A 113162-nucleotide genomic window follows, 5' to 3' on the forward strand; every position below is an offset into this window, starting at 1 on the left:
CCACGCAGCCGCCAACCGCGCGAGGCTGTCGCGGGCGTGCGCGTCCTCCGGATCGAGCGCGAGCGCGGCGCGATAGGCATCGGTCGCCGCGTCGAGTTGCTTGCGACGCAACGCGGCATCGCCGCGCGCGCGTTGCGCATCGCGCGCCTGCGTCAGCGCGGCTTGCGCGTCGGGCAGGCCGACGTGGCCCGGGTCGTATTCGCGCACGCGCGCCACCAACGTGGCCGCGTCTTCGAACTCGTTGCGCGCCAGGTGCGCCTGCGCTTGTTGCAGCAACTGCGAGAGCGCGTCCTCGCGGCCTTCGAGCGCGGTGTTGTTGGATGGCTGCAGTGACAGCACTTCCTTGTAGAGCGGCAGCGCGGCCTTCGGGTCGCCATCCAGATGACCTGCCTCGCGCGCCTTGGCCGCGTCGGCGAGGAGCGTGTCGGTGGCGACGAGGTCGACTTCGTGTGCACGCAAGCGCGACTCGATGCGGTCGACCTGCGCGCTCGGCACCGCGAGTTCGCGCGCGAGTTGCAAGGCCAGGTGCGCTTCCTGGAAGCGGCGCGCGTCGGTCGCCTTGTCGGCTTTGGCGAGCGCCACTTCGCCGACGCGCTGCAAGCCCGCGCGGGCTTCGTCGCGGTCCGAATCCATTGCCAGCGCCGCGGAATACAGCTCGCGCGCGCCGGTGCGGTCGGGCGCCGTGAGTTTGCCGGCGGCCAGCGCGCGCGCCGCCGCATCGAGCGTCTGCTGGTATTGCGCTTCGGGATACAGGCGATCGGACATCGGCTGGCGGAACGCGACGATCAACACCACCAGGCCGAGCACGCCGACGGCACCGACTTCCACGCGCCGGCGCAACGCCGGTGGCCAGCGGCGCAACCAGTCGATGAAACGCAGGCGGAGCGGATCGCGGACGCGGGCCATGTCAGGTCGCGCGCCGCGCTTGCTCGACGCCCGGCACCGCGGCGAGTTTCCCGAGCAGCGCCGAGAGTTGGCCGTAGTCCGACACGCGCAGGCGCACGTTCAGGCGCACGCGGCCGGTGCCGCGTTCGGGCTCGCTGCTGATCGCGGCGACGTGCGCGTTCTCCTGCGCGATCAGGTTCGACAAATCCTTCAGCAACCACTTGCGATCGAGCGCGAGCAGGACCACGTCGACATCGTGCCCGCCGCCCGCGCCGCCCCATTCGACGGGAATCGCGCGTTGCGGCTGCGCCGCCGCCAGGCGCACGTACGTCGGGCAACCCAGGCGATGCACCGAAATGCCCTTGCCGCGCGTGAGGTAACCGACGATGGGTTCGCCCGGCACCGGCTGGCAGCAACGCGCCGGTTGCGCGAGCAGGTTGCCGACGCCGGCGATGGTGAAATCGGAACGGCCCTTCTTCGCCGGTGCACGCGACACGACCGGCGAATGCACGGGCTCGGGTTCGGCGAGCGCGCGTTCGTGTTCGAGCAATGCACGCCCCACCTGGTGCGGGCCGACGTCGCCCAGCGCGACGAGCACGACGAGGTCGTCGTCGGTGGACACATTGAATTTCGGCAACACCGGTGCGAGATCCGCTTTCGCGAGGCCGAGGCGCTTGAGTTCCTTGTCCAGCAATTCGCGGCCGGCCTGCAGGTTGCGTGCGCGGTCGAGCTTGTGGAACCAGCTGCGCACCTTCTCGCGCGAACGCGCGCTGGCGAGAAAGCCGTTGGATTGCACGAGCCAGTCGCGCCGCGGCTCGGCGACCTTGCCGGTCATGATTTCGACGCGGTCGCCGCTGCGCAGAACGTGGTCGAGCGGCACGATGCGGCCGTCGACCTTCGCGCCGCGGCAGCGATGCCCGACTTCGGTGTGCAGGCGGTAGGCGAAGTCCAGCGGCGTCGATCCGCGCGGCAGATCGATCACTTCACCGCGCGGCGTGAGCACGTAGATGCGGTCTTCGGCGAGCTCGCTGTCGAGTTCGCGCAGCAAATTGCCTTCTTCGCCCGGCGTGGATTCCAGCAGCTGGCGCATCCACGCGATGCGCTTTTCCATCGCGGCGTCGGCGCCCTTGCTCGACCCGCGGCCTTCCTTGTACTTCCAGTGCGCGGCGACGCCGAGCTCGGCCTGCGCGTGCATCTCGTGCGTGCGGATCTGCACTTCGAGCGTCTTGCCTTCCGGCCCGATCACCGCGGTGTGCAGCGAGCGATAGTCGTTGCGCTTGGGACGCGCGATGTAGTCGTCGAACTCGTCGGGCACCGGCAGCCACAACGCATGCACCAGGCCGAGCACGGCGTAGCACGCGGGCACGTCGTCGACGAGCACGCGCACGGCGCGCAGGTCGTACAACTCGCCGATGGGCGCGTTCTTCTTCTGCATCTTCCGCCAGATGCTGTAGATGTGCTTCGGGCGGCCGGCGACGTCGGCGCGGATGCCGGCCGCGTCGAGCGCATCGCGCAGCGAGGCCTTCACGTCTTCGATGAAGCGCTCGCGGCCGCTGCGCTTGTCGTCGAGCAGACGCGCGATCTGCTGGTAGGTCTGCGGCTCGAGATACCGGAACGCGAGGTCTTCCAGTTCCCACTTCAGCTGCCAGATGCCCAGGCGATTGGCGAGCGGCGCGTGGATGTCGCGCGTGAGTTGCGCGAGCGCGCGCTGCTGTTCCGGCGGCGCGTTCACCGCCAGGCGCAGGCGCGCGAGATGGCGCGAGAGCAGCACGAGCACGACGCGCAGGTCGCGCACGATGGCAAGCAGCAGTCGGCGCAGGCCTTCGCTGCTGCCTTGTCCGCGTTGTTCGGCGTGCAGCGCCCAGACCTGCACCGCGGCGCGCTGGCCTTCCAGCAACGCGGAAATCTGCGGGTAGTCCTTCTCGATGCGCGGGCGCAGCGCCGCGTCCACGCGCGGCAGCGCGCGCAGCACGGCGGCGGCCGTGACTTCGCCGTCGGCGCCCAGGCGCGCGAGCGAACCCAGCGTATCGGCCAGCACCGCCGGCGGGTCGGGCGCATCCACGAAGGGATCCCCCGCCACCTGCAGCATCGCGTCGCGCAACGGTTGCGCGATCGCGTCCGCGGGCGGGAGCGCCAGCAACGCGGGCAATGTCAGTGGGGTGAGCTTGCTCAAGGGAGTGGAGGATCCTGCGACGGCCCTACAGTACCGCGCCTTGCGCGAAGGGCGCGGCAGCGCCGTTCAGCCGCCGCGCAGGCGCGCCAGCCGCGCGGCGAGCCGCTTCGGGGAGACACCGGCGCGCGCACCGAGTTCCTGCGCGAACAGCGAGACCCGCAGTTCCTCCAGGTCCCAGCGCAGCGCCTGCCACTCGGGTTCATCCAGCTGGTCGTCCACCGCGGCGTCGGCCAGCGCATCGGCGAAGGGCTTGAGTTCGAGCATGCGGGCCTGGTCGCGCGCCGGATCGCGCAGCGCGCGTTCGGCGCGCAACACCAGCGCACGCAGGTAGCGCGGGTAATCGGCGAGCGCGGCGGCGGGCACGTCGCGCAGGAAGCCCGGCGGCACGAGCGCGGCGAGCTGCCGGCGCATGTCGTCGAGGTTGCCGCTCGCCCATCCGACCAACTTGCTGTCCAGGCCCGCGCGCACGTCGGCGACCAGGGACAGGATCGCCTCGGCCTGCCGAAGGCGCGCGGTCGCTTCGGGGAACAGGCCCTTGGCGATCGCCTCGCGTCGTGCTTCGAAAGCGACGGTGTCGCGCACGTCTTCGAGGCCATCCGACGCGAGCGCTGCGAAGGCGCCTTCGACCAGGTCGGCCCGCAGGCGGTCGCTGTCGGTGCCCGGCAGGTCGCGCGGCCCCGCCGACTCGATCGCCGCGTACAGCAGCGCGAGTTTCGCCTGGATCGGCAGCTGCTTGCGCGCGTGCTTGAGTTTGTCGGCCAGTTCGAGGCGCAGCAGGCGGCGCACACCGTCGGGGTGGCGGCGGTTGGCTTCCTCGCGGCTCGCATGCACGGTGAGCGCGACGGAATCGCCGCGGTCTTCGAGCGCGGGATAGGCGGGCACGCCGCCCGCGCCGGTGACCGAGGGTGGGATGGGCCGCTCGGGGAAGTGGACGAGGCCTTGTTGCGCGAGGCCTTCCGCGGCGCGGGCGGCGAAGGCGGCTTCGGCCCTGGCGCCGAATCGTGCGCGGAGTTCCTGCAGGTCACGGGATTCCGCCAGCACGAGAGGGTCCCCTCCCCGCGTTGCGGGGCGGGAAGGCGTTGCGTCGATGAGCCTGAGATTTGCGTGCAGGTGCTGCTCGATCGATGGCGGGTCGAATTCGGCTGCGGAGATCGCAACGCCGGTGAGCTTGTGCAGGAACCGCGCGAGCTCGCCTTCGATCGCATCCGCGGTCGGTTGCGGGAAGGCTTCGGCGAAGGCGCGCGCGAAATCCGGCGCGGGCACGAAGTTGCGGCGCAAGGCCTTCGGCAACGATTTGATCAACGCGGTCGCCTTGTCGGCCACGAAGCCCGGCGCGAGCCACGACAACCGCGCTGCATCCAGTGCATTGAGCAGATGCAGCGGAACGACGACAGTCATGCCGTCGTCCTGCGATCCCGGTTCGAAGCGATAGCGCACCGCGAGGCGCACATCGCCCAGCGGGAAATACGGCGGAAAGCGCGTGGCATCGCTTTCGTCGCCCACCATCAGGTCGGCGAGCGTCCACTCGAGCGCCGCCTTCTCCTCCTTCGACAATCGCGCGAACCATGCATCCAGCGCCTGCGCGTTGTGCACGTGCGCGGGCAGGCGATCGAGATACCACTGCGCCTGCCACTCCTCGTCGACCACCAACCCGGTGCGGCGTTGCTTGGCTTCTTCTTCCTTCGCCTTCTCCAGCGTGGACAGGTTGCGTTGCAGGAATGCGGCGCGCGTGTTGATCTCGCCCGTCACCAGCGCATCGCGCGCGAAGATCTGCCGCGCTTCTTCGGGGAACAACGCGCCGTAGTGGATCGGCCGCTTCGGCGCGAGCACGAGGCCGAACAAGGAAATCTGTTCGCTGCCGACCACGCGCCCCTGCGAGCGCGCCCAGCGCGGATCGTGCTGGCGGCGCGCGAGCAGGTGCGGCAACGCATCGATGGCCCATTCGGGTTCGATGGCGGCATTGGTCAGCGACCACACGCGCTCGGTGTCGAGCAGCGTCGCCGACAGCACCCACGGCGGCGGTTTCTTCGCCAGCGGCGAACCGGGGAACAATTGGAACTTGCGGCCGCGCGGGCCGTCGTAGAGGTTGCGGTCCGCGCGATTGCCGACCTGCGTCGGCAGGCCCGTCAGCAACGCACGATGCAGGTCCGCGTACGGCGCGTCGGCGTCGTTCTGTTTCCATCCCAGTTCGTCGCACAGCAACTTCAACTGGCGATGCAGCTCGCGCCATTCGCGCAGCCGCAGGAAGCCGAGGAAGTGCTTCTCCGCCCACTGGCGCAGCTTGGATTGCGTGAGGTCTTCGTGCGCCTGGCGGTACGCATCCCACAACTTGAGGATGCCGACGAATTCCGACTTCTGGTCGGCGAACTCCGCGTGCGCGTTGTCCGCGGCGGCGCGTTGGTCGGCGGGGCGTTCGCGCGGGTCCTGGATGCCGAGGAACGCGGCGATCGCGATCATCTCGCGCAGGCAGCCTCGCTCGTTGGCTGCGATGAGCATGCGCGCGAGCTTCACGTCAACCGGCAGGCGCGCCATCGTGCGGCCGATCGGCGTGAGCTTGCGCGCGCCGTGTTCGGCGTCTTCGATGGCGCCCAGTTCGAGCAATTGTTGCCAGCCATCGGCGACCGCTCGCGGCTCGGGCGGTTCCAGGAACGGGAATTCCTCGATGCGGCCCAAGCCCAGCGACAACATACGCAGGATCACGCCCGCGAGCGCGGCGCGGCGGATTTCCGGGTCGGTGAACCGCGCGCGCGATTCGAAATCGGACTCCGTATACAGGCGATAGCACGTGCCCGGCGCGATGCGCCCGCAGCGGCCCTTGCGTTGGTCCGCGCTGGCCTGGCTGATCGGCTCGATGTGCAGGCGATCGAGTTTCTGCCGCGGGCTGTAACGCTTCACGCGCGCCAGGCCGGGGTCGACCACCGCGTGGATGCGCGGCACCGTCAGCGAGGTTTCGGCGACGTTGGTCGCCAGCACGATGCGCCGCTTGGGGCCGGGATTGAACACGCGGTCCTGGTCCCTGGCCGACAGGCGCGCGTAGAGCGGCAGGATCTCGGTGTGGCGATACTTGCGGCGTTCGAGCGCGGTGTGCGCGTCGCGGATCTCGCGTTCGCCGGGCAGGAAGATCAGCGTGTCGCCCATCGGGTGTTCGCGCGCGATTTCGTCGCACGCACCGACGATGCCGTCGAGCACCGTGCGGTCGCCCGCATCCTCGCCCTCGCCTTCGATCGGCCGCCACTGCACGTCGACCGGATAACCGCGGCCTTCGACGCTCACCACCGGCGCGTCGTTGAAATGCGCGGAGAAGCGCGCGGTGTCGATCGTCGCCGAGGTGACGATGATCTTCAGGTCCTTGCGGCGCGTGAGCAGCTGCTTGAGGTACCCGAGCAGGAAGTCGATGTTGAGGCTGCGCTCGTGCGCTTCGTCGACGATGATCGTGTCGTAGGCCGACAACCAGCGATCGGACTGGATCTCGGCGAGCAGGATGCCGTCGGTCATGAACTTGACCGCCGTCTGCTCCGACACGTTGTCGGTGAACCGCACCTGGTAACCGACCGCACCGCCCATCGGCACCTGCAATTCTTCGGCGACGCGGCGTGCGACCGCGCGCGCGGCGATGCGGCGCGGCTGCGTGCAGCCGATCATGCCGGCGGCGCCGCGGCCGGCGGCGAGGCACAACTTCGGCAACTGCGTGGTCTTGCCCGAACCGGTTTCGCCCGCGATCACCACCACCGGATGCGCGCGGATCAATTCGACGATGCGCTCGGCCTCCGCGGCGATCGGCAGCGTGTCGTCGACCGCCGCTTGCGGGAGGCGCGCGGCGCGCAGCTCGCGCGTCTCCACCGAAACGGCGAGCGCGGCGGCGAACGCATCGCGCGCCGATTCATCGCCGGGCTTGGCGTTCCAGCGGTTCCACAGGCCCAGCAGGCGGCCGCGGTCCTTCGACAACGCCCCGTCGATGGCCCGCCGGCCCTGCGATGACGCGCCCTTTGCACCTGTTTCCATACACTCCATGACCATTGACCGGATCAATCGCGGCGCCAGCAACAGTCGATTTCCGCCGCCGTCCCCGCCGCACTATTGTGATCGCAACAAGACGCAAAGGAGCACTGAACGCATGGCCACCCCCGCCAAGACCCTGAAGGAAGACCCGCAAGTGGGCGGCAACGCCCCCGACATCGACATCGGGATCAGCGCCGAAGACCGGAAGAAGATCTCCGAGTCGTTGATGGTCTCGCTGGCGGACGCCTTCACGCTGTACCTGAAGACGCACAACTTCCACTTCAACATCACCGGCGAGATGTTCAACAGCCTGCACACGATGTTCGAGACCCAGTACAACGAGCAGTGGATGGCCTTCGACGAGATCGCCGAGCGCATCCGCGCGCTGGGCTTCAACGTGCCGGCCTCCTACGACGACTTCCAGCGCCTGACCAGCATCAAGCCGGGCACGAAGGTCGAGCACACCGACTGGCGCGAGATGGTGCGCCAGCTCGTCGTGGGCAACGAGGCGGTCGCCCGCTCGGAGCGCAAGTCGCTGGAAATCGCCGACAAGGCCGGCGACGACCCGACCGTCGACATGCTCACCCAGCGCCTGAAGGTGCACGAAAAGAACGCCTGGATGCTGCGCGCGCTGCTGCAGTGATGCGATGAATGCCGACGCGTCGGCGATGCCGGCGCGTCGCGCTTGGTATTCTGGCGGCATGTCGCAGTCCGCCCTCGATGTCCTCCGCCACGTTTTCGGGTACGACGCCTTCCGGGGCGTACAGGGCGAGATCGTCGACCACGTCGCCACCGGCGGCGATGCGCTCGTGCTCATGCCCACCGGCGGCGGCAAATCCCTGTGCTACCAGTTGCCCGCGCTGTTGCGCCAGGGCACGGCGGTCGTCGTCTCGCCGCTGATCGCCCTGATGCAGGACCAGGTCGAGGCCCTTCGCCAGTTGGGGGTCAAGGCCGCGTTTCTCAACTCTTCGCTGGATGCGGCGGAATCCCTGGCGGTCGAGCGAGCCTTCTCCGACGGCGCGCTCGACCTGCTGTACGTGGCGCCGGAACGCTTGCTGACCCCGCGCTTCCTCTCGCGGCTCGAGCGCGCGCACATCGCGCTGTTCGCCATCGACGAAGCGCATTGCGTCTCGCAATGGGGCCACGACTTCCGCCCGGAGTACCGCCAGCTCACGATGCTGCACGAGCGGTTTCCCGACGTGCCGCGCATCGCGCTGACCGCCACGGCCGACGCGCCGACGCGGCGCGAGATCGTCGAGCGCCTGGGCCTGGAGGACGCGCGGCAGTTCGTCAGCTCCTTCGATCGGCCGAACATCCGCTACACCATCGTGTCCCGCGACGACGGGCGCCGCCAGCTCGTGGATTTCCTTCGCGATCGCCGCCGCGATTCGGGCATCGTGTACTGCCTCTCGCGCAAGAAGGTCGAGCAGACCGCGGAATTCCTCGTCGCACAGGGCTTCACCGCGCTGCCGTACCACGCGGGGCTCGATTCGGAAATGCGCGCCGCGCACCAGCGGCGCTTCCTGCGAGAGGACGGCATCGTCATGGTCGCGACCATCGCCTTCGGCATGGGCATCGACAAACCCGACGTGCGTTACGTCGCGCACCTCGACCTGCCGAAATCCCTGGAAGGCTATTACCAGGAAACCGGCCGCGCGGGCCGCGACGGGGATCCGGCGGATGCGTGGATGGCCTACGGCCTGGGCGACGCGGTGCTGTTGCAGCGGATGATCGAGGAATCCGAGTCGGGCGAGGAACGCAAACGCCTGGAGCGGCGCAAGCTCGACGCGCTGATCGGCTTCTGCGAATCCACCGCGTGCCGCCGCCAGGGGCTGCTCACGTATTTCGGCGAACCGCACGCAGGCGACTGCGGCAACTGCGACAACTGCATCGCGCCACCGCGCAGCTGGGACGCCACGGTCGCTGCGCAGAAGGCGTTGTCGTGCGTCTATCGCACCGGGCAGCGGTTCGGCGCGGCGCACGTGATCGACGTCCTGCGCGGCGCGGAGACGCAGAAGGTCTTCCAATTCGGGCACGACCACGTCACCACATACGGCATCGGCAAGGAACTCGATGCCAAGCAATGGCGCAGCGTGTTCCGGCAACTCGTCGCCGGCGGGTGGCTGGCGGTGGACGTGGAAGGCCACGGCTCGCTGCGGCTCACCTCCGCCAGTTCCGCGCTGTTGAAAGGCGAAACCACGCTGACCTTGCGTGCGGAGACCGAGAAGGCGCCGCGTCGTCGCGAATCGCGCAACGCCGAAGTGTTGTCCGACTTGCCGGACGAGGCGGCGCACCGCTTCGACGCCTTGCGCCGGTGGCGCAGCGAAGTCGCGCGCGAACAGGGCGTGCCGGCGTACGTCATCTTCCATGACGCCACGCTGCGGCAAATCGCGTTGGCCGAGCCGTCGGACCTGGATGCACTCGCGGAAGTCCAAGGCGTCGGCGCGGCCAAGCTCGAACGCTACGGGCGCGACGTGCTGGAAACCTTGATCGGCGGCTGATACGAAAACGGGAAGGCCTTTCGACCTTCCCGCGTCGCGCCCTGATCAGAGGCTGGAACGGCTATCGATCAGCGCTGGTCAGCGCTTCTGGTTCTGATCGGTGCTGCGCGCATCCGGCTGGGAGCCGGTCTTTCCCTGCATGTCGCGGTCGGTGCTGGTGTCGGACTGGCCGGCCTTGCGTTCCGTCCCGGAATCCTTGCCCATGCCCTGCTGGCCGGCCTGCTGGTTCTGCTTGTCCTGCGGCGAGCCGGTGTTCTGCTGCGTACGATCGTTCGGATTGTTGGCCATCGTTGTACTTCTCCGTTGGTTACCAATTGCCGGCGTGAGATTTGCCGGACGCGACCATTCTGCAATTGGTTGCATGAGAAACACGTGATACGTGAGCGCATTCAGCGCGCAATCGAATGTGTTGCATGAACCGTTGCGAGTGTTCAAAGCCGCTTCCACAAACCCGAACAGGCAATGTGAGGAACTTTCTTCGCGCATGACGGCGCGCCTCTGCCTTTGCCCCGAAGGGCAGGCGAATTGCCCCAAAGGTCAATCGGTTCGCGCGCGACGCGTTGCTAGCCTCGCGGAATTCCAACAAGGGGAGAGTTCGCGTGTCGCTGACCATGCATTCCAGGCAACCCATCCGCGGCCTCGTGGTTGGCGCCGCGCTGTCACTGTTGCTCCTCGGTGGTTGCCAGCGTGCGGACAACGCCACTGCGCCGGCAGCCGCTGCCACGCAGGCTCCGCCCGCCGCTGCGGGCGCGCGCGCGGCGCAAGTGCGCGCACTCGCGCGCGATGCGTATGTGTGGGGCTATCCCATCGTCGACAACTACCGCGTCATGGATGCCTACGTGCTCGACCCGAGGAACCCCGAGTACAAGGGGCCGTTCAACACGATCCGCAACAACGCGCGCCTGTACACGCCGGAGGACCGCGCGATCCAGACGCCCAACTCCGACACGCCGTATTCGATGGTGTGGCTCGACCTGCGCGCCGAACCGCTCGTGCTGACGGTGCCGGAGATCGAAGCCGACCGCTACTACGCCGTGCAGTTGATCGACGCGTACACACACAACGTCGGTTACATCGGCAGCCGCACGACCGGCAACAAGGCCGGGCGGTATCTCATCGCGGGCCCGGACTGGAAGGGCGAAGCGCCCGACGGCATCGACAAGGTGTTTCCGATGGAAACGCAGTTCGTGTTCGCGGTCTACCGAACGCAGCTGTTCGGTGCGCAGGACATGGACAACGTGAGGCGCATCCAGGCCGGCTATGGCGTGCAACCCTTGTCGGCGTACCTCGAGCAACCGGCGCCGTTGCCGCCGCCGCGCGTCGCGTGGGTCAAGCCGGTGTCGGCGGAGGAACAACGCACGTCGCTGGAGTTCTTCAACGAGTTGTCTTCGGCGCTGCAGTTCATCCCGACGCATCCGCTGGCCGCGGAATTCCGCGCGAAGCTGGAGTCCGTCGGTTTCGTGCCGGGCCGCCGGTTCGACTGGACGCAGGCCGATCCCGCGGTGCGCGATGCGCTGCTCGCGGGCATGAAGGACGGGCAGGCGAAGATCGACGAAGCGCGCAAGCGCCGCAACTCCTCGATGGGCCTGTTCGGCACGCGCGAGGACATGCACTACGATCCGCTCGCGCGCGCGCTCGGCGCGCAGGTCGGCATCTACGCGAACTCGCCGGAAGAGGCGATGTACACCTCGTACGAAGCCGACGCGAACGGCGCGCGCCTGGATGCCTCGAAGCAGCGTTACCGCCTGCGCTTCCCGAAGGGCGGGCTCCCGCCGGTGAAGGGCTTCTGGTCGATGACGATGTACGACCTGCCCGGGCAGTTGCTGGTCGACAACCCGTTGGATCGTTACCTCATCAATTCGACGATGCTCGACACGCTCGAGCGCGACCCCGATGGCGGCATCACGCTGTACCTGCAGAAGGACTCGCCGGGCAAGGACAAGGAAAGCAACTGGCTGCCCACGCCGAACGGCCCGTTCTTCGCCGTCTTGCGCAACTACTGGCCGGACGCGTCGATCGTCGACGGCAAGTGGCAAGCGCCGAAGATCGAGCCGGCACCGTAAGCCGCGGCTTCACGCCCCCGCATGGCGGCACGTGCGAGCGTCCGGCTTCCTCGTCCGCGCCGGGTGTCCGCCATGTTCCGCATGCTGCAGGCCGTGCTCGTCGCGATCGCCTTGAGCGCCTGCGTCGCGAAGGGCGACCCCTCGCAACCGATCCCCACGGCGACGCTGCCGGCCAAGGCCGCCAAGGCCGAGCGCCTCGTCATCGTGCTGCCTGGCCGCGCGGACGACCTCGCGCGGTTGCAGAACAGCGGCGTCGCCGATTCCATCCACGACGCGTGGCCCGACGCCGACGTCGTGTTCGCCGAGCTGACGCTCGATTTCTATCGCGAAGGCGATGCACCCAAACGCCTGCGCACCGAGGTCGTCGAACCGTTGCGCGCGCGCGGCTATCGCGAAGTGTGGATGGCCGGTGCGTCGATGGGCGGCATGGGTACCTTGATGTACGACGCGCAATTCCCCGGCGAGCTGGACGGGATGATCCTGCTCGCGCCGTACCTGGGCGACTTCAACCTGCTGCTGGAAATCGACAAGGCCGGCGGCGTGCGCAAGTGGAACGGCGGTGCGCCGCAGGGATTCACCGAACAAAGTTGGCAACGCGACGTGTGGCGTTACATCAAGACCCTCGCCGACGATCCGAAGCGCAGCCAGCGCATCTGGCTCGCCTACGGCGACGAAGATCGCCTGCGCAAGGCGATGCCGTTGTTCGTGCCTGCGTTGCACGAGAAGCAAGTGTTCGTGCGCGATGGTGGCCATACCTGGCGCGTGTGGACGCCGGCGACGCGCGAGATGCTGCGTGCGATCGATGCGCAGCGCGATACCCCCCAGGCAGCGCGCGTCGGGCGTTGACGCGCTGATCAGGCCGCGACGACGCGCTGCGCCACCGCGACCTCGACCGGCAGGCAGATCCGGAACTTCGATCCGAGCCCCAGTCCGGGGCTCGTCGCCTTGATCGTGCCGCCGTGCAGTTGCACGAGGCTGCGCACCAGGGCCAGGCCGATGCCGAGGCCGCCTTCGTTGCGATCGGGCGTCGGTTCGGCCTGCACGAACAGGTCGAACACGCGCGGCACCAGCGACGCGTCCATGCCGATGCCGTCGTCTTCGACCTCGATGCAGGCCAGATTGTCCTCGACGTCGAAGCGCACGTCGATGTGGCCGTGGTCGGGCGTGTACTTGGCGGCGTTGTTGAGCAGGTTGGCGAACACCTGCGTCATGCGCGCCGCATCGCCCTGCACGCGCACCGGGCCGTCGGGGAGCGAAACACGCACCGAATGCTGTTTGCGCGCGATCAGCGGCGCGACCTGTTCCAGCGCCTGCCGCACCGCATGCGCGAGATCCATTTCGCGCACGTCGAGCGCAGCCTGCCCCTGTGTGACGCGCGAGACGTCGAGCAGGTCGTTGACCAGGTGCGTCATGTGCTGCACCTGGCGTTCGATGATCGCGCTGGCCTCGCGCACGCGGTCGGCGTCGTCGGGCGCCATGCGCAGCAGCGAGGCCGCGGTGGCGATCGGCGCGAGCGGGTTGCGCAATTCGTGCGCCAGGATCGCGAGGAACCGGTCCTTGCGCTGGTCGGCGTCGCGCAGGAGCATTTCGCTGCGCGACAGCGCCTCCTGCACGAGCTTCTGCTCGTTGATGTCGGTGCACGTGCCCATCCAGCGCACGATCGCGCCGGACGCATCGCGGATCGGCAGCGCCAGGCCGAGCACCCAGCGGTACTCGCCGCTGCGGTGGCGCAGGCGATATTCGATTTCGTACGGCGCGCCCGTCGCGAGGCTGTGCCGCCAGCGCTCCCACGCGCGCGCCTGGTCGTCGGGATGGAACATCCCGTTCCAGGCTTCGCCGTCGGTGGAGCCTTCCGGCACGCCGGTGTAGGCGTACCACTGCGGGTTGTAGTAGTCGTGGTAGCCGTCGGGCAAGGTCGACCACACCATCTGCGGGATCATCTCCGCGACGGTGCGGAACCGTTGCTCGCTCACGCGCAGCGCATCGAGCGCGGACTCGCGGTCGGTGACGTCGTGGCCCTGCACGAAGATCGCGTGCGATTTCCCGTCGTCGCCGACGATCGGCTGGAAGACGAAGTCGACGTAACGCGGGTGCAACTCACCGCCCGTGGAGGCCAGGCGCACTTCCATGCCGCGGCCGACGAAGCGCCGCCCGGTCTGGCGCACCTGGTCGAGCAGGTTGATGTAGTTCTGTTCGACGATCTCGGGCAACGCGTCGCTGAGCTTGCGGCCGATGAGGTCGCTGCGCCCGACCAATTCCTCGTAGGCGTCGTTCGCGATCTCGAAGACGTAGTCCTTGCCCGAGATCACCGCCATGAAGCCGGGCGCCTGATCGAACAGCGACATCAGGTGCCGGCGTTGCGCTTCGAGCGCGCTGTTGGCGTCCTGCACCGCGCGGGCGCGCGATACGACGCCTTGCCAGAGTTGTTCGGGCGTCGCGCCCTGCGACTTGCGGACTTCCTCGAGTTCGACGCGCGTGCGTTCGACTTCGGTCACGTCCGTCGTGTGCTGCAGCACGGCGTCGACTTCGCCGTCGGCGTCGAACAGCGGCGTGTGGGTCGCGCTCCAGAAACGTTCTTCGACCACGCGGCCCGTCGGAGTCTCGCGCTCGATGGTGTACGGCACGAGCGCCAGCATGTCGGCGCGCCCCGTGTCGAACACGCGCAGGATCGAACGGCGCACGGCATCGCTCTGCGACTGTCCCGACGCGTCGACTTCACCCGGGAAGGCGTCGAACACCCGGCGTCCGACCAACGCCTCGGGCATCGTGCCGATGATCGACGCATAGGCGTCGTTGACCGCCAGATAGCGGAGGTCGCGATCGACCACCATGTAGGGGTTCGGCGAGTGGCGGAAGAGCGCTTCGAAATCGACCACACGAGGCTCCGGCACTCGCTTGCAGGATCGCAATGGCCGGGGATTGTGAAGAACGCCCCGTCAGGGCGTCTTCACATGCTCAGTACGGCTGGTTGCGATGCCACCGCAGGGCCGTTTCGAGGATCGGCGCGAGCGTGTCGTATGCCGGCGCCCACCCCAGCGCGGCGCGGGCCTTGTCGCTCGCGGCGACCAGCACGGCGGGGTCGCCGGCGCGGCGGGGCTCGACCGAAAACGAGATCGCGCGGCCGCTCACCGCTTCGGCCGCGGCGATCACCTCGCGCACGGAGAAGCCCTGGCCATTGCCGAGGTTGAAGGTGTGCGCGCCCGCGTTGGTGTCGAGGAACGCCAACGCGCGCAGGTGCGCTTCGGCCAGGTCGTCGACGTGCACGTAATCGCGCACGCAGGTGCCGTCGCGCGTGTCGTAATCCTCGCCGAAGACTTTCAGCGCGGGCCCGGTGCCCAGCGCGGCGCGCAGCACGTTCGGGATCAGGTGTGTTTCCGGCGAATGCGATTCGCCGATGGTCGCCTCGGGGCTCGCGCCGGCGGCGTTGAAGTAACGCAGCGCCACCGAGCGCAGCCCGTACGCGCCGGCCGCATCGGCGAGGATGCGCTCGACCATCAATTTGCTTGCGCCGTAGGGATTGATCGGCTGCTTCGGGTGTTCTTCGTCGATGCGGTCGCTGTGCGGATGGCCGAACACGGCAGCGGTCGAGGAGAACACCAGGCGCTCGACGCCATGCGCGCGCATCGCTTCCAGCAGGTTGAGCGTGCCGGTGACGTTGGCGGCGTAGTACGCGTAGGGATCCAGGACGGATTCGCCCACCAGCGACCGCGCGCAGAAATGCATGACCGCATCGAATCGCCGGCCGTCGAACGCGCGGGCGAGCGATGCCGGATCGAGCACGTCGGCCTCGACGAGCTCGCCCCACTGCACCGCTTCGCGATGACCGGTGGAAAGGTTGTCGAGGACGGTCACGCGATGGTCGCGCAGGGCCAGCCAGCGGGCCATGTGGCTGCCGATGTACCCCGCACCACCGCAAACGAGAATGTGCATCCGGGCATGGTGACCGGTTGCATCGCCGGCCCGCAAGGGCCAAGGTCGCCCCATCGCGAGGCATGGAGCATGGCGATGAAATATTGCGACCTGGTCATGAAGGGCGGGATCACCAGCGGCATCGTGTATCCCAACGCGGTGCTGGCGCTGGCGCGCGAGTTCCGTTTCAAGAGCGTCGGCGGGACGTCGGCGGGCGCGATCGCCGCGGCGGTGACCGCGGCGGCGGCCTGCGGCGACCGGCGCAGGGCCGCCGGTGCGGCGGCGCACGATTCGGCGGGGGCCGGTTTCGACGGTCTGGCGCAGGTCGCTTCGCAATTGACCACGCAAGGCTTCATCCATCGGCTCTTCCAGCCCGCGTGGGGCGCGCGCAATGCGTATCGCGCCCTCGTGTGCGCCGCGGGCACGGCGCCGCGGTGGAAGAAGGTCGCGGCCATCGTCGGCGCGATCCTGGCGACGGCACCGCTCGAATTCGCGCTGGTGTTCGGCCTGTTGCTCGCGTTGGGCTATTCGCTCGCCGGCGGTGGCGGCGTGCTGGCGATGGGGGCGCCGTCGTTGTTCTGCGCGTACGCGGCCGCGGCGATCTCGGCGGTGCTGCGCGTGGCGCGCGTGGTGCGCGGCAACCTGTTCGGGCTGTGCAACGGGAAGGACGCGTTGACCGCCTGGCTGCACGAGACCTTGCAACACCTGTCCGGGCAATCGGGGCAAGCGCCGCTCACGTTCGAGGACCTTCGCAGCGCGCCGCGTTTCGACGACGAACCCGCGACGCCCGACGCGATCGTCCTGCGCATGATCACCACCAGCATCTCGCATCGCGAGCCCCGCACGCTGCCGTTCCGCGACGTGAAGTTCTGGTTCCTGCGGGAGGAGTTCGACCGCTTGTTCCCGAAGTCGGTCGTCGACTGGATGGTCGCCAACGGCGGCGCCCCCGAGCACGTCGGCGACAAGGTGTATCACCCACTGCCGGGCGACGATCGACTGCCCGTGATCGTCGCCACGCGCATGAGCCTGAGTTTCCCGCTGCTCGTCAGCGCCGTGCCGTTGCACGAACCCGCGCGCCGCGCATCACCCGAACAGGATGTCGAGCGGGTGCTCGCGGAGCCGGCGAAATCGCAGGTCGACAGCGCCGACCAACTCGCAACCGGCGGTGCCGAGCGTACTGCGTCGAACATCGCGGCGATGCGCCCGGTGTGGTTTTCCGACGGCGGCATCGGCAGCAATTTCCCGATCCACCTGTTCGATGCCGCGTTGCCGCTGTGGCCGACCTTCGCGATCGACCTGGTCTACAAGGCCGTCGACGATACGGGCGTCGAGCGCGACGGTGCGGTCTTCCTGCCCGAACGCAATGCCCAAGGCTGGCAACGCACGTACCAGGCGATCGGCGACCGCAATGCGCCGGCGGACGTCGCGGGGTTCGTGTTCGGCATCGTGGCGACCATGCAGAACTGGCGCGACCTGTTGCTCGCGCGCGCGCCCGGCCAGCGCGACCGCATCGTGCACGTGGCGCTGGAAGGCGACGAAGGCGGCATGAACCTCGACATGCCGCAGGCGGTGCTGGAACGCATCGCGGCGAAGGGCACGCAGGCCGGCGAGCGCTTCAACACCTTCTCCTTCGAGAACCACTACTGGATCCGCTGGCGCAACCTCGCCTCCGGGCTGCAGCGGTATACGCAGCAGGTGGCGCGCACGCACGATGGGCGCCTGCGCGTGCCCGACTACGCGGCGGCGTATGCGTTGCCGGAGTCGGCCGACGCGCAGCCGCCGTCGTACGCGTTGCGCGACGAGTTCCAGCGCATCGAGTCGGCGCGGTTGCTGTGGCAGCTCGTCCACCAGGGCGAGGCGTGGGCGGACATGCAGACGGATTTGACGCAGGGGGCGCCGAGGCCGTTGCCGCAGTTGGCGATCACGCCGATTTACTGACCTCCCTCCCGCACGAGTGCATCCCTTCCTTGCTCCCAAGTAACGCCAACCTTGTTAGCGGCATGTTTGCGGACTCTTCCATCATCGAAAGCCCCAGCTCATCGACCCTCGACTGAAGCGCCAAATACCGATCGTTATCTTCGACCGGACATTCTTTCAGCTGTTCATTGAGCACTTCCATTTGAACACTCAGCTCGCGGATTTCCTGAGGTGCCTTGGTCGCTTGCCAAAAGTCATACCTTTGCACAAGCAGGTTGACCGCACCACAGACGCCGAACGAATACAGTTGCGGTGGACCTCTTCCCGAGTCAGGGCGCAACTCATGGCGCTTGTTCCCCTGACATGGAGGCCATCATCCAGCTGCCATCGGGTAGCCGGACATAGGTCATGGACACGGCCTTGTCCTTACACGCTTCCGTTTCCTGCTCGTGCTTGCAGTAGCGAACGTCGAAATCCTGGCGGTTGGCAGAAATGTGCGTTCGCTGGACGAGTCTCACGCCTGCGTACCGTCTTCCGGGCGGAGGGTGCATCCGAAAATCCTGCGTCACCCGCGCCTTTGTGACGCCGGACGGGGGCCAGACAACGACGACGGCAAGCACTGCGAGCGTGCCAACCAGCAAGCCCGAGACGATCATGAGGACACCAGAGATGCGTCCCTTGTGCCCGGTAACAACCTTCCAGGCGCAAGGCACATGTGCGTTGGGTGCCGGGAACAGACCTGAGACGAGCGAGTTCACGCCCAAATAGAGCGAATAACAAGCCATCGACGCCAAGCCACCCACGCACATCACCAATCCGACCCATGCAAGCGTCGAGAACTCGCCGGAAGAAATACGCGCCGACTGACTCCAAAGAATCAAGCACGCGACGACCAGAGACAGAAGACATCCCAGGCAGGCGATCAGCGTGCGACGCTTGGTTCCCGCCACGGTTTGGCGATTCATCGATTCGCTCATGGCACCGGCGCCAAAAGGAGGATTCCGCAACCGACTTCCCAAGCCACGGCGCCAAGGAGGTCGTTCAGGGTGTACGCGACATTTTCCTGAGCGTGTGCCTTGGATGCATCTAGCAGTTGCTGGCCAACCCTCTCATGCTCTTCGTAAAGTGCTGCGTAACGATCATGGTCGTCCACGGGGCAATCTTTCATCTCCTTCGTGATTGCATTTAGTCGCTCAACCATACCGTCCATGCCAGGCACCTTCAGCGCTTGACGGTATGAATTGAGTTGAAAAGCCGCGTTTGCCGCAGTGCACACGCCAAACGCAATGATTCCAAGACCTGTCGAGTCCACCTGCTTGATGGGGTTGGCACCGGCGTACGAGTACGTCGAGTAGCTACCGCCCGCCAGCCCGATTGGATCGGCTTGGATATATCCAGCTTCTTGGTCGTAGTCCCGAAATCCGTTCTGCCAGAGCCCCGTCTCTGCGTCGAAGTACTGCCCGGGCAACCCGATATTGAGACCGCCGATCTGGTCTAGCACCACGCTGCGGCCGTATTCGGCGTTGGCCGCGCGCCAGATGACTTGTTTTGCGCCGTCGCTGACGGCTTCCGGGCGCCCGAGGTGGTCGTTGTGGACGTAGCGGAGAACGTTATCGGGTTGGATGGTCGCGATCAGTTCGTTGCCGAGCCAGACGTAGTTGGTCCAGCCGGTGCTTCCTTTTTCGGCCATCAGGCGGTTTTGTTCCGCGTAGACGAATTGTGTCTTTCCGTTCGGTGTCGATTTGCCGATGCGTTGGTCAAGGGCGTTGATCGTGTAGCGCGAGATCGCGCCGTTCACGGTCGCGGTTCGCATTCGGTTGAAGGCGTCGTAGGTGTAGCGCGTGCTCGTACCCGGGCCGTCCTTGGCGATGCGGCTGCCTAGGGCGTCGTAGCCGAAAGTGCGCGTGCCACCGTTTGCCGTGATCGCGATGATGCGGTTGCTGTTCGGGTCGATGGTGGCGTGAGCGATGTCACCGGCAGTCGCGACGCTGTCGACGTTGCCGTTCGCGTCGTGCGTCCATTGGCGTCCGTGCAGAGTTTCACGCGATAGCCGACCCAAGGCATCGTACTCGAACTTGCGGCTTTCGGTTGTCGTCACACCGTGCGTCAGCGCGGTGATTTCATCGGCATCGTTGAATCCGTAGGTGAGACTCTGGACGAGGGTGGCGCCCTGTCCTGCGCTGACGCCGGTCAGGCGTCCGTCGGCATCGAAGTTGTAGCGGCGGTTCAGGCCGTTGGCGTACGTCCATTGCGCGACGGTGCCGAAGGGCTGGTGCGCAATGCTGTTCGCGACGGTGCGGGTGACGCCGTCGATCGTCGCGGTGATCGTGTGCAGACGGCCGCTGGTGAAGCCGTAGCCGACGCCAACGCCATTCGGGTAGGCGATGCCGGTCACGCGGCCCATGCCGTCCTGCGCGTAGGCGATGGTGCTGTCGTACGCGATGCCCGCGTCATCGACGCCGCTGTCGCGCCTCATCGTCAGCCAGCCTTGCGGGGTGTACGCGTGCGTCACCGTCGTGACGATCGCGCCGTTCTCACGCAACTGCGCTTCGCAGAGGCGGCCCTTGCCGTTCTGACAGGTGTCGTGCACGAAATTGCGTTCCGATGTGTCGGATTTCGCTTGCGTCATCCGCCCGAGGCTGTCGTGCGCGTATTCTACGACGCTGCCGTCGTTGCGCGTGGTCCGCGTACGCAGGCCGGCGGCGGTGTACTCGTGTCGCGTGGTGCCGGTGTCGGGGCTGCTGTGCTTGCGCAGCTGGCCGTAGCCGTCGTAGTCGTAGCTCGTCACCAAGCCGCGGGGATCGATGACCATGGCTATGCGGTCGGCGATGTCGTACGCGAATGACGCCACGCCGCCTGCCGCATCACGCGTGGTCGCGATGCGGCCCAGGGCGTCGTAGGTCATCGTTGTCGTTCGGCCCACGCCGTCGGTCGTCGTCAGCAGGCGGCCTGCGTCGTCGTATGTGTAGCGCGCGGCGGTGGTGTCGGTTCCGCTGACCGGGTCTACGTGGCGTTCGCGAATCACGCGGCCCGCTTCGTCGTGGTCGTACGAAATCGTGCGCAGGATTTCCGCATGGGCGGCGGGCGCCGCGCACAGCATCGAGAGGACGAGCAGGCGTTTCATGGCGTCTCCTTTGGCAGCCGGCGAGGTTCTTGGCATACGCCGCTACCGGGCGAGCAAAAGCCGTCGGGGTTTTCGACTTCCAGGTACGCCTCAGGCACGGTCGCGCCGAACGGGCCGACGCCGTCGGCATGCATGCGTCCGCCGAAGCGCAACACAACGGGTGGGCTCACTGGGCCCGAGGGTGCTACGAACGTGTATTGGATCGTCGCGCTTCCACCTGGTGCGACTGCGGCGGGAAGCGCGGTGCGGACCGGCGTTTGTTGCGCTGCGCTCGTGCGTCCGAGATACACGCTGCCCGCCGGCCACGCGGCGTTGCCGGTATTCTTGACCGTAACGCGCACGGTGCCCTGTTCCTGTGCGAACACATGACCCGGCACGTCATGCAACACGATCTGTGCGTCGTGAACGATCTGCGCGATGGTGCGTGTCGCCGAATGGCCGCCACAGCCCGCCGCATTGCACGCGCGCACGCGATAGGCGTGCGGAACCGCGGTGGATTTGCCGGTGACGGCGCGGCTGGTGACGGCCGCATCCTGCACTTGCGTCCAGGCGCCGCCATTGGTGCTTTCGTCGAGGTGGTAGCTCGTCGCGCCCTCGACTGCATTCCAGCTGACGGTGAACGCGCCGGTGGTATTCACTGCAGGTACGCTCGCCGCGGGCACGTCGGACGGCGGGTCAATGTCGACTACATTGGCTTCCGGGGACCATGGGCCACAGCCGGATTCGTTGCAGGCCGCAACCCGATACCTGTAGGTGCCCGCCGTCTTGCCGGTAACGGCCCTGCTGGTCGCAGCTGCGTCGTGCACCAGCGTCCATGCGCCGGCGCTGGTGCGCTCCTCCAACCGGTAAAAGGTTGCACGCACCGTGGAGGCCCAGTACACCGTGTACGCGCCGGTCGTGCTTTGCGCCGGTGCGCTGAGCGATGCGGGCGCGACGGCCGGCACCAAGCGCGGCACGAGATGCGCGCCTGATCCGCCGAGGACGTCGTTCGACTTTCCGGCCGGCGAAAGACCGTGCACATGGATCGACTTGCCGCCGTGCGCGTCGCGTTGTGCGTCGGTCAGCGCGATCTGCAATCGATAGGCGGCCCCCTGCGCTTGGCAGGCAGATGCCACCGCCGGCTCGCTCGCCTTGTTTGCGGGATGCCGACCCAGGAACGTGCCGGTCGGCCACGCACCACCGACGTACAGATCGACATTGATCGGCGCATCCTGCCCCGTCGTACAGGCCCAGCCGTGGACTTCCCGCGCAGCGCCGTCGGCAACGACGCCTTCGACATGCCCCTGGATCGTCGTCTGCGCCGGATATGCCGTGCGCAGGATGTCGACCTTCGTCGGCTGCGACATCGCGTTGAAGCGCGTGACTTTGCGGGCGTAGCGCCCATCCGGTTCGCGCTCGTATTCTTCGGTGGTACGTCGCGCGGCGTCGTGGATCCAGCGTAGTTCACGGCCGTCGGGCGTGCGCACCGACGCCGGCAGGCCGCTCGCGTGGAAGGTGTAGTGCGTGATCTGCGGCACGCCGGCGACGATCCGGGTTGCGGAGACCACGCGCCCTCGTGCGTCATACGTGTAATCGGTGACGTCGCCATTGGGACCGGTGACGCGGCCGGGTTGGCCGAGTGCGTCGTGGTTCGCGTAAGTCGTGGCGTGGCCCACCCCGTTCTCGACGCGCACCAAGTCGCCCTGTGCGTTGAACGTCGAGGTGACCTCATCGTTCAACAAGGGGCCATCGGCGGTGGCGCTGGCGAGGAGGCCATTCGGGTGTCGGATGTAGCGATAAGTGGTCGTGCGAGTTTCCAGCGGCACGCCATGGGGCGAAAGGTTCCGCGTGGTCACGACAGCAGGGCGGCCGTCCCCCGTCCATTCGAACTGCGTGTCGAGCTCGCCCACGCGCGTGATACGCATCAGGCGGTTCATGGTCGCGTTCCACTCCCGCAAGGTCGTACGCGCGAGGGGTGTCCCTGCGGCTTCGACCGACTTGACCAGCCGACCCTGCGCATCGTGGTCGAAGTCGGTCAGCGTATCGGTAAAGTCGCTGAATATGTCCGGGAATCCGTTCGCGTCGTAGGTGAGATCGCGGTACGAGGCGGTGCAGTTGGCGGAGACATGGCCGGCGACTGACACCTTCCTGCCGTCCTCGTACGTGTGCGTCGTTTTGCGCCCAAGCGGATTGGTCTCCACGACGCGGAAGCCGATCGGCCTCGGCTGCATGGCCTCGCCCGCGTAGGGCTGGATGCAATGGTGCTGGTAGCACTCCCAGCCCTTTTCCGCGTCGGTCATGAAGCCGCCCGGCGGCGGCGTCGCGGGCGGTAGCGGCAGCGCTTCGTTCGCATCGACGTGATATTCGAACGTGTAGCGCTCGACGCCTCCGGCATGCTCGGTGGAAATCGCGCGTCCTTGTGCGTCGTAGGCGAAGGTCGAGAAACGCACGCCGTCGAACGATTTGCCAGTCAGCGCGCCTGCGAACCGCGCGTCTTCGTAGTGATACTCCACGATCGTTGTGGGGGCACCGGGCGCGGACGCGCTGGCGAGGCGGCCGCGACCCGTGCCGAAGACGTTTGGCGCGTAGGTGTACCGATACGGGCTGCCGGCGGGATCTGTGACTTCGGTGAGTTGCCCACTCGACCAAGTGAACGTGACCTTGCGCCCGGACGTGTGCGTGACGCTTTGCAAGCGTTTGGCGCTGTAGGCGAAAGTCCATGCGATGCCTTGAGCGTTCCGGCGTTCCCTGATGTACCCCTCGGTGTCGTAGGTTTCCGTGCCACCCTCATCGTTGTGCAGCGTGTGGCTGCCATCGCCGTTGCGAACAACATACGCGACGCCGCCCGGCTGTGCCGGCACCCAGCGCTGAGTATCGGTGTTCGACACGAACTTCAAACGGTGGCCATCCGGCCGTTGCGCCCATGCCACGGCGCCCTGCACTACCAGCGTGTAATCGAAGTTGCTCAGCCAGTGCTTTCCGAACAACCCGATCCCCGTCCACATCCGGTTGTAGGTTCGCGACAGGTGCAGCGGCATTTCGCCGCCGGCTGCGAAGTCGAGTTCCGATTCGACCTTGTTGCCGGTGTACAGCACCACCGGATTGCCGCGCGTTTCATCGCATTGCTGGTCGCGCTTGTCGTCGGTTTCCTGTTCCGGTGCCGTGGGCGTGGAGGCCTCTCCTTCACTACCCCGTTCGCCACTGAATCCGTAGCCGACGTCGTTCGACCACGCGTAGCCGGGCACCCTGTCATAAGTTGCCCACACCGTGACAGTGTTGAGTTCGATAGGACTGCCACGCGCGTCGTTGTAGTACTGTACGCGCGCACCCTTGAGTCCGCGCGAGTCAGCGGCATGCATGGGCGCCGACAGAGCGGCGAACACACACAACAGGCGAATCGATCCGCGCATCGCAACTCCAGCCACTCGGGGACTGGCGCCAGTAGGCGACACACCGTTTGCTCAGGTCTATCGGTGCAAAGCGGATTCGCGCGCCGAATATTCCTCAACGCGAGGCTACGGCATTCTGGGGTGCGACGGAGAAGTGCCACTTAAGCAGCGACGGCAGGCAAAAACTAAGAGCAACGCTTTCCCATGCCTCCCCTGCACGAGAGGGCAAAACGATCACAGCCAAGGCTTGTTCCACGTCGGATTGTTGATCTTGTTGCCGCCGCCGTTGGTGGTGCACGAGGCGATCGTCGCGTAGGTCGGGCTGCCGGTCTGTTCGGTGAGGCCCACCAGGATCAATCCGCCCTGCGCGATCGAGGCGAAGCTGATGCTCGTGGTCTCGGTCACCTTGTTGTCGTTCGCCGGCGGGCTGATCGTGCCGTTGATCCCGCCGATCGCGGCGGTGCTGACGACGTAATTGCGGAACGTCGGCACGGCGATCGTGTCGGTGACGGTGCGCCCGCCGCAGTTGCCCGTGATGCTGCGGTTGGTCGTCGTCTCGATCCAGTAGTTCGACAACAGCAGCGCGCCTGCCTTCGGCAAGGTGTTGCCGCCCGACAGCACGCAATGGTGATCGGTGCCGGCCGGCTTCAGGCATTCCTTGTTGACGTCGCCCGCCACGGTGGTGAACACGAATGGATTGCCGCCGCCGCCCGTGACGCGCGCGTCGAACGTGCCGCCCGTCGTCCCGCCGACCTGGAAGGCCTGCGCGTCCGACCACACCTCCGAGTTGTCGTTGGGATCCACGCCCGCGAGCGTCGGCAGCGAGGCGTTGATCGCGACGCCCGAACTCGAGCGGCGCAATTCGCCGGTGTTGTTCGAAGTGCCGTTGGTCTTGCCGATGGTGCGGCTGCCCGAGGGCTGCGTCGGATCGGTCGACAACAGGTTTCCGCTGTTGACCGTGATGATGGACGTATTGCTCGCCGTCCACTTCGCGATCTCGGTCAGGTTGACGGTGGTGAACGGGAGGAACGGCATGACGCACTCTTCCGCCGGCGTGCCGGTCGGGCATGCACCGTCGGTGCCGGTGTCGGCCAGCACTTCGCCGAGTTTGTCGCGCGCGTCCTGTTCGAGGTAATCGACATACAGGCCGCGGCCGTGCAGGAAACGGTAGTCGCTGTTCGAGGCGGTGTTGATGACCACCGTCGCCGCGTTGAAGGCGGTGTCGCCGTTGAACGTGCTCTGCGCATTCGAGGGCGCGCTGGCGGTGCTGCCGTCGTAGCCGCGCAGGAAGGTCTTCACGAACGTGGTGTAGCGCGTAACCGAATCGTCGGTCGGCAACCCGCTCTTCGCGGCGACGCCCGACACCGCCTGCGTTTCCAGCAGGCCGAACTGGCGCGAATACAGGTCCGATGCCGTACGCCAGAATCCGTCGACGCGCACGAGCCGGCATGAATCGACGTACGTGCCGTTGTTCGTGTTGTTGACGGCGACGAGATTGCCGGATCCGTTGAGATCGTACTTCGCGACCGAGTTGTCGTTGCGTTCCGGGTCGAACCGCACCTGCCCGCTCGTGCCGGTGTCGTGGTGGTCGCGGCAGCATTCCTGGCACAGGTCGCTCTGCGTGACGCCGGACTTCGGGCCCGATGCGAGCGATTGCCCCGGCGCCGCGGGGTTGCCGCTGGGTTGCGTCAGCGCGTAGCCCTCGCCCGTCCAGACGGCCGGCCACAACGCGGTGCGATAGATCGCCGGCAGGTTGTTGCCGCCCGCGCCGTACTTGCAACTGCACTTCACCACTTCCTGGTCGAAGCGCTTCTGGATCTGCACGCTGCTGCCGAATCCCGGCGGCGAATAGTTCAACACCGAGTAGCGCGTGCCGACGACGATCTGGTTGTTCTTCGAACCGACCAGTTCCGGGCTCGGGTTCGTCGTCGCGCTCGTGGATTCGTTGCCCAGCGCGATCGGGATGACGCCGGAAGTCGCGGGGCTCGTGGTGCGGACGATGGGCGATCCGGACGGCGTGCCGACCGGATCGGGTGGAATGATGATGTTGCTGGTCAGCGTCATCGCGCTGACGTCGGACACCAGTTGCAGGTCGTGCCGCACGCCACCGGCATCGTTCCACCACGCCGTGAGTGCGACGCGCTTGAACTGCGCGACGCGCGGGTCTTGTGCGTTCAGCGCGGGCGCGGGCGTGGCGAAGGTCCCGTTGCCGTACCACGTCGTGATCGTCTGCTGCGAACTCAGGCTGCCCAGACCGGATTCGAACCGCGCGCAATCGATCCAGTCGGTCGCATCCGGCGATGCGGTGTCGCAATCGCCGTTCGTACTCGTCACCGCCGCCTGCGTGCCTTCCGGCGCGAGATTGCCGTAGCTGTTGCCACGCAGCGCATCCATGCGCGCGGTCAGCATCGCGGCCACCCGCGCACGCACCTTCGCATCGGCCGAGGAGCGCGTCAGGCTGCCCTGCAACGCCGCCAGCGCCAGCAGGCCGACGGTGAGCACGACAATGGCGACCAGCACTTCGAGGAGGCTGAACCCGGTGGCGCGGCGGCGGAGGATCATGGCGGGCACTCCTCAATACGACGCACGGTCGGTCCACGCGCCGGGCAGCGTCGCGTAGACGAGCCCGGCTTGTTCGACGACGCCGTCGATCACGTTCTTGTCGTAGATCACGGCCGCGGTGCCGTTGACCTTCATCTGGCCCTGCACGACGAGCGCGCCGTAGATCGCGGAGTTCGCGTTCATGCGCAGCATGCAGTCGTTGGGGCACGAGCCGGTCATGCTGCTGCCGGTGGCCGGGCGCAGCGTCGTGCCGGTATCGCGCACGAACACGAAGCCGAACACGACGCCATGAATATCCACCGGTCCGTCGAGGATCAGGAAGACCGGCGCATTCGGCGTGCCGACCTGGCCGGTGATGTCGCAACCGACCTGGCACCAGATGATGCCGGTGCTGCTCTGTGCCGACAGCAGCGCATTCGTGCCCAGCTGGACGCCGCGCACGAGATTGGTGTGCGCGGTGGTCGGGATCACCCGGTCCGCGATCTTGTACAGGTACGCCTCGTCGGGCGGCACGGTGGCGACCACGCCGTTGTCGGGGTTCTGGTAGAGCACCGAGCCGGCCTTGGTCTCGGCGAAGCAATCCAGGTTGTTGTCCACCCACGCCTGCACGCCGAAGATGTAGCGGAACATGTCCGGCGGGAACTCGCAGGTCGGATACGACAGCGAATCGGAGCGCACGTTGAAGTTCGCGCCGACGTGGCCGCCGGTGTTGTACAGCGTGTTGGAATTGGTGCTCGCGTCCACGTCGAGCACGTCGATGCCTTCGCAATCGGTGAATCCGCCGTTGCAGCGGTCGTTGCCGCTGGCGTCGTAGCTGAGCGTCGCCGGCGCGCCGTTCGCATCGCACTTGCAGTCGTCGCAGCGGATCGTGTTCTGGTAGATCGACGGCACGTGGCTGCCTTGCGTGTAGCGAAAGAACTCATCCGCGTAGCAGGTGTTGGGCGTACCGTGCTTGTCGATGTCCAGGCGGCTCCACACCGACACCGGCACACCGACGCCGCCCGCGTTCGGATTGGTCACGACCTGCAGGTTGCCGGTCACGTCGACCGCGCCGGACGCCATGATCGGCGGCGTGCGCACGATTTCATCGCCGAGCTTCGGATATTGGCCGACCGTCTGCACGAGCGTGCTGCTCGTGTTCTCGCCGGGCAGGCGCGCCACGCTGACGAAGGTGGCGACGCTCACGCTGGTCGCGCCGACGTTGCCGCACGGGATGCCTTCCGCGACGCCCGCCGGTTGGCGCGCGAAGCACACGACGGGCGCCACGCCGTACGCGACGCCCTGCCCGTTCGCCATCGCCGTGATCTTCGAGGAGGTCGGCAGGCGCAGCATGTGTTGCGCGAGCGCGTTGTCGATGTTGGCGATGGTGTGCGTGTTGTCCGCGCGCAGGCGGAACATCGAGCCGCGGCGCGACACTTCCGCCGTATCCGGATCGCCGTCATCGTCGAACGTCGTATTCGGCACGGCGCCGCAGGGGAAGCTGTCGTCGGTCGCCCCGCAGCGTTCCCACAGGGCGGCGTTGGTCAGCATGTCGGGATGCTGGCGGAACAGGAATTCGAAGCCCTGCGCGAGCCCCGCTTCGGCCACTTCGCCGGCGACCTTCGAGCGGACGTCGTTGCCGGTGCTGCGTTGTTCGAACACGCCCACGCGCAGCGCAAACAACGTCAGCAGGCCCGCGAGCAGCAACAGCACGAGCGCGACGAGCAGGACGGTGCCGGACTGGTGCGAACGCGGATGGCGAATGGCGCGCATCGGGGTCTCCTGCGATTCAGATGCCGGCGCCGACGGACCGCACGTAGACGGTCTGGCGCATCGTGCGTTCCGTGGGCGCCGCCGACGGATTGGTGTCGACCAGGCGGCCGGTGATCGTCACGTCGATCTGGCGGACGAAGTCGTCCGTGGCGCCGGCGGGGACGCGGTCGAAGCGGATGGCGGTGATCTCCACCTGGTCCGAACTCAGTTGCGTGGCGCCGTCGAGCGCACAGGTGTTCGGACGCGCGCCCGCACCCAGCACGCGCAACCGGCCGCTATCGACGCCCAGCACATGCCAAGGACCTTGCGCGGCCCCTTCGTACGCGTAGATCGCACACACGTTCCCGGGCGTCGCTACGGGCCGGAATTCATTCGCGCCCAACGCAGCGGTCAACGGATCCCCCACCGAACGCGCGCGCCGCAGGTCGTTCGCGACGAGATTCAGCGTCGCGCGCAATTCCTGGTTCAACCGCGTGGACTGCAACGTCTGCCGGTTCGAACGGATCACGGCGACCACGAGCGTGATCACCGCCGCCATGACGACGAGCGCCAGCACGAGCGAGACCATCAGCTCGATGAGGGTGAACCCGGCTTGTCGCCGCTTCAACACTGCGGCATCCCCGACATCGCAGGACGGCTCGACGGCGTGCAGGACCGCGCCTGCCCCAGCGTCTCCACTTCGACCACGACGTCGTACTTCCCGCTCGGCGAAGTCAGCGTCACCTGGCGACTGCCCAGCAACCCGCCGGTGGTGACGATCGCGCCCAGCGTGTTGTCGAAGCGGAAGTCCGAGGGCAACGCGCCGATCGCGACGCCGCGGTATTCGCCCGACGAGACCACCTGGCGGATGCCCGCCACCATGCACTGCGTGTCCTGCGTGCAATCGCAGGCGGCCGATTCGCCGGCCGGCGCGCCGCCCGTCGGTGGCGTCGCCTCATTCGCGCCGACGCACCACGCGGTGCCGCTCCCATTCATCGCAATGGTGATCGGCAGGTCGTGCTTGACCGACTCTGCGCGGGCGTGACTGATGAGGCTGGAAACATCGTCGGCCGCCGCGCGCACGCGGTGGCGGTCGAAGAAATCGGACAGCGAAGGCGCCGCAAGCGCGGCGAGGACCGCGAGGATCGCCACCGCGATCATCAACTCGAGCAACGTGAATCCGGGGGACCGTTGCGCACGCATGATCATCGTCTCCGCCGTGGGTGCGTGGATTGAAACGCCGCTGGCGGTTCTTCACGGGCACGAAACGGACGGGCGGGGCAGACGGAGTGACGAACGAAGACGAACGCTGTTTCGCCGCGCACGCGCCGGCGCGATGATGATGCTGCGGCGCGTGCGCCCGTCGTTCAGTGGCAATCGAGCGACTGGATGACGTTGTCCTTGTCCGTGTAGATCGTGAGGCGGTCGGGGCGGTAATCCGCGCGCTCGACGTTCTCCGGGCCGATGATGCGCCACAGCCCGAGCCCGCTTTCGCGCACCAGGCGGCGCGCGTTGTCTTCGGTCGCGGGCTGGCCTTTCGCCCAATCGAGCTTCGAGGTGTCGCATTTCGCGACGCCCTTGTCCTTCGTGTCCATCGGCGCGCAGGCGCTCAGCGCGCACGCCGCGGCAATCGCCAGGGTGAACCGGTGCATCGTGGGTCTCCTCCGTCATCCCCGCGGACGCGGGGATCGCAGACTAGGCCAACGCATCGCAAGCGGCTTTACGGCAATTCGCCGGCCGAATGCGGATCGATCGAATACGGGTGCACCTCCGCCAGGAATCCCGGCTGCGCCTCCACCCGCGCGACCCACGCGCGGAACTCGGCGAATGGCGACAGCGCGATGCCCGCCTCCTCCGCACGACTGGCATAGGCGAAGAGCGCGATGTCGGCGATGGTGTACGCCTGCCCCGCGATGAAGGGCCGCAGTGACAGTTCGCGATCGAGCAACGCCAGCGTTCGCAAGGCACCCGCGCGTTTGGCTTCCACGATGTCCGGCGCGCGGCGCGCCAGCTTGTCCGTCATCGTCCAGTGCCGTAGCGACCCGATGACGGCCTCCACGTTCTCCTGTTCGAACGACAACCACTGGTGCACCTTCGCGCGTGCGAACGGATCGTTCGGCAGGTACGCCGTGCCATCGGCGAGGTAGGCGAGGATCGCGTTCGACTCGGCGAGCGCGCGTCCGTCGTCGAGTTGCAGCACCGGCACCTTGCCGGTGGGATTCAGCGCGAGGAATTCGGGCGTGCGTCCCGCGCCTTCGAAGATCGACACTTCGACGGTGCGATGCGGCAGCCCGAGGTGGCGCAGCAACTGCCGGACTTTCCAGGCATTTCGAGACGGCAGGTAATCGTAGAGAGTGGGCATGGCGGCGTGCATCGGAGGGAAGGCCGCAGTGTGTCGGGCGCCGTCGGCCGCGGATATCCGGATCTTGCGACGGGCCGCCGGTCAGTCCCAGGTCGTGGCGTTCTTCGGGAAGCCGGGGCGTTGCACGCGCACGATGCAGAAGCGTTGTCCGGTGGGCGCGTCCATGACCACCCAGCGTTCGAGGCGCCTGGCCACCTTCGCGCCGTGCGCTTCCAGCCGCGCGACTTCCGCTTCGATGTCGTCGGTCTCGATGTCGATGTGCACGCGACTCTCATGCGACACGCGCTGCAACTGCACGATCGGTTCGTCGGGCGGCGTGTCGAGCATGACGTAGTCGCCGCGCGTGCCGGGATGCGCACGGTCGATCCCGCGCCCGAGGGCGGCGGACCAGAACGTGGCCGCCGCGTCGATGTCGTCGGTATTGCAGTCGATCAGCAGTGCGCAAAGACGGGAACGATGCATGTCGTCAATCCAGGTGGGCTGCATTCTTGTCGCGATCCTTGCCGAAATCGCGGTCCGCGCGCCCCGCGATCCATTTGACGAAGCGCGACAGGCGGCCGCGCCGCGTCTTGCGCGCCTTCGCGGCCGCGTCCACGAGCCACGCGACCTGGATCACGTGGCGCTCGCCTTCGAACGGCAAGTGCCCGTGGTAGGAACAGTCGGTGCGGCGGAATGCCGCCAGTGTTCCGTAGACCGGGGGGATCTCGGGGACGAGCATGGATTCGATGTCGTCGGGCCTGGCGAGGAAGCGCAGGCATCCGGCGTGCATCCGGTCCGGCCACGCCGGGTTGAGATACAGCAGCGCACTGGCCACCTTCGACTGGCTATCGGTATGGATCGACCCGTGGCGCAGATTGAGCGAACGGCAGAGCGTCACCAGCGGCGGATATCGCGACATGCGCTCGATGCCCAAACGCGCGCCGAGCGCATCGGCGAATTCCGGCGCGGTGAGCGCATCGACCAGTGCATTGACGCTCGGGCCGCAATCCCCGGCGGCGTGCGGGAAATACCCGGCACCGCGATAGCGCGGGAAATCCGCGTCGAGATCCGGCATCGCGGCCGGATCGAGCACCTCGTGCGCGATCAGCAGCGGGAACGGCGCCAGCCAGGCCGGCGCGGTCTCCAGTCGTGCGGGGCGCAGGACCATGCGCCGAGCATAACGCTAGTGCAGGTCGACCTTCGCGACGTGGTCCTTGTAGTCCTTCTTCGGGTCGATGCCGACCAGCATCTTGACGCCCGCGAGCATGCTGTTCGCGTTCTCCCACACTTCGGCGTCGTCGGCATCGAAGCGCAGCAGGGCCAGTTTCGGATCGTCCTTGCCCTCGTACCAGGCGGCCACGAAGGGATTCCAGAGGCGATCGATCACGGCGCGATCGATGTCCACCTGCAGCGCACCGGACAGGCACGCGAAGAGGTCATGCCCCTTGGAGGCGAAGTTCGCGACCGCGCGGCCGCCGCCGTCTCCCAGCTGCTGCACCAGCGCATTGTCCTTCGCGGTGAAGAACCAGATCGGGCCGCGCTCGTGTTCGTACAGCGCGGTGAGCGGGCGCGCGTGCCCCTCGCCGTCGAGCCCGACGAAGATCGTCCGGTCGGACTTCAGGGCCTTCCACAACTTCTCTTCCAACTCATGGGGCGTGGACATTCGTGAGCTCCGCCGTTGCGAACGCCCGGTTTTATGCGAGCGCCGGTGAACGGCGGGCGACGGCGGCCGGTATCATGGCGCATGAACGACGCCGTCGAATTCTCCGATCTCCCGCTCGATCCCGCGCTGATGCAGGGTCTCGACGCGCTTGGCCACGTGCGCATGACGCCCGTGCAAGCGCGCAGCCTGCCCGCGCTGCTGGAGGGCCACGACCTCATCGCGCAAGCGCCCACCGGCAGCGGCAAGACCGCGGCGTTCGGCCTGGCGCTGTTGCAACGCATCGAGCTTGCGCAGATCCGCGCGCAGGCCCTGGTGCTGTGCCCGACCCGCGAGTTGGCCGACCAGGTCGCCAAGCACATCCGCAAGCTCGCCACCGGATTGCCGAACCTCAAACTGCTGACGCTCACCGGCGGCGTGGCGCTCGGTCCGCAACTGGCCTCGCTCGGGCATGCGCCGCACGTCGTCGTCGGCACCCCCGGGCGCGTGCAGGAATTGCTGCGCAAGAAGGCGCTCGACCTGCGCGGCATCCGCACGCTGGTGCTCGATGAAGCCGACCGCTTGCTCGACATGGGCTTCGAGGAACCGATCCGCGAAATCGTGAAGGCCACGCCGAAGGACCGGCAATCGCTGCTGTTCTCCGCGACCTTCCCCGACGCCGTGCGCGACATCGCGCGCGCCACGATGCGCGAGCCGGTCGAAGTCACCGTCGAAGGCGCCGCCGACAAACCGACGATCGACCAGCGTTTCTACGAGATCGACCCGGAGCGCAAGCCCGCCGCCCTCGCCGGCCTGCTGATGGACCACGGCGGCGGGCACACGGTCGTGTTCTGCAACATGCGCCGCGATACGGAAGAAGTCGTGTCGTCGCTCACGCACCTGGGCTTCTCCGCGCTCGCCTTGCATGGCGACATGGAGCAGCGCGATCGCGAAGAGGTGCTCGTGTTGTTCGCCAATCGCAGTTGCAACGTGCTGGTGGCGAGCGATGTCGCCGCGCGCGGGCTCGACATCGAAGACCTCGGCGCGGTGGTCAACTACGACGTGCCGAACGACCCGGACACCTACCTGCACCGCATCGGCCGCACCGGCCGCGCGGGCCGCGAAGGCATTGCGCTGACGATCAGCACGTCGCGCGAGCTCCCGCGCCTGAGGGCGATCGAAGCGGCGCTCGGTTTGGACATCTCGTTGCAGCGCCCGCCGCTCGCCGCGCTGAAGGCCAACGTCGGCCAGCGCGCGCCGATGGCGACGCTGCGCATCGACGGCGGCCGAACCGACAAACTGCGCCCCGGCGACATCGTCGGCGCGTTGACGGGCGAAGGCGGATTGAAGGGCGATGCGATCGGCAAGATCGACGTATTCGCCACCCGCAGTTACGTCGCGGTGCCCGCGTCGCAGGCGAACGCCGCGCTCAACCGCCTGCAGCAAGGCAAGATCAAAGCGAAGCGCTTCCGGGTCCGGAAGCTGTAAGGGGCGTTTCCTTCCGGCGCAGGCCCAGCGTTTCGAGCACGAAGACGATCGGGGTCCGGAACGGCAGCAGGCAGGTGCGGAACAATGCCGAACGGATGCGGCTGCTGCGCGGCAATCGCCAGGCCAGTCCTTCCTCGATGGTGTACAGGCACGGGTGGCAGACGCCACAGGGTTGCGCGTTGCGCCGCGGGCTGTGGCAGAACCACGTCATCCCCATGATCTCGTCCCATCCGTTCGCCCGTGCCTGTTCAGCCATCTCGCGCTTGGTGGTTTCGAACACGGGGAAGGAAAAGAAACGGAACAGGCGATGGAGATCCGTCGATTTTTCGGACCGGCCCGCGGCCCGTGGATCGAACACATGCGTGGGCCCGGCCGCGCGCTCGACTTCCATCGTGAATGGCGCCAGCACCGCGTGCGCCTTGTCGTCGCGATGCACGCACAGTTCGATCTCGTCGATCCCGTCCTGCGTGCAGAACCACGCCAACCATTCATATTGCCGACCGAGGAAACTGCGCTCTAGCGTGCGCTCGTAAGCACTGGTGATGTCGGGATCCTGCGCGAGCGTGTCGACGTTGCAGAATTCCGTCGGCGCAAGTCGCACATCCGAATCCGGAAAAACTTTCCGCAACGCCAGCCGGATGCGCTCCATCGTCGCGAGCTCGACACTGGTCGATTCGCGCTTGTCGCGCAACAGGTAATAGGGCGCGATGTGCACGTTTTCCCGGGAAAGCAGGCACAAAAGACGAAATGTGGAATCCCAGCCACCGGTCCACAGCAGCCGCACGCGTGCCTCTTGCATTGCATCGCACTCCGCTTGCATCGACGTCAGTTTCGCAGCCTGCGCATCAACGCCAATTCATTTCATGCAATGCGCATCCGGCGTTCACGGCGCGCGTGCGAATTTCCCGGCACCAGGTTTCGGGACACGCACATGCAACATGTCGCACCCGTCGAACTCTTCTGGACCAGCGGATGGGACTCGACGTTCCGCTTGCTGCAGCTGCTGCTGGACCATCGCGTCCCGGTCGCACCGATCTATGTCGTGGATCCCACGCGCGGCTCTGCCGCGATCGAACGCCTGTCCCTCGAACGCCTTCGCGATGCGCTGTTCGATGCCCATCCGCACACGCGCGTGCTACTGCAACCCGTGCGCGAAGTGCCGATGTCGGACCTCGCGCAGGACGCCGCCGTGACCGCGGCCTTCCATCGGATCGCATCGCACGTCCCGCTCGGCGACCAGTACGAATGGCTCGCGCGCTACTGCAAGCAGTACGGCGTGCGCGGCGTCGAGTTGTCGTGCGAGCACACCTACCAGGGGCCGCATGCGGTATTGCACTCGATCGCCGAACGCGTCATCGACCCGCACGGCCTGGACAACTGGCGCGTGCCGCCCGAATACGCGGACGAGGACGTGCAAGCGATCTTCGGCGCTTACACGATGCCGTTGTTCGAGATGACGAAGGAGCAGACCGCCGTGCTTGCGCGCGAAAAAGGCTGGCTCGACCTGCTCGGCCTGACCTGGTTCTGCCATCGGCCGACCGGCAATGACCAGCCCTGCGGTCTGTGCAACCCGTGCATGTACGCGATCAAGCAAGGCTTCGGGTGGCGCATCTCCCCGACGCGGCGTGCGGCGTCCGCCGTGTACAAACGCACGCTGTATCCGGTGCGCAGGATGGCGCGCCGCATGCTGATGCGCTCGCATGCCGGGCCGACGCCCCTGCCCTCCGCGCATTAGGGCGGCAGCGTTTCTTCGATGCGCTTGCGCATCTCGTCGTAAAAGGGATTCCACGTCAGGCGGTCGAGGCTGTCTTGCGACACCGCCAGCGTGTTGCGTTCTCCGCGCACGGCGATCCTGCCGAGCTGGATCACGCGTCGGCCCGAGGGGTCGCGCCCGTACAGCGGATCGTCCGCCGGGAACGGCAACGCGATGTGCGAGAGCGAATAAATGTCTTCCGGGTAACGGGCACCGATGCCCCGCGTGCGCACTCCATCCGCGTTCGCCGGACGCGAGCGGGCGACGGCGGTCGCATCGTCTTCGGACGCGGTGCCGATGACCGTGAACGTGTAGCGGCGCGAGACCTTCAACGCCTCGTGGGTCCATGCGGTCACGCCGGGCCGCAGGATGGGATCGAGCATGCGGCCGCGGTGCACGTCGAACAACACGAGCTCGCTCCCGTTCGCCGGTAGCCGGTCGAACAGCCGCGTCATCACCGCGGGCGCGGTGACGGTGTCGTCGACGACGGACTGGAATGCGAGGATCGGCGGCAGCTTGTCCATCGCGCCGCGTTGCGCGACCGCGTCCATCGCGCCCTGTAGGTCGCTGGTCACCAGGTACGACTCGCGCGCCGCGCGCACGGGGAACGAGTTGTACTTGAACGGGTTGTACTCCGGCAGCAGGTCGAGCCACGCGGTCTTCGCATAGCGGCCGAAGTACGCGGGCAGCCCCGCAAGACCGGCATACCGCGCGAACGTGTTGACTTCGATCATCGGCGAGAGCAGGACGATTCGTTGGACATCGTTGCGCTCGCCGGCGGCGATGCGGCGGGCGACGTGCAGCAGCCCGAGCGCGCCGCCGTTGGAGTAACCGACCAAGTGCAGCGGCAAACGCCCGCCCGTGCGACGCCGCGCTTCGACCATCGTCATCTCGACGGTCGCTTCCCATTCCTTGCGGCCCTCGTGCGTCAGCGCGCCCGGCACGGTGCCGTGGCCCGGCATGCGCGGCACGATCGCGATGAAGCCATTGGCCCGGTACAACGCCGCGAGACTGCGCATGCTGTAGGGGCTGTCGGACAACCCGTGCAACAGCACGGCGACGCCGCGCGGCGTGATCGCCGGATCGAGGATGTACGACCGATTCCATTCGCGATCGAACGCCAGGGGGGATGCGAAGCTGCCGTCCTCGTAGCGATTGATCGGCGTGCGGTCGGCGGGTTCCATCTCCCGCTGCAAGTCGCGATGCAATCGATCGAAGAGCCGCGATTCCGCAGCCATCCATGCATTCCAGTCACCGTGGACGATCGCGTCGCTGTCCAGCTCGGCCGGAACGATGGTGTGCCAGGGGCGCAACGGCGGGCCTTGCGTCGAGTGCCAAGCGCGCAGTCCCACGAGGACGAGCACGACCAGCACCACGGTCGCGACGGACCGACGGGCCAATGCGAGCACGGCACCGAGTACGCGCCGCGGCCACGAGCGGTTCCCCTCGGTCATCCGGCCGACTCCCCGTCAGGCGAAGATCGACAGGGTACGCTGGATCGTCCAGCAAGCGGCAGTCCCGCCGATCGTGTAGGCGGGCGCGTAACGCGTCCATGCAGGCCATTGCGGCACGCAGCGCCTGGCGAGCGACACCAGGCCCAGCACCACGCCGACGAACGCGAGCTGCCCCAGTTCCACCCCGATGTTGAACGTGAGCAGCGCCACCGGGATCGCGGTCTGCGGCAGGCCCACCTCTGCGAGCGCGCCCGCGAATCCGAACCCGTGCAACAACCCGAACGCGAACGCGACGACCCACGGCGCGCGGGCCGCGAGCCCCGGCCGGCCGCGCATGCCGCGAATCACTTCGGCCGCGACGAATACGATGCTCAATGCGATGGTCGCCTCCACCGGCGCGCCGGGCACGTGCACCCACCCGAACGTCGCAGCGGCGAGCGTGAGGCTGTGCGCGGCGGTGAACGCGGTGATCGTCGCGACGATGCGCCTGCCCCCGTGCACGACAAGCAACAACGCGAGCACGAACAGCAAGTGATCGATGCCGCCGAGGATGTGTTCGACGCCCAATACGCCGTACGACCATGCAACCGTGCCGACCGTCGCCGGCGCCGCGACCACGAACTCCGTGCGCGCGACGGGCAAGCGCTCGACCTGGCTGGTGCCGTCGGCCCACTCGACGCGCGCGATGATGTCCGTTGCGCCTGTCGCACGCCCTTCGAAGCCAATCGCCTGCCCCACCAGGCCGCCGCTGCGACGCACGCGCCATTCCTGGACGAGCGCATCGCCGGTGAAGGCCGTGCGCGCTTGCGATTCCACCGTGGTGCCGTCGGGGAATCGCACGTGCATCGCCATCGGCGTCGTACGGTCCAGCGCGGGCACCTTCCACACCACGTCGAAGCGTTGCGCGTCGACCTGCCGCAATTCGAAATACGCGGGGCGGAACGTATCGGCGCGCGCAACGCCGAACCACGTGTCGAGCGCGAGGTACAGCACCACGCACCAGAGGCGCCATCGCTTCACGGCGCACCGTCGGAGGCGAGCCTGCGGCCATCGTCGCGGATCGCCCGGGCGAGGTCCGCCTCGATGTCGACTGTGTACCGTTTGCGGAGCATCGCGAGAAATGCGCGATTGGCGCGCTGCATGCGATCGTGCAGCCAATCGCGTTCCACGGCATCGCGGACTTCGGCCAGCGCGGGCATGCGCGCCGGCGTGCGGGCATCGACGCGCACCAGGTGCACGCCGAAGCCCGAAGTGACCGGGCCGCTCCACCGGCCGAGCGGCACGCGATCCACCGCGTTCGCGAATGCGCCGCCGAACACCCCGGCCACGTCGTCCGCCGCCATGTCATCGAGGTGCGCTGGCAGCAACGTGGCATCGCCGGGCGATGCGTCGCCGTCGCGCGCCAGTTGCGTGCGCGCGGCGACGAGGTCGTCGTTCAAGCGCGCGCCACGCCGGGCCGGATCGAAATACACCTGCCGCAACGTGTATCGCGGTGCGATGCGATACGCCGTGGGGTGCGTGCGCAGCCACGCCTGCAGTTCCGCTTCGTCCGGCACGCTGGCCGCCATGCCTTCGTTGAACAACACCAGGCGTTGGGCGACGCGACGCCGCACTACCTCGTCGTCGCGGTCGAGCCCGGCCGACACGCCTTCGCGATAGAGCAGTTCGTCGTCGACCCAGGCGTCGACCGCCTCGCGCAATTCCGACGGCGTCGGCGGCCGTTGCCACGTGCGCTGGAATTGCGCGGCCAGGGCGTTGGCATGCGCCTGGTCGACGACGATGGCGGGCGACTCCGGGGACGTCCCGCGACCCACCCACGCATCGAGCGCGAACAACATCGCACCGATGGCGAGGAATTGCAGCAGCGGCTCGCGCATCACGCGGTGCATGCCGGTCACCGGGACGCCACGGCCGGCGCGTACCAGATCGGCGAGGTGAAGCCGCGTTCCTGCAGCGTCATCCTGACGTCGGCGGGCATCTTCGAACCAAAGCGCACGACGTCGTACGCCGTCCAGCGCGGCGTCGGGATTTCCAGCGCGCGCACGTAATAAACGGCGCGCACGCGCGGGTCGAAGTCGGGATCGGTCCACGCGACGACCAACTCGGGCGCGCCGATCGTGTTCTTGTACGTCGCGGTCTTCAGGTCGACGGTGTCGCCGACGGCGGGGAGCACGCCGTTCGCATCGGGCGTGCGATCGCCGGACCACTTCACGTCGTAGACCTTCTCGTGCGTCGTGCCGTCGGCATCGACCCAGCCCTTGATGACGGACACGCGGTCGAGGTTGGCGCCTTCGGCGTCCTTCATCGCGGCGATGAGGAACGTCGGCGACTTACCGCGTTGCGGCGGCGCGTCCAGGTCGCCGCCCATCGGCACGCCCTTGGCGTATCCGTTTGCGACGAGGTCGTGCACATCGTCGGCGCTGAAGTCGAAGCCGCCGAAGAACCGCAGCGTCATCCGCGTGCCCGTCGTCGCGAACGTCTCGCGCCGCTGCATCGCATCCCACAAGGCTTCGCGCGTGTTCGCCGTCGCCCACACGCCCATGTAGCCGGCCGACACCATGTCCGAGCCGTGCTTGGCGCTCGGGCCCGAGCCGAGCACCACCGGTTGCCAGCGCGTCGGCGTGGGCTCGACGCCACGGAACTTGCCCCAGAAATTGTCCTCCTCCGCGGTCGCCAGGCCCGTGTGCGTGTCGGTGGCGGCGTTCGCACCGAGCTTGAAGGGGTTGGCGCCGAGCGTGCCTTCCAGGCGCAGGCCCGACTTCAGGGCCTCGCGCCAGTATTCGGTGCGCAGCATGCCCTCTTGCTTCGGAAGGCCGACCAGGTTGCCGGAGTCCCACAGATCCCAGCTGGCGTACGCGTCGTTCGGCGACAGGCGCGGATGGCTTTCGCTCTGCCCCTTGATCTGCACCAGCTCATACAGGCGTTCCCAACGCGCGCGGGTCTGCGCGTACTCGCGCGTCAGCGGACGGCCGTCGAAGCGTTGTTCCTCGAACATGCGGCCGTTCGACAGATTCCCGTTGTGCGGGATCGCGAGCAGCTTGCCGCCGGTCTTGCGCTCGTACTCGTCCATCCAGGCCCACAGGGTTTCCGGATCCTGGCTCTGGAAGGTCGTGAGCGGCAGCATTTGCTTCGCCTTGTCGGCGTTGTCGCGGTAGATGATGTTGCGGTGGAGGTTGTTGCCGCCATTGGCGTTGACGGTCCATTCGTAGCCGATGAACGCGGTGAACTTGCCCGGCGCGTTGTATTTGTCGGCGATGGCGATGGTGCGCATCCAGGCGGACGCCATCCACTTGGCGTCCTTCATGATCTCCGGCGTCTGGTCGTTGGCCTGCTTGCGGATCAGGTCCATTGCCGCATCGTGCATGCGGTGTTCGTCGCCGCTGCGCAGCGCGTCGGACCAGCCCTTGACCACGGGGTCGGCCATCATTTCGGGGTTGCGCGCGATCACTTCGCTGATCGTGCCCATGCCGTCGGAATGGTCGGTGATCGCCATCCAGTCCAACGGGCGCTTGAGCTTCACGGGCCGCCCAGTGTTGGACGTCACCTGATCGCCGCGCGCAAGCCGGAATGCATCTTCCGGCGTTGTGACGACGCCCTCGGTGCCGGCATCGACGGACCACCCGGTGTGGACGTGGGTGTCGCCGAAATACGCACGCGTCGGATGGTCCGCGTGCATGACGGACGGTGCGGCGGGCGCGGGCGTTTGCGCCGTGGCCGCGATCGGCTCCGGAGGCGCCGCGCTGCAAGCGGCCAGCAACGCCAAGGGAAGGAACTTGAGGATCGAAGGCATGAACGATGGTCTCCACGTCGCAAGCATTCAACGCGGTCGTATTGCAAAAAGCGAACGTGGTTTTTCTCATTCGAAATTCTTCGCATCCATCACCGGACGCGACACCGCAGTTCCCAACGACGCAAGCACGGCAGCACACCCTCACGACTTGGCGACACCAGCCGTTCTAAACCTCGGTCACTCGATACACGGAGCCATGACCATGCCGCGCGGTGACAAGTCCTCCTACTCGCCCAAGCAAAAACGCCAGGCCGCACACATCGAAGCATCGGAGAAGAAGGAGGGTCGTTCCGATGCCGCCGCCGAGCGCATCGCATGGGCGACGGTGAACAAGCAGGACGGCGGCGCGAAGGGCCGCAAGGCGACGAAGAAGACGGCGGCGAAGAAGACTACGAAGAAGACCGTCCGCAAGTCGGCCCGCTGAATCAGGGCGCGAGGAACCGCAGCCCGACGCCCGGCTCGGTGGCGAGCCAGCGCGGATGCGCGGCGTCGTCGCCAAGCTTCTGCCGCAATTTGGCAACCAGCACGCGTAGGTAATGCGCGTCCTGCTGGTGCGTCGGCCCCCAGATCTCGCGCAGCAACTGCGGCTGCGTGACCACGCGGCCGGCATGCCGCACCAGCAGTGCGAGCAGCGCGAACTCCTTGCGCGACAGCACGACGGCCTCGCCGTGCATGCGGACTTCGCGGCGCGCGAGGTCCACGCGCAAGGTGCCGTCGTCGAAGACCGGCGGCTGCGCACCTTCCGGGATCGCCTGCGTCCGCAGCAGCGCGCGAAGCCGGGCCATCAGTTCCTGTACCCCGAAGGGCTTCGTCACGTAGTCGTTCGCGCCTGCGTCGAGCGCTGCGACTTTTTCCGCTTCATCGTCGCGTGCCGTCAACACGAGGACCGGCGCCTGCGACCACTGGCGCAGGTCCGCGAGCACCTGCATGCCATCGCGATCCGGCAGCCCGAGGTCGAGGATCACCACTTCGGCGCCGTGCGTGGCCAGCGATTCCAGACCGCTGCGTGCGTCGGCCGCGTGATGCACGACGTAGCCCTGCGCACGCAGGCTGATATCGAGGAACCGGCGGATCTGCGGTTCGTCGTCGATGACCAGGATGCGGGCCGTGGTGGTCATGCCGTGACTCCGGCATCGGGGGCGAGCAGCGGCAGTTCGACGCGGATCATTGCGCCCGGCCCGCCTTGCGCGGCGAGCGCGACCACCGTTCCCCCATGCGCGGCGATCATGCCGCGCACGATCGGCAGGCCCAGCCCCGTTCCTTCGCGTTCGCGATCGCCGCGCGCGACGCTGTAGAAGAAGTCGAAGACGCGCTCGCGTTCCTCGGCCGGAATGCCCGGTCCGCGATCGGTGACATCGATGCGCAGCGCCGCATCCGCCAGGCGCGCGTCGACGCGGATGGGTGCACCCGCCGGCGAGAACCCGGCCGCATTGTCCAACACGTTGAACAGCGCCTGTTCGAGCAGCGCGGGCTGCACCCAGATCGGGCCGACGTGCGGGGCGACGTCGACCTGCACCTCCACGCCCGGGCGACTGCGTTGCAGGCGCGCGATGGCCGCGCCGATCACTTCGTCGACGCCGATCCAGTCGCGCTTCGGGGAGATCCCCTGACCCACGCGCGTCATGTCGAGCAGGTTGCGGATGAAACGCTCCAGCCGCAGGCCTTCCTCACGCACGGTGTCCACGAGGCTGCGCCGATCATCCTCCCCCATTCCATCGCCGTACAACGCCAGCGTGTCCGCCGCGCCGATCATGGCGGCCAGCGGCGTGCGAAGGTCATGGGAGACCGACGACAGCAAGGCGCTGCGCAGGCGTTCGCGCTCGACTTCCATGCGCTCGGATTCCAGCGCAGCGGACAGGCGTACGCGCAGCAGGGCCTGCGCGACGTCGTCCGTCATCGCGCGCGCGAGCGTGCGCCGCGCATCGTCGATGTCGTCGCCCGGATCGCGCAGCTTGATGCCGATGGTGCCCAACGCCGCGTCCCGCGAACGCAGCGGCAGGAACCACCACCCGTGGTCGTCCGAAGGCCCGCCGATGCGCAGCTTCGCGTCACCCGGCGGTTCGATGCGCACCCACGCATCGGCATCGAGACTCGTCGCGAACGCATCCTGCGCGGCGTGCAGGATCTCGCCCTCGTCGTTCGCGATGCTCAGCCGGCGCGAGAGTTCCTGCCGGGCCGACGCGTGCCGGCCCGCGATGCGCAACGCATCGACCTGCATCGCCAACCGCGACGCCATGCGGCCGGCGACGAGCGCCGCGGCCAGGAACAACGCGACGGTCGCGATGCCGTGCTGCGCATCGATGTAGAGCGAATACCGCGGCGCGATGAAGAAGAAGTTGTACGCCAGGAAACACAGCACGGCGGCGAGCGCGGCAGCCCCCGCATGCGTGCGCGCCGCGACGAGCAGCACGACGAGCATGAAGACCAGTGACAGGTCGTCGATGCCGAGGAAGCGTTCGGCGAGCGCGGCGACGCCCACGCCGCACGCGGTGCCGACGAGGGCCAGGAGGTAACCGCCGGGATCGCGTCGGGATCGCATGCCGGGATTGTGGCGCGACCGCGCAGGCCGTGCAGCCGGCGCAGGGCAAGAATTGACGAAGAATTGATGCGGTCGGCCCGGATCGGAATTCCGTCGTGACGCGGGCGCGGCGGACACTGGCCCCACGTCCCCCGGGTCCTGTACCGCATGTCGCGTCGATTCGCCCTCTTCCTGTTCGCCTTCGGCACGCCCGCCGCCGCGCTCGCCACGGACACCGGCGCGACAGTGGGCGTCACGTCCGATTACGTCTTCCGCGGCATCAGCCAGACGCGCGAGCGGCCTGCATTGCAGGTCGGCGGATGGATCGAAGGATCGCGCGGGTGGTATGCGTCGGCGTGGGCGTCGAACGTCGACTACGGCTCGGCGTCCGACGCATTCGCCGAACTCGATGCCGTCGTCGGCTGGCGAGGCGAGGTCGCGTGCGATTGGCGCGGCGAAATCAACCTCACGCGCTTCACGTATCCCGGCGACGGCGCACTCGCTTACACCGAATTGATCGCGACGGGGACGTGGCGCGAACGCGGCTGGCTGATGATCGGCTTTTCGAACGACGTCTTCGCCAGTGGCGCGCGCGGCACGTACGTGCAGGCCGGCTGGCGCGTGCCGCTTGCGCACGATCTACGCATCGAGCTCGCCGCCGCGCAGTACTTCGTCTCGCCGCACGACTACCGCCACGCCCAGTTCACCGCCGCGTGGACCCCACGCGCCGACATCGAACTGCGACTGACCCTCCACGCCCCCGACGCCAACGCACGCCGCCTTTTCGGCGACCCCGCCGACCCGCGCCTCGAAGCCGCCATCCAGGCCGCCTTCTGAGTTCCACCGCAAGGATCCCCATGAGCACGACCACGCTGCCCCATCCCGCACACGACGCCCGGCGCGCCAGCTTCGGCGCCATGACCCTCGGCGCCATCGGCGTCGTGTTCGGCGACATCGGCACGAGTCCGCTATACACACTGAAGGAAGCGTTCTCGCCGCACTACGGGCTCGCGCCCGACCCGGCGACCGTGCTCGGCATCCTCTCGCTCGTGTTCTGGACGCTGGTCGTCGTGATCACGGTGAAGTACGTCGCGGTGATCATGCGCGTCGACAACCACGGCGAAGGCGGCATCATGGCGCTGACCGCGCTGGCGCAACGCGCGCTGCCGAAAGCCTCGTGCACGGCGTACTGGGTGGGCATCCTCGGCGTGTTCGGCGCAGCGCTTTTCTTCGGCGACGGCGTGCTGACGCCAGCGATCTCGGTGCTGTCGGCGATCGAGGGCCTGCAGGTGGCGACGCCCGCGTTCTCGCACTGGGTGTTGCCGCTCACGGTCGGCGTGCTCGTCGTGTTGTTCGCCACGCAACGCTTCGGCACCGACCGCGTCGGCAAAGCGTTCGGCCCGGTGATCGTCGTGTGGTTCCTCGCGCTTGCGGCGGTCGGCGCGCACAACATCGCCGGCAATCCCGACGTGCTGCGCGCATTGAATCCGTGGTGGGGCGTGCGCTTTTTCCTCGACCATGGGCCGCACGGGCTGTTCATCCTCGGCGCGGTCGTGCTTGCGGTGACCGGCGGCGAAGCGCTCTACGCGGACATGGGGCACTTCGGCCGCCGGCCGATCCAGTACGCGTGGAATTTCCTGGTGCTGCCCGCGCTGACGGTCAACTACCTCGGCCAGGGCGCGCTGCTGTTGCGCGATGCGCGTGCCGTGGCCAACCCCTTCTACCTCGGCCTGCCGGAGTGGGCGCAGTTGCCGATGGTGGTACTCGCGACCGCGGCGACGGTCATCGCCTCGCAGGCGGTGATCAGCGGCGCGTATTCGGCGACCAAGCAAGCCATCGCGCTCGGCTACCTGCCGCGCCTGGACATCAGGCACACCTCGCACGCGACGATCGGGCAGATCTACATTCCGTCGATCAACTGGCTGTTGATGCTGGGCACGATCGGCACCGTGCTCGCGTTCGGCAACTCCACCGCGCTGGCCACCGCGTACGGCGTGTCCGTCACCGGCACGATGTTGCTCACCAGCATCTTGCTGATCGTCGCGGTGCGCAATCGCGCTTCGATGCCGCGCGTGGTGTTCTGGCCGCTGGCGACATTGTTCGTGCTCGTCGACGTGGCGTTCCTGTCTGCGAACCTGGCCAAGTTCATGGATGGCGCGTGGTTCCCGCTGTTGCTCGGCGTCGTCGTGTTCACGCTGCTGCGCACGTGGGCGCGGGGCCGCCAGCTGTTGACCGCGCAGATCCGCGAGGACGGCCTCACGCTCGACGCATTCCTGCCCGGCCTCATGCTGGCCCCGCCGACGCGCGTGCCCGGCACCGCGGTCTTCCTCACCGCCCAGCCCGATCTCGTGCCGAAGGCGCTGTTGCACAACCTCAAACACAACAAGGTGCTGCACGAACGCAACGTGTTGCTGACCGTGGAAACGCTGGCAGTGCCGCACGTTCCGCCCGCGGAGCGGCTGGTGTTGCGGACGATCGGAGACGACTTCCACCAAGCGAGCGTCCGCTTCGGATTCATGGAAACGCCGGACGTGCCCCTGGGGCTGATGCGTTCCTGCGATGCCGGCGGCCCGGTGTTCGATCCGATGGACACGACCTATTTCGCCAGCCGCGAATCCATCGTCGCCGCACGCCGCACCGGCATGCCCACCTGGCGCGACCGCGTCTTCGGCTTCCTCCACCGCAACGCCACGCCGGCCACGGACTTCTTCCGCATCCCGGGCACGCGGCTCATCGAACTGGGCTCGCGGGTCGAAATCTGAGGCCGGCGCCCGCCTTCCCATGACTGATGGGCCAGAAGCGGGCGCGTCGCCGGTGGCACACTCGACCCTTTGCTGTCCTTCGTCTTTCCAGGGGAAAACCAATGAAGCGAGTGCTGCTGGCGGCTGCCGTCGCCATGCTGGTCGGCGGGCTGCACGCCGAAGAACGCGTCGACCTGTCGATGACCAGCCGCATCCGGCAGGAGGCCTTCGCCAAGTCGCAGGTGATGCCGCTGCTCGAAGGGCTGACCGAAGACATCGGCCCGCGCCTGACCAACTCGCCGTCGATGGCGAAGGCCAACGCGTGGACCCGTTCGAAGTTCAACGAATGGGGCCTGTCCAACGTGCACGACGAAGCGCTGGTCGAACCCTTCGGCCGCGGTTGGGAGTTTCGCTCGGCGAGCGCGGAGATGCTGAGCCCCCGCGCATTCCCTCTGCATGCATTGCCCAAGGCGTGGACCCCGGGCACCACTGGCCCCGTCGAAGGCGAGGCGATCGCCGCCAAGCTCGAATCGAAGGCCGACCTCGACAAGTTCAAGGGCAAGCTGAAGGGCAAGATCGTCTTCATCGCCGACGCGCGCGCCTACAAGCCGGGCGAGAAGGCCGACTGGCATCGCGAGGACGACAAGAGCCTCGCCGACATGCAGTCGCTCGCCGTGCCCGCCGACCAGACGCCCGAAGCGAAGGAAGAAGCGCGCGAGCGCCGACGCAAGCGCATGGAATTCGCGCCGATGCTCAACGAGTTCCTCGTCTCCGAAGGCGCGCTCGCGGCCGTGAGCCCGAGCGGTTGGGACAACGGCATCCTGCTGGTGTCCGGTGGCGGTTCGCGCAAGGCCGGCGAATCGGTGGGCATGCCGACGCTCGCGATGTCGGCCGAGCACTACAACACCGTGATGCGCGCGCTCGATCGCAAGGCGCCGGTGCGCCTGCGCGTCAACGTCGATGCGAATTTCACCAGCGACACCGACCAGCCCGCGTACAACACCATCGCCGAAATCCCCGGCAGCGGCGCACACCGCGACGAAGTGGTGATCATCGGCGCGCACATGGATTCCTGGCACGCAGGCACCGGCGCGGCCGACAACGGCGCGGGTGTCGCCGTGATGATGGAAGCGATGCGCATCCTGAAGGCCGTCGGCGCGCGGCCCGACCGCACGATCCGCATCGTGTTGTGGACCGGCGAAGAACAGGGCCTGCTCGGTTCGGCCGATTACGTCTCGCGCCACTTCGGCAAGTTCGCCGAACCGACCGATCCGAAGGAAAAGGCGCTGCCGGCTTTCCTGCGCACGACGCGCGGCAAGCTGGAACCGGCGAAGGATTACGGCAAGGTCGCCGCGTACTTCAACCTCGACAACGGCGGCGGCAAGATCCGCGGCGTGTACGCGCAGCAGAACATGGCGGTGACGCCGATCTTCGAAGCGTGGCTCAAGCCGTTCAACGACGTCGGCGCCACCATCGTCACGCAGCGCGACACCGGCAGCACCGACCACGTCTCCTTCGACCGCGTCGGCCTGCCCGGCTTCCAGTTCGTGCAGGACGACCTGGACTACTTCACCAACGTGCACCACAGCGACCTGGACGTGCTCGACCACATCGTGCCGGAAGACCTCAAGCAGGCCTCCGCGATCGTCGCGTCGTTCGCGTACAACGCGGCGATGCGCCAGGAGAAGCTGCCGCGCAAGGCGGTGCTGGAAGACTGAGCCGTCAGAAACCGACGGGCACCGACGGCGTGCGGGGCGCAAGGTCCCGCACGCTGCATTCGCAGGGCTTGCCCTGCTGGCAGCCGCAGGCGCACGCGGCGGCCGCCTGCGTCTTGGACTGGCATCCGCACGTGCAGGCGGCGCCGATGCAATCGGTGCAGGCGCAGGCGTTGGGTTGCGTATTCATGAGTCGCTCCGGGTGTCGAGGGCAGGCCCGATCGGCCTGTATGCAGTCTCCGCGTCCGCGCCGGCGTAATCTTGAACGTATCGGCTGATCGGACCGTCCGCATGACGCAGCTCCGCAAGCGCCCCGTCGCAGGCATCGGCCGCGTGATCGGCTGGCCCGGCGGCAGCGTGTGGATCGGACGCCACCTGGCCGCGATCCAGGACCACGCGCACCACGCGATACAGATCTCGTTGGCGATGGACGCGGGCTTTCGCATCCAGGCGGCAGGCTGGCCGGTGGCGCGGGAAACACGCGGCATCGTCGTGATGCCGGATCGACGGCATCGGTTCGATGGCTGCGGCGCGTCGATCGCGACGATTTTCGTCGAACCCAATTCACGCCGTGGCGCGGCGTTGCGCGCACGGTTCGCGGGCGAAGACATCGGGCTGTTGTCGGATGTGGAGGCGCACGAGGCCGTGCGATTCCTCCATGCGCAATACGACGCCGCCGCGCCCGATGCCGTGATGGCGCAGTACGCGCAAGGCGCGATCTGCCGCATCGCCGGCGATCCGCAGGCCGCGCCCGCGGACGACGCACGCATCACTGCGGCCCTGCAATGGCTGCGCGAACGGCTCGCTTCGCCGATCCGGCTCGACGATGTCGCCGCAGCGGTCCATCTCTCGCCGAGCCGGTTCCGCCATCTCTTCGTCGCGCAGACGGGGACGTCATTGCGCGCATGGCTGTTGTGGGCGCGCATGGAACGCGCGGTGGAATCGGCATTCCAGGGGCGTTCGTGGACGGAGGCGGCGCATGAATCGGGCTTCGCCGATGCCGCGCACCTCACGCGCACGTGCCGGCGCGTGTTCGGACTGTCGCCGACGATGCTGGTGCAGGAGGACGTTGGCAGGAATTGATCGATCGTTGGCGCACGCGGCGCACGGGCGGATCGCACAGTGGACGCCCGCCCCCACGGAGTTCGCCGCCATGCCCCGCCACGTTTTCGGCACGCTCGCCCTGTCCGTCCTGCTCGGCGTCTCGCCGCAGGCCTCGCCTTCCCGCGATGTCGAACCCCACTTCGCACCCTGGTCCGCGCAACACGGCCACGCACGTCCGGTGGTCGCGGTCATCGGCCACAACGCGGGCACCGAGCTGACCGACTTCGTGATCCCGTATGCCGTGCTCCAGCGATCCGGCGCGGTGGATACGTTCGCCGTCTCGACCTCCCCGGGACCGATGCAGATGCGGCCTGCGAAGATGCGCCTGCAACCGGATCTCGACGTCGTCGGCTTCGACCGCCGCTTCCCGGAGGGCGCGGACTACGTCGTCGTCCCCGCGATCGTGCAGAGCAAGGATGCCGCACTGCTCGCATGGATCCGCGCACAGCACGCGAAGGGCGCGACCATCGTCAGCATCTGCGACGGCGCCCTGGTCGTGGCGAACACCGGCCTGCTGAAAGGCCATCGCGCGACCGCGCATTGGGCGACCGAAGGCCATCGCCGGGACGCGTATCCCGACACCGATTGGGTCGCCAACACGCGCTACGTGATCGACGGAACGATGGCGTCGAGCGCCGGCATCAGCGCCTCGATCCCGATGTCGCTCGCATTGCTCGAATCGATCGCGGGCCGCGACCGCGCGGAAAGCGTCGGCGCGCAGTTCGGCGTCGAACGCTGGTCGTCGAAACACGACAGCGACGCCTTCCACCTGCGCACCGGCACGCTTGGGCCGTTCGTGAAGGTCAACGCAGCGAACAAGTGGTTCCATGGCACGCAACGCCTGGGCCTCCCGCTGCAGGCCGGAATCGACGATGTCTCGCTCGCATTGACGGCCGATGCGTATTCGCGGACGGGGCGCAGCGTGGCCTACGGATTCGCGGCGGGCGAAGTGCGCGGCCGGTCTGGTCTCACGTGGTTGCCCGAGACCGCGGCCGTGCCGGATGCGCGGCACCGCATCGATGCGATTCCCGCCGCGCCCGGCGTCCCGCTGTTCGACGCCGTGCTCGCTTCGATCGACGGGCGATACGGCCGCACGACCGCGAAGGGCGTCGCGCTCGACTTTGAGTACCCTTGGGTACCCGCGCAGCGATGAACGCGCGCACGGAGAACGGCATGACGACTCGCACGATCGCGGTCACCGCCTACGACCACATGAACCTGCTCGACCTGACCGGTCCGTTGCAGGCGCTGGCGACCGCAAATCGCCTGGTCGCGCCCGAGTCGCGCTACGCCGTCCACGTCGTGTCGGCCGACGGCGGCCCGATCACGACGGGCTGCGGCTTGCAGGTGGTGACGGCTTCCTTCGAATCGTTGGAAGGCCGCCGCGTGGATACGTTGATCGTGCCCGGCGGCTGCGCGGGGTCGCGCTTCGAGGCGCCCGCGGCGCTCGCGCAGTGGGTGGCGCGCATGGCGCCGGACGTGCGCCGCGTGTGCTCGGTGTGCACCGGCGCCTTCGTGCTCGCCGAAGCGGGCCTGCTCGCGGGCCGCCGCGCGGCGACGCACTGGCATTGGGCCGAGCAACTGGAAGAACGATTCCCGTCGGTGCACGTCGATGCCGACCGCATCTTCCTGAAGGACGGCGCGATCTGGACTTCGGCCGGCGTCAGCGCGGGCATCGACATGACGCTCGCGCTGATCGAGGAAGACCTCGGGCACCGGGTCGCGATCGACACCGCGCGCGAGCTCGTCGTGTTCGTCAAACGCGCCGGCGGCCAATCGCAATTCAGCGTGCCGTTGAAGGCGCAGGCCAGCCGCGATGCGCGCTTCGCCGACCTGCACGCGTGGATGGCGGCGAACCTGCGTGGCGATCTGCGCATCGAAGCCCTCGCCGACCGCGCAGGCATGAGCGCACGCACGTTCGCCCGCACGTACACCGCCAACGTGGGCCGCACGCCGGCGAAGACGGTGGAGGCGATGCGACTGGAATCGGCGTCGCGGTCGCTCGAGGAGACCGACCTGCCCCTGAAGGCCGTCGCGACCGCCGCGGGTTACGCGGATGAACAAGCGTTGCGCCGGGCCTTCCAACGCCAGCTGGGCGTGGGGCCGAACGACTACCGCGCGCGTTTCTCGCGGCATGCGGTCGCGTCCTGAAGCCGGCGGATCAGGCCAGCCCTTCGGCCGCGCGCACGCCCCACCACGCGGCCTCTTCGAAGATCGAGTACCCCGACAGATCGGCGTGCGCGATGCGCACGCGACCGTCCAGGCCGCGCAGCGCCGCGAGCCCTGCATTGTCGAGATAGCCCGGCGTCGGTATCGCCATCGCGTGGCCGCGCACGGTGATGGAGAGCTGTTTCGTGCGCCGCCACAACTGATCGCCGTAGGCCGACGACAAATCCGATGCCGCCTCCGCTCGCAGCTCCTCCGCCGAGGCACGCATGAGCCATGTGCGCGCCTGTTGCGGCGATATGCGATCGAGCGATTGGTACGCCGTGAACACGCTGCGCGCAGCCGGCGCGACGCGCAGCAACTGGTGCGTGGAGACGACATAGCCGAGCCCGCGTCCGCCATGCACGACGTTGTCCCAGGCCAACGTTTCGCCCGGCAACTCGGTCGGGTAACCGTCGACGAGGAAATTGGAAACCAACCACGCGGCGTGCGGGCTCGCGTGCGTCGCGGGGTCATACCCGCTGTCGCGCATGCCGGGCCAGATGCGGGCGAGCACATGCAAGGGCATCGCGCTGACGGCGTGGTCCGCGCGAATGGTTTCGGCCGCGAGTGTGGCGCCTTCGTGGTACGCACTCACGACGTCGACGCCGTTCGCATGATCGGCGATGCGTGCGGCAAATCCCGGCCGCAACCACCGTTCATGCCCCAACCGCCGCGTGGTCGCCGCGCGCATGCGGGCGATCAATTCCGACAGCCCGCCCGGCCAGGTGAGCACGGCTTCGTCGGAGGCGTTCGACGCCTTGCCGTCGCGGCTCGCGAAGTAATGCAAACCCGCCCACGCCGAAACGGTGTGCGTCGATGCGCCGTAGTCGTCGCGGCAGCAGTAGTCGAGATACCAGCGCAAACCGGGCGCGGTGTAACCGTGGCGATCGAGCCAATGCGCGAAGGTCTCGCGATCCAGCGCGCGCCATTCCGCGTCGGTGGACGAGAGCGCGACCGGAATCGCGAAGAGGCGTCGGCCATCGCGCCCGCGCCGGACACGCAATGCATCGACTTGCGCGAAGAAACGTTGCTGCTGTTGCAGCGCGTCGACGCCCAAGCCTTTCGTCGGCAGCGCGTCGCTTTCCCATCGCCCGTCGCGCAGCCAGCGTTCCTTCGGCGAGTGCGACAGTGCGGCTTCGTCATAGTAAGGCGCTCGCGTGTGTTCACCGCGCAGCAGCACACCGACGTCGGCGAGCAGCGCACGCACGTGCGCCCTCTCGGTCGAAGGCAACGGCAGGTAGTGCGCGCCCAACGGACACGCGAGCACATCGTCGCCCGCGCCGCCCGGATTCGCCGAGGAGGCGTTGCCGCCGTACTCCGGGCCTTCCAGCAGCACGAAATCGCGCCGTCCCGCGCGCGCCATCGCCCATGCGCAGGCCATGCCCGCGACGCCCGAGCCGAGGATGACCACGCCGGTGCGCAGCTCGCCGCGCGGCGCCGGCATGGCCGTCGCATCGCGCAGCGCGTGGCCTTCGCGCATGCCGGGATAGCGCACGTCGGCCTTCACGGGCGAGACGCGATTGAGATGCACCGCCCCCAGCCCCGCCGCACCGATCACGCCCGCGTGCGCGGCGCCGATCAGGAACGTGCGCCGCTTCATCAGCGGATCACCCGCCGCCAGTCCTCGTCGAAGTAGCGCACGAGCGTCTGTTCGTCGAGGCGGTTGGCGGGCATCGTCAGGCGCGGATTGTCCTTCGGGAAGACGAACAACTCGCGCATCGTCTCGGCGTCCAGGAAGCGCGTGGGCACCGTCAGCTTGCGCGGAATCGCGTAATCGCCGCGATGCCCGGCGAGGATGAAGCCCCAGTCGCCGAACGACGGGACGTCCGCGTGATACGGCCACGTGTGCAGGCCGGCTTCGCGCAGGGTCGCGTCGATGCTCCAGAACGAGCGCGGCGCGAAATACGGCGAGGTCGATTGCACGACGAGATAACCGTTCGCCGACAGGTGCCGTTTCATCAGGCGGAACATCGGCACCGAGTACAGGCGCCCGATGCCGAAGTTCGACGGATCCGGGAAGTCGACGACGATGAAGTCGTACATGTCGCGGTTGGATTCGAGCCAGCGGCCGGCGTCGTCGTTCACGACCGTGACACGCTTGTCCTTCAGCGAGCCGTGGTTCAACGCCACCAATTCCGACGAGGTCGAGAACATGCGCGTCATCGCCGGATCGAGGTCGACGAGCGTGACGTGTTCGACCGACTGCGTTTTCAGGATCTCGCGCACCGCGAGCCCGTCGCCGCCGCCGAGGACGAGCACGCGTCGCGCACCGGGCAACGCCTGCAATCCCGGATGCACGAGCGCTTCGTGATAGCGGTGTTCGTCCCGCGAGGAGAACTGCAGGTTGCCGTTGATGTACAGGCGCAGGTCGTCCTGCCAGCGCGTGACGATCAGGCGCTGGAACGGCGTCGACTCGGCGTGCACGATTTCATCGCCGTAGACGCCCTTCTCCGCCCACGCGGTCATGCGCCCGGAGAACGCCAGGCCCGTGGCGAGCACCCCGAACACGAGCACGCCACGCGCGAGTTGCTTGCGCGGCTGCGTCAGCTCGGTGCGGAACGCCGACGCCGTCCAGAGCGCGACGCCCGTGTTGGCGAGGCCGAAGAGGAACGAGGTGCGCAGCAGTCCCAGGTGCGGCGCGAGCAACAACGGGAAGACGAGCGATACCACAAGCGCACCGAGGTAATCGAAGGTCAACACGCGGCTCACCAGCTCGCGGAACTCCGCGCGGCGCCGGTTGAAGATGCGCATCACCAACGGGATCTCCATGCCGACCATCAGGCCGATCAGGAAGACCATCACGTACAGCGCGGTGCGGAACGGCGTGGACAGCCACGCGAAGACGAGGAACAGGATCGCCGCCGACGCCCCGCCGAGCAGACCGATCAGCATTTCCAGGTCGATGAATCGGTCGAGCACGTCGTCGTCTTCGACGTAGCGCGAGGCCCAGGAACCGATCCCCATCGCGAACAGGTAGCACCCGATCACCGAGGAGAATTGCAGGATCGAGTCGCCGAGCAGGTAGCTGGCGAGCGCACTGCTGATCAGTTCGTAGCCCAATCCGCAGGACGCGACGATCAGGACGGAGAGGATGAGGGCGCGATCGCGCATCGTGGGCCAGGTTCGAAGGAAGCGTTCGGCGCACGTCCCCGGGCCGCGCGGCTACTGTATCGGCTGCGCAAGCCCCGGCCAACTGGCATACTCGCGGCGACTTCGGGGGGAGGTTGACAATGCCTGCTGTGATCGACGCCGCGGTGCCGTACCTGGCGTATCTGTTGTCCGCGCTGATGATGCTGGCGGTGTTCCTCGTCCTGTATACGCGGGTCACGCGCTTCGACGAGCTCAAACTGATTCGCGAAGGCAACGCCGCGGCCGCGCTCTCGCTGGGCGGCGCGATCCTCGGATTCAGTTGCACGCTCGCCTTCAGCATCGCGCTGCATGCCAGCTGGCACCTGTTCCTCGTGTGGTCGGCCGCCGCGATGATCGTGCAGGTCGTCGCCTACGCGTGCGTGGCGCGTGCGCTGCGCCACATGAACCAGGCCATCCACGATGGCAACGCCGCCATGGGCGGCGTGATGGGCGCCATCTCCGCAGGCGTGGGCGTGATCAACGCCGCCTGCCTGACCTGACACGCACACTTTTTACCGAGGGCATTCGCCATGGGTATCGGTTCGTTCATCCGCAAGCAATTCATCGACATCCTCCAGTGGGTCGAGGACGGCGACGGCGTACTCGCCTGGCGCCATCCCATGGAGGACATGGAGATCCAGTACGGCGCCAGCCTGACGGTGCGCGATTCGCAGATGGCGGTGTTCGTCAACGAAGGCAAGATCGCCGACGTCTTCGGACCGGGCATGTACAAGCTCACGACCAAGACGCTGCCGGTGCTCACGGCGCTGAAGAACTGGGACAAGCTGTTCGAATCGCCGTTCAAGTCGGACGTGATTTTCTTTTCCACGCGCCTGCAGCTCGGGCGTCGCTGGGGCACCGCGCAACCGGTGACGATCCGCGACAGCGAGTTCGGCATGGTGCGCGTGCGCGCGCACGGCGTGTACAGCTACAAGGTGTCCGACGTCACCAGGTTCTACAAGGAGATCGCCGGTACGCGCGCGGTCTACACCGTCGATGATCTCGAAGAACAACTGCGCAACCTCGTCGTCGCCTCGATGGCCGACACGCTGGGCAACGGCGGCGTGCCGTTCCTCGACCTCGCCGCCAACCAGGCGGTGATGGCGCAGCGCATGCAGCAGCAGATGACGCCGGTGTTCGAGCGTTACGGCGTCGCCCTGGAGAACTTCGCGGTCGAAAGCGTGTCGCTGCCGGAAGAATTGCAGAAGGCGCTCGACCGCCGCATCGCGCAGGGCATGGCGGGCGAACTGGGCGAGTTCACGCGTTACCAGACCGCCACCGCCATTCCGATGGCCGCGCAGAACGAAGGCGGCCTCGCAGGCGTCGGCGCGGGTCTCGCGGCGGGCGCGTTGCTGGGCCAGGCGATGTCGCAAAGCATCGCGCAGCCCGCGCAACCGGCCGCGCCGGGCGCGGCGCCTGCCGCCGCGGCCGTCGATCCGGTCGCCAAGCTCCAGCAGCTGAAAAAGATGCTGGAACTCGATCTGATCACCGCGGCGGAATACGACGCGGCGAAGGCCGCGATCCTGCGCGCGATGGCCGGCTGACGATGCAGGCATTCCTGTGCCCCCAGTGCGGGGCGGCGGTGAAATTCGAATCCGCGGGAGCGGTGATGGTCGTGTGCGCGGCATGCCGCAGCACGATCACGAAGGACGCCGACGCCGCACGCGCCACGGGGCACATGGCCGCGGTGATCGAAGACGCCTCGCCGGTGCAACTGCGCACGCGCGGCAGCAACGGCGCGCGCAAGTTCACGGTCGTCGGCCGCTTGCGCATGGCCTACGGCGAAGGCGCATGGAACGAGTGGTACATCGCCTTCGACGACGGCACCGATGGCTGGCTTTCCGACGCATCGGGCCAGTACGCGGTGTTGCGCCGCCTCCCCGATTCGGAACTGAAGGCGCCGCTGCCGGCCTACGCGAAGTTGTCCGTCGGCGAGCCGGTGCAGATCGGCGAGACCTGGTTCCTCGTTTCCGACCGTCGCGAAAGCCGCTGCATCGGCGGCGAAGGCGAATTGCCGGTCAACGCAGCCGATGGTTGGACTGCGCACGCGGCCGATTGCCGCAAGGGCAATGCGTTCGCGACGATCGACTATTCCGACGGCGCGCCCGTGGCCTACGTGGGCATGTCCGCCAATCGCACGGATCTCGACAAAACCACGTTGCGCAGCAACGAGGACGTCGCCGAAACCACGGGGCGGTATCGCGGCAATATTATGCCGCTGGATTGCCCCAACTGCGGCGGCGCGATCACCATCGTCGCGGCGATGGCCACGCAGGTGGTGTGTCCGTCCTGCAGCTCGTTGCTCGATTGCAGCGGCGAGCGCACGGAAATCATCGAAGCGCACAAGCGGTCGGCGACGTTCAAGTCCACGTTGCCGCTCGGCGCGCTGGGCAAGTTCGAAGTCGACTACCGCATCATCGGCATCATGCGCTGCGACGTGCCGCGCGACATGACCGAGCCGGCGTGGACCGAATACCTGCTGTTCAATCCCGAGCGCGGTTACCTGTGGCTCGTGGAGACGGAGGAAGGCTGGTCGCGCGTCACCGTCAGCGACGAATGGCCGACGTCGGTCACCGACAACCACGTCGTCTTCCGCGGCAAGCCGTGGCCCAAGCTGTACGAGTACGGCTCGAAGGTCACCGCGGTGTTCGGCGCGTTCAACTGGCGCGTCCGCAAGGGCGACACCAGCAACGTCACCGACTTCCGTGGGACGCGGGAAACGCTGACGCGCGAGCAGACGGCCGAAGAAGTGACCTGGTCGGTCGCACAGCCCTTGCACATCACCAAGCTCGCCACCGCGTTCCGCATGCCGGAACTGGCGGCCGCACTGCAGGCCAAGGCCATCGCCAGCGCGAAACGCTCGCCGTTCTCGTCCGATGACGACGACAGCGACGACCAGTTCAATCCGCTGAGCATCGCGGCGTACGCGTCGATGGCGTTGTTCGTGTTTTCCGAAGCGCTCACGTGGGCCGCGATCTTCTTCGGAGTCATCGCCGTGTGGGCGCCGTTGTTGATCCTGTGGTGGAAGAACGAGGAACTCCCGTGAAGCGCCTGCTCTACTTCCTCTACGTGTGCGCCATCATGCTGATCGTCTTCGTCGCCGGTCGCGAACGCGACGGCGAGCGCAGCTGGAGCAACTCCACGGGCCGCGGTTACTACTCAGGCGGCGGGCACAAGTAGGGGCGGCTCAGTATTCGACCAGCGCGATGCCGATCGCGCGGTGCGACGAGTACTCCTCGCGCACGCTGCGGCAATACGGGCCGTTCATCTCGAATCGACGGCAGACATCGGGGCGCGATTCGTAGATCCCGCAACACATGCGCGACGAATCCAGGGCGACGCACCAGCCTTCTTCGTCGCGGGCCATCATCGTCAGGCCGTCGCGGTGTTCCAGCAGATGGCCGGGGACGCGGTCTTCCGGCATCACCAGGACGGTCAGCCGGCAACACACCGCGTCGCAACGGCTGCAATGGGCGGGCTCGTCGTGCATGCCGCCATCTTAGGCGCACCCCCGTGAGCGGCCCGGCACGTTCACGGGCACACCGGCCGTGACTGGACTATAGTGGGGGCGCATTCGGTGCCCTCCGGCATCGTGTCCCGAGCCTCCGTGCAGCTCCCGCGAGGCTCAACCGTGCCCACATCCCCGAAAGCAAGACACGCGACCTTCGACCGGAAACCGGCTTCCAAGGCGGCCCTGACGCATGAACAGCTCACGGCCGACCTGGAACGCTTCCGCGCCGACGGCGGCCACATCGAGAAACTCGGCAACACCAATTCGTTGCTGAAGGTCGGCATGGCGGCGACGCAGGCAACCCCCGCGAGCCCGACCCGCCAGGGCGGATCGCGCCAACCCTGATCGGGAGACATCCATGAAAGGCATGGATCGCAAGAAAGAAACGAAGAAGAAGCCGGCGAAGACCAAGAAAGAAAAGCGCGACGAGAAGAATGTGAAAAAGGCGACGCGGGGATTCACGCCGACCTGAGCCGTTCGCTCCAGCCGCGGCGCACGGTCACGACGCCGCGGGCCGCACGCACCGATAGTCCTTCTTCCACCGCATCGCTTCGGTGGCCGCCACCATCGACTCGAACATCGCCGGCGCGATGTCGCCGGTGGCGTTGAGCGTGATGGAAACCTGGCATCCGTTGTGTTCCATCGCCCAGGCGACCGAGCGCAGGTTCACGCCCATGACCTGTCCTTCTTTTTCGTAGCGGGCCGCGGGCACGCCGTCGATCTCGATACGGTCGGTCGTGAACGACACGCCATCGCCGAATGGCGTCGCGTCGGCCGCCTCGCCGCGCAGGTCCATCGGCGCCGCGCCGGCCGGCGCGTAGATGACCGAGAACACAAGGACGAACGTATTCGCCGGGCCGTCGATCGAGACGTACATGCCCGGCTCGCCCCTGCCGAAATCGCGCGTGTCTTCGCGAAAGGTCACTTCGGTACCGGCGGGCACCTGCAAAGTGGCCATCGGTGTTTCGTACGCGCTCGCGACAGGCGGCGCGCAGTCGACCGGCGAAAACACCAACGGTGGCGCGTCGAGCGTCCCCTGCAGCCGGCCTGCGGCATCCCGGCGCCACGCGCGCGAGATCTTCGGCATCTGCCCGACGTCGGCGAACTGATCGCCGAATGCAACGGTGTCCATCGAGGGTTGCCACGTCCCGTATTGCTCGCCGAGGCGGCCCGCCGCCGCGCTTTCGCGCACGAGCGTGTAGCCGCCGGCGCGTAGCCGCAGGTTGTAGTGCGGCCCGCCGGCGGACTCGGTGGCTTCGAAACATTGCACCGAGCCGGCGAGCAGCGGATTCGACGGCTCGATCCACGGCGCCGGATCGTCCGCTGGCGCTTTCGAACACGCCGCGAGCGCGACGAGCGTCATCGACACGCACAGCCGGTATCGCATTGCGAATCCCCCGCGGCCCCCCTGCCGCCCGGGGTCATTCTGCCTCAATCGTGAGGCCGGTCACGCGACCGTGGGGGTTTTCCCGGACGCCGGGATGCGACCCGCTCGATAGCCTGAGGGCATGATCGAAAAGCCCCCCGCACTCGCCGACCACAGCCTCGATCTGCTGCTGAAATTCGAAGGCGTCGTCCGCGAGGTCTTCCACGGCGAAACGTGGCGCGACGTCGAGCCCTTCATCGCCCGCGCGTTCGCGCTGCTGGAGCTCGACCACGAAGTCGGCGTGTGGCATTGGACGCGGGATTACCTGCAGGCGACCTGGCGCAGCTGACGCGCGATATCACGGCGCAAGCTCCGCCGCCGTCGGCGCCCGGCCGACGCCGTGCGGTTCGATGAATCCCGTCGCGATGCCGAGCGCGACGAGCCCGATCAAGGCGACCGACAACGCGATGCGCTTGGTCAGTGCATTGACCGTGCGCCGGGTCGTGCCTTTGTCGGCCAGCATGTAATACAGGCCCGCGCCGAGGTTGTAGAGGATGAGCGCGAGGAACGCGACGATGACGAGGGTCTTCATTGGGGGGCCTTTCGGAGAAAATTGCGGCGGACGAAGAACGCGAGGGTCATGACGCCGAGGAACACGCCGTAGGACACCGCTGTGGCGAGCACCTGCGGCCACATCGCGTCGACGCTGGTATCGCCGAACCGCACGCTCAACTGCGTGCTCGCGACGGTCGCCACGGTGGCGAGCGCCAGGCTGCCGACGTCGAACGCCCAGCGCGCGCGCGTGCGCGGCCAGGACGGGTACGCGCAATAGAGCACCGCGAGGATCACGTACCACGGCAGGAAAAGAATGAAGGCCAGGTTGAGCTGGACGGTCTCGTTCATCGGGGTCAACAGGCGCTTGATCGGAGTGCTAGCCTAGGCCTCCAGTCACAGATTCGCCCTGATCAGATCCGGGGTGAAAAAACCGCATCAGATGGCCCACGACTTCGATGAAACGCTACGAGGCCCTCGCGGCCGACATCGCCGCATCGATCCATAACGGCACCCTGAAGCCCGGCGCCAAGCTCCCGTCCGTGCGGCGGGCTGCCGTTAGCCGCCATGTGAGTCCGGCCACGGTGTTCGAGGCGTATTACCTGCTCGAAGCCAAGGGCCTGATCCACTCGAAGAACCGCTCCGGCCATTACGTCTCGCAGGCGGCAAAGGCATTGCCGCCGGAACCGGAAGCCACCTCCCGGCCCGATGGGCAAGCCCGGCCCGTCGTGATCGGCGAACTGGTGCTCGGGATCCTGGAGTCGGCGATGACGCGCGACGTCGTGCCGCTCGGCTCCGCATTCCCGAGCCCGCTGTACTTTCCGCTCGCGCGCCTGGGGCGTGCCACGTCGGCCGCCATCGCCGACCTCGACCCGTGGAGCACCGTCGACGACCTGGCGCCGGGCAGCAACGCGCTGCGCCAGCAGATCGCGCTGCGTTACCTGGTCGACGGCATCAAGATCGGGCCGGAGCAGATCGTCGTGACCAACGGCGCGATGGAAGCGTTGAACCTGTGCCTGGCTGCGGTGTGCCAGCCCGGCGATACCGTGCTGGTCGAATCGCCCTGCTTCTACGTGTGCCTGCAGGCGCTCGAACGGCTCGGCCTGCATGCGGTGGAAGTCGCGACCGATCCGCGCGAAGGCATCGACCTCGCTGCACTGGAAGCGGCCATCGTGCGCCATCGCCCGAAGGCGTGCTGGGTGATGACGAACTTCCAGAATCCGCTGGGCAGTTCGATGCCCGAGGCGAAGAAACAAGCGCTCGTCGAACTCGTGACGCGCCACCGTTTGCCGCTGGTCGAAGACGACGTGTACGGCGAGTTGTATTTCGACAATCGCAGGCCTGCTCCGACGAAGCGCTTCGATCGCGAAGGCTGGGTCATGCATTGCAGCTCGTTCTCCAAGACGCTGGCACCGGGCTATCGCGTCGGATGGGTGAGCCCGGGCCGATTCCTGCGTGAAGTGACCTACCAGAAGCTCACCACCTCGCTCGCCACGGCGCTGCCCGTTCAACTCGGCATCGCGCGCTATCTCGAACGCGGCAGCCACGAAAAGCACCTGCGCGAGTTGCGCCTGACACTGCGCAAGAACCGCGACGACTACATCGACGCGATGAGCCGGCATTTCCCGTCGGGCACGAAAGTGAGCCGCCCTGCCGGCGGCTACTTCCTCTGGGTGGAAATGCCCGAAGACGTCGACACCATCGCCCTGCACCGCACCGCCATGGACGCCGGCATCAGCCTCGCACCGGGCGTGATGTTCTCCGCCTCGCGCGGCTTCGGCGCCAGCGTGCGCATCAATTACGGACACCCGCTGACGACGCGCGTCGACGCGGCGTTGCAAACGGTGGGGCGCGCGGCGATGCGGCTGTCCAAATAGGCGATGATGCCGGCACCGGGGAGGGGAAGCCGATGACCGCAACCATCGTGATCGCGCTGGCCGTGCCGCTCACCTACGCGGCGATGGTCGCCATCGAGCGCTTCGCGCGCACCGGTTGGCGCTGGCCCGAGCGGTCCGGTTGGCAGGCGACCGGCGTGCTGTGTTTCGGATTGCTGGCCCTGGTCAACGGCGCGGTCTCGGCCGCGATGGGCCGCGTGTTTCCCGGCGTGCATCTGTTCGATGGCGCGGCCTGGGGCATCGCCGCGGGCACGGTCGTCGGCTACCTGCTGCTCTCGCTCGGCAACGCCGTGTTGCATGGCGCCTATCACCACTTCGACGTGTTGTGGCGCCACGTGCACCGCATGCACCACGCACCGCAGCGGCTCGATGTGGCCGGCGTGATGTATCAGACGCCGCTGGAGATGGCGGCCAATGCGGTGTTGTTCTTCGTGGTCACGCGGCTGCTGTTGGGGCTCGATCCGGTCGCGACGATGGCGTGCGCCTACATCGGCGCGTTCTACGGGATGTTCCAGCACTTCAACCTGCGCACGCCGCGCTGGCTGGGGTGGTTCATCCAGCGGCCCGAAGCGCATTGCGAACACCATCGCCGCGGCGTGCACGCCGGGAACTACAGCGACCTGCCCTTGTGGGACATGCTCGCGGGCACGTGGCGCAATCCGGCCGATTTCGAAGGCGAGCTGGGCTTCGAGACGCCGCGCGCATGAATCTCGCCGCCCAGTCCGTGCGCGCAAGCGAACACGCATTCCCCATCTTGCGATGGGTGTTGCTCGCCTGGCTCGCCGTCTACGTCCCCGCCTATGCGCACGCTTACGGCGCATGGCACTTCCTGATGCTGTGCAACCTCGGCGTGCTGCTCACCGTGGCGGGCATCGTGTTCGACCGTCCGCTGCTGCTGGGGAGCCAGGCCGTCGCGGCGCCCGGCATCTTCGTGGCATGGATCGCCGATGCGGGCGTTCGATTGGCCACCGGCGCGCACTTGCACGGCGGGACCGCGTACATGTGGGACCCCGCGGTTCCGGTGCTCGTGCGCGTGCTGTCGCTGTATCACCTCGCCTGGCCGTTCGTGCTCGCCTGGGCGCTTGACCGGCGTGGCTACGACCGGCGCGGACTCTGGCTGCAATTGGGCATCGCGGCCGCGACGTTCGCCGTCGGCGTCGTGCTCGCATCGCCGACGGAGAACCTGCAATACGTCTGGCACGCACCGGGAGCGACGGTCGCGGTGCAGTCGCCTTGGACGCGCGCGTGCGTGTTGTTCGCGTCGCTCGCGGCGGTTTACGTCGTCACGCACGTGGCGCTGACGTTGCTGTTCGCGCGCCGCGCGCCGCGTGCATTCCGCCTGCGCGCACCGGTAGGATCGGGCCGATGACCGGGACCGCCCTCACCTTGGTGCTCGCTGCCGCGTTGCTGCCTTACGTGGCGTTGGCGCTGTACGACGGCTGGCTGCATGAGAAGGCGCGTCGCGTCCCACGCGTCGAACAGGCGTTGCACGCCCTGCTCTTCGTCACGGGTGTCGCATTCGTGTCCGGCGTTTTCACCGGACGCAGTTGGCTGGCGGTGCCGGCGCTCGGGGTGTTCGCGTTCGCCGCGATCTGGGACGAATGGGGCTTCCATGGTCCGCTCGATGTGCGCGAGCGTCGATTGCATTACGTTGCGTACGCCTGCTTCGCGGCCTTCGTCGCGGTGGCTTGCGGGACCGGTGCGCTGCGGTGGCCGTGAGGCCGGACCTGCAACTCGCGTACTCGGGCATGGTGCTGCTCGGGCTGATCCTGTTACTCGTGTTCCGGCCGGCGGGGCACTACGGTTCGGTCGAACGCAAGCAATATTGGCGCCTGCAATTCATCACGCTCTTCGCCGCACTGATCGGCGCGAAGTTCGCCGTGCTGATGGGCGACGGGCGCTGGCCGCTCGTGCCGTTCCATGATTGGATCGGTTTGCTTCTCTCGGGGCGTTCGATCGTCGGCGCGCTCCTGTTCGGGTTCCTCGCCGCCGAAGCCGCGAAGCCCCTGTTGCGTTATCCGCTTCCGCCCAACGATCGCTTCGCGCTCTTGCTGCCGTTCTCGATCGCCACCGGTCGCATGGGGTGCTGGATGGCCGGGTGCTGCGTGGGCATCGAATCGGACGGCCCCATCGCACTGGTCGGCGTGGATGGTGTGTCGCGCATTCCCGCGCCGTTGATCGAGATGGCCTTCCATCTCGCGTGCGGTGTATTGCTGATCGTGTTGTTCCGGGCGCGGTCGTTGCAGGGACGGTTGTTCGCGCTGTACCTGGTGGTCTACGGCGCGTTCCGGATCGTGTCGGAGTATTGGCGTGTCACGCCGAAAGACTTCGGCGGGTGGTCGGCGTATCAGTGGATGGCGCTGGCCATGATCCTGGCCGGCGGCGTCGCCCTGTACGCACGGCGCGGTTCGGGCATCATCGCGGCAAGACCGGCGGGGGGAACGGCATGACCGAATCGAACGAACCCGAACAACCGCAACGCAAGCCGCCGCCGGGCCCGCCCGAAATCCACGAAGCGTGGACGCGCCAGGATCGTGGCGGCGACAACACCGAAACCAAGGGGTTGGCGACCGGCTGCGGCATCGCCATCGCCGCCGTGGCGGTCTTCGTGCTCCTGTTCATCGGCATCTGCGGCCCGGCGTTCCGCTGATATGCCCGCCCTCCACCTGATCGATGCGGTCAAGCGCCGCCTGCACCGCGACATCGTCGCCGACCCGGTCCTGCACGCGCGCGTGCTGAACCTCTATCTGTGCGGCGAGGCCTACCCGCACGCAGTCGACGATTACTTTCCGATCGAGCACGTCGATTGCCCCGACCTGGCATCGACGATGCGCGCGCACATGCAGGACGAAGACAAGCACATCGCCCTGTACGCGAAGGCGATCGAGAAACTCGGCTGCGAGGTGATCGACCTGGACGACAGTGCGATCTTCAACGTGGTGATCCGCAGCCACACGCCGTCGCCCTGGCGCGTCGAGCCCGGGATGGACGCCGACGCGCGCAACGACCGCATCGCGAACTTCCTGGCGCACGCGCACTTCCTGGAGAAACGCGTGGCGCACTCGTTGGAAATGCACCTGGACGCCTGCGCGCATTCCCCTTCGCCCTACCCGGGCAAGGCGGTCTCCGCGGTACTGTCCGACGAAAACCGCCACGTGGCGTACACGATCGACGCGGTGCACGACCTCGTGCCGCGCCAACGTGCGAACGACATCCTCGCCGAGCATGCGCGTGCCGAGCGGCGTGCGAACCTGGATTTCTCCTCGCGCACGCTGCTGCGCTTGCTACGCGAAGAAGCCGATCATTGGCCGGCGGGACGCCGCCCGTTCTTCGGCGCGGTCGCGTGGGCCATGCGCAGGATGATCGCCGGTGCGTAGGCCGATCTCGCTTGCGTTGCAAGCAGCCGCGCCACCACGCGCGCTCGACGCGCGCCTGGAAGATCTCGCGGTTCCATTGCGCTCGCTCGACGAGCCCGCCGTGCGCGCCGCGTTCGCTTTGGACGCCAGCGACGCGCTGCTGAAGACCACGCTCAGCCTGTGCCCGACGTGCTTGTCGCACGTACCCGCGGCCGTGCTGCAACGCGGGCGCCAGGTGTGGTTGCACAAACGCTGCCCGGCGCATGGGCCGAGCGCGGCGGTGATCGAGAACGACATCGCCTTCTACCGCGTATCGAGCAAGGACCGCTGGGGCCGCATCTACGGCGGTGCGCAGCGGTTCGACATTCCGGCGTTCGGCGGCGCCTGTTGCGGGCCGGGCGAAAGCTGCGGGCCTGTATCGCCGTCGGCGGACGACGCCGTCGGGACGGACGCGCCCGCGCACGATTTCAGCGACCAACAACCGAACAAGACCTGCACCGTCCTGGTCGAAGTGACCGACGCGTGCAACCTCGCCTGCCGCGTGTGCTATTCGGATTCCAAGGGCGATCGCGTGTTGCCGCTCGAGGTGTTCAAAACGCACGTCGCCGCATTGGTCGCGCGCAAGCAGCGGCTGGATTCGGTGCAGCTCACTGGCGGCGAGGCCAGCCTGCATCCGCAGTTCTGGGAACTGCTCGAATGGCTTTGCGCGCAGCCGGCGGTGGGCAAGGTGTACCTGCCCACGAACGGACTGCTGTTCAACCGCCCCGGATTCGCGCAGCGGCTCAAGCCGCTGCGCGAACGCGTGCTCGTGCTGCTGCAGTTCGACGGCCGCGACACGGGCGCCAACCCCGTGCTGCGCAAGGCCAAGCCGGAACGCCAGCGCGAGACCTTGATCCGCACGCTCGACAAGCTGGGCATCGCGATGCAGTTGACAATGACGCTCAGCCACGGCGTGAGCGAGGACGACATCGCGTGGGTCGTCCAGCAAGGCCTGCGCCACCGCAACGTGCGGCTGATCGCGATGCAACCCGCGTTCTTCTCCGGCCGCTACGAACTGGGTGGCGAGGCGACGCAACGCCTGACGCTCAGCGATTGCGTGAAGGGCGTCGTCGCCGGCATGGGCGGCAAGGCGCGCACCGAAGACTTCATGCCGATCCCGTGCAGCCATCCGAACTGCGGATGGGTGACCTTGTTCGCGCGCCGGTTCGGCATCGTGCGCAACATCGCGCGCAACGTCGACCTCGATGCGGTGATGAACGACGTGGCGTACAAAACGCTGCTCGACAAGGAGCAGATGCGCGGGATCGTCGGTACCAAGGGGTCGCTCGGCAGCCGCATCGCCGCGCGCGTCGGCCGGTGGCTGATCCGTCCGAAGGATGTCTTCGGCATCGCCATCAAGCCCTTCATGGACCGCTTCAGCTACGACCAGGACCGCGTGTCGGCGTGCTGCCACCACATCCTGGACACGCACGGCAACGCAGTGAGTTTCTGCGAATACAACGCCCGGCTGCGCCACGCCGATTCGTGGTCGCGGTTCCCGGTACTGCCCTAGCGTCGAGTCAGCAGCACCCCGTGCCCGGCGCGCATTCGACGCCGGGCGGCGCCGGGCGCAGGTCGCAGCCGGCCTGGTCGGAGTGCACCGTCAGCGCACCCCAGGCGAACTCGATGGGTGTGCCCGCCAACGCACCGCACGTCGGATACAACCAGTGCTTGCGCGCCACCGACACATGGCAACAGAACACGGGCCGGTCGCCGCCCTGCTGCGCATGGCCCCACCCGAATCCCGTCCCGATGCGCACGACATCCTCGAACACCGCGCGCACCGCATCGGTTTCGGTACGAAGATCGACGCCGACGTGGTCGACGTACGGGCGCGGGCGACGCGCGTCGTCATCTTGCAGCGCTTCCTCCTGCGCGATGCGGATGTGCGAGAAGATCGCGTTGACGCCGTCTGGGAAGCAGAACTTCACGTAGCCCTCCCGGCGGTGGTCGAGCCGCGCGCCGGCATCGAGGAATGCGCCGACCGGCAGGGCATCGGTGTCCTCGACCTTGATGTGCAGGTGCAGCGAGTCCGCGCAGTCGATGGCGGTCGCGAAGGGCGAGGAGGCCTCGAACAACCATTCCACCCCGCACGCCTCGTCGGCCTTCAGCAGGCCGCAATCGCGCAACGTGTCCAGGCTGGAAGCGATGACGGCGGCCATGCGGGAACTCGAGTGGGGATGTTTGCCGATCCTAGGGCGGCATCGCGCACGACTCAACTGCCGGACGCGGCGTCGCGCGTCGGGTGCGGGCCCCGTCGTGGGCTGCGTCGTCGAACACCTGCCGGATGCGCGTGCATGCGCGCTCCATCGTGTACCGCGCTTCCACTTTCGCGCGCGCGGTCTTTCCGGCCAGCCACGCCGCGGTGCGGTCGCCTCGATAACGCAGGAGCGCGGCGGCGAATGCGTGGGTGTCCGCGTAGGGCACGATCACGCCGGCATCGTCTTCGACCAGCTCCACCGCGCCGCCGGCATTGGCGAAACACACGATCGGCTTTTCGAGGCGGGCCGCTTCGAGGCACACGAGCGGGAAGGGATCTTCGCGGGACGTGAGCGCGAAGACGTCCATCGCGGAGAGGTAGGCATCCGCCTGCACTTGCGGGCCGGAGAACGTCACGCGTCCGCCGATCTCCATGCGCGCCAGGTCGTGGCGGATGCGCCGGAGCTCCGACTCGGAGCCGCCCCCGACCCACAGGAAATGGATGTCGTCGCAACGCCACGCCAGGTCGCGTGCGATCTGCAGGAACAGGTCGACGCCCTTGCGCCATTCGATCGTCCCGCATGCGCCGACGACGAACGCATCCGCCGCAATGCCCAGCTGCCTGCGCACGTGCACGGCATCGTCGATCGATCCGACGGGCTTCGCGAACCCATGGACGACGTCGATCGGTGCGGCGATCCCGCGCGCGCGCAACATCATCGCGACGGCTTCGGACACGACGAGGAAGCGATCGACGTGCCGGCACAGGTACGGGAAGCGCGCGTCCGTGAGCTCGCCTACCGCGTAGTCGAGTTCGTGCACCCACAGGAGCGTCGGCATGCCTGCGTGCTGGTAGCGTTCCAGGTGCGGCAGCGCCAGCACGGTATTGCCGACGACGAGGTCGTACCGTGCCTCGTCGCCGCGCGCGTCGTCGCGGATCAAACCCAGGCGCTCGCGTACGCGGTCCATGCCGCGCAGCCGCGGCGGCATCTCGATCCGCGGATGCAGCACCGTCGCCACTTCGGCGAAGTCGCCCTCCAGTTCGCCGCCGCGCAGCAACAGCACGTCGATGGCGCACGACTCGTGCGCCTTGAGCCAGCGCAGGAACTGCAGCAGCAGGAGCGGCGCGCCCGTGCGGCTGGCTTCGTGGGCGATGAACAAGAGCCGCTGCATGCGCGCACCCGGGAGTCGAACTTCGACACTAAGTGCGAGGCACGGCCGCCGCGAGTTCCAGTCAGGCGGGGCTGGCGAGGTCCAGTTCGGTTTCCTCGAGCGCATCGAGGCAACGTACGAAGATCGGGATCGCGTCGCGGATGTCCTGCAACGACACCGCGGCGAACTTGAACAGCAGCCCGGCGCGGTCCGGCGGATCGATGTATTCGGGGTCCACGGGGGCGATGCCCAGGCCGCGCCGACGCGCGATTTCGCGGAAGCGCTTGCCGTCCGCGCGCGTGCGGCCGCGCAACCACACCAACAGGTGCATGCCGGCGTGCGAATCGGCGATCTCGATGCGGTCGCCCGCCTGGCGGCGCAGGCCATCGATCAAGGCGTTGCGGCGGGCTTCCAGCGCTTCGCTGCTGCGGCGCATGTGGCGGTCGAAGCTGCCGTCGGCGATGAAGTTCGCCAGCGCGACTTGTTCGATGGCCGGCGAGCCGAAGTCGTGCAGCCACTTCGCCGCGACGAGGTCCCGTCGCAGTTGCGGCGGCATGACCATGTAGCCCAGGCGCAATGCCGGGAACATCGACTTGGAGAACGTGCCGACATAAATGACGCGATGGCCGTTGTCGAGGGAGCGCAAGGGCGGCAGCGCGGGCGTGCCGTAGCGGAACTCGCCGTCGTAGTCGTCTTCGAAGACCCAGCAACCGTGCTGCTCGGCGTAATCGAGCAAGGCGCGACGCCGCGCCATCGACATGATCGCGCCGCTGGGGAACTGGTGCGACGGCGTGACGCACACCATGCGTGGCGCCTGCGCCGGCAACAGATCGCAGCGCAGGCCGTGCGCGTCGACCGGCACGCCGGCGACCCGCGCGCCGTGCGCCTGCAACACCTGCCGGATCGCGAAGTACTGCGGCTCTTCGATGGCGACGTCTTCGCCTTCGTCCACAAGAACACGTGCCGACAGGGACATGGCCTGCTGCGTACCGCCGACGACCAGCACGTCGTCGGGCGTCGCGACCACGCCGCGACGGCGCATCAGCAGCTCGCAGATCGCTTCGCGCAAGACCGGTACGCCCTGCGCGTCGGCGTTGAACGGCGAGGTGTAGGCCGCGGCCTTCGAAAGCGCCCTGCCCCACGCCGTGGTGAGGACCGGGTTGGTCGAGGGCGTGCTGACGTCGAAGCTGTAACGCACGCCGGGAATCTTGTGGCTGGGCAGCGTGGCGTGGTCGTGGAACTCGCGCGCGCGACGCGCGTAGCGCGATTGCGGGGCGAGTTCGCCTGCCGGCGCGACGGCGCGTTGCGTTGCGCGCATCGCGCCTTCGGCGACGAAGATGCCGGAGGCCGCGCGCATTTCGATCACGCCTTCGACGCGCAGCTGTTCGTACGCGGCCACGACCGTGTTGCGTGAGATCCGCAGTTCGTGCGCGAGCCGGCGCGTCGAAGGCAGTCGCGTCCCGGCGGCGGTCCCCAGCGACACCATGCGCAGTGCGCGGGCCAGTTGCGCGTGCAGCGGCCCTTCCCCATCCAACTCCAGGTGCATCGATACTCCAAGGAAACCGCGAACTGCGCATTCGATCTTACGCAATCCACGCGCGATGCAGGCCAACGCGCATCTGGACCTTGGTCGTTCGCGTTCACTGGCGCTATTCGCGTGCGCTGCGTGCAAATAGTTTTGGATTCGTTACGCGAGGCGCGGACTTCCACCGCGAGCGTGACCCATTGCCAATTCAACCGCACACGGGGAGTTCCATTCCGATGAAGTCTCGCAGTCGCTCTTCCGCGCCACGATCCGCCCTTCGGCACAGCACGCTCGCGCTCGCGCTCGGGCTGTGCTTCGCCGGCGGCGTCCAGGCGCAAACCAACACGGCCGGCGCGATTTCCGGCCAGGCCAATTCCGGCGACACCATCACCGTCGTCAATCCGTCGACCGGTTTCTCGCGCACGATCACCGCGGGCGCCGATGGAAACTACCGCTTCTCGGCGCTGCCTACCGGGAATTACCAGGTGAGCCGCAATGGCGGCGCCGCCCGGTCGGTGAAGGTGAATGTCGGCACCGCCACCAGCGTGGACTTCATCGAGACGCTGGACGCGGTCGAAGTGGTCGGCGGTTCGATCAACCCGATCGACGTGTCCTCCGTCGAATCGAGCACCGTGCTGACGGCCGAACAGATCGCGAAGATCCCGGTGATCCGCAACGCCACCGACGTCGCGCTGCTCGCCCCCGGCACGGTGCGCGGCGATGCGGTGTACGGCAATCTCGCGTCGTTCGGCGGCTCGTCGGTCGCGGAGAACGCGTACTACGTCAACGGCTTCAACATCACCAACACCTTCAACAACCTCAACTTCGCGCAGATCCCCTTCGAGGGCATCGCCGAACAGCAGGTGAAGACCGGTGGCTACGGCGCCGAGTTCGGCCGCTCCACCGGCGGCGTGATCAACATGATCACCCGCCGCGGCACGAACGAATTCAAGGCGGGCGGCAACGTGTACTGGACGCCGAGCGCCCTGCGCGGCTCCGACCCGAACGTGTTCTCCAACGGCGGCCAGCCGGCCACCGGCAGCGTGGTGCCTTCGCAGATGATCGCGAACAACTCGCGCGACGACTACGGCACGCAGGTCACCGCGAACGTCTGGGCCGGCGGCGCGCTGGTGCAGGACAAGGTGTTCGGCTACGCGCTCGTCTCGTGGGACCAGATCACCGGGCAGTCGTCGTATCCCTTCGCCACCAGCGGCGCGCCGAGCTTCGACCAGGAAGACAAGTCGCCCAACTGGCTCGCGAAGCTGGACTGGAACATCAACGACGACAACCTGCTCGAATTCACCGCCTTCTCCGACAAGACCAAGACCGAACAGGATTACTGGCGCACGGGCCAGACCTCGCTCGGCAGCAACCTGTACAACGCCGGCGCGGCGCTGACGCGCGAGTCCTACCTCGGCCGCGTGTACGACGAGCGCGGCGGCACCAGCTACGTGGCCAAGTACACCGGCTACCTGACGGACAGCTTCACCTTGTCCGCGCTGTACGGCCACGGCGAGCAGAGCCGTTCGAACTACGCGATCGCCGCCAACGGCCTGCGAGCGGAATTCGGCGGCGACCTCAACACGCCGGCCACGGGCTGCCCGATCGTCACCGACAGCCGCACCAACCTCGACAACACCGGCGGCGCGCGCATCGCCGGCTGCAACTTCGTGGGCACGCTCGGCCGCCCCGATGCGAAGGACACGCGCGACCAGTACCGCATCGACGCCGAATGGCAGGCCGGCGACCACCTGTTGCGCTTCGGCTTCGAGCGCGATGATTTCGAAAGCATCGCGGGCCAGTCGTACGAGGGCGGCGCGGCCTACCTGTACCTCAACGACGAAGACTTCCAGTACGTGCGCCTGCGCCGGTTCGTGAACGGCGCCACCGTCGGCGTGTTGTCGGATGCCTTCTACCTCGAGGACACCTGGAACATCACCAACAACTTCCTGCTCTACGCGGGCATCCGTTGGGACAAGTTCGAGAACACAAACGGCCTGGGCGAGAAGTACGTGTCGATCGACGACCAGCTCGGGCCGCGCCTGGGCCTGTCGTGGGACGTGTTCGGCGACTCGACGTTCAAGGTGTTCGCCAACGCGGGCCGATATGCGCTGCCGTTGACCGCCACGGTCGCGGTGCGCGGCGCGAGCGCGTCGTTGTTCTCGGAGCAGTACTTCACCTACACCGGCGTCGACCCGTCGACCGGCGCGCCCACCGGGCTGGATCCGATCTCGAACATCAGCTACCTCAACAACGAGTTCGGCACGGCCAAGAATCCGAACGCGGTGACCTCCGGCGACCTCAAGCCGATGTACCAGGACGAATACATCCTGGGCTTCCAGAAGCAACTCACGGACCACATGTCGCTCGGCGTGCGCGGCATCTACCGCGATCTGAGCAGCGGCATCGACGATACGTGCGATTGGCGCCCCGTGCGCGACTGGGGCTTGCGCAACGGCTTCGTGCTGGGCGAGGACGGCAACCCGTTCATCACCGTGGGCGACAAGGAGAGCGCGAACCAGATGGCGTTCCTCAACCCCGGTTTCGCGGGCTGCCGCCTGTACAACCCGGGACGCGCGGCGACGTTCCAGATGGACGTCAACGGCGACGGCGTGTTCGAAAACGTCGCGCTGACCGCCGAGGAACTCGGCCAGAAGGCGAAGCGCACGTACAAGGCCGTCGAGATCTTCGCAGAAGGCCACTGGGACAAGTTCTTCATCCAAGGCTCGTACACGTGGGCCAAGAGCCTCGGCAACTCCGAGGGCGGCGTGAACTCCAACCTCGGCCAGGCCGATACGGGCACGACGGTCGACTTCGACTACCCCGAACTGATGTACGGCGCCTACGGCTACCTGCCGAACGACCGTCGTCATTCGTTGAAGCTGTTCGGCAACTACGAGTTGAACGACCAGTGGTCGGTCGGCGCGAACCTGCTGGTGCAATCGGGGCGCCCGGTGAGCTGCATCGGCGTGTACGGCAACGACCCGACCGGTTACCAGAACAACTACTACTCGTGCAGCCCGAACCCGGGCGTGGTGGTCACCAGCCCCGGCACCGGCGGCCCGGTGCGCGACAACGGCACGACGCTCGTGCCGCGCGGCACGTACGCGCGCACGCCGTGGACGCGCACGCTGGACCTCAACGTCGCCTGGCGTCCTGCCTTCGCGGATGGGCACCTGACGGTGAAGGCCGACGTGTTCAACGTGTTCAACGAACATGGCGCGACCTCGATGAACGAGTTCGCCGAAAACTCCGCGGGCTCGCAGCGCTACTACCTCGCCTTCAACACGCCGGCGACATTCCAGGCCCCGCGCTCGGTGCGCCTGATGCTGCAGTACGACTGGTGACGGCAACACTGGTGAAAACCAGGGGACGCGTTGCCCGATAGAAGGCAGCCGTGTGTGTGAAACCCCCACCCCGCAGCGGAGGAGCAACCGCTGCGGGGTTCTTTTTGTATCGACGATTGCTCGTGCCCTCAACCGCGCTTCTCGTTCTCCATCGCCTTGCCGACGATCTCTTCGTACAGCTTGACGATCCGTGCGCCGACGCGGTGGAACTCGGGATTGCGTACGACGAACTGTTGGGCGTTCTTCGCGTCGTCCAATGCTCCCTTGAGGAACTCGATCTGCGTGTCGTCCAGGCGGGCACCGCTTTCCACGTGTTCCTTGATGGCAAGCGCGCGAGGGAGGCGGAACTCCAGCAGCCTTGCCAGGAGCGCCTGCAGCGTCGCGTCGTCTGTCCGATCGTCCGATGCCATGGATCGAATCTAGCCGCCGGGCCGTGTCGCCGCCATGGGACCTTGGGCCAGCATTCAACCCCGGCGCCACTCGGCGCATCACAGCCGAAACGTCCCCCCGGAGCACGCCATGCGCCTGCCGCCTCTCTCGTTGTCGTGCCTGCTGTTGCTGTCACCGATCGTGCCCGGCCAGTCGCGCGAGGCCGCACCTGCGCCGGCCGTCACCGCCGCGCCCATCGCCACGCTCGCGCTCGCGCCCTATCGGCGCTCGGTGGCCGTGAATGTCGAAGCCAACGGGACGAAGGGCCTGTTCGCGTTCGACACCGCCGGCGGGCACACGGTGGTGTCGCCGGAGTTCGCGAAGGCGGCGGGGTGCACGCCGTGGGGGTCGCTCGGCGGCTTCACGATGACCGGCAAGCACCTGGCGATGCCACGCTGCGATGCTTTGCGGTTCACCGTGGATGGGAACGCGCTCGTCGCGCCGGTCGCGGGCGTGATGCAGGTGGCGCCGCTGATCGCGAAGGACGCCGAGCCGATGGCGGGCCTCCTCGCGCTCGACGTCTTCGCCGGCAAGACCATCACAATGGATTTCGCGGGTGGCAAGCTATACGTCGAATCGCCGGAGAGCGCGGCGCAACGCATCGCCGGCGCGCGTGAACTGCCCATTCGCCTGTCGCATGAGGCGCAGGGCCTCGCGCTCGCGGTGAACCTCGAAGTCCCCACCGAAAAAGGCATCGCGCGATTCGAACTGGACAGCGGCAACGGCGGCACGCTGCTGGTGTCGAAGGCCTACGCGTCGTTGTTCGGACTGGATCCGGCAGCGGAGGGTCCGCACGCGGGCAGCATCGCCCTCGCCCCGGGCCTCGTGGCGCGCGGATACGTGATCGTCGGGGACCTCAACATCGACGGCAATCTGGGGATGCCCTTCCTCAAGGACTGGATCGTCACCGTGGACCTGGCCGCCGGCCGCATGTGGCTGCAACCCACGCGCGCCACGCCGCCGCCGAACATGGGCGTGCCGCCGCCGCTGCCGGCGAAGTGAGGGCGCGTCATTGCAGGCGGACCGGCCGCGCCCCTACTCTGCACGCCGGGGCCGGTCGTGCGACCGCGCGGGGATCAGGGAATGCGTCGTAACGGATGTCTGTTGTTGTGCGCGCTGCTCGGCAGCGCGAATGTCGTCGCCGCGACCGACGCCGCTCCTCCGGCGCCGCTCGCGTTCCGCGCCGAAGCGCGCGTGGAAGTGGATGGCGCCGGCAAGGTGGTCGCCGTGGCCGTCGACAAGACCCTGCCCGAGCCCGTGCGTCAGTACGTGGCGAAGGAACTGGGCACGTGGTCGTTCGCGCAACGCCCGCGCGAAGGACACAGTGGGAACGCATCGACGTGGTTGTCGCTGAGCGCCTGCGCCATCCCCGACGCGAGCGGTGCGTACTCGATGGGCCTGGCCTTCCACGGCAACGGCCCCCGCATCAAGGGCGGCGACCCCTGGGTGATCACCGAAGGCATGGGCAAGGTCGTCGCGAAGAACAAGCTCACCGGCAAGGTCGACATCCACTTCGTGGTGAACGCCGACGGCTCGGCGACGCTGGAATCGGTCGACGGCCTCGACGACTCGCGCGAAAGCCGCCTGCTCCGCGACGAAATCGAAAGCATGGTCGAGCTCAACCACTTCGATACCGAACAGATCGACGGCAAGTCCGTCGCGACGCGCGAAACGCTGATGCTCACCTACGGCCGCGGCGACAACGGCCGTCGCTCCTACGAATTCGGCTGGCAGACGCGCGCCATGCAATCGCGGCAGTGCGTGGCGGCGCGCGCGGCGGGCGCGGAATCCAATGCGGGGTTGCCCGTCGTCTCGGTCGATTCGGTCGTCGACATCGACCCGTCGTTCTGAGGTTCGGCTGGCGCGCAGTTACAACTGCGCGCGCACCGCGGACACGAAGTCCGCATCCGGCTTCGGCCCTATCTGCTCGGTGCGCGCGACGATGCGCCCGCGTGCGTCCAGCAGGATCAGCACGCTGGTGTGGTTGAAGTTGCCGTCCGCGAGCCGGCGATAGCGCACGTCGAGGACGCCGGCGATCTTGCGGACGTCGGCCGGTGCGGGTGCAGCGAGGAGCCAGCGCGTCGCATCGATCTTCCGCTTGGTCGCCGTCTCGCGCAGCACGGCCGGCGTGTCGCGCGCGGGGTCGAGGCTGATCAGCACGACGCCCACGCGGCCCCGTTGCGCCGGTGGCAGTGCGTGCTCGACGGCCTTCGCGGATTCGACGATCAGCGGGCACATGTACGGGCACGAGGTGTAGAACATCGCGACGATCCGCGGCTTGCCTTCCAGCGCGCGCCAATCCTGCGTCTTGCCGCGTGCATCGGTGAGCGGCATCGACAGCTGGTACACCGAATCGGCGGGCCGCGATCCGGTCTTGCCCGTCTCCGCCGCGCCGCTCGACGCGACCAGCAACGCAAGGCATGCCGTCATCGATCGAAGCCACTTCATCGGCCGCTCCTCGCGCATCGGAATCCCATGTTGGCGGTGGCGTCATGCGCATCCAGCGACGACAGCATCGCCACCCGCATCAGCACCGCGTAGTTGTCGCGGTCGTCCATCGACAACGCGCCCGCGCCACAAAACTTCTGCTTGTCGGCGTCGCCCTGGTTGCGGTTGTCGCCGGAGACGAGCAGCGAGCCGAAATCGTCCGTCCACTCCCACACCAGGCCATGCAGATCCTGGATGCCGTAGGCGTTGGGCGGCTGCAATCCGGCGCGCGGCAGCGCGGTGTCGGACGGACGCGAGTACCACGCGAGGATGCGTTCGCGCCACGCGGGATCCTTGCGGGCATCGCGGCGGGTTTCGTCGGCGGCCGCCGCGTATTCCCATTCGTTCCACGTCGGCAAGCGTGCGTCGATCGACGCGCAATACGCATCGGCCGCGAACCAGCTGACCCACGTCACCGGCTGTTCCGGCAGCGCGCGAGCGCCCAGCGTCGTCGGCCCCGCCCAATGCGCGAGATAGCGCTCTTCGACGAATACCTTCGGCGCGCGACCGCGTTGCCACTCCGGGTGCGCGCGCACGAACGCGAGGAATTCGCCGTTGGTGACGGGCATGCGCATGAGTGCGAAGGGCGCGATGCGCACGCCCTTCTTCGCATCCTCGTACGCAAGCGCGGACTTGAACGGACCGCCCGGCAATCCCGCGTAGCGCGGCGCGGCGTTGCCTGCCGCCACCGCGAAAGCGGTGAGGCAGGCGAACACGCACATGCCGGCGGCCAGGGCGCGCATTTCAGTGGCCCGCGGACGCCGTGGCGGGTTTCGCGGCGCGCAGCTTCGCCACTTCGTCCTTCGTCACGCGGCCACCCGGGTTGCCCCAACTGTTGAGCACGTAGGTGGCGATGTTGGCCACCTCGTCGTCGGTCAGTTGGCTCATCGGCGGCATGTTGGAGTCGTACTCCTTGCCGTTGACGGTCACCTTGCCAACGAGGCCGTGCAGGATCACGGAAGGAACGCGCTTGGGATCGGCGGCGATGTAATCGGAGCCAGCCAGCGGCGGGAAGACGCCCGGCATGCCCTGCCCCGTCGCCTGGTGGCAGGTCGAACACGTGCCGGCGAACAACGCTTCGCCTGCCTTGACCTGGTCTTCCGAGGTCAACGCGCCGGTCGTCGCGGCCGTCGCGGCCTGGCTCACCGCCGCGAGGTTGGCGCTCGCGCGATCGCCGATGTACATCGCATCGACTTCCTTGCCCGAGTAGATGTCCTTCCGTTCGGGACCATCGGCTTTCAGGATCGCGAGCGCGCCCTTGTTGAACGCGCGGAAGATCGAGTGGTCGACGAGCACGTAACTGCCCGGGACTTCGACGTGGAAGTCCATGATCGCCGCGCCGCCAGCCGGGATCAGGGTCGTCTGCACGTTCTCCTGGAACCGCGTGCCGCCTTCGAACCACACCTTGTCGAAGATCTCGCCGATGACGTGGAAACTCGACACGAGGTTGGGACCGCCGTTGCCGACGTACAGCCGGACGTTTTCGCCGGTCTTCGCCTGGAGCGCCTTCTCGCCGGTGAGCGCGCCTTCCATGCCGTTGAACAACACGTACGTCGGGTGTTCTTCGATCGCTTTTTCCATGTCGAAGGGCTGGTGGCCTTTCTCGCGGTACTTGCCCGTCGTGTAGAAGTCGCCCTGCATCACGTAGTACTCGCGATCCACTGGCGGCATGCCCTCCGGCGGCTCGACGAGGATCAGTCCGTACATGCCGTTCGCCACGTGCATGCCGACCGGCGCGGTCGCGCAGTGATAGACGAACAGGCCGGCGTTGAGCGCCTTGAACGTGAAGCGCGTGACGTGGCCCGGCGCGGTGAAGCTCGATGCCGCGCCGCCGCCCGGCCCCGTGACGCCATGCAGGTCGATGTTGTGCGGCATCTTGCTGTGCGGCATGTTGCGCAGGTGGAACACCACTGTGTCGCCTTGCCGCACGCGGATGAAGCTACCCGGCACGGTGCCGCCGAAGGTCCAGAACGTGTACGTCACGCCTTCGGAGATCGGCATCTCCTTTTCGATGACGTCCAGTTCGACGATGACGCGTGCCGGCGCCTTGCGGCCCGTGGCCGGCGGCACCATCGGCGGCGTGGTCAACACCGCTTTGACATCGGGCCCCTGGGGCGGGCCGAGATCGCCCTTGAGCGAGCCGCCGGATTCGGTCGCGACCGGCTTGTCGTCGCCGACGGCCTTGTCGCTGCCGCCGCAACCCGCGACGGCGATGCAGGCTGCCGCGACGAGGACGCATGCGAAGTGCTTGATCATCTGTCGACTCCTTGTGCCTGGCGGATGTCAGAACGGAACGGACATCGGGTTCGCAGCAGGCGCCTGATTCGAGGATTGCGCGCGGGCGGGCTGCGGATCGGCCGCGTTCGCCGCGACCACGAGGCCGGCCACGGCGAGCGCAGCGGCGAGCAGGGCGGCGGTGACTGCCGCATAGAAAGTGACGTTTTTCATGGTGTTCCCCCGGTCATGTGATGCATGCGAGTGGATGGGTGGTCGTTTCGGGCCCAGTCTCTTCCCGGCACTGCGGCGCGGCCCTGACCTGGATCAAGCGCAAGCGGCTTTGGCGACGTGCGTATCGGCCCCCTTTTGACTTGGATCAGGGCCGCCGCGGCCGCGAGCGGCGAGGCTGGCGTCATCCGATCCAGGAGGTCCCCATGGCCCTGCTCCGCGGTTGCTGCGCCCTGCTCGCCTGCGTTCCCGCCCTCGCCTTCGCGCAGGTGTCGGCGGAGTGGAACTTGCGCCTGCGCAACGAACAGGTCGACGACGACGCCTTTCGTCAGCACGCCGATGCCACGACAGCGCGATTGCGCCTCGGCGCGCGTTTCACGTTGTCCGACGAATGGTCGGCTCTCGTCGAGGGAGAAGGCATCGCCGCGGCCGGCGCGCACGACGATGGCACCAACGCCCATCGCACGTTGCCTGCGATCATCGATCCCGCCGGCGCGGAGTTGAACCAGGCGTGGGTGGCGTGGAAGCGCGCCGGCGTGCAGGCCACGCTGGGGCGCCAACGCGTCGTGTTCGGCAACCAGCGCTGGGTGGGCAACAGCGGTTGGCGACAGAACGAGCAGACCTTCGATGCGCTGTCCGCGCAATGGCACGTGCGCGATCGTCTCGACGTGCGGTATGCCTGGTTCGATAGCGTCCATCGCGTCGCGGGTGATCGCGCGCGCGATCCGCTGGCGCGCGAACGCAACCTGTCGACGCACGCGTTCTCGCTGCAATGGGCGGGCGACGCGACGTCGCAGTGGCAGGCGTTCGCGTTGTTGCACGAGGACCAGGATGTCCGCACCGCCTCGACGGTCACGACCGGCCTGCGGTTTTCGACGACGCGCCCACCGAAGACGCACGGCCCGTCGATCGCGGCGGAATACGCCCTGCAACGCGATTACGCCGACAACCCGCTGCACTTCGCGCACGCGTACTGGCGAATCGAGCCGGCATGGACCTTCGCGCACGCGACCGGACGCCTCGGGTGGGAACACCTGGGCGGCAACGGCCGCCACGCCTTGCAGACACCGCTCGCGAGCCTGCACGCGTTCAACGGATGGGCCGACAAGTTCAACACGACGCCGCCCGGCGGCCTCGAAGACCGCTGGATCGCGGTCGACGGTGCCGCGCGAGAGGGCAAGCTCGAGTGGCAAGTCGCATGGCACCGCTACGATGCGGACGTCGGCGGCGCTTACGGCACGGAGTCGAACGCGTCGCTGGCCTTCCCTGTCGGGACAAGCGTCAAGGGCCTGGTCAAGTTCGCAGATTACGCGGCCGACGGATTCGCGAAGGACACGACGAAGGTGTGGCTCCAGTTCGAGTGGGCGCACTGACCGCGTCGTCCAGTTCCGCCGGCAGCGCGGGCGGCGCGATCCCGCGCTCGCGCAACCACGCCGGCGAGTACAAGGTTTCGTCGTAACGCTCGCCGCGGTCGCACAACAGGCCGACGATGCTGCCGCGTGCGCCGCACGCGCGCATCGTTGCGGCCAGGCGCAGGCACGCGATGAAGTTCGTGCCGGACGAACCGCCGTAACGACGGCCGAGCAAGCCTTCCAGCGCATGCATGCCGGCGATGGAGTGCGCGTCCTCCACTTCGATGACGCGGTCCACCACTTCGAACACGAATCCCGGTTCGACCCGTGGCCGTCCGATGCCTTCGATGACGGTGCCGCGCGAAGCGGTCGCCGCGCGATCGCGCGTGCGCCACCCTGCGGCGAACGCACTGCCCGCGGGGTCGGCGACGCACAGTTGCGTCTGCAGTCCGCGATAGCGCAGGTAGCGGCCGATCGTCGCGGAGGTTCCGCCCGTGCCGGCGCCGCACACCACCCACGTCGGCTCGGCGTCGGGTTCGTGCGCCATCTGCGCGAGCATCGATTCGGCGATGTTGTTGTTGCCGCGCCAATCGGTCGCGCGTTCGGCCAATCCGAACTGGTCGAGATGGCAGGCGCCACGTTCGGCGTGCCAGCGGGCGCGCTCGTGCACCGTCGCCGGATCGTCGACCAGGTCGCACACGCCGCCCAAGGCGCGCACGTCGGCGATCTTGCGCGGTGCGGTACCGGCGGGCATCACCGCGACGAAGGGCAGGCCGAGCAGCCGGGCGAACCACGCTTCCGAGATCGCCGTGCTTCCGGACGAGGCATCGACGATCGTCTGGCCACGATGCAAGCGTCCGTTGCACAACGCGTACAGGAACAACGATCGCGCCAGGCGATGTTTCAGGCTCCCGGTCGGATGCGAAGCCTCGTCCTTCAGGTAGAACGCGATGTCGGGAAACGCGGGCAAGTCCAACCGCAGCAAATGCGTGTCCGCCGAGCGCGCCTGTTCCTGGCGCAGTTGCGCCATCGCGCCGGCGAGCCACGCGCGGTCGGTCATCAGGACAGCCACCAGCGCACCATCCCGAGCGGATCGTGTGCACGCGCCGTGGCGTAGATCGCGCCGAACGCGAGCAATGCCGCCACGTAACCGATCGTCCCCCGCGTCCGCTCGATGCGCGCCTGCTTCAACGCGATCGTGCCGAGCGCGATGTAGGTGACGATCAGCGCCAGCTTGACCGCGAGCCAGCCGTTGCCGAATACCGCGTGCGGCAGCACGGTGAGCAGCATCAGTGCGGCGGTGAGCAAGGCGGTGTCGATCGCCCAGCTCGCCCAGCGCACCGTGTTCGCATACGGCCAGCGTGCGCCGCCCAGCGCGAAGCCGCCCCGCAGCGCGAACAGTGCGCCGCTCAGCAGTGCAACGAAGATGTGGAAGGCCTTGATCTGCGGATAGAACTCGATCATCCCGGCTTCCCGTCGATGCGCGCGGTGAGATAGATGCGGCCCAGGCGCGCGATCCACGGGGCCAGCGCCACGATCCAACCGATCGCCGCCACCGCGTGCCATCGCATCGGATCCGCGCTCAGCTCCGCGGCCACGCGCACGACGGCGATCACCTGCAACGCACAGAATGCGAACCACGCCGCCGCCGGCATCCGCAACGGACGGCCCGAATGGCCTTGCGTCACGCGCGTCACCATCGCGACCAGCACGCTGCCGAAGAAGCCGATGAACAGCGCATGGGCCGGCGCGCGTCCGAGCGCGAAGGCGCCCGTCGTCGCGTACACGATGCTCTGCGCCGCGTAGAGGACGAAGGTGATGGGCAGCCACGCAAACCCGATGAACAACACGCGCAGCAACGCAGGTTGCGGGCCGATGGGCCACCACCGCACGCACATCACGAGCGTGCAGGCCAACAGGCCCAGGTCCGCGACCCACAGCCAGGCATAGGCGTGCAGCAGCTCGAGCGTCAGGTGCAGCACGACGAGCGTCCACGTCGCGGCGAGCAACCCCAACGGACGCCAGGGCACGTACCCCGCGACGACGTTGCTCGCGAAGAACGGAAACATGCGGTGCGCGACGGTGACGTACATCGGCAGCAGGAAACCGAACGTGCCGACCTTGATCGCGACGAACGCCCAGATCGGCGAGGCCCCGAACACGAACGCGGTCCACGCGACGAGCCCCACGCCGCCCAGCGAGAGCGCGGCCAGGCACGAACGCGCGTGCCATGTGGCGCCGCGTTCGCGCATGACGAGCCAGGCGAGGGTCGCGATCGCGTAAAGCCATCCGGCCAGTGTCGACACGACGCCGACCTCGATGCCGGCCGACCATCCGCAGGCGCCCAGCAGCGTCGCGAGCTGGCCGCCGAACAGGCCCACGCCCACGGGGACGTAGCGCGCGCGCCGCAACTCCGGCAGGCCCATCCAGCGCGGAAACACCGTGAGCAGGAAGCCGAAGATGAAACTCGCCAGCACCTGGTACTGCATGACGATCGCATGCAACCACCCGGCGTAAGGCGTGGGCTGCGCCATCCGGAGCACGTCGGGCCAGCGCGTGGAGACCAGCCACGCCGCCCACCACGCCATCGCCAGGAGCAGGTTGCCCGCACCGATGAAGAACATCATGCGATGCGGCGCCTGGAGCAGCAGGCGCGGCGATGCACCCGCGCGCGCCTGCGATGCGACGTCGTGCATGCCTCAGCGCTCCGCGTCCGTCGCGCCGTCGGGCACCGGCAGGCGCTTGGGCGCGACCCAGAGCCGGAACACGAACCACGCCAACGCCAGTGCGCCGATGCTGAAGATCGTGTCGCCCGGCACGCGCATCCAGACCAGCATGTCGACGATCGGACGCTGCATGAACTCCGCCGAGCGCGCATACGCGTAGCCGTGTTCGATGGCCGCCAGCAACTGCATCGTGCCGATGGGCAGCAGCGTGAGCAGCGCCATCAGCACCAGTCCGATGTTGAAGCACCAGAACGCCACCTTCAGCGCACGCGTGTCCCACACCATCTGGCCGCGCAACCCGCGCATGCAGAACAGGATCAGCGCGATGCCCAGCATGCCGTACACGCCGAACAGCGCAGTGTGGCCATGCAGCGGCGTCAGGTTCAGGCCCTGCATGAAGTACAGCGACAGCGGCGGGTTGATCAGGAAGCCGAACAGCCCCGCACCGACCAGGTTCCAGAACGACACCGCGACGAAGAACAGGATCGGCCAGCGATAGCGCGCCATCCACGGCACGGCGTGGCCGAGCTTGTAGGTGTGGTAAGCCTCGAAGCCGATGTAGGCCAGCGGCACGACTTCCAGTGCGCTGAAGCTCGCACCCAGCGCCACCACCGTGGTGGGCGTGCCGACGAAGTACAGGTGGTGCAACGTGCCCAGCACGCCGCCGCTCATGAAGATGATCGTGGCGAACAGCACCGCGGTCGTCGCCGACTTCGCCTCGACCAGCCCCAGGCGCGTGAAGATCAGCGCCATCACCGCGGTGGCGAAGACTTCGAAGAAGCCTTCCACCCACAGGTGCACGAGCCACCAGCGCCAATACTCGACTTCCGAAATGTGCGTGTGCTCGCCCCACATCAGCGCGGCGCCGAAGAACAGGCCGATGCACACGGTGGACAGGAACAACAATCCGACGATCGCCTTGGTGTCGGTGCGCGGCCCGCGCAACACCGGCCACAACGCACGGCCGACGAGCGTCAGCCACAGCAGCAGGCCGATGAACAGGAACCATTGCCAGAAGCGGCCCATGTCCGCGTATTCCCAGCCCTGGTGGCCCCACCAGAAGTTCAGGTCGAGCCCGAGCTTCTGCATCACCGCCAGCCATTGGCCCGCGAACGCGCCGACGACGATGATCAACAGGCACGCCCACAACGCATTGACGCCGAAGCGCTGGAATTTCGGCTCGTGCCCCGACAACGCCGGTGCGATGTACAAGCCCGTGCCGAGCCACGCCACCGCGATCCACAACACCGCCAACTGCGTGTGCCAGGTGCGCGTGATCGAATACGGCAGGATGTCGGAGATCGCGAAGCCGTAGGCCTGCTGGCCTTCGACCTGGTAGTGGGCCGTCATCGCCCCGAGCAGGATCTGCACGAGGAACAGCGCGAGCACCACCCAGAAATACTTCGCCGTGGCGCGCATCGACGGTGTCACGCGCAGCGCGGCCATCGGATCGCTCGACGGAATCGCGTGCGCCGCCTCTCCCCGTCCGTGCGTGCGCGCGTGATGCCAGCCGAGCAATCCGATGCCGGCGATCAGGAACAACACACTGAAGGCCGACCACACCCACATCGACGGCGGCGGCGTGTTGCCGAGCAAGGGCTCGCTCGGCCAGTTGTTGGTGTAGGTCACCTGCTTCGTCGCGACGCCGGCCTCGCCGGTGGAATTCGCGTCGGCCGGGCGTTCGGTGCCGGCCGCCCACGCCGTCCACCAGAAGAAGGCCGTCAGCGAGCGGCGGTTGGCCGCGTCGGGCACGGTGCCTTCCTTCATCGCGTAGGCCTCGCGCAAGCGCGCGGTGGCCGGGTCGTTGCCGAACAGACTCTCGTAGTGCGCGGCCACGTTGGACAGCGCGATGACGCGTTCGCGCGTCAACGTGATCACGCCGGTGGTGGCGTCGTAGGTATTTGCGCGGAACTGCGCCTGCAGCCGTCCGCGCAACGCGGCCTGCCGCTCGGCGGTCAACTTCGCATACGACACGCTGCCTTCGGCGCGCGCCCACTGGTCAAGGAGCGCGGTGGCTTCGCGATGCAGCCAGTCGGCGCTCCAGTCGGGCGCGACGTAGCCGCCGTGGCCCCAGATCGACCCCAGCTGCATGCCCCCCATCGATTGCCACACCTGGCGGCCGCGCTCGATGTCGTGGCGCGTGTAGACCGTCGCGCCCGTGGTATCGACGACGCGCTCGGGCACCGGCGGCGCGGCGCGGAAGATTTCGCCCCCCGCCCACAGCAATACCGCGAACGACGCGATCAACAGCGCCGCCAGCCCCAGCCAAAGCTTCCGCGTGCTTTCCATCTCACCCTCCCATGATCATGGGAGGCATCGTGCGTGCGGCCGCGCGCGACCGCCTTGACCCAAGTCAAGCCGCGAGGCGATTCGGGCGGGTCAGTGCCTGAGGACGGGCGCGGCCAGGGCGTGGAGCGCGTCCACGTCCAGCAACTCGACTTCGCGCCCTGCCACGTGCACCAGGTTGTCGCGGTGGAACCGGGCCAGCACGCGGCTCACGGTTTCGGGCGCCAGGCGCAGGTAATTGCCGATGTCGGTGCGCGACATCGTGAGTTGGAAGCGGTGCGCGGAGAACCCCCGCACTTGGAGGCGCTGCGACAGGCCCATGAGGAACGCGGCCATCCGCTGGTCCGCCGACCAATCGGCCGCCAGCAACTCGGCGCGCCCGATGTCGCGGCTGAGCAATCGGAACAACTGCCGTTGCAATCCGGGCATCCGCGCGGCGAGGACGGCCATCTTGGGGAACGAGAAGCGGCACAGCATGACGGTGTCGAGCGCCACGGCGTTGCACGGATAGTGCTCGCCGTCGATGCCGTTGAGGCCGATGATTTCCCCGGGCAGATGGAACCCCAGCACGTGTTCGTGCCCGTCCGCATCGACGACGTAGGTCTTCACCGTGCCCGCGCGCACGGCCGCGATCGCATCGAAGCGATCGCCCTCGCGGAACACGTGGTCGCCCGGCGACAGCGGGCCATGGTGTTCGACCAGCACGTGCAGGTCGGCCAGGGCGCCCTTGTCCATGCCCTGGTCCATGCAGGCCTGCGAGAACGCGCAGGTCGAACAGAAATGCAGCGCGTCGCCGTCGTCGGACAGCGTGCGCGCATCGGTGCTCGGAAAGACGGCCGGCCTCATCCGGGGCCCATGGTACGTCATGCGTTGCAGGCGGTCAGATCGCGCGGGAGAAGCGCGGCGTCGCCACGTCGGCGGGCGCGTCGAGGTAGCGGTCGAAGCACATCGCGACGTTGCGCAGCAGCAGGCGGCCCCGCGCAGTGACCGCGATGCGGTGTCGCTCGATGCGTACCAGTCCGTCCTCGACCAGCGGCGTCAATCGCGCGAGCGCATCGCCGAAATACGTGCGGAAGTCGATGTGGAAACGACGCTCGATTTCGTCGATCCCGACTTCGCCCTGGCACATGAGCGACTGGATGAGGCTCGCGCGCAATCGATCGTCCTCGTCCATCCGCATGCCGCGGAACACCGGCAGGCGCCCGGCGTCGAGCATCGCTTCCCAGGTCGGGAGATCGCGCGCGTTCTGGCAGAAGGTATCGGCGACGTGGCTGATGGCGCTGACGCCGACGCCGACCAGGTCGCTGTCGGCATGCGTGGTGTATCCCATGAAATTCCGGTGCAAGCCGCCGTGCGACTGCGCGACGGCGAGTTCGTCGTCCGGCAGCGCGAAGTGGTCCATGCCGATGTAGACGTAGCCGGCCTGCGTGAGGCGTGCGATGGCCTGCCGCAACAACGCCAGGCGCGCTTCGGCGTCGGGCAGCGCGAACGCATCGATCCTGCGTTGCGGCTTGAAGAGCGTCGGCAGATGCGCGTACCCGTAGACGGCGACGCGGTCCGGCCGCATGTCGACGACGGTGTCCAGCGTGCGGTCGAAGCCTGCGACGGTCTGCTTCGGCAAACCGTAGATCAAGTCGATGTTGACGGAGCGGAAGCCTTCGGCGCGACACGCATCGACGACCGCGCGGGTCTCCTCGACGCTCTGCACGCGGTTGACCGCGACCTGCACGTCGTGGTCGAAATCCTGCACGCCGAGGCTCGCGCGATTGAAGCCGCAGGCCGCCAGGTGCGCGATGTCGCGCGGATCGACGTGGCGCGGGTCCAGCTCGATGGAGATGTCGCGATCGGGTCCCTGCGCCATGCGGAAGTGCGTGCCGATCGTGTCGATCGTTTCCTGCAATTGCGCCGGCGACAGGAAGTTCGGCGTACCGCCGCCGAAGTGCACCTGGATCAGCTCGCGATCGCGATCGAACATCTCCGCCGCGAGCGCGATCTCGCGGTACAGGCGGGCCAGGTAGCCGTCCGCGCGCGCCTTGTCGCGCGTGATGACGCGATTGCAGCCGCAGTAGAAGCACGGGCTCTCGCAGAAGGGAACGTGCACGTACAACGACAGCCGCCGCGGGATCGGATCCCCGTTGCTCGACGCGGCGGCCTGCCGAAATTCCCGCTCACCGAATCCGGCGTGGAATTGCGGCGCCGTCGGGTACGAGGTGTAGCGCGGGCCGGGCCGGTCGTAACGGCGCAACAGATCGGCATCGAAGTCGAGCGTGCTGTCCATCGCCTCAGCCCCCGCATCCGCCACAACACTCCGACGCCAGCCGCTCGACGTCGGACGGCGCGACGAGCAGCCCGGCCGAGTGCAACGCGCGCAACACCTCCGCGTCGGTCAGTTGCGTGGAAATACGCAAACGACCCGCGGCATCCACGTCCACGAGCGCGGCGGGATCCATGTCGCCCAATCGGCTGGCGATGCTGTCGAGGCTGGCGACGTGCGAGGAAGGGCAGACGAGGTATTGCATGGCGGTGGACTCCCGATGGATGCGGGAATCCTCCGCGATGCAGGCCGGGTCGGCCTTGATCCAGGTCAAAGGCGACGCATCCGGCGGGGCTCACCCGGCCGGGGGAGGTGCCGCGCGATCCACCCATTGCATGAAGATGCGGTAGCCCACGGTGAGCAACACCGCACCGAGGAACAGGCCGGTCATCCCGCCGACCACCATGCCGCCGATCGCACCGACGAGGATCACCAGCATGGGCGCGTCGACCCCGCGCCCGAGCAGCATGGGCTTGAGCACGTTGTCCGCCGCGCCGGCGATCACGAACCACGCGGTGAACAGCACGCGCGACAGCGTCGACCCCCCATCGTCCGACATCCACAACCACACGACCGCCGGCAACGACACCAGCAGCGCAGGCAATTGCAGGATGCCGATGAACAGCGCGATCAACGCGAGCACGCCCGCGCCCGGCACGCCCGCGAGGAGGAAGCCGACGCCGAGCATCAGCGCCTGGATGAACGCCACGCCGACGACGCCGGTGGCGACCGAGCGCATCGTCGCGACCGACAACGCCAGCAACTCCGGCCCCTGTTCCTCGTCGGTGAGCCGCGTGACGATGCGTCGCGCGATGCGTTCCTCTGCGTTCGCATGCACGAGCATCACGCCCGCCACCACGATGGCGAGCAGGAACAATGCGACCGCCTTCAAACCACCCGCGGCCATCGGCACCGTCTTGCGCGCGAACCCGCGGACCACCTCGCGATTCTGTTGCAGGAACGTGGGCAGGTTGTCCGACGCGGCGCTCCATGTCGCATGCACGCGCGCACCGACGATGGGCCATTGCCGCACGCGCGCATCGGGCGCGGGGAGCGCGAACCGATCCTCCTCCACCGCGTGGTACGTATCGCTCAACTGCCCGGCGACGTTGACGCCGAGCGCGACGATCGGCGCACCGATCGCAAGCAGCGCAAACAGCACGAGCACGGTGGCGGTGAGCCGACGCCGCCCGCCGAACCATCGCAATACGATCAGATACAGCGGATACAACGCGACCGCCAGGATCATCGCGATGATCACCAGGTGCGAGAACGGCGTGAACACGCGCACGCACACCACGATGAGCAGGCCGATCAGCGCGACGCGCAGCAGCGTCTCGGACAGGTCCGTGGTGAGCAGCCGTCGCAGCGTCGTCGCGTGCACGGCGATTCAGGGCTCGCGAAGCGCTTGCATCCCGTGATCGTGGAGCGGCGCGCTTGCGGACACCATTGGACGTAGGACCAACGTCGGGTTGGCGCGGGGTGGCCCCATCTCGAGGAACAGCCACTTGCCGATGTTGTTTGGTGGTGGATGCAATCTTGTGCTAACCCATCTCAGTAATATTTCCCGGTTTCAAGGAAAACAACAGAGAAATTCGAGAGGAGTCGCGCGATCCGACTGTCGTGCCTGGCTTGGGTCAGCGCCGGTAAGGCCCCAGGACGTAATCAGAGGTGCCAACGGAGCAGGCATCGCCTCCTCCAATGGCGCCGCCATCAGCACGCGACCGCATCCTTCCCATCACGCAAGTACAGGCACGGCCAGAGGTATATAGCGACTTTGGCTGCCCAAGTCGGCAACTGAGAACGGGATGACATCGGCGCCGTCGCCGCCGCCAAAGAGAGAATGAGTGCAAATACACCCGGGGGAATTGCGGCCTGCTGGCCGTCTATTTCTCATTCGACCAAACGTTGCAGACTGTATGGTGGGCATTGTACGAATCGAACCTACGGCCAAAGTCGCTCCGCGACTTTGGCCGACCATTTCGACAACTGAGAAGTCCCGACCAATTCTGCCTCGCACGGGCGATGACAGAGACGCGGGTAGCGCGAAATCCCGCGGGAATTGCGGCCTGGAGGCCGCTTTTCTCTGATGTAGAGAAACGGGGAAGACTGCGTGGTGGGCCGTGATGGATTCGAACCATCGACCAGCGGATTAAAAGTCCGATGCTCTACCGACTGAGCTAACGGCCCACGTATTGGAGGCTCGCGCCATTGCGGCGCGGGCGGCAATTCTACCCGACGTAGCGTGTCGGGTCTTCGACACCCGCGGCGGCGAAGCCTTCGGCCCGCAGGCGGCAGGCGTCGCAGTGGCGGCAGGCGCGGCCTTGCGCGTCGGCCTGGTAGCAGGAGACGGTCTGCGCGAAGTCGACGCCCAGGCGGTTGCCTTCACGCACGATGTCGGCCTTCGACATGCGCAACAGCGGGGCGTGGACGCGGATGCCGGCGCCTTCGACGCCCGCCTTCGTGGCGACGTTCGCGAGTTTCTCGAACGCTTCGATGAATTCGGGGCGGCAGTCGGGGTAGCCGGAGTAGTCCACCGCGTTGACGCCGCAGAACAGGTCCGCCGCGCCGAGCACTTCGGCCCAGCCCAGCGCGACCGACAGCATGATGGTGTTGCGCGCGGGCACGTACGTCACGGGGATGCCGGGGCCGCCGGCTTCGGGGACGTCGATGTCGTCGGTCAGCGCGGAACCGCCGATCGAGCGCAGGTCGACGACCACCGTCTTGTGCGCGGCGCCGAGCGCGTTGGAGACGCGATCGGCGGCGTCGAGTTCGCTCGTGTGCCGCTGGCCGTAACGCACGCTCAGTGCATACGGTTCATAGCCTTGCTCGCGCGCGATCGCCAGGACGACGGCCGAATCCATGCCGCCCGAGACGAGGATGACGGCGCGCTTGTTTCCATTGTTCAACGGCCCGGCTCCTCGCCCCACAGGGCCTTGTGCAATTGCGTCTGGAAGCGCACGGGCAGGCGCGCTTCGACGATCCAGTCGGCCAGTTCGCGCGCGGGCACTTCGTTGGCGCTCGGCGAAAAGAGCACGTCGCAGCGTTCGTGCAACTTGTGTTCGAACAACACATCGCGCGCCCACTCGAAATCCGCGCGGCTGCACACGACGAACTTCACCTGGTCGTGCGGCGTGAGCAGCGGGATGTTGTCCCAGCGGTTGCGCTCGACTTCGCCCGAACCCGGCGTCTTGATGTCGACGATGCGCGAGACACGCGTGTCGACGTCGGCGATGTCGATCGCGCCGGAGGTTTCCAGCGACACGACATAACCGGCGTCGCACAGCTTCGACAGCAGGCCGATCACGCGTTTCTGCGAGAGCGGTTCGCCGCCGGTGACGCACACGTGGCGGACGCCGTGTTTGGCGACCTCGGCGAGGATGGCCTCGATGTCCCACCACTGCCCGCCGAAGAAGGCGTAGGTGGTATCGCAGTACTGGCAGCGCAGCGGGCAGCCGGTGAGGCGCACGAACACCGTCGGCCAGCCCGCGTCGCGGGCTTCGCCCTGCAGGGACAGGAAGATTTCGGTGAGCTTGAGGCGGTCCGCCGTGGCGGCGGGGGCCGCTTGCGTGGCGGGGTGGACTGCGGACATGGGCGCCATTTTACAGGCGCCCTGCCGCTAGCGAACCCGGTTGAGCTGAATCGCCCGGAGGCGGTCCTCGGCCGTGCGGGCGGCGTCGGTGCCGGGGTATTGCTGGGCGACGCGGGCCAGGGTGGCCTCGGCGGCGTCCATCTGCTTGAGGCCGTATTGCGCCAGGCCGACCTTGAGCAGGGCGCCGGGGGCCTTGTCGTGCGTCGGGTACTGGGTGAGCAGCGCCTGGAATTGCTCCTGCGCGAGCTCGTAGTTCTGCGTGACGTAATAGCTCTCGCCCAGCCAGTACAGCGCGTTGGGCGCGTACGTGCCGGCGGGGTAGTCGCGCAGGAATTGCTGGAAGCGCTGCGCCGAGCCGACGTAGTCGCCGGCCTTCAGCACGTCGAAGGCCGCATTGTAGGCGGTGCGTTCATCGGCCGAGAGCGCGACCTTGCCGGCATCGCCGCGCACGGTGGGCGGGCGTTCGGCGACGACCGCCGCGCCACGCGAGGTGGATGCGCTCGCCGGCGCCACGGGCACCGTCGTCGCAACGCCACCGGTCTCCAGGCGCGCCACGCGCCCATCGAGGTCGCCCCAGCGCGCGTCGAGATCCGCCTTCAATTGCGCATTCTGCTGCTGCACTTCCTCCAGTTGCGAACGCAACGCCGTCACTTCCGAGCGCAGTTGCTGGACCTGGTTGAGCAGGTCGACGTTGCCCTGGTTGTTCGCGGCCTGCTGCTCGAGCACGGTCACGCGGTCGGCGAGGCTCGCGCGTTGCGCGAACGCGGGCGCGGCGGCCACGAGGGCCGCCGCGAGTGCACACAATGCGAGCGGATGCCGCATCGCTTACTTCGCCGTGTAGACGATCTCGACGCGGCGATTCTTGGCCCAGCAATCTTCGGTCGATTCGTTGCAGGTCGGGCGTTCCTCGCCGTAGCTCACCACCGTGATCTGGCTGCCCGAGCCACCGTTGGCCTGCAGCGCGGAGGACACGGCATTGCCGCGGCGCTCGCCGAGGCCGAGGTTGTATTCGCGGCTGCCGCGCTCGTCGGCGTTGCCTTCCAGCGACATGCGCGACGACGGACGATCACGCAGGTACTTGGCGTGGCACGCCATCGCGGCCTGGAATTCCGGACGCAGCGCATCCTGGTCGAAGTCGAAGTACACCACGCGCTGGCGCAGGCAGGCGTCGGTGTCGAGGTCTTCGGGGGTATACGCACCGGCGGCGGCCGGCGTTTCGGTCACGGGCGCCATCGTGCTCGGCGCGGCCGGCTGCACCGGTTCTTCCTTGACCTTCTTGGAGCAGGCCACGGCCGCCGTGCAGAGCATGGCGACCATCATGATGCGTCCGAACTTCTGGGTCGTTGCGTTCATCGTCGTTCCTCGTCTTCTCGCAGTGTGGGGTGGCCGCCTGGGCGCGGCCGGGGGTCCGAAATACTACGCGCGTTCAGCGTTTCTGCCGGTAGGGGCCCCAGGCCGGTTCCTGGACGCTCGCGCCCTGCACCGGGAGCTTCGCGCGGGCGCGGCCGTCGGCGGACACGGTGTAGAGCACGCTGCGCCCGCCTTCCTTCGCGGCGTAGAGCAGCATCGATGCGTTGGGGGCGAAGCTCGGCGATTCGTCGAGGTTGCCCGGCGAGAGCGGCGTCCACCGGTTGCCCATCGTGCGGTCCATCAGCGCGATGCGGTAGGTGTTGCCGTTGCCCTGCGCGGTGGCGATCTTCTTGCCGTCGGCCGAGACCGTGGCGCGTGCGTTGTAGCTGCCGGCGAAGGTCAGGCGCGTGGCGCCGCCGCCGCTCGAAGAGGCTTGGTAGATCTGCGGTTTGCCGCCGCGATCGGAGGTGAAATAGAGCGTGCCGCCGTCGGCGCTCCACACCGGTTCGGTGTCGATTCCGAAGTGGTTCGTGATCTGGCTCAGCTGCTTGCTGCCGAGGGTCATCACGTAGACCTCGGGGTTGCCGCTCTTCGACAACGTCATCGCGAGCTTCGATCCGTCGGGCGAGAAGCTCGGCGCGCCGTTGATTCCGCGGAAGCTCGCGACCAGTTCGCGGCCGCTGCTCGTCAGGTTCTGGATGTAGATCGAGGAATTTCCGCGATCGAAACTGACGTAGGCGAGGCGCTTGCCGTCCGGCGCCCACGCCGGCGACAGGATCGGCTGCGGCGAGCTCACCACCGCCTGCGAATTGAAGCCGTCGCTGTCGGCGACCATCAACTGGTAATGGCGGTTGTTGCCCGTGCCGCTCGCGGTGACGTACGCGATGCGCGTCCAGAACGCGCCGCGCACGCCGAGGATCTTTTCGTACACCGCATCGGCCACCTGGTGCGCGAGGTCGCGCGCGGCGGTGCCCGGCGCGATCTTCGCTTCGCCGAGGATGCGCTGCTGCTTGGACACGTCGAACAGTTCGTACTCGACGCGCAGGTTGCCGCCTTCGGGCACCACGCGGCCGGCGAGCAGGAACTCCTGCTTCAGCAAGCGCCACGTGGCGTAGTTCACTTCGCTGCCGCGCGTCGGGCGTTCGACCATGTCGCGGTCGGGCAACACGCGGAAGGACCCGGAGCGCGCGAGGTCCGCGGCGACGATGCCGCCGATGTCGTTCTCGCCCGTGGACCCGGCGAAGGGCACCACGGCGATCGGCAGCGCGGAGGCCGTGCCGCCCACGACTTCGGCGTCCACCTGCGCCAGGGCAGCGAGGGGGAACAGGAGCAAGGCGGTGGCGGCGAGCCGGCGCAGCGTTCGGGTCATCGGGGGATTCCTGAATGGAGCGGTCGTAGTTAACAGCTTGGCCGTGAAATGCGGAACAAAGATGAACGACTCCGGACCCGAGGGTCCGGCGGCCGTCATTCGGCGCGGAAGCCCAAGCGCAGTTCCGGCTGGAACACGCGCTCGAACCCGGCGTACGGGAGCGGCTGGGCCTTGAAGACCGCTGCTTCCACCGACCGGCGGGTGAGTTCGTCGTAGGGGCATCCGGGAAGCACTTCGACAGACGCGACGCGACCGCCGCGCTCCATCGAGATGCGGATCGGGCATTGGCCGGCGGGCACGTCGTCCGGACGGCTCCAGTTCTGGCGGATCTGGCTGACGATGGCCATCAGCCAACGCGAACGCAGCGTGTCGGCGTCACCGCCCATGCCCGGTTGCGGCGCGGCTTCGGCGTTTTCGCTGCGCGCATCGGCCTGCGCGGCGGCATCGGCGGCGCTGCGCGCATCGGCGATCTGCCGCAGCTTCTGTTCGCGCAAGGTCAGTTCTTTCTGGTTCAGTTCGCGCTCGCGGCGGATGTCTTCCAGTTGCTTCTGGCGCATCTGCTCCATCGCGCTCAGGCGACGCTCGCGCTCGGCCTGCATCTGCCGGTCCTGCGCAGTGGTGTCGATCTGTTCCTGGCGTTGCTTGGCGTCCTGCACTTTTTCCGCGGGGGGCTTGGGCGACGGCGCTTGCGTCACCTGCTCCTGCTCGATGACATCGGGCTCTGGCACGACGTCCTGCGCGACCGGTTGCGGCGGCGTCGGCGCATCTTCAGGGCGCGGTTCGGGCTTCGGTTGTTCCACCGGCGCGGTCGCTTCCGGCGCGGGGGCCGGTTGTTCCGGGCGCTTGGCGAGCGCGCGGCGCATCGACGCGGACAAGGCGTTCGGATCGATCAGCGTGGCTTCGATCACGGGGCCGCGCTGGATCTCCTCGGCGTCGGTCCACGTCCAGTACAGGCCGAAGTAGAACAACGCGAACAGCAACGCGTGCAGCAGCAACGCCGCGACGAACGACTGCATCGTGTCGGCGCGCGTTTCCTTCACTTATTGACTGCCCCGGTCGGCTGGCTCATCAGGCCCGCGCGCGGCACGTTGGCGCGCGTCTGCAGCGCGGTGAGCACGTCGTAGACCTTCTGGTATGCGACGTCGTTGTCGGCGGCGACGTACACCGGCACGTCCTTGTTGTTGCGCACGAACGCGCCGACCTTGACCACGAGCTGGTCGAGCGAGGTGGCTTCGTTTTCCGCGCCTTCCAGCTTGAGCCACAGATCGCCCTTGCTGTTCATGCTGATCACCACCGGCTCCTGCTTCTGCTCCACCGGGCGTGCGTTGGATTGCGGCAGTTCGATGTCGACGCCGAGGTTCAGCAACGGCGCGGTGACCATGAAGATGATCAGCAGCACGAGCATCACGTCGATGTACGGCACGACGTTGATCTCGGCTTTCAGTTTCCGCTTGCGATGGCGCCGCGAAGTCATGGCGGTCATGTCCCGCTCCTTATTCGTCGGCGTGCGCCTGGCGCTGCAGGATCGAGGAGAACTCCTCGGAGAAGGCGTCGTAGCGCGTGCTGATGCGCTCGACCTTCGTCGCGAATCGGTTGTACGCCCACACCGCCGGGATCGCGGCGAACAGGCCCATCGCCGTCGCGATCAGCGCTTCGGAGATGCCCGGCGCGACGGTCGCGATGGTCGCTTCCTTCACGTTCGCCAGGCCCTGGAACGAAATCATGATGCCCCACACCGTGCCGAACAGACCGACGTACGGGCTGATCGAACCGACGCTGGCGAGGAATTCGAGGTTGTGTTCCAGGCCATCGAGTTCGCGCGAGGACGTCGCGCGCATCGCGCGCTGCGCGCCTTCGAGCTGGATGCGGCTGTCGACGCCGCGGCGCTGGCGGATGCGGTTGAACTCGCGGAAGCCCGCTTCGAAGATCGCCTCCAGGCCTTCGGCGCTGCGGCCGCGTTCGGTGGCGCCCGAATACAACTTCGACAGCTCCGCGCCCGACCAGAAGCGTTCTTCGAACTTTTCGGCTTCCTTGTCCGCGCGGTCGAGCACGCGCTTCTTGCGGAAGATGATCAGCCACGAGGCGATCGACGCGAACAGCAGCAGCAACATCACCAGCTGCACCGGGATGCTCGCGTGGAGGATGAGGTCGAGGATGTTGAAGTGGCCGGCGGCGGCCGCGGCATCGGCCGCCTGCCCCGCCTGGTCGGCGATCTCCACCGTCTGCGCCGGCGCTTGTTCCGGCAGGGCCTGGGTGGCGGCTTCCTGCAACATCAGGATGGGCGTCATGCGGGGGTCTCCACGAGGCAGGTCAATGCGTCGAACAACGGTTGGGGGATGGCAACGGGTTTGAACTTCGAGGCCGACAGCGCAGCGACACGGACCGTCGCGTCGAGCAACAGTTCCCCGTCGCGGCGGATCGACTGCACGAGCACGAGGCTCGCGCGCCGGCATTCGACCAGTGCGACGGACACCTGCAGCGCATCGTCCAGCCGCGCCGGCAGGCGGAAGTCGATCTGCATCGCCCGCACCGCGAACACCAGGTCGTGTCCGTTGCGCAGGCGCTCCTGGCCATGCCCCTGGGCACGCATCCACTCGGTGCGCGCGCGTTCGAGGAAGGCCAGGTATTGCGCGTGGTAGACCACGCCACCGGCGTCGGTATCCTCCCAATACACCCGTGTCGGCCAACTGAACACGGGCTCACCCACCGCTTGCATCATCGACATCCGTGGGTGCAGGCGAGGCGAAGAGGTCCTGCGCGCCGGCCTTCGGGCGCAACCCGAGATGGCGATACGCCTTGGCGGTGGCCATGCGTCCGCGCGCGGTGCGGATCAGGTAACCCTGCTGGATGAGGTAGGGCTCGATGACGTCCTCGAGCGTGCCGCGTTCCTCACTGAGCGCGGCTGCGAGCGATTCGACGCCGACGGGGCCGCCGTCGAAGGATTCGACGATGATCCGCAGCATGCGGCGGTCGAGTTCGTCGAACCCCTGCGGATCGACCTTGAGCATCTGCATCGCCGCATCGGCGACGTCGCGATCGATGTTGCCCGCCGCGCGCACCTGGGCGAAGTCGCGCACGCGGCGCAACAGGCGGTTGGCGATGCGCGGCGTACCGCGCGAACGGTTGGCGATTTCCGCCGCGCCTTCCGCCGTGCACGCGATGCCGAGGATCGTCGCCGAGCGCCGCACGATGCGCGTGAGTTCCTCGGGCGTGTAGAACTCCAGCCGCTGCACGATGCCGAAGCGATCGCGCAGGGGCGCGGTCAGCAGGCCCGCGCGCGTGGTGGCGCCAATGAGGGTGAAGGGCGGCAGGTCGAGCTTGATCGAACGGGCCGCGGGGCCCTCGCCGATCATGATGTCGATCTGGAAATCTTCCATCGCCGGGTACAGCACTTCCTCGATCACCGGCGAGAGGCGATGGATTTCGTCGACGAACAGCACGTCGTGCGGCTGCAGGTTGGTCAGCAGCGCAGCCAGGTCGCCGGCCTTCTCGATCACCGGGCCGGAGGTCTGGCGCAGGCCGACGCCGAGTTCGTTGGCGATCACGTGCGAGAGCGTGGTCTTGCCCAGGCCCGGCGGGCCGAAGATCAACACATGGTCGAGCGCCTCGCCGCGCGCCTTCGCCGCCTCGATGTAGATCTGCATCTGCTCCCGGACCGGCGCCTGGCCGAGGTATTCGGAGAGCTTCTTGGGGCGGATGGAGGCCTCGATGGCCTCGTCCTCGCGCGTGGCGGCGGAGGTGATGACGCGGGAGTCGTTCATGCCGCCATGTTCGCGCCCTTTCGCCGCGGGCGCAAAACATGGCGTCCGGGCGCGCTCAGGCGGCGTGCGTGGCGCCCTGCTCCCCGGCGGCGCGCTCGATGCGTTCCAGCAGCCGGTGCGTGTCGAAGGCGCGCTCGAGCGTGGCCAGCGGCGTGTCTTCGTCCTGCGTCGCGCGCAGGAACGCGCGGGCCTGCGCGGTCAACGTCCCGGGATGTTCCCGCACGTCGTCGAGCGGCAGCACGCCCTGCCCGGCCACGTGCAGCGCGGATTCGGCGCGCGGCGCGATGCGGCTGGCGGAGAGGTCGACGTCCATGCCGTTCGGGAACCGCAGGCGGCAGCGGATGGCTTCCCAGCGTTCGTAGTGGCGGCGCGCGTCCAGCACGTCGACTTGCACCGGGCTGGCCTTCGCCAGCGCGCACACCCAGTCCAGGTCGTGCAGCATCAACTCGCGCAACACGTCGCCGTCCCGCGGGATGTCGATGGCGTGCGCGGTGTGGCGGCGGATCGCGAGCGTGGCCGGTGGCGGCGCGGCCAGGAGCGATGCGATCACCGGATTGAAGCGTTCACCGAAGGCCACGCGCATGCACGTGCCGTCGATGTCGGACGCGGCGATCATCGCCGCGGTGTCGTCGGCGCGTGCGCCGCCGGGTGTTTCGATGAGGCAATGCACGCCACGTCGCGCGAGCGCGCACGCGACCTGCGCATGGCGCTCAGGCGGCACGGCGACGATGGCGTGGCGGATCGACGGGGCCAGCAAATCGATCGTCGCGTGGCGGGCCGCGCCGAGCGCGGCGATGTCGTTGGCGCATGCGGCGTCGGGGTCGACGATCGCGGCGAGGTGGACTTCGGGCATCGTCGCCAATGCCTGCGCATGCAACCGACCCCTGCGGCCGAAACCGACGACGGCGATCGGCGCGATTCCCACGGCGGGGCTCATGCGAACTTCGCCATGAAGCGGCGATACGCCGATGGGTGCGCGTCTTGCACGTCCGGCTGCGCGCGCCTGGCGGCATCGAGCTGCGCTTCGAGCGCGAGCAGCCGCGCCTGCGCATCGGCCAGGTCGAGCGCGAGCTGGCCCTGCGCGCGCAAGGCGTCGGCGTAGGCATCGGCGGTGCGCGCCTGCATCGACGTGGCGGCGAGCTGCGCATCCCGGGCTTCGTCGCGCGACGCGAACGCCGCGTCGCGCTCGATGCCCGCATCCAGCGCGCGCTGCATCGCACGCGTCAGGCGCGCTTCCATCTCGTCGTGCGCCTTGAGGGCCATGTCGCGTTCGGTGACGGCGGCTTCGCGCGCCTGCAATGCCGCGCCGATGCGCTTCTCGGCGGCAGCCGCGGCGGCCCTGCCCGATTCCATGTGCGCGTCGCGGGTGGCTTCCGCGTCGCTTTGCGCGATGCGCGACTGTTCGACGGCCTTCACCATCGGCGCGACGACATCGCGCAGATAGCGCGCAGCCGCCTGCGTGCATTCCTGCGGATCGGGGAAGCGGCCGGCCTCCATCGCTTCGCGATACTGCGCGAGGGTCGCATCGGCCAGTACGTCGATGTTCGCCTCGGTGCGTACGCGGCCGCAGACGCGGCCCGCATCGTCGGCGTCGTACGCGGCGATCGCGGCGAGCACGCCGGCTTCGGTCACCGGCGCGGCCTGCATCGCGCGCGCGCCGAAGTCGAGGGCGCGCAGGCGATCGAAATTGGTCGTCGTCACCAGGCCGGCGAGGCCCGCGCGGTCGGCGATGATCGTGGCGCAGCCGGTCGCCATCGCTTCCAGGGCGCGGCGCGTCTGCGCGAAAACCAGGTCGTAGTCGCGCAATGCATGGGCCGGCACTTCGTCCGTCGCCAGGTCCACCGCGATGCCCGCCTGGCGGCATGCGCGCACGACCGTGGCGGCGCAGGCGTCCTGCAGGCCGTGCGAGTTGCACAACAGCGCGCGGCGCGGCGTGGCAGGCAGCGGCGCGCGCGGTTCGAAGCGTGCGATGTCCACGCCGTTGGGGATCACGCGGATCCGCGCGGCGTCGACGCCACCGGTCGAGGCCAACCGTTCGGCGCACACGGTGTCCACTGCGATCCAGCGGGCGATCGTCGGGAACACCGGCGGCGCGTGCTCCCACGGCGCCAGCGCATTGCATGCGGCGACGACCGGCGTGCCCGCGAAATGCAGCGCGGCCGTCATGGTTTCGAGATGGTGTTGCCCGTGGATGATGTCGGGCACGAAGTTCAGCGCCGACAGGTCATCGACCACCGGCACCGTCGCTTCGCGCAGCGCTTGCGCGACGTGCGCGGGCACCGCGCCATACACGACCGTAGGGTGCCCCTTGCGGAGCAGCGCGCGGGCGAAATCCACGAGGGACGGGCCGGAACCTGCCCGCGACGCCGCGGTGTCGTCGGTGATCAGGATGCGCAGCGCGCGCGGCGATTGTTTCCCCATGCGACGAGCATGGCATTGCGTGCGCAGAGCGGGCAATCGGGCATTCGAAAACTGTGACCGCGTGACGGCCGCTTGTTCAGATTTCGACCTGCGCGCCCAGTTCGACCAGGCGGTTGCCCGGGATCCGGAAGAAACCGGTGGCCGGCGCTGCGTTGCGATGCAGGAACGCGAACAGGCGGTCGCGCCACACCGGCATGCCGCGGTGGCGGCCGGCGACGATGGTTTCGCGGCTGGCGAAATACGTCGTGTCCATCGGGTCGAAGGGTATGCCGATCCGTTCGTCCATGTCGCACGAGCGCATCAGCGCCAGCGGCACGTCGGGCACTTCCATGAAGCCGAAGCGCACCGTGATGCGATAGAAGTCGTCGCCGATCGGCTCGATCTTCAGGCGGCGGTCCTTCGGCGCATGCGGCACGTTGAGCGTTTCGACCGTGAGGAACACGTTGCGCTCGTGCAGCACCTTGTTGTGCTTGAGGTTGTGCAGCAGGGCATGCGGCACCATGCCCTTCTGCGCGATCAGGAAGATCGCCGTGCCCGGCACGCGCGTGGGCGGCGCGAGCATCAGGCCGGGCAGGAACGAATCGAGCTGGATGCCTTCCTTCCGGATTTCCTCGTACAGCAACTGGCGGCCGCGGCGCCACGTGCGCAGGATCGTGAACACCACGATCGCCAGCACCACCGGGAACCACGCGCCATCGAGGAACTTCACGCCGTTCGCGACGAGGAACGCGACGTCGATGATGGCGAACAACACGCACAGCGGCAGCACCCAGCGGCGCGCCTTCGGCCACATCGCGCGGGCCACGAGGAACAGCAGCAACGTGTCGATCAGCATCGTGCCGGACACCGACACGCCGTACGCCGAGGCCAGGCCCGTGGAGCTGCGGAACATCAACACCACCGCGATCACCGCCAGCGCCAGCACCCAGTTGATCCACGGGATGTAGATCTGGCCGATGGTGTCCTTCGAGGTGTGCTGGATGCGCATGCGCGGGATGTAACCCAGCTGCATCGCCTGGCGCGCCACCGAGTACGCGCCGGTGATGACCGCCTGCGATGCGATGACCGCGGCGAGCGTGGCCAGCACGATCATCGGGATGCGCACCATCTGCGGGACGGAGAGATAGAACGGATTCGAGGCGACCTTGGGATCGAGCAGCAGCAGCGAGCCCTGCCCCATGTAGTTGAGCATCAGCGCCGGCAGCACGAACCAGTACCACGCGTGGCGGATGGGACGCGCGCCGAAATGGCCCATGTCCGCGTACAGGGCTTCGCCGCCGGTGACCGCGAGCACCACCGCGCCGAGGATGAAGATCGCGTGCCCACCGTGCGTGGCGAAGAACTGCATCGCCCACCACGGGTTGATCGCGTGGAAGACTTCGGGGTTGTGGCGGATGTTCATCACGCCGATCGCGGCGAGCGACAGGAACCACACCAGCATCACCGGCCCGAACACCTTGCCCACGCGCTCGGTGCCGAAGCGCTGCGTGCCGAACAGGAACACGATGATGCCCAGCGTGATCGGCACGACCCACGTGTGCAGTTGCGGCGCGACCACTTCCAGGCCTTCGACCGCCGAGAGCGTGGTGATCGCCGGCGTGATCACGCCGTCGCCGAAGAACAGCGACGCGCCGAAGATGCCGAGGATGCCCACCGCGTACGCGGACTTCGAATCCTTCGGCATCGTGCGCTGGGCCAGCGCCATCAGCGCCATGATGCCGCCCTCGCCTTCGTTGTCGGCGCGCATGATGATCGTGACGTACTTGAGCGTCACGACGATCATCAGCGCCCAGAACACGAGCGAGAGGATGCCGAGCACGGTGTCGTGGTTGGCTGTCAGCCCGTAGTGCGGCGAGAAGGCTTCCTTCAACGTGTACAGCGGGCTGGTGCCGATGTCGCCGAACACCACGCCCACGGCGCCGACGGCCAGACCGAGCAGACCGGTCTTCGCGCCGTGGTGGGCGTTCTTGGAGTGGGCGTGGGTATCGGCCATGGACCGGGGTGCCTTAGCGGAGCGCGGACTTTAGCGCCTTGCGGATGATGGTCGCGGCGTCGTCTCCCGGGGCTGCGGCATCGCGCACCATGCGCGTGGCCTCCGCGGGCTTGTAGCCGAGTTGCTGGAGCGCCACGGTGGCTTCGGACTGCGGGTCCGCCGGCACCCCGGGCGAACCGAGCGGGCCGCCACCGCCGAGGTCGGCCGCGCGATCGCGCAGTTCGACCACCATGCGTTCGGCGGTCTTCTTGCCGATGCCGGGGATGCGCGTGAGCGCGGTGACATCGCTGGAGGAGACCAGGCGCGCGAATTCGTCGACGCTCACGCCCGACAACACGGCCAGCGCGATCTTCGCGCCGATGCCGCTCACCTTCTGCACGTCGCGGAACAAACGCCGCTCGTTCTCGCGCAGGAAGCCGTACAACGAGACGCTGTCTTCCTTCTGCGCGTAGTGCGTGAACAACGCGACTTCGCGGCCGATCTCGGGCAAATCGTAGAACGTGCTCATCGGCGCTTCTAGCTCGTAGCCCACGCCGTTGACGTCCACCACCAGCCACGGCGGCTGCTTGTGCACGAGGATCCCTTTGAGGCGTCCGATCACGTTGCGGTCCTTGTGGCGATCAGCGGCGGCGGCGCAGCAACGCGACGCTGGCCCCGGCGCGCAACGCGGTCGCGCTCATGTGCGCGTGCGTCAGCGCGACGGCCAATGCGTCGGCGGCGTCGGGTTGCAATTTGGTGTCGGGGAGTTTCAGCAGCAGGCGCACCATGTGCTGGACCTGCGTCTTGTCCGCGGCGCCGCGGCCGACCAGCGATTGCTTGATCAGGCGCGGTGCGTATTCGTGCACGGCCAGGTGCCTGCGCACGACGGTGGCCAGCGCCGCGCCGCGCGCATGCCCCAGCTTCAGCGCGGAGGTCGCGTTCTTGTCCATGAAGACGGTTTCGATGGCGACCTCGTCGGGCCGCCACGCATCGATCACCGTTTCCAGGCCTTCGCACAGGCGGCCCAGGCGCGCGGGGAAGTCGGCCGCGTCGAGCAGCACCAGCGCTTCGCAATGCACGAACGTGCAACGCCCGGCGTCGTCGACGTCGATCACGCCCACGCCGGTGCGCTGGGAACCGGGGTCGATGCCGAGGATGCGGGTCACGTTTTGGAGTCTACGCCGATGTCTTACGCAAGATCGCCGAGATCGGCGTTGGCATAGACGTTCTGCACATCGTCCAGGTCTTCGAGCCAGCGCAGGAGCTTTTGCACCTGTTCGGCGGTCTCGCCGGAGACGGCGATGTCGTTGTCGGCGCGCATGGTGACTTCGGCCAGGTCCGGCTTGAGGCCCGCGCCTTCCATCGCGGCCTTGACGCTTTCGAAGGTATCCGGCGCGGTAAGCACGTCGATGGCGCCGTCTTCGGGATACACCACGACGTCGTCGGCGCCGGCGTCGATCGCCAGTTCGGTGATGCGATCTTCGTCGGCGCCCGAGGCGAAGGAGAGCACGCCCAGCTTCTTGAACATGAAAGCCACGGAGCCGTCGGTGCCGAGGTTGCCGCCGAACTTGCCGAACGCATGGCGCACGTCCGCCACGGTGCGGACCTTGTTGTCGGTGAGGCAATCGACGATCACGGCCACGCCGCCGGGCGCGTAGCCCTCGTATCGGATTTCCTCGTAGGTGACGCCTTCGAGTTCGCCGGTGGCCTTCTTGATCGCGCGCTCGATGACGTCCTTCGACATGTTCACCGACAGGCCGCGGTCCATCGCCGCGCGCAGGCGCGGGTTGCCGGACGGGTCGCCGCCGCCGGCGCGGGCGGCCACGCCGATCTCGCGGATCACCTTGGTGAAGATCTTGCCGCGCTGCGCGTCGACCGCGTTCTTGCGGGCTTCGATGGAAGGGCCACGACCCATGTTCGAACCTTGGTGCTGACTTGCGAGGGCGCGGATTCTACAGGGGGCGGGGGCTAAGCGCCCTGCCCGGCGAAACGGCCGGTCGACAGGAAGGCGACGGTCTGTTCGGCGGCGAGGGCCGAAAACAGCAGGCCGCTGTGGCTGGCCGGGATGACGACGTGGTCCTTCAGGCCCGCAAGGCGGGTTTCGTCGACCGCGACGGTGCCGTCGTGTTCGCCCGCGAACCCGGCGAACAAGGCGCCCAGCCCATGCGGCACGCTGCCGGCGATGGCGCCGACTTCGGCCGCACCGGTCCATTCCGGGAAGCCTTCACGCAACAGGGCCGCACTCTGGCCGAGCAGCAGCGCCGCCATCGGCAACCGCAGCAGGCCCGAGGCCGCACCGCTGCCACCGAGCGGCGCGCCGATGCAAACCAGGCGCCCGACCTTGAGATGCGTGGCCTCGCGCAGCGCCTGCATCGCGATCAATCCGCCGAGGCTGTGCGCGACGAGATCCACCTCTCGCGTCCCGATCTTGTCGACCAGCGCCTGCACGGCGCGATCCGGCCCGTCCGCGACGCTGAGGTAGGAAAAGACTTCGGTGTCGTAACCCGCGGCCTGCAACCTCCCCGCCAGCCAGTGCATGGCCAGGCCGGGCATCCACAACCCGTGCAGCAGGACGACGGTGCGCTTCACGCGGCGGGGGTGCGGCGCAGGATGAATTCCGGATCGCGCACGCTGCCGACGTGGAACTCGTAACCGCCGACGTTCTCGAAGCCCAGGCGTTCGTAGAACCGCTGCGCGCCGAAGTTCTGCGAGTAAACGCCGATCCACAGTGTCGTCGGGCCGTCTTTCTCCAGCCAATCGAACGCGGTCTGGATCAGGCGCGAACCGACGCCGCCGTTCTGCGCTTCGGGCATCAGGTAGATGCGTTTGAGTTCGCCGTCTTCGGGCCGCACGCCGGCATGCGGCAACGTGCACGGACGGCCGGCGAGGGCGTAGCCCAACGCTTGCCCGTCGCGTTCGACGAGCCACATCGCGCACTTCGGATCGGACAGGAACTTGCGGTGCTGCTCGACCGAATACGCATCGTGCAGGAATTGCGCGAGATCCGCCGGCGGGTACAAATGCCCGAACGCGACGACGAACGCGCGCTCGGCGACGTCCGTCAGGACCTGCGCGTCGTCGAACGTCGCGCGGCGGATCATCGCCTCGCTCACTTCGCGGGCTTCTCGCGCACGGAGACGTGCACTTCGGCCAGCTGCGCATCCGGCACCGGCGACGGCGCGCCGGTCATCAGGCACTGCGCGGTGGTGGTCTTCGGGAACGCGATGACATCACGGATCGATTCGGTGCCCGCCATCAACGCGGCGATGCGATCGATGCCGAAGGCGATGCCGCCGTGCGGCGGCGCGCCGTACTTCAGCGCGTCGAGCAGGAAGCCGAACTTGCCTTCGGCCTCTTCCGCGCCGATGCCGAGCAGTTCGAACACCGCGCTCTGCATCTGCGAGTTGTGGATGCGGATGGAACCGCCGCCGATCTCGTTGCCGTTGAGCACCATGTCGTAGCCGCGCGAGACGGCGGTCTTCGCGTTCGCGCGCATCTCTTCGATGGAATCCACGGCCGGCGCGGTGAAGGGATGGTGGAGCGCGACGAAACGATTCTCTTCGTCGTCCCACTCGAACATCGGGAAGTCGGTCACCCACAGCGGCGCCCAACCCTCGGCGACGAGACCGAGATCCTTGCCGAGCTTCAGGCGCAGCGCGCCCATGAAGTCGGACGCGGACTTGTACGTCGCCGCGCCGAAGAAGATCGCATCGCCGGATTGCGCGCCGGTGGCCTTCAGGATCGCGTCGAGCGTGCCGTCGTCGAGGAACTTGCCGATCGGCGAGGAGATGCCTTCGCGGCCCTTGCCCAAGTCATCGATCTTCATCCACGCCAGGCCCTTCGCGCCGAACTTCGCCGCGTGCGCGCCGTAGTCGTCGATCTGCTTGCGCGAGAACTGCGCACCCTTCGGCGCGCGCAATGCGACGACGCGGCCGTCGGCGTGGTTCGCCCAATCGGTGAACACCTTGAATTCGCAGGTCTTCACCAGATCGGCGATGTCGGTGAATTCCATCGGGTTGCGCAGGTCCGGCTTGTCCGAACCGTAGCGGCGCATCGCTTCTGCATACGTCATGCGCGGGAAGGGATTCGCGAGCTCGACGTCCATCACTTCGCGGAAGACGACGCGGATCATTTCCTCGACCGTGTCCTGCACGTCGCGCTCGGACACCCACGCAAACTCCATGTCGAGCTGCGTGAACTCCAGCTGGCGGTCGGCGCGCAGGGCTTCGTCGCGGAAGCAGCGCGCGATCTGGTAGTAGCGGTCGAAGCCCGCCATCATCAGGATCTGCTTGAACAACTGCGGCGACTGCGGCAACGCGTAGAACTCGCCCGGGTGCATGCGTGCCGGCACGAGGAAGTCGCGCGCGCCTTCGGGCGTGGCCTTGGTGAGGATCGGCGTTTCGATGTCCTGGAAGCCGCGGGCGTCGAGCCAGCGGCGCAGCGCCTGCACCAGCTTGATGCGCGTGCGCATCATCCGCTGCATCTGCGGCGTGCGCAGGTCGAGGTAGCGATACTTCAGGCGGATGTCCTCGCCCGGGTTCTCGTGCGCGTGGAAGGGCAGCGGCTCGGCCTTGTTGAGCAATTCGATCTGCGTGGCGACGACTTCGACCTGGCCGGTGCGGATCTTCGGATTGACGCTCTGGCGGCGGCGCACGGTGCCGGTGATGCGCAGGCAATCCTCATAACCGACGCGCGCGGCCGCTTCGACGACCGCGGCGTTGCCGGCGGCGTCGGAGGGTTCGGCGACGATCTGGACGATGCCTTCGTGGTCGCGCAGGTCGATGAAGCACAGGCCGCCGAGGTCGCGGGCGACGTCGGCCCAGCCGCACAGGGTGACGGTCTGGCCGACCAGCGCCTCGTCGACGAGGCCGCAGAAGTGGGTACGCATGGGGGTTCCGTTGATTTGGTGCCGCCGGCGCGGGGCGCCGGAAAGGGCGCCATTCTAGCCCGTCCTCCCCCGGCCGCTGGCCCCGTTGGGATTGTGGAAAGGGGTCGAGAGGGGCAGCCGATGGTGTTTCCGCCGGAACGCGAGGCGGTGTACGTGCAGCGAATGTTCGGCTGGCAAGGCACGCGCCTTCGGCGGCTGGTGCTCTTCGCGCCGTTGTTCTTCCTGTTCTTCATCTGCATCCAGGCGCTGCTGCTGCCCCCGCCCCTGAGCGAATGGGTGCAGGCGCCCCTCACTTGGGTCGGGTTCGTGCTGCTGGGCGCCATCGGCCTGTGGATGCGGACCGTCCGCAGCGCCGACCTGTTCGCCTGGGCCGGCGTCGCGCTGCAGACCTTGTTCCTCGTGTTCTGCGCCCTGAGCACGCGGGCGGGCCATGGCGGCCTCGCGTTGCTGTTGCCGATGTTCGTGGCCACGCCGCTGGTGACCGCGCCGTTCTGGGCGCGGGCGCGCACGGTGTTCGTCGCGATCGTCCTCGCCTACCTCGCCGGCGCCCTCGCCCTCTGGCACAGCGCGGCCGGCAGCACGGTGTGGCTCGCTTACGGCGTCCAGGCGGTGGTCGGCGGGGTCATCGCGATGGCGATGCACGCGACGGTGGACAACGCGCGCCGCGGGTATTTCCTCGCCGAAGAGGAACTCGAGCAGCGCGCGCGACTGGATGCGCTCACCTCGGTCCTGAATCGCCGCCACTTCATCGAGTCGGGCGAAGCGATGCTGATGCACATGCGCCCCGGCCAGGTGTTGAGCGCGTGCTTCGTCGACCTCGACCACTTCAAGCGCGTCAACGATGAAGGCGGCCATCGCATCGGCGATCAACTGCTCGCGGCGGTGGCGCATTGCCTCCTGGAACTGCAGGGCGAAGGCCGATTGATCGGCCGCGTGGGCGGGGAAGAATTCGCACTGCTGCTGCCGGGCATGCACGCACAGGAAGCCGAGCACTTCATCGCCACGGTGTGCAAGAGCATTGGCGCGCTGGCGGTCGATGGATTCTCATGCACCGCGAGCGTCGGCGTCGCGGAATGGCATCCCGGCGAAAGCCTGTCCGATCTGTTGCATCGCGCGGACCTGGCATTGCTTGCGGCGAAGCGCGGTGGGCGCAATCGAATCGTGCAGTGGACCGCGGGCGTGGCCGCTTAGTCGGACGAGGTCGACGCCGGCTTCGATGCAGCGGGCTTCGATTCGGCGGGTTTGGACTCCGCCGGCTTTGATGACCCTTCGGTCAAATTCTTCTTCTTGTCGCCGTCCTTCTTGAAGTCCGTCTCGTACCAGCCGCTGCCCGACAGGCGGAACGACGGCGCCGTGATCTGGCGCTTCACCGATTCCTTGCCGCAAACGGGGCACGTGGTCGGGTCGGCGTCCGACATCTTCTGCAAGCGGTCGAAGGTGTGGCCGCAGGCGGTGCATTCGAAACCGTAGATGGGCATGTCGGCTCTGTTCGGTCGGATCGTTGGGTGTCAGGCGGCGTCGTACAACGCGAGCAGGTCGGCTTCCGCGCGCTCGAGGTCGCCGCGCAGGCGGGATTGCTGCTTGCCGAGCTCGTTCGCGCGTCCGTCGGCGTAAACCTTCGGATCGGCCAATTGCGCGTCCAGCTGCGCGATCTTCGCTTCGAGCTCGGCCACGCGCGCTTCGGCTTTCTGCAAGGCGTGCGTGTTGATCTTCTTCGCGGCGGGCTTCGGCGGCGGCGGCGCGGCGGCTTCGACCTTCGGCTTGGCGGTCTTGTCGGCCTTCGACGATTCGCTGCCCGGGCGCGAACGCAGCCACGCGGCGTACTGGTCGAGATCCCCGTCGAAGTCCTCGACCTTGTGGTCGGCAACGCGCACGAAGCGGTCGCACACCAGGCCGATCAGGTGGCGGTCGTGCGAGACGAGCACGATCGCACCGTCGAAGTCGCTCAACGCTTCGGCCAGCGCCTCGCGCATGTCGAGGTCGAGGTGGTTGGTCGGTTCGTCGAGCAGCAGCACGTTCGGCTGCTTGAACGCGATCATCGCCAGCGCCAGGCGCGCCTTTTCGCCGCCGGAGAAACCGTCGATCGACTCGAACGCGCGATCGCCCGCGAAATTCCACTTGCCGAGGAAATCGCGGAACACCTGCGTCGGCAGATCGCCGCCCACCTTGCGCAGATGGTCGATGGGCGACTGGCCCGCCATCAGCGATTCCACCGTGTGCTGCGCGAAGTAGCCGATGCGCATGTCCGGATGCGCGATGCGCTCGCCCGCGAGCAGCGGCAACTCGCCGACGAGCGTCTTCACGAGCGTCGATTTACCGGCGCCGTTCGGGCCGAGCAGGCCGACGCGATCGCCGGCTTCCAGACCGAAGTTGACGTCGCCCAGGATCTTCACGTCGCCGTAGCCCGCATCGACATCGCGCAAGCGCACGAGCGAGTTCGGCAAACGCGCCGGTTCCGGGAAGGTGATATGCAGCGACCGCTCGGCGCGCACCGCTTCGGTGCCGGCGAGCTTGGCCAGGCGCTTCATGCGCGACTGCGCCTGCTTGGCCTTGCTGGCCTTCGCCTTGAAGCGGTCGATGAACGACTGCAGGTGCGCGCGCTCGGCCTGTTCCTTCTCGAAGGCGATCTGCTGCTGGCGCAACTGCTCGGCGCGCTGGCGTTCGAACGCCGTGTAGTCGCCGGTGTAGAGCTTCGCGCGTTGTTCGTGCAGGTGCAGCGTGTGCGTGCAGATGTTGTCGAGGAATTCGCGGTCGTGCGAGATCACCAGCAACGTGCCGGGATAGCGCAGCAGCCATTGTTCGAGCCACAGCACCGCGTCGAGATCCAGGTGGTTGGTCGGTTCGTCGAGCAGCAGCAGGTCGCTCGGCGTCATCAACGCGCGCGCGACGTTCAGGCGCACGCGCCAGCCGCCCGAGAATTCCGACACCGCCTTCGCGTGCGTTTCCGGCGGGAAACCCAGGCCGTGCAGCAAACGGCCCGCGCGCGCGGTGGCGTCGTAACCGTTGAGTTCTTCCAGCCGGTGGTGCGCGAGCGCGACGGCTTCCCAATCTTCGTTGGCGAACGCGTTGGCTTCCATCTGGATCGCGTCATGCACGGCGGCATCGCCGGAGAGCACGAAGTCGATGGCCGAATCGGGCAGCGAGGGCGTTTCCTGCGCGACCGAGGCGATGCGCGCCTTGCCGGGCATGTCGATGTCGCCCTTGTCCGGCTCCACCTCGCCCATCATCGTCGCGAACAGGGAGGACTTGCCGGTGCCGTTGCGCCCGACGACGCCCACGCGGTAGCCCGCGTGCATCGCGAGGTCGACGTCGGACAACAGGACGCGCTCGCCCCGGCGGAGCGAGAAATTACGGAAGGAGATCATAGCCGCGGGATTTTAGCGTACCGGGGCGGGCTCAGCTTTTCGCGAAGACCAATTTCCCGCCCTCGGCCTCCACCTTCACGGTATCGCCCGAAGCGAACTCGCCGCCCAGGATCTTCGTCGCCAGCGGATTCTCCAGCTGCTGCTGGATCGCCCGCTTCAGCGGCCGCGCGCCGTACACGGGGTCGAACCCCACGTTTCCGAGCAACTGCAGCGCCGAATCCCCGATCTCGATGCGGATCCCGCGCTCGGCCAGGCGCTTGCCCAGATATTGCGTCTGGATGCGGGCGATTTCGCGGATCTGCGCCTTGTCGAGCGGGTGGAAGACGACGATCTCGTCGAGCCGGTTGATGAATTCGGGCCGGAAGTGCGCCTGCACGACGCCCATCACGGCGGCCTTCATCTGCGTGTAGGCCTCCGGCGTCTCGCCCGCCAGCTCCTGGATCATCTGCGAGCCGAGGTTGGAGGTCATCACGATCACGGTGTTGCGGAAATCGACCGTGCGCCCCTGCCCGTCCGTCAAACGCCCGTCGTCGAGCACCTGCAGGAGGATGTTGAACACGTCCGGATGCGCCTTCTCCACTTCATCGAGCAGGATCACGCTGTACGGACGGCGGCGGACCGCTTCGGTGAGATACCCGCCTTCCTCATAACCGACGTACCCCGGGGGCGCGCCGATGAGGCGCGCGACGGAATGCTTCTCCATGAACTCGCTCATGTCGATGCGCACCATCGCGTCGGGCGAATCGAACAGGAACTCGGCGAGCGCCTTCGTCAATTCGGTCTTGCCCACGCCCGTCGGGCCGAGGAACAGGAACGAACCGTTCGGGCGATTCGGATCGGACAAACCCGCGCGCGAACGGCGGATCGCATCGGACACCGCGCGCACCGCTTCGGCCTGCCCGACGACGCGCCCTTGCAGCGCCGATTCCATCTGCAGCAACTTCTCGCGCTCGCCTTCGAGCATCTTGTTGACCGGGATGCCGGTCCAGCGCGAGACGACTTCGGCGATCTCCTCGGCCGTCACCTTGTCCTGCAGCAGCGTGAAGCCCTTCGATTCGACTTCCTGCGCGGCCTGCAGTTGTTTTTCCAACTCGGGCAAGCGGCCGTACTGGATCTCGCTCATCTTCGCGAAATCCTGCTTGCGCTGCGCGCCTTCGAGTTCGAGCCGGGCCTGTTCGATCTGCTCCTTGATCTTCGTGGCGCCCTGCAACGTGGCCTTCTCGGCCTTCCACACCTCTTCCAGGTCGCTGTATTCGCGCGAGAGGCGTTCGATCTCCGCTTCGAGATCCTGCAGGCGCTGTTTCGATTCGGCGTCCTTTTCCTTCTTCAATGCTTCGCGCTGGATCTTGAGCTGGATCAGGCGGCGTTCCTTGCGGTCGAGTTCCTCCGGCTTGGAATCGATCTCCATGCGCAGGCGCGAGGCAGCCTCGTCCATCAGGTCGATGGCCTTGTCGGGCAACTGGCGGTCGCTGATGTAGCGATGCGACAGCGTCGCCGCCGCGACGATCGCCGGGTCGGTGATGTCGACGCCGTGGTGCAGCTCGTACTTTTCCTTCAGCCCGCGCAGGATCGCGACGGTGTCCTCGACGCTCGGTTCGCCGACGAACACCTTCTGGAAACGGCGTTCGAGCGCGGCGTCCTTTTCCACGTACTTGCGATATTCGTCGAGCGTGGTCGCGCCGATGCAATGCAGCTCGCCGCGCGCGAGCGCCGGCTTGAGCATGTTGCCGGCGTCCATCGCGCCTTCGGCCTTGCCGGCGCCGACCATCGTGTGCAACTCGTCGATGAACAGGATGATCTGGCCTTCGTTCTTCGCCAGGTCGTTGAGCACGGCTTTCAGGCGCTCCTCGAATTCACCGCGGAACTTCGCACCGGCGATCAGCGCGCCCATGTCGAGCGACAGCACGCGGCGGCCGCGCAACCCTTCGGGCACTTCGTTGTTGATGATGCGCTGCGCGAGGCCTTCGACGATCGCGGTCTTGCCCACGCCCGGTTCGCCGATCAGCACGGGGTTGTTCTTCGTGCGGCGCTGCAGGACCTGGATGGTGCGGCGGATTTCCTCGTCGCGGCCGACCACCGGATCGAGCTTGCCGTTCTCCGCGCGCTCGGTGAGGTCGATGGTGTACTTCGCCAGCGCCTGGCGCTGGTCTTCCGCGTTTTCGCTTTGCACTTTTTCGCCTCCGCGGATCGCGTCGATGGCGGTCTCGAGTTTCTGTTTCGTTGCGCCGCTGGCCTTGAGCGCGCGGCCTGCTTCGCCGTTGTCGTCGGCCAGCGCGAGCAGGAACAATTCGCTCGCGATGAACGTATCGCCGCGCTGTTGTGCGAGCTTGTCGGTGACGTTGAGCAGGCGCGCCAGGTCGTTCGACACGCTGATGTTCCCGGCCTGGCCGGACACCTTGGGCAGTTTGTCGAGCGCCTCGCCGACGCGTTCGCGCAACAGCGGCACGTTGGCGCCGGCCTGCGTCAGTACCGAGCGCGCGGTGCCGCCTTTCTGTTCGATCAGCGCGGCGAGCAGGTGGACCGGTTCGATCACGCTCTGGTCGCGGCCGACGGCCAGCGACTGCGCGTCGGACAGCGCTTCCTGGAAACGGGACGTGAGTTTGTCCATTCGCATGGGATGGGACCTCGTGGATGCCTTGGGGCCGGCCCGGGACCGGCACTAGCGTGGAGATGCGGCCGTGGAGGCCGGATGCAAGCGCGGGGGCGGGTATCCTGTCGGCCATTTTTCAGGCTCGGCGGCTCGGGACGGCATGACGCGTTGGTTGTGGGGGGCACTCAACGCGCTGCAGGCGCTGTTCACCGTGGCGGTCACGGTCCTCGGGTTCCCGGTGGCCTTCCTGCTGGGGCTGGCCTTCGGGCCGCGGCTCCCCCTGCGCATGGCCGCCTGGTACTGGGCGCCGCTGCTGTTCGCCGGCGCGGGCGTGAAGCTCGTCGTCGAAGGCGCCGATTGCATCGACTGGACGCGGCCGATGGTGCTGGTCGCCAACCATCAATCGATGATCGACATCCCCTGCCTGTTCCGCGCGGTGCCGGTGCCGTTGCGCTTCGTGCTCAAGCAGGAGGTCCAGTCGATTCCGATCATCGGCCGGTACGCGCGGATGATGGGCATGGTGTTCATCGACCGCGGCAATGCGCGCGATGCCAAGCGCAAGCTCGGCGCGGCGGCGGAAAAGTTGCGCGGCGATGCGGTGTTCGCGGCCTTCCCCGAAGGCACGCGCAGCAAGGACGGCGTCGTCGGTCCGTTCAAGGCTGGCGCGGTGCAAGTCGCGATGGAGGCCGGCGTATCGGTGGTGCCGGTCGCCATCGACGGCGCGGGCCGCGTGTTGCCGCCGGCCGGGTTCCTCGTGCGGC

103 protein-coding genes, 1 tRNA gene and 1 pseudogene (1 of these 105 running past the window's edge) are annotated in these 113162 nt (G+C 67.6%); 34 read left to right on the plus strand and 71 right to left on the minus strand.

Annotation, left to right across the window (positions count from 1 at the left end; translation table 11 throughout):
• The 3 genes and pseudogenes from LF41_RS09995 to hrpA form a co-directional block, all read right to left on the minus strand.
• Positions 1-906, minus strand: a pseudogene (locus LF41_RS09995) (hypothetical protein); the annotation flags it as partial.
• A 1-nt stretch (position 907) separates the two neighbouring features.
• A complete protein-coding gene (locus LF41_RS10000) occupies positions 908-3058 on the minus strand; it encodes a RelA/SpoT family protein (RefSeq protein WP_036169198.1) in 2151 nt (716 codons plus the stop codon).
• 66 nt (positions 3059-3124) lie between these two features.
• Positions 3125-7069 carry an ATP-dependent RNA helicase HrpA gene (gene hrpA, locus LF41_RS10005; RefSeq protein ID WP_202594041.1) on the minus strand — a complete coding sequence of 1315 codons (3945 nt, stop codon included), beginning with the start codon at positions 7067-7069 and terminating at the stop codon, positions 3125-3127.
• A gap of 103 nt (positions 7070-7172) precedes the next feature.
• Between hrpA and LF41_RS10010 the strand changes: the two genes are divergently transcribed.
• Entirely contained in the window at positions 7173-7700 is a 528-nt protein-coding gene (locus LF41_RS10010; RefSeq protein WP_036169203.1) for a Dps family protein, read from the plus strand.
• 58 nt (positions 7701-7758) lie between these two features.
• On the plus strand, positions 7759-9558 hold the full coding sequence (recQ, locus tag LF41_RS10015) for a DNA helicase RecQ (RefSeq protein WP_036169447.1): 1800 nt from the start codon (positions 7759-7761) through the stop codon (positions 9556-9558).
• 78 nt (positions 9559-9636) lie between these two features.
• Here recQ and LF41_RS10020 read toward each other — a convergent pair whose 3' ends face one another.
• Entirely contained in the window at positions 9637-9846 is a 210-nt protein-coding gene (locus LF41_RS10020) for a hypothetical protein (protein ID WP_036169206.1), read from the minus strand.
• 311 nt (positions 9847-10157) lie between these two features.
• On the opposite strand from LF41_RS10020, the gene LF41_RS10025 reads away from it, so the two are divergent.
• Together LF41_RS10025 and LF41_RS10030 are read left to right on the plus strand one after the other, a co-directional pair.
• Positions 10158-11621 carry a DUF1254 domain-containing protein gene (locus LF41_RS10025; RefSeq protein WP_202594037.1) on the plus strand — a complete coding sequence of 488 codons (1464 nt, stop codon included), beginning with the start codon at positions 10158-10160 and terminating at the stop codon, positions 11619-11621.
• 72 nt (positions 11622-11693) lie between these two features.
• The gene (locus LF41_RS10030) at positions 11694-12467 is read left to right on the plus strand and encodes an alpha/beta hydrolase-fold protein (protein WP_052116315.1); all 774 of its coding nucleotides are present in this window, start codon (positions 11694-11696) and stop codon (positions 12465-12467) included.
• Between the two features lie 8 nt (positions 12468-12475).
• Here the strand turns inward: LF41_RS10030 and LF41_RS10035 are convergent, their stop codons facing one another.
• Both LF41_RS10035 and galE read right to left on the minus strand, forming a co-directional pair.
• Positions 12476-14497: a PAS domain-containing sensor histidine kinase gene (locus LF41_RS10035; RefSeq protein WP_052116316.1), complete on the minus strand. Its 2022-nt coding sequence runs from the start codon at positions 14495-14497 to the stop codon at positions 12476-12478.
• Between the two features lie 79 nt (positions 14498-14576).
• Positions 14577-15551, minus strand: a complete 975-nt coding sequence (gene galE, locus LF41_RS10040) for a UDP-glucose 4-epimerase GalE (RefSeq protein ID WP_036169209.1) — start codon at positions 15549-15551, stop codon at positions 14577-14579.
• Between the two features lie 69 nt (positions 15552-15620).
• Between galE and LF41_RS10045 the strand changes: the two genes are divergently transcribed.
• Entirely contained in the window at positions 15621-17468 is a 1848-nt protein-coding gene (locus LF41_RS10045) for a patatin-like phospholipase family protein (protein ID WP_036169211.1), read from the plus strand.
• Between the two features lie 320 nt (positions 17469-17788).
• On the opposite strand, the gene LF41_RS10055 is transcribed toward LF41_RS10045, so the two are convergent.
• The 12 genes from LF41_RS10055 to LF41_RS10115 all read right to left on the minus strand — a co-directional run bounded on the left by LF41_RS10055 (position 17789) and on the right by LF41_RS10115 (position 32236).
• Positions 17789-18412 (minus strand): hypothetical protein, encoded by a 624-nt coding sequence (locus LF41_RS10055; protein WP_152599978.1) that lies wholly within the window; start codon positions 18410-18412, stop codon positions 17789-17791.
• A gap of 8 nt (positions 18413-18420) precedes the next feature.
• Positions 18421-20571 carry an RHS repeat-associated core domain-containing protein gene (locus tag LF41_RS10060; protein WP_052116317.1) on the minus strand — a complete coding sequence of 717 codons (2151 nt, stop codon included), beginning with the start codon at positions 20569-20571 and terminating at the stop codon, positions 18421-18423.
• Positions 20568-23960 carry a DUF6531 domain-containing protein gene (locus tag LF41_RS16155; RefSeq protein ID WP_052116318.1) on the minus strand — a complete coding sequence of 1131 codons (3393 nt, stop codon included), beginning with the start codon at positions 23958-23960 and terminating at the stop codon, positions 20568-20570. Before LF41_RS16155 ends, LF41_RS10060 begins: the two co-directional genes overlap by 4 nt.
• Positions 23961-24173: 213 nt before the next feature.
• Positions 24174-26501, minus strand: coding sequence for a type IV pilus modification PilV family protein (locus tag LF41_RS10075; protein WP_036169217.1), 2328 nt, complete (start codon positions 26499-26501; stop codon positions 24174-24176).
• Positions 26502-26513: 12 nt separating this feature from the next.
• A complete protein-coding gene (locus tag LF41_RS10080; protein WP_036169219.1) occupies positions 26514-28253 on the minus strand; it encodes a hypothetical protein in 1740 nt (579 codons plus the stop codon).
• 16 nt (positions 28254-28269) lie between these two features.
• On the minus strand, positions 28270-28860 hold the full coding sequence (locus LF41_RS16755) for a PilW family protein (RefSeq protein ID WP_161786948.1): 591 nt from the start codon (positions 28858-28860) through the stop codon (positions 28270-28272).
• Entirely contained in the window at positions 28857-29435 is a 579-nt protein-coding gene (locus tag LF41_RS16160; protein WP_161786949.1) for a GspH/FimT family pseudopilin, read from the minus strand. The genes LF41_RS16755 and LF41_RS16160 overlap by 4 nt, the downstream gene beginning before the upstream one ends.
• Before the next feature lie 164 nt (positions 29436-29599).
• Entirely contained in the window at positions 29600-29884 is a 285-nt protein-coding gene (locus tag LF41_RS10095) for an I78 family peptidase inhibitor (RefSeq protein ID WP_036169222.1), read from the minus strand.
• A 68-nt stretch (positions 29885-29952) separates the two neighbouring features.
• Positions 29953-30594 (minus strand): glutathione S-transferase family protein, encoded by a 642-nt coding sequence (locus LF41_RS10100; protein ID WP_036169465.1) that lies wholly within the window; start codon positions 30592-30594, stop codon positions 29953-29955.
• An 81-nt stretch (positions 30595-30675) separates the two neighbouring features.
• A complete protein-coding gene (locus LF41_RS10105; protein ID WP_036169467.1) occupies positions 30676-31056 on the minus strand; it encodes a VOC family protein in 381 nt (126 codons plus the stop codon).
• A gap of 4 nt (positions 31057-31060) precedes the next feature.
• Positions 31061-31741, minus strand: coding sequence for a 2OG-Fe(II) oxygenase (locus LF41_RS10110; protein ID WP_036169225.1), 681 nt, complete (start codon positions 31739-31741; stop codon positions 31061-31063).
• Between the two features lie 15 nt (positions 31742-31756).
• Positions 31757-32236: a pyridoxamine 5'-phosphate oxidase family protein gene (locus tag LF41_RS10115; RefSeq protein ID WP_036169227.1), complete on the minus strand. Its 480-nt coding sequence runs from the start codon at positions 32234-32236 to the stop codon at positions 31757-31759.
• An 81-nt stretch (positions 32237-32317) separates the two neighbouring features.
• On the opposite strand from LF41_RS10115, the gene dbpA reads away from it, so the two are divergent.
• Entirely contained in the window at positions 32318-33700 is a 1383-nt protein-coding gene (gene dbpA / locus LF41_RS10120) for an ATP-dependent RNA helicase DbpA (protein ID WP_036169229.1), read from the plus strand.
• Here the strand turns inward: dbpA and LF41_RS10125 are convergent.
• Positions 33666-34499, minus strand: coding sequence for a hypothetical protein (locus LF41_RS10125; RefSeq protein WP_152599980.1), 834 nt, complete (start codon positions 34497-34499; stop codon positions 33666-33668). The two genes, dbpA and LF41_RS10125, sit on opposite strands and share 35 nt — an antisense overlap.
• Before the next feature lie 132 nt (positions 34500-34631).
• Here LF41_RS10125 and LF41_RS10130 point away from each other — a divergent pair, with 132 nt between their 5' ends.
• A complete protein-coding gene (locus LF41_RS10130; RefSeq protein ID WP_036169234.1) occupies positions 34632-35435 on the plus strand; it encodes a 7-cyano-7-deazaguanine synthase in 804 nt (267 codons plus the stop codon).
• Here LF41_RS10130 and LF41_RS10135 read toward each other — a convergent pair.
• Genes LF41_RS10135 through LF41_RS10150 form a run of 4 tightly spaced genes read right to left on the minus strand, consistent with a single transcriptional unit; the run spans position 35432 to position 40697 of the window.
• Positions 35432-36907, minus strand: coding sequence for an alpha/beta hydrolase (locus tag LF41_RS10135; protein WP_052116320.1), 1476 nt, complete (start codon positions 36905-36907; stop codon positions 35432-35434). The genes LF41_RS10130 and LF41_RS10135 overlap by 4 nt on opposite strands.
• 15 nt (positions 36908-36922) lie before the next feature.
• Positions 36923-37927, minus strand: coding sequence for a HupE/UreJ family protein (locus tag LF41_RS10140; RefSeq protein ID WP_202594038.1), 1005 nt, complete (start codon positions 37925-37927; stop codon positions 36923-36925).
• Complete coding sequence (locus LF41_RS10145; RefSeq protein ID WP_152599982.1) at positions 37924-38796, minus strand: peptidyl-prolyl cis-trans isomerase; 873 nt, start codon at positions 38794-38796, stop codon at positions 37924-37926. The genes LF41_RS10140 and LF41_RS10145 overlap by 4 nt, the downstream gene beginning before the upstream one ends.
• A 5-nt stretch (positions 38797-38801) precedes the next feature.
• Complete coding sequence (locus LF41_RS10150; protein WP_052116322.1) at positions 38802-40697, minus strand: DUF3604 domain-containing protein; 1896 nt, start codon at positions 40695-40697, stop codon at positions 38802-38804.
• Here LF41_RS10150 and LF41_RS17205 point away from each other — a divergent pair.
• Positions 40696-41121 (plus strand): hypothetical protein, encoded by a 426-nt coding sequence (locus tag LF41_RS17205; RefSeq protein WP_237577721.1) that lies wholly within the window; start codon positions 40696-40698, stop codon positions 41119-41121. The genes LF41_RS10150 and LF41_RS17205 overlap by 2 nt on opposite strands.
• Before the next feature lies 1 nt (position 41122).
• On the opposite strand, the gene LF41_RS10160 is transcribed toward LF41_RS17205, so the two are convergent.
• Both LF41_RS10160 and LF41_RS10165 read right to left on the minus strand, forming a co-directional pair.
• A complete protein-coding gene (locus LF41_RS10160; RefSeq protein ID WP_036169238.1) occupies positions 41123-41815 on the minus strand; it encodes a response regulator in 693 nt (230 codons plus the stop codon).
• Positions 41812-43236, minus strand: coding sequence for a sensor histidine kinase (locus LF41_RS10165; protein WP_052116323.1), 1425 nt, complete (start codon positions 43234-43236; stop codon positions 41812-41814). Before LF41_RS10165 ends, LF41_RS10160 begins: the two co-directional genes overlap by 4 nt.
• 147 nt (positions 43237-43383) lie before the next feature.
• Here LF41_RS10165 and LF41_RS10170 point away from each other — a divergent pair, with 147 nt between their 5' ends.
• From LF41_RS10170 to LF41_RS10180, 3 genes are all read left to right on the plus strand, one after another.
• On the plus strand, positions 43384-44052 hold the full coding sequence (locus tag LF41_RS10170; RefSeq protein WP_052116324.1) for a TorF family putative porin: 669 nt from the start codon (positions 43384-43386) through the stop codon (positions 44050-44052).
• A 20-nt stretch (positions 44053-44072) separates the two neighbouring features.
• Complete coding sequence (locus LF41_RS10175; RefSeq protein WP_036169240.1) at positions 44073-45977, plus strand: potassium transporter Kup; 1905 nt, start codon at positions 44073-44075, stop codon at positions 45975-45977.
• 101 nt (positions 45978-46078) lie between these two features.
• On the plus strand, positions 46079-47674 hold the full coding sequence (locus LF41_RS10180; RefSeq protein ID WP_036169243.1) for a M20/M25/M40 family metallo-hydrolase: 1596 nt from the start codon (positions 46079-46081) through the stop codon (positions 47672-47674).
• Positions 47675-47678: 4 nt separating this feature from the next.
• Here the strand turns inward: LF41_RS10180 and LF41_RS10185 are convergent, their stop codons facing one another.
• Complete coding sequence (locus LF41_RS10185) at positions 47679-47861, minus strand: hypothetical protein (protein ID WP_036169246.1); 183 nt, start codon at positions 47859-47861, stop codon at positions 47679-47681.
• Positions 47862-47962: 101 nt separating this feature from the next.
• Here LF41_RS10185 and LF41_RS10190 point away from each other — a divergent pair, with 101 nt between their 5' ends.
• From LF41_RS10190 to LF41_RS10200, 3 genes are all read left to right on the plus strand, one after another.
• On the plus strand, positions 47963-48754 hold the full coding sequence (locus LF41_RS10190) for a helix-turn-helix transcriptional regulator (RefSeq protein WP_036169249.1): 792 nt from the start codon (positions 47963-47965) through the stop codon (positions 48752-48754).
• A gap of 70 nt (positions 48755-48824) precedes the next feature.
• Positions 48825-49928 (plus strand): DJ-1/PfpI family protein, encoded by a 1104-nt coding sequence (locus LF41_RS10195; protein ID WP_052116348.1) that lies wholly within the window; start codon positions 48825-48827, stop codon positions 49926-49928.
• A 20-nt stretch (positions 49929-49948) separates the two neighbouring features.
• The gene (locus LF41_RS10200) at positions 49949-50926 is read left to right on the plus strand and encodes a GlxA family transcriptional regulator (RefSeq protein ID WP_036169484.1); all 978 of its coding nucleotides are present in this window, start codon (positions 49949-49951) and stop codon (positions 50924-50926) included.
• Between the two features lie 10 nt (positions 50927-50936).
• Here the strand turns inward: LF41_RS10200 and LF41_RS10205 are convergent, their stop codons facing one another.
• Together LF41_RS10205 and LF41_RS10210 are read right to left on the minus strand one after the other, a co-directional pair.
• Positions 50937-52583, minus strand: a complete 1647-nt coding sequence (locus tag LF41_RS10205; RefSeq protein ID WP_036169251.1) for an NAD(P)-binding protein — start codon at positions 52581-52583, stop codon at positions 50937-50939.
• Positions 52583-54094, minus strand: coding sequence for a polyamine aminopropyltransferase (locus LF41_RS10210; protein ID WP_036169253.1), 1512 nt, complete (start codon positions 54092-54094; stop codon positions 52583-52585). The genes LF41_RS10205 and LF41_RS10210 overlap by 1 nt, the downstream gene beginning before the upstream one ends.
• Positions 54095-54213: 119 nt before the next feature.
• Between LF41_RS10210 and LF41_RS10215 the strand changes: the two genes are divergently transcribed.
• From LF41_RS10215 to LF41_RS16985, 4 genes are read left to right on the plus strand one after another with little or no spacing between them, the layout of a single operon-like run.
• Entirely contained in the window at positions 54214-54612 is a 399-nt protein-coding gene (locus tag LF41_RS10215) for a DUF350 domain-containing protein (protein ID WP_036169255.1), read from the plus strand.
• Between the two features lie 30 nt (positions 54613-54642).
• Entirely contained in the window at positions 54643-55656 is a 1014-nt protein-coding gene (locus tag LF41_RS10220) for an SPFH domain-containing protein (protein WP_036169257.1), read from the plus strand.
• 38 nt (positions 55657-55694) lie between these two features.
• Complete coding sequence (locus tag LF41_RS10225) at positions 55695-57158, plus strand: DUF4178 domain-containing protein (protein ID WP_161786950.1); 1464 nt, start codon at positions 55695-55697, stop codon at positions 57156-57158.
• Positions 57155-57292: a hypothetical protein gene (locus LF41_RS16985; RefSeq protein ID WP_161786951.1), complete on the plus strand. Its 138-nt coding sequence runs from the start codon at positions 57155-57157 to the stop codon at positions 57290-57292. Before LF41_RS10225 ends, LF41_RS16985 begins: the two co-directional genes overlap by 4 nt.
• Positions 57293-57299: 7 nt before the next feature.
• Here LF41_RS16985 and LF41_RS10230 read toward each other — a convergent pair whose 3' ends face one another.
• Complete coding sequence (locus LF41_RS10230) at positions 57300-57602, minus strand: YkgJ family cysteine cluster protein (protein WP_036169259.1); 303 nt, start codon at positions 57600-57602, stop codon at positions 57300-57302.
• Positions 57603-57743: 141 nt separating this feature from the next.
• On the opposite strand from LF41_RS10230, the gene LF41_RS10235 reads away from it, so the two are divergent.
• Positions 57744-57968: a hypothetical protein gene (locus LF41_RS10235; protein WP_036169260.1), complete on the plus strand. Its 225-nt coding sequence runs from the start codon at positions 57744-57746 to the stop codon at positions 57966-57968.
• A gap of 154 nt (positions 57969-58122) precedes the next feature.
• Here LF41_RS10235 and LF41_RS10240 read toward each other — a convergent pair whose 3' ends face one another.
• Complete coding sequence (locus LF41_RS10240) at positions 58123-59010, minus strand: hypothetical protein (RefSeq protein ID WP_152599984.1); 888 nt, start codon at positions 59008-59010, stop codon at positions 58123-58125.
• Between the two features lie 121 nt (positions 59011-59131).
• On the opposite strand from LF41_RS10240, the gene LF41_RS10245 reads away from it, so the two are divergent.
• Positions 59132-59338, plus strand: a complete 207-nt coding sequence (locus tag LF41_RS10245) for a hypothetical protein (RefSeq protein WP_036169264.1) — start codon at positions 59132-59134, stop codon at positions 59336-59338.
• A gap of 9 nt (positions 59339-59347) precedes the next feature.
• On the opposite strand, the gene LF41_RS10250 is transcribed toward LF41_RS10245, so the two are convergent.
• Together LF41_RS10250 and LF41_RS10255 are read right to left on the minus strand one after the other, a co-directional pair.
• The gene (locus LF41_RS10250; RefSeq protein WP_036169266.1) at positions 59348-59581 is read right to left on the minus strand and encodes a twin transmembrane helix small protein; all 234 of its coding nucleotides are present in this window, start codon (positions 59579-59581) and stop codon (positions 59348-59350) included.
• Positions 59578-59892: a hypothetical protein gene (locus LF41_RS10255; RefSeq protein WP_036169268.1), complete on the minus strand. Its 315-nt coding sequence runs from the start codon at positions 59890-59892 to the stop codon at positions 59578-59580. Before LF41_RS10255 ends, LF41_RS10250 begins: the two co-directional genes overlap by 4 nt.
• A gap of 107 nt (positions 59893-59999) precedes the next feature.
• Between LF41_RS10255 and LF41_RS10260 the strand changes: the two genes are divergently transcribed.
• Genes LF41_RS10260 through LF41_RS10295 form a run of 8 tightly spaced genes read left to right on the plus strand, consistent with a single transcriptional unit; the run spans position 60000 to position 66344 of the window.
• Positions 60000-61418 carry an aminotransferase-like domain-containing protein gene (locus LF41_RS10260; protein ID WP_036169271.1) on the plus strand — a complete coding sequence of 473 codons (1419 nt, stop codon included), beginning with the start codon at positions 60000-60002 and terminating at the stop codon, positions 61416-61418.
• 32 nt (positions 61419-61450) lie between these two features.
• Positions 61451-62143, plus strand: a complete 693-nt coding sequence (locus LF41_RS10265; RefSeq protein WP_052116327.1) for a sterol desaturase family protein — start codon at positions 61451-61453, stop codon at positions 62141-62143.
• Positions 62140-62805: a hypothetical protein gene (locus tag LF41_RS16165; RefSeq protein ID WP_052116328.1), complete on the plus strand. Its 666-nt coding sequence runs from the start codon at positions 62140-62142 to the stop codon at positions 62803-62805. Before LF41_RS10265 ends, LF41_RS16165 begins: the two co-directional genes overlap by 4 nt.
• A complete protein-coding gene (locus LF41_RS16760; RefSeq protein ID WP_036169273.1) occupies positions 62802-63155 on the plus strand; it encodes a hypothetical protein in 354 nt (117 codons plus the stop codon). The genes LF41_RS16165 and LF41_RS16760 overlap by 4 nt, the downstream gene beginning before the upstream one ends.
• Entirely contained in the window at positions 63146-63886 is a 741-nt protein-coding gene (locus LF41_RS10280) for a prolipoprotein diacylglyceryl transferase (protein WP_036169275.1), read from the plus strand. The genes LF41_RS16760 and LF41_RS10280 overlap by 10 nt, the downstream gene beginning before the upstream one ends.
• Positions 63883-64086 (plus strand): hypothetical protein, encoded by a 204-nt coding sequence (locus LF41_RS10285; RefSeq protein ID WP_036169277.1) that lies wholly within the window; start codon positions 63883-63885, stop codon positions 64084-64086. The genes LF41_RS10280 and LF41_RS10285 overlap by 4 nt, the downstream gene beginning before the upstream one ends.
• 1 nt (position 64087) lies before the next feature.
• Entirely contained in the window at positions 64088-64813 is a 726-nt protein-coding gene (locus LF41_RS10290; protein WP_036169278.1) for a hypothetical protein, read from the plus strand.
• Complete coding sequence (locus tag LF41_RS10295; protein ID WP_084073534.1) at positions 64806-66344, plus strand: radical SAM protein; 1539 nt, start codon at positions 64806-64808, stop codon at positions 66342-66344. The genes LF41_RS10290 and LF41_RS10295 overlap by 8 nt, the downstream gene beginning before the upstream one ends.
• A 7-nt stretch (positions 66345-66351) precedes the next feature.
• Here the strand turns inward: LF41_RS10295 and LF41_RS10300 are convergent, their stop codons facing one another.
• The 3 genes from LF41_RS10300 to pdxR form a co-directional block, all read right to left on the minus strand.
• Positions 66352-66993: a hypothetical protein gene (locus LF41_RS10300; protein WP_052116329.1), complete on the minus strand. Its 642-nt coding sequence runs from the start codon at positions 66991-66993 to the stop codon at positions 66352-66354.
• A 31-nt stretch (positions 66994-67024) separates the two neighbouring features.
• Positions 67025-68203 carry a glycosyltransferase family 4 protein gene (locus LF41_RS10305; protein WP_036169282.1) on the minus strand — a complete coding sequence of 393 codons (1179 nt, stop codon included), beginning with the start codon at positions 68201-68203 and terminating at the stop codon, positions 67025-67027.
• 61 nt (positions 68204-68264) lie between these two features.
• Positions 68265-69728, minus strand: a complete 1464-nt coding sequence (gene pdxR / locus LF41_RS10310) for a MocR-like pyridoxine biosynthesis transcription factor PdxR (protein ID WP_084073538.1) — start codon at positions 69726-69728, stop codon at positions 68265-68267.
• 215 nt (positions 69729-69943) lie between these two features.
• Here pdxR and LF41_RS10315 point away from each other — a divergent pair, with 215 nt between their 5' ends.
• On the plus strand, positions 69944-73054 hold the full coding sequence (locus LF41_RS10315; RefSeq protein ID WP_036169283.1) for a TonB-dependent receptor: 3111 nt from the start codon (positions 69944-69946) through the stop codon (positions 73052-73054).
• A gap of 128 nt (positions 73055-73182) precedes the next feature.
• On the opposite strand, the gene LF41_RS10320 is transcribed toward LF41_RS10315, so the two are convergent.
• Positions 73183-73464 (minus strand): hypothetical protein, encoded by a 282-nt coding sequence (locus tag LF41_RS10320; RefSeq protein WP_052116330.1) that lies wholly within the window; start codon positions 73462-73464, stop codon positions 73183-73185.
• A gap of 109 nt (positions 73465-73573) precedes the next feature.
• On the opposite strand from LF41_RS10320, the gene LF41_RS10325 reads away from it, so the two are divergent.
• The gene (locus LF41_RS10325) at positions 73574-74485 is read left to right on the plus strand and encodes a hypothetical protein (RefSeq protein WP_036169285.1); all 912 of its coding nucleotides are present in this window, start codon (positions 73574-73576) and stop codon (positions 74483-74485) included.
• An 81-nt stretch (positions 74486-74566) separates the two neighbouring features.
• Positions 74567-75334 carry a hypothetical protein gene (locus LF41_RS10330; RefSeq protein WP_152599985.1) on the plus strand — a complete coding sequence of 256 codons (768 nt, stop codon included), beginning with the start codon at positions 74567-74569 and terminating at the stop codon, positions 75332-75334.
• Positions 75335-75352: 18 nt separating this feature from the next.
• Here LF41_RS10330 and LF41_RS10335 read toward each other — a convergent pair whose 3' ends face one another.
• The 4 genes from LF41_RS10335 to LF41_RS16990 are packed head-to-tail and all read right to left on the minus strand — an operon-like array spanning position 75353 to position 78418.
• The gene (locus LF41_RS10335; protein ID WP_036169501.1) at positions 75353-75931 is read right to left on the minus strand and encodes an SCO family protein; all 579 of its coding nucleotides are present in this window, start codon (positions 75929-75931) and stop codon (positions 75353-75355) included.
• The gene (locus tag LF41_RS10340) at positions 75928-76713 is read right to left on the minus strand and encodes a formylglycine-generating enzyme family protein (protein WP_036169287.1); all 786 of its coding nucleotides are present in this window, start codon (positions 76711-76713) and stop codon (positions 75928-75930) included. The genes LF41_RS10335 and LF41_RS10340 overlap by 4 nt, the downstream gene beginning before the upstream one ends.
• A 1-nt stretch (position 76714) precedes the next feature.
• A complete protein-coding gene (gene nirK, locus LF41_RS10345; protein WP_036169289.1) occupies positions 76715-78226 on the minus strand; it encodes a copper-containing nitrite reductase in 1512 nt (503 codons plus the stop codon).
• A 27-nt stretch (positions 78227-78253) separates the two neighbouring features.
• Positions 78254-78418: a hypothetical protein gene (locus LF41_RS16990; RefSeq protein ID WP_161786952.1), complete on the minus strand. Its 165-nt coding sequence runs from the start codon at positions 78416-78418 to the stop codon at positions 78254-78256.
• 203 nt (positions 78419-78621) lie between these two features.
• Between LF41_RS16990 and LF41_RS10350 the strand changes: the two genes are divergently transcribed.
• Positions 78622-79788, plus strand: a complete 1167-nt coding sequence (locus LF41_RS10350) for an alginate export family protein (RefSeq protein ID WP_036169291.1) — start codon at positions 78622-78624, stop codon at positions 79786-79788.
• Here the strand turns inward: LF41_RS10350 and LF41_RS10355 are convergent.
• The 28 genes from LF41_RS10355 to aspS all read right to left on the minus strand — a co-directional run bounded on the left by LF41_RS10355 (position 79709) and on the right by aspS (position 106446).
• Complete coding sequence (locus tag LF41_RS10355; RefSeq protein ID WP_084073540.1) at positions 79709-80827, minus strand: PLP-dependent cysteine synthase family protein; 1119 nt, start codon at positions 80825-80827, stop codon at positions 79709-79711. The two genes, LF41_RS10350 and LF41_RS10355, sit on opposite strands and share 80 nt — an antisense overlap.
• The gene (locus tag LF41_RS10360; RefSeq protein WP_036169292.1) at positions 80827-81231 is read right to left on the minus strand and encodes a SirB2 family protein; all 405 of its coding nucleotides are present in this window, start codon (positions 81229-81231) and stop codon (positions 80827-80829) included. Before LF41_RS10360 ends, LF41_RS10355 begins: the two co-directional genes overlap by 1 nt.
• Positions 81228-82463, minus strand: a complete 1236-nt coding sequence (locus LF41_RS10365) for an NnrS family protein (RefSeq protein WP_036169294.1) — start codon at positions 82461-82463, stop codon at positions 81228-81230. Before LF41_RS10365 ends, LF41_RS10360 begins: the two co-directional genes overlap by 4 nt.
• A gap of 3 nt (positions 82464-82466) precedes the next feature.
• Positions 82467-84782 (minus strand): nitric-oxide reductase large subunit, encoded by a 2316-nt coding sequence (locus LF41_RS10370; protein ID WP_036169295.1) that lies wholly within the window; start codon positions 84780-84782, stop codon positions 82467-82469.
• A 90-nt stretch (positions 84783-84872) separates the two neighbouring features.
• Positions 84873-85625 (minus strand): helix-turn-helix domain-containing protein, encoded by a 753-nt coding sequence (locus LF41_RS10375; RefSeq protein ID WP_052116332.1) that lies wholly within the window; start codon positions 85623-85625, stop codon positions 84873-84875.
• A gap of 34 nt (positions 85626-85659) precedes the next feature.
• Positions 85660-87057, minus strand: a complete 1398-nt coding sequence (gene hemN / locus LF41_RS10380) for an oxygen-independent coproporphyrinogen III oxidase (protein ID WP_036169300.1) — start codon at positions 87055-87057, stop codon at positions 85660-85662.
• Positions 87058-87061: 4 nt separating this feature from the next.
• A complete protein-coding gene (locus LF41_RS16170; protein ID WP_152599987.1) occupies positions 87062-87298 on the minus strand; it encodes a hypothetical protein in 237 nt (78 codons plus the stop codon).
• Positions 87299-87388: 90 nt separating this feature from the next.
• Complete coding sequence (locus tag LF41_RS10390) at positions 87389-88477, minus strand: AI-2E family transporter (RefSeq protein ID WP_161786953.1); 1089 nt, start codon at positions 88475-88477, stop codon at positions 87389-87391.
• 730 nt (positions 88478-89207) lie between these two features.
• Positions 89208-89283: transfer RNA gene (locus LF41_RS10395), tRNA-Lys, on the minus strand.
• Between the two features lie 41 nt (positions 89284-89324).
• The gene (gene queC / locus LF41_RS10400; protein WP_272913793.1) at positions 89325-90002 is read right to left on the minus strand and encodes a 7-cyano-7-deazaguanine synthase QueC; all 678 of its coding nucleotides are present in this window, start codon (positions 90000-90002) and stop codon (positions 89325-89327) included.
• Positions 89999-90685, minus strand: coding sequence for a 7-carboxy-7-deazaguanine synthase QueE (gene queE / locus LF41_RS10405; protein WP_036169512.1), 687 nt, complete (start codon positions 90683-90685; stop codon positions 89999-90001). Before queE ends, queC begins: the two co-directional genes overlap by 4 nt.
• Positions 90686-90712: 27 nt before the next feature.
• On the minus strand, positions 90713-91507 hold the full coding sequence (gene ybgF / locus LF41_RS10410) for a tol-pal system protein YbgF (protein ID WP_036169302.1): 795 nt from the start codon (positions 91505-91507) through the stop codon (positions 90713-90715).
• Positions 91508-91510: 3 nt separating this feature from the next.
• Entirely contained in the window at positions 91511-92038 is a 528-nt protein-coding gene (pal, locus tag LF41_RS10415) for a peptidoglycan-associated lipoprotein Pal (RefSeq protein ID WP_036169304.1), read from the minus strand.
• A 73-nt stretch (positions 92039-92111) separates the two neighbouring features.
• Positions 92112-93404 carry a Tol-Pal system beta propeller repeat protein TolB gene (gene tolB, locus LF41_RS10420; RefSeq protein WP_036169306.1) on the minus strand — a complete coding sequence of 431 codons (1293 nt, stop codon included), beginning with the start codon at positions 93402-93404 and terminating at the stop codon, positions 92112-92114.
• A 95-nt stretch (positions 93405-93499) separates the two neighbouring features.
• Positions 93500-94444 (minus strand): cell envelope integrity protein TolA, encoded by a 945-nt coding sequence (gene tolA / locus LF41_RS10425; RefSeq protein ID WP_036169308.1) that lies wholly within the window; start codon positions 94442-94444, stop codon positions 93500-93502.
• On the minus strand, positions 94441-94887 hold the full coding sequence (locus LF41_RS10430; protein ID WP_036169311.1) for an ExbD/TolR family protein: 447 nt from the start codon (positions 94885-94887) through the stop codon (positions 94441-94443). The genes tolA and LF41_RS10430 overlap by 4 nt, the downstream gene beginning before the upstream one ends.
• Positions 94888-94897: 10 nt before the next feature.
• Positions 94898-95692 carry a protein TolQ gene (tolQ, locus tag LF41_RS10435; protein ID WP_036169313.1) on the minus strand — a complete coding sequence of 265 codons (795 nt, stop codon included), beginning with the start codon at positions 95690-95692 and terminating at the stop codon, positions 94898-94900.
• The gene (ybgC, locus tag LF41_RS10440) at positions 95689-96129 is read right to left on the minus strand and encodes a tol-pal system-associated acyl-CoA thioesterase (RefSeq protein WP_152599988.1); all 441 of its coding nucleotides are present in this window, start codon (positions 96127-96129) and stop codon (positions 95689-95691) included. The genes tolQ and ybgC overlap by 4 nt, the downstream gene beginning before the upstream one ends.
• Complete coding sequence (ruvB, locus tag LF41_RS10445; RefSeq protein WP_052116335.1) at positions 96104-97165, minus strand: Holliday junction branch migration DNA helicase RuvB; 1062 nt, start codon at positions 97163-97165, stop codon at positions 96104-96106. Before ruvB ends, ybgC begins: the two co-directional genes overlap by 26 nt.
• Positions 97166-97220: 55 nt before the next feature.
• The gene (locus tag LF41_RS16995; protein ID WP_036169315.1) at positions 97221-98102 is read right to left on the minus strand and encodes a Gfo/Idh/MocA family protein; all 882 of its coding nucleotides are present in this window, start codon (positions 98100-98102) and stop codon (positions 97221-97223) included.
• Positions 98099-99586 carry a glycosyltransferase gene (locus tag LF41_RS10455; protein WP_036169317.1) on the minus strand — a complete coding sequence of 496 codons (1488 nt, stop codon included), beginning with the start codon at positions 99584-99586 and terminating at the stop codon, positions 98099-98101. Before LF41_RS10455 ends, LF41_RS16995 begins: the two co-directional genes overlap by 4 nt.
• A 76-nt stretch (positions 99587-99662) precedes the next feature.
• Positions 99663-101579 carry a potassium transporter Kup gene (locus LF41_RS10460; protein ID WP_036169320.1) on the minus strand — a complete coding sequence of 639 codons (1917 nt, stop codon included), beginning with the start codon at positions 101577-101579 and terminating at the stop codon, positions 99663-99665.
• 13 nt (positions 101580-101592) lie between these two features.
• On the minus strand, positions 101593-102180 hold the full coding sequence (ruvA, locus tag LF41_RS10465; protein ID WP_036169322.1) for a Holliday junction branch migration protein RuvA: 588 nt from the start codon (positions 102178-102180) through the stop codon (positions 101593-101595).
• Positions 102181-102199: 19 nt separating this feature from the next.
• On the minus strand, positions 102200-102724 hold the full coding sequence (ruvC, locus tag LF41_RS10470; RefSeq protein WP_036169323.1) for a crossover junction endodeoxyribonuclease RuvC: 525 nt from the start codon (positions 102722-102724) through the stop codon (positions 102200-102202).
• Between the two features lie 23 nt (positions 102725-102747).
• Positions 102748-103473, minus strand: a complete 726-nt coding sequence (locus LF41_RS10475; RefSeq protein ID WP_036169325.1) for a YebC/PmpR family DNA-binding transcriptional regulator — start codon at positions 103471-103473, stop codon at positions 102748-102750.
• A gap of 53 nt (positions 103474-103526) precedes the next feature.
• Positions 103527-104147, minus strand: coding sequence for an alpha/beta fold hydrolase (locus LF41_RS10480; protein ID WP_036169328.1), 621 nt, complete (start codon positions 104145-104147; stop codon positions 103527-103529).
• A complete protein-coding gene (locus LF41_RS10485) occupies positions 104144-104659 on the minus strand; it encodes a GNAT family N-acetyltransferase (protein WP_036169519.1) in 516 nt (171 codons plus the stop codon). Before LF41_RS10485 ends, LF41_RS10480 begins: the two co-directional genes overlap by 4 nt.
• An 8-nt stretch (positions 104660-104667) precedes the next feature.
• On the minus strand, positions 104668-106446 hold the full coding sequence (aspS, locus tag LF41_RS10490) for an aspartate--tRNA ligase (protein ID WP_036169330.1): 1779 nt from the start codon (positions 106444-106446) through the stop codon (positions 104668-104670).
• Between the two features lie 120 nt (positions 106447-106566).
• Between aspS and LF41_RS16175 the strand changes: the two genes are divergently transcribed.
• Positions 106567-107637 carry a GGDEF domain-containing protein gene (locus tag LF41_RS16175; protein WP_052116336.1) on the plus strand — a complete coding sequence of 357 codons (1071 nt, stop codon included), beginning with the start codon at positions 106567-106569 and terminating at the stop codon, positions 107635-107637.
• Here LF41_RS16175 and LF41_RS10505 read toward each other — a convergent pair.
• From LF41_RS10505 to clpB, 3 genes are read right to left on the minus strand one after another with little or no spacing between them, the layout of a single operon-like run.
• Complete coding sequence (locus LF41_RS10505; protein WP_036169337.1) at positions 107634-107924, minus strand: FmdB family zinc ribbon protein; 291 nt, start codon at positions 107922-107924, stop codon at positions 107634-107636. The two genes, LF41_RS16175 and LF41_RS10505, sit on opposite strands and share 4 nt — an antisense overlap.
• Positions 107925-107954: 30 nt before the next feature.
• Positions 107955-109811, minus strand: a complete 1857-nt coding sequence (locus tag LF41_RS10510) for an ABC-F family ATP-binding cassette domain-containing protein (RefSeq protein ID WP_036169340.1) — start codon at positions 109809-109811, stop codon at positions 107955-107957.
• Between the two features lie 31 nt (positions 109812-109842).
• Entirely contained in the window at positions 109843-112425 is a 2583-nt protein-coding gene (gene clpB / locus LF41_RS10515) for an ATP-dependent chaperone ClpB (RefSeq protein ID WP_036169343.1), read from the minus strand.
• 136 nt (positions 112426-112561) lie between these two features.
• Between clpB and LF41_RS10520 the strand changes: the two genes are divergently transcribed.
• Positions 112562-113162, plus strand: the 5' portion of a protein-coding gene (locus LF41_RS10520) for a lysophospholipid acyltransferase family protein (RefSeq protein WP_036169345.1). The gene runs 122 nt beyond the window's last position; 601 of the gene's 723 nt are visible here — the first part of the coding sequence; the start codon lies at positions 112562-112564; the stop codon falls past the right edge of the window.

The sequence above is a fragment of the Lysobacter dokdonensis DS-58 genome, assembly GCF_000770795.1.
Taxonomy (GTDB): Bacteria; Pseudomonadota; Gammaproteobacteria; order Xanthomonadales; family Xanthomonadaceae; genus Noviluteimonas; species Noviluteimonas dokdonensis.

Excerpts from the sequence above, each read along its gene's own strand:
- hrpA (WP_202594041.1), bottom strand. The coding sequence starts at position 7,069 with ATGGAGTGTATGGAAACAGGTGCAAAGGGCGCGTCATCGCAGGGCCGG.
- LF41_RS10010 (WP_036169203.1), top strand. The coding sequence starts at position 7,173 with ATGGCCACCCCCGCCAAGACCCTGAAGGAAGACCCGCAAGTGGGCGGC.
- recQ (WP_036169447.1), top strand. The coding sequence starts at position 7,759 with ATGTCGCAGTCCGCCCTCGATGTCCTCCGCCACGTTTTCGGGTACGAC.
- LF41_RS10020 (WP_036169206.1), bottom strand. The coding sequence starts at position 9,846 with ATGGCCAACAATCCGAACGATCGTACGCAGCAGAACACCGGCTCGCCG.
- LF41_RS10030 (WP_052116315.1), top strand. The coding sequence starts at position 11,694 with ATGTTCCGCATGCTGCAGGCCGTGCTCGTCGCGATCGCCTTGAGCGCC.
- galE (WP_036169209.1), bottom strand. The coding sequence starts at position 15,551 with ATGCACATTCTCGTTTGCGGTGGTGCGGGGTACATCGGCAGCCACATG.
- LF41_RS10045 (WP_036169211.1), top strand. The coding sequence starts at position 15,621 with ATGGCGATGAAATATTGCGACCTGGTCATGAAGGGCGGGATCACCAGC.
- LF41_RS10055 (WP_152599978.1), bottom strand. The coding sequence starts at position 18,412 with ATGAATCGCCAAACCGTGGCGGGAACCAAGCGTCGCACGCTGATCGCC.
- LF41_RS10060 (WP_052116317.1), bottom strand. The coding sequence starts at position 20,571 with ATGAAACGCCTGCTCGTCCTCTCGATGCTGTGCGCGGCGCCCGCCGCC.
- LF41_RS16155 (WP_052116318.1), bottom strand. The coding sequence starts at position 23,960 with ATGCGCGGATCGATTCGCCTGTTGTGTGTGTTCGCCGCTCTGTCGGCG.
- LF41_RS10075 (WP_036169217.1), bottom strand. The coding sequence starts at position 26,501 with ATGATCCTCCGCCGCCGCGCCACCGGGTTCAGCCTCCTCGAAGTGCTG.
- LF41_RS10080 (WP_036169219.1), bottom strand. The coding sequence starts at position 28,253 with ATGCGCGCCATTCGCCATCCGCGTTCGCACCAGTCCGGCACCGTCCTG.
- LF41_RS16160 (WP_161786949.1), bottom strand. The coding sequence starts at position 29,435 with ATGCGTGCGCAACGGTCCCCCGGATTCACGTTGCTCGAGTTGATGATC.
- LF41_RS10095 (WP_036169222.1), bottom strand. The coding sequence starts at position 29,884 with ATGCACCGGTTCACCCTGGCGATTGCCGCGGCGTGCGCGCTGAGCGCC.
- LF41_RS10100 (WP_036169465.1), bottom strand. The coding sequence starts at position 30,594 with ATGCCCACTCTCTACGATTACCTGCCGTCTCGAAATGCCTGGAAAGTC.
- LF41_RS10105 (WP_036169467.1), bottom strand. The coding sequence starts at position 31,056 with ATGCATCGTTCCCGTCTTTGCGCACTGCTGATCGACTGCAATACCGAC.
- LF41_RS10110 (WP_036169225.1), bottom strand. The coding sequence starts at position 31,741 with ATGGTCCTGCGCCCCGCACGACTGGAGACCGCGCCGGCCTGGCTGGCG.
- LF41_RS10115 (WP_036169227.1), bottom strand. The coding sequence starts at position 32,236 with ATGTCCACGCCCCATGAGTTGGAAGAGAAGTTGTGGAAGGCCCTGAAG.
- dbpA (WP_036169229.1), top strand. The coding sequence starts at position 32,318 with ATGAACGACGCCGTCGAATTCTCCGATCTCCCGCTCGATCCCGCGCTG.
- LF41_RS10125 (WP_152599980.1), bottom strand. The coding sequence starts at position 34,499 with ATGCAAGAGGCACGCGTGCGGCTGCTGTGGACCGGTGGCTGGGATTCC.
- LF41_RS10130 (WP_036169234.1), top strand. The coding sequence starts at position 34,632 with ATGCAACATGTCGCACCCGTCGAACTCTTCTGGACCAGCGGATGGGAC.
- LF41_RS10135 (WP_052116320.1), bottom strand. The coding sequence starts at position 36,907 with ATGACCGAGGGGAACCGCTCGTGGCCGCGGCGCGTACTCGGTGCCGTG.
- LF41_RS10145 (WP_152599982.1), bottom strand. The coding sequence starts at position 38,796 with ATGCACCGCGTGATGCGCGAGCCGCTGCTGCAATTCCTCGCCATCGGT.
- LF41_RS17205 (WP_237577721.1), top strand. The coding sequence starts at position 40,696 with ATGAACGATGGTCTCCACGTCGCAAGCATTCAACGCGGTCGTATTGCA.
- LF41_RS10150 (WP_052116322.1), bottom strand. The coding sequence starts at position 40,697 with ATGCCTTCGATCCTCAAGTTCCTTCCCTTGGCGTTGCTGGCCGCTTGC.
- LF41_RS10160 (WP_036169238.1), bottom strand. The coding sequence starts at position 41,815 with ATGACCACCACGGCCCGCATCCTGGTCATCGACGACGAACCGCAGATC.
- LF41_RS10165 (WP_052116323.1), bottom strand. The coding sequence starts at position 43,236 with ATGCGATCCCGACGCGATCCCGGCGGTTACCTCCTGGCCCTCGTCGGC.
- LF41_RS10170 (WP_052116324.1), top strand. The coding sequence starts at position 43,384 with ATGTCGCGTCGATTCGCCCTCTTCCTGTTCGCCTTCGGCACGCCCGCC.
- LF41_RS10175 (WP_036169240.1), top strand. The coding sequence starts at position 44,073 with ATGAGCACGACCACGCTGCCCCATCCCGCACACGACGCCCGGCGCGCC.
- LF41_RS10180 (WP_036169243.1), top strand. The coding sequence starts at position 46,079 with ATGAAGCGAGTGCTGCTGGCGGCTGCCGTCGCCATGCTGGTCGGCGGG.
- LF41_RS10185 (WP_036169246.1), bottom strand. The coding sequence starts at position 47,861 with ATGAATACGCAACCCAACGCCTGCGCCTGCACCGATTGCATCGGCGCC.
- LF41_RS10190 (WP_036169249.1), top strand. The coding sequence starts at position 47,963 with ATGACGCAGCTCCGCAAGCGCCCCGTCGCAGGCATCGGCCGCGTGATC.
- LF41_RS10195 (WP_052116348.1), top strand. The coding sequence starts at position 48,825 with ATGCCCCGCCACGTTTTCGGCACGCTCGCCCTGTCCGTCCTGCTCGGC.
- LF41_RS10200 (WP_036169484.1), top strand. The coding sequence starts at position 49,949 with ATGACGACTCGCACGATCGCGGTCACCGCCTACGACCACATGAACCTG.
- LF41_RS10205 (WP_036169251.1), bottom strand. The coding sequence starts at position 52,583 with ATGAAGCGGCGCACGTTCCTGATCGGCGCCGCGCACGCGGGCGTGATC.
- LF41_RS10210 (WP_036169253.1), bottom strand. The coding sequence starts at position 54,094 with ATGCGCGATCGCGCCCTCATCCTCTCCGTCCTGATCGTCGCGTCCTGC.
- LF41_RS10215 (WP_036169255.1), top strand. The coding sequence starts at position 54,214 with ATGCCTGCTGTGATCGACGCCGCGGTGCCGTACCTGGCGTATCTGTTG.
- LF41_RS10220 (WP_036169257.1), top strand. The coding sequence starts at position 54,643 with ATGGGTATCGGTTCGTTCATCCGCAAGCAATTCATCGACATCCTCCAG.
- LF41_RS10230 (WP_036169259.1), bottom strand. The coding sequence starts at position 57,602 with ATGCACGACGAGCCCGCCCATTGCAGCCGTTGCGACGCGGTGTGTTGC.
- LF41_RS10240 (WP_152599984.1), bottom strand. The coding sequence starts at position 59,010 with ATGCGATACCGGCTGTGCGTGTCGATGACGCTCGTCGCGCTCGCGGCG.
- LF41_RS10245 (WP_036169264.1), top strand. The coding sequence starts at position 59,132 with ATGATCGAAAAGCCCCCCGCACTCGCCGACCACAGCCTCGATCTGCTG.
- LF41_RS10250 (WP_036169266.1), bottom strand. The coding sequence starts at position 59,581 with ATGAAGACCCTCGTCATCGTCGCGTTCCTCGCGCTCATCCTCTACAAC.
- LF41_RS10255 (WP_036169268.1), bottom strand. The coding sequence starts at position 59,892 with ATGAACGAGACCGTCCAGCTCAACCTGGCCTTCATTCTTTTCCTGCCG.
- LF41_RS10260 (WP_036169271.1), top strand. The coding sequence starts at position 60,000 with ATGAAACGCTACGAGGCCCTCGCGGCCGACATCGCCGCATCGATCCAT.
- LF41_RS10265 (WP_052116327.1), top strand. The coding sequence starts at position 61,451 with ATGACCGCAACCATCGTGATCGCGCTGGCCGTGCCGCTCACCTACGCG.
- LF41_RS16165 (WP_052116328.1), top strand. The coding sequence starts at position 62,140 with ATGAATCTCGCCGCCCAGTCCGTGCGCGCAAGCGAACACGCATTCCCC.
- LF41_RS16760 (WP_036169273.1), top strand. The coding sequence starts at position 62,802 with ATGACCGGGACCGCCCTCACCTTGGTGCTCGCTGCCGCGTTGCTGCCT.
- LF41_RS10285 (WP_036169277.1), top strand. The coding sequence starts at position 63,883 with ATGACCGAATCGAACGAACCCGAACAACCGCAACGCAAGCCGCCGCCG.
- LF41_RS10290 (WP_036169278.1), top strand. The coding sequence starts at position 64,088 with ATGCCCGCCCTCCACCTGATCGATGCGGTCAAGCGCCGCCTGCACCGC.
- LF41_RS10300 (WP_052116329.1), bottom strand. The coding sequence starts at position 66,993 with ATGGCCGCCGTCATCGCTTCCAGCCTGGACACGTTGCGCGATTGCGGC.
- LF41_RS10305 (WP_036169282.1), bottom strand. The coding sequence starts at position 68,203 with ATGCAGCGGCTCTTGTTCATCGCCCACGAAGCCAGCCGCACGGGCGCG.
- pdxR (WP_084073538.1), bottom strand. The coding sequence starts at position 69,728 with ATGCACCTGGAGTTGGATGGGGAAGGGCCGCTGCACGCGCAACTGGCC.
- LF41_RS10315 (WP_036169283.1), top strand. The coding sequence starts at position 69,944 with ATGAAGTCTCGCAGTCGCTCTTCCGCGCCACGATCCGCCCTTCGGCAC.
- LF41_RS10320 (WP_052116330.1), bottom strand. The coding sequence starts at position 73,464 with ATGGCATCGGACGATCGGACAGACGACGCGACGCTGCAGGCGCTCCTG.
- LF41_RS10325 (WP_036169285.1), top strand. The coding sequence starts at position 73,574 with ATGCGCCTGCCGCCTCTCTCGTTGTCGTGCCTGCTGTTGCTGTCACCG.
- LF41_RS10330 (WP_152599985.1), top strand. The coding sequence starts at position 74,567 with ATGCGTCGTAACGGATGTCTGTTGTTGTGCGCGCTGCTCGGCAGCGCG.
- LF41_RS10335 (WP_036169501.1), bottom strand. The coding sequence starts at position 75,931 with ATGAAGTGGCTTCGATCGATGACGGCATGCCTTGCGTTGCTGGTCGCG.
- LF41_RS10340 (WP_036169287.1), bottom strand. The coding sequence starts at position 76,713 with ATGCGCGCCCTGGCCGCCGGCATGTGCGTGTTCGCCTGCCTCACCGCT.
- nirK (WP_036169289.1), bottom strand. The coding sequence starts at position 78,226 with ATGATCAAGCACTTCGCATGCGTCCTCGTCGCGGCAGCCTGCATCGCC.
- LF41_RS16990 (WP_161786952.1), bottom strand. The coding sequence starts at position 78,418 with ATGAAAAACGTCACTTTCTATGCGGCAGTCACCGCCGCCCTGCTCGCC.
- LF41_RS10350 (WP_036169291.1), top strand. The coding sequence starts at position 78,622 with ATGGCCCTGCTCCGCGGTTGCTGCGCCCTGCTCGCCTGCGTTCCCGCC.
- LF41_RS10355 (WP_084073540.1), bottom strand. The coding sequence starts at position 80,827 with ATGACCGACCGCGCGTGGCTCGCCGGCGCGATGGCGCAACTGCGCCAG.
- LF41_RS10360 (WP_036169292.1), bottom strand. The coding sequence starts at position 81,231 with ATGATCGAGTTCTATCCGCAGATCAAGGCCTTCCACATCTTCGTTGCA.
- LF41_RS10365 (WP_036169294.1), bottom strand. The coding sequence starts at position 82,463 with ATGCACGACGTCGCATCGCAGGCGCGCGCGGGTGCATCGCCGCGCCTG.
- LF41_RS10370 (WP_036169295.1), bottom strand. The coding sequence starts at position 84,782 with ATGGAAAGCACGCGGAAGCTTTGGCTGGGGCTGGCGGCGCTGTTGATC.
- LF41_RS10375 (WP_052116332.1), bottom strand. The coding sequence starts at position 85,625 with ATGAGGCCGGCCGTCTTTCCGAGCACCGATGCGCGCACGCTGTCCGAC.
- hemN (WP_036169300.1), bottom strand. The coding sequence starts at position 87,057 with ATGGACAGCACGCTCGACTTCGATGCCGATCTGTTGCGCCGTTACGAC.
- LF41_RS16170 (WP_152599987.1), bottom strand. The coding sequence starts at position 87,298 with ATGCAATACCTCGTCTGCCCTTCCTCGCACGTCGCCAGCCTCGACAGC.
- queE (WP_036169512.1), bottom strand. The coding sequence starts at position 90,685 with ATGTCCGCAGTCCACCCCGCCACGCAAGCGGCCCCCGCCGCCACGGCG.
- ybgF (WP_036169302.1), bottom strand. The coding sequence starts at position 91,507 with ATGCGGCATCCGCTCGCATTGTGTGCACTCGCGGCGGCCCTCGTGGCC.
- pal (WP_036169304.1), bottom strand. The coding sequence starts at position 92,038 with ATGAACGCAACGACCCAGAAGTTCGGACGCATCATGATGGTCGCCATG.
- tolB (WP_036169306.1), bottom strand. The coding sequence starts at position 93,404 with ATGACCCGAACGCTGCGCCGGCTCGCCGCCACCGCCTTGCTCCTGTTC.
- LF41_RS10430 (WP_036169311.1), bottom strand. The coding sequence starts at position 94,887 with ATGACCGCCATGACTTCGCGGCGCCATCGCAAGCGGAAACTGAAAGCC.
- tolQ (WP_036169313.1), bottom strand. The coding sequence starts at position 95,692 with ATGACGCCCATCCTGATGTTGCAGGAAGCCGCCACCCAGGCCCTGCCG.
- ybgC (WP_152599988.1), bottom strand. The coding sequence starts at position 96,129 with ATGTCGATGATGCAAGCGGTGGGTGAGCCCGTGTTCAGTTGGCCGACA.
- ruvB (WP_052116335.1), bottom strand. The coding sequence starts at position 97,165 with ATGAACGACTCCCGCGTCATCACCTCCGCCGCCACGCGCGAGGACGAG.
- LF41_RS16995 (WP_036169315.1), bottom strand. The coding sequence starts at position 98,102 with ATGAGCCCCGCCGTGGGAATCGCGCCGATCGCCGTCGTCGGTTTCGGC.
- LF41_RS10455 (WP_036169317.1), bottom strand. The coding sequence starts at position 99,586 with ATGGGGAAACAATCGCCGCGCGCGCTGCGCATCCTGATCACCGACGAC.
- LF41_RS10460 (WP_036169320.1), bottom strand. The coding sequence starts at position 101,579 with ATGGCCGATACCCACGCCCACTCCAAGAACGCCCACCACGGCGCGAAG.
- LF41_RS10475 (WP_036169325.1), bottom strand. The coding sequence starts at position 103,473 with ATGGGTCGTGGCCCTTCCATCGAAGCCCGCAAGAACGCGGTCGACGCG.
- LF41_RS10485 (WP_036169519.1), bottom strand. The coding sequence starts at position 104,659 with ATGATCCGCCGCGCGACGTTCGACGACGCGCAGGTCCTGACGGACGTC.
- aspS (WP_036169330.1), bottom strand. The coding sequence starts at position 106,446 with ATGCGTACCCACTTCTGCGGCCTCGTCGACGAGGCGCTGGTCGGCCAG.
- LF41_RS16175 (WP_052116336.1), top strand. The coding sequence starts at position 106,567 with ATGGTGTTTCCGCCGGAACGCGAGGCGGTGTACGTGCAGCGAATGTTC.
- LF41_RS10505 (WP_036169337.1), bottom strand. The coding sequence starts at position 107,924 with ATGCCCATCTACGGTTTCGAATGCACCGCCTGCGGCCACACCTTCGAC.
- LF41_RS10510 (WP_036169340.1), bottom strand. The coding sequence starts at position 109,811 with ATGATCTCCTTCCGTAATTTCTCGCTCCGCCGGGGCGAGCGCGTCCTG.
- clpB (WP_036169343.1), bottom strand. The coding sequence starts at position 112,425 with ATGCGAATGGACAAACTCACGTCCCGTTTCCAGGAAGCGCTGTCCGAC.